General features: G+C 72.5%; 99 protein-coding genes and 1 pseudogene (1 of these 100 running past the window's edge). 44 read left to right on the top strand and 56 right to left on the bottom strand.

Annotation, left to right across the window (positions count from 1 at the left end):
* Positions 1-616, bottom strand: partial view of a sialidase family protein gene (locus tag JKV81_RS29585; protein ID WP_307820624.1) — the beginning only. The gene continues 677 nt to the left of window position 1, outside the view; only the first 616 of its 1,293 coding nucleotides appear in the window; its start codon is at positions 614-616; the stop codon falls past the left edge of the window.
* A 356-nt stretch (positions 617-972) separates the two neighbouring features.
* On the opposite strand from JKV81_RS29585, the gene JKV81_RS29580 reads away from it, so the two are divergent.
* Positions 973-4,464, top strand: coding sequence for a phosphodiester glycosidase family protein (locus tag JKV81_RS29580; RefSeq protein WP_307820623.1), 3,492 nt, complete (start codon positions 973-975; stop codon positions 4,462-4,464).
* Positions 4,465-4,674: 210 nt separating this feature from the next.
* Positions 4,675-5,469, top strand: a pseudogene (locus tag JKV81_RS29575) (GH12 family glycosyl hydrolase domain-containing protein); the annotation flags it as partial.
* Between the two features lie 73 nt (positions 5,470-5,542).
* On the opposite strand, the gene JKV81_RS29570 reads toward JKV81_RS29575, so the two are convergent.
* The 3 genes from JKV81_RS29570 to dhaK form a co-directional block, all read right to left on the bottom strand.
* The gene (locus JKV81_RS29570; RefSeq protein ID WP_129260579.1) at positions 5,543-5,953 is read right to left on the bottom strand and encodes a PTS-dependent dihydroxyacetone kinase phosphotransferase subunit DhaM; all 411 of its coding nucleotides are present in this window, start codon (positions 5,951-5,953) and stop codon (positions 5,543-5,545) included.
* The gene (dhaL, locus tag JKV81_RS29565; RefSeq protein ID WP_147982550.1) at positions 5,950-6,567 is read right to left on the bottom strand and encodes a dihydroxyacetone kinase subunit DhaL; all 618 of its coding nucleotides are present in this window, start codon (positions 6,565-6,567) and stop codon (positions 5,950-5,952) included. Before dhaL ends, JKV81_RS29570 begins: the two co-directional genes overlap by 4 nt.
* Positions 6,568-6,703: 136 nt before the next feature.
* Positions 6,704-7,690, bottom strand: a complete 987-nt coding sequence (gene dhaK / locus JKV81_RS29560) for a dihydroxyacetone kinase subunit DhaK (RefSeq protein WP_372444266.1) — start codon at positions 7,688-7,690, stop codon at positions 6,704-6,706.
* A gap of 300 nt (positions 7,691-7,990) precedes the next feature.
* Between dhaK and JKV81_RS29555 the strand changes: the two genes are divergently transcribed.
* Entirely contained in the window at positions 7,991-9,091 is a 1,101-nt protein-coding gene (locus JKV81_RS29555; protein WP_202078694.1) for an NAD-dependent epimerase/dehydratase family protein, read from the top strand.
* A 10-nt stretch (positions 9,092-9,101) separates the two neighbouring features.
* On the opposite strand, the gene JKV81_RS29550 is transcribed toward JKV81_RS29555, so the two are convergent.
* The gene (locus JKV81_RS29550; protein WP_129260575.1) at positions 9,102-10,214 is read right to left on the bottom strand and encodes a sensor histidine kinase; all 1,113 of its coding nucleotides are present in this window, start codon (positions 10,212-10,214) and stop codon (positions 9,102-9,104) included.
* Positions 10,215-10,218: 4 nt separating this feature from the next.
* On the bottom strand, positions 10,219-10,989 hold the full coding sequence (locus JKV81_RS29545; RefSeq protein WP_202078692.1) for a response regulator transcription factor: 771 nt from the start codon (positions 10,987-10,989) through the stop codon (positions 10,219-10,221).
* Between the two features lie 124 nt (positions 10,990-11,113).
* On the opposite strand from JKV81_RS29545, the gene JKV81_RS29540 reads away from it, so the two are divergent.
* The 3 genes from JKV81_RS29540 to JKV81_RS29530 are packed head-to-tail and all read left to right on the top strand — an operon-like array spanning position 11,114 to position 13,271.
* Positions 11,114-11,845 (top strand): glycosyltransferase family 2 protein, encoded by a 732-nt coding sequence (locus tag JKV81_RS29540; protein WP_307820622.1) that lies wholly within the window; start codon positions 11,114-11,116, stop codon positions 11,843-11,845.
* On the top strand, positions 11,842-12,501 hold the full coding sequence (locus JKV81_RS29535) for a TIGR04282 family arsenosugar biosynthesis glycosyltransferase (RefSeq protein ID WP_129260572.1): 660 nt from the start codon (positions 11,842-11,844) through the stop codon (positions 12,499-12,501). Before JKV81_RS29540 ends, JKV81_RS29535 begins: the two co-directional genes overlap by 4 nt.
* Entirely contained in the window at positions 12,498-13,271 is a 774-nt protein-coding gene (locus JKV81_RS29530) for a class I SAM-dependent methyltransferase (RefSeq protein ID WP_129260571.1), read from the top strand. Before JKV81_RS29535 ends, JKV81_RS29530 begins: the two co-directional genes overlap by 4 nt.
* A gap of 310 nt (positions 13,272-13,581) precedes the next feature.
* Here JKV81_RS29530 and JKV81_RS29520 read toward each other — a convergent pair whose 3' ends face one another.
* On the bottom strand, positions 13,582-14,856 hold the full coding sequence (locus JKV81_RS29520; RefSeq protein WP_202078688.1) for a molybdopterin-dependent oxidoreductase: 1,275 nt from the start codon (positions 14,854-14,856) through the stop codon (positions 13,582-13,584).
* Between the two features lie 164 nt (positions 14,857-15,020).
* Between JKV81_RS29520 and JKV81_RS29515 the strand changes: the two genes are divergently transcribed.
* Complete coding sequence (locus JKV81_RS29515; RefSeq protein WP_202078685.1) at positions 15,021-16,442, top strand: hypothetical protein; 1,422 nt, start codon at positions 15,021-15,023, stop codon at positions 16,440-16,442.
* A gap of 36 nt (positions 16,443-16,478) precedes the next feature.
* On the opposite strand, the gene JKV81_RS29510 is transcribed toward JKV81_RS29515, so the two are convergent.
* The 3 genes from JKV81_RS29510 to JKV81_RS29500 form a co-directional block, all read right to left on the bottom strand.
* Positions 16,479-17,231, bottom strand: coding sequence for an SDR family oxidoreductase (locus JKV81_RS29510; protein WP_202078683.1), 753 nt, complete (start codon positions 17,229-17,231; stop codon positions 16,479-16,481).
* 19 nt (positions 17,232-17,250) lie between these two features.
* Positions 17,251-18,447, bottom strand: coding sequence for a glycoside hydrolase family 26 protein (locus JKV81_RS29505; RefSeq protein WP_129260566.1), 1,197 nt, complete (start codon positions 18,445-18,447; stop codon positions 17,251-17,253).
* A 111-nt stretch (positions 18,448-18,558) separates the two neighbouring features.
* Positions 18,559-19,848: a cytochrome P450 gene (locus JKV81_RS29500; protein ID WP_202078681.1), complete on the bottom strand. Its 1,290-nt coding sequence runs from the start codon at positions 19,846-19,848 to the stop codon at positions 18,559-18,561.
* A 190-nt stretch (positions 19,849-20,038) separates the two neighbouring features.
* Here JKV81_RS29500 and JKV81_RS29495 point away from each other — a divergent pair, with 190 nt between their 5' ends.
* Entirely contained in the window at positions 20,039-20,566 is a 528-nt protein-coding gene (locus tag JKV81_RS29495) for a tyrosinase family oxidase copper chaperone (protein ID WP_202078679.1), read from the top strand.
* 20 nt (positions 20,567-20,586) lie between these two features.
* The gene (locus JKV81_RS29490; RefSeq protein WP_129260563.1) at positions 20,587-21,447 is read left to right on the top strand and encodes a tyrosinase family protein; all 861 of its coding nucleotides are present in this window, start codon (positions 20,587-20,589) and stop codon (positions 21,445-21,447) included.
* 82 nt (positions 21,448-21,529) lie between these two features.
* On the opposite strand, the gene JKV81_RS29485 is transcribed toward JKV81_RS29490, so the two are convergent.
* From JKV81_RS29485 to JKV81_RS29445, 9 genes are all read right to left on the bottom strand, one after another.
* The gene (locus tag JKV81_RS29485) at positions 21,530-21,811 is read right to left on the bottom strand and encodes a chaplin (protein WP_099171400.1); all 282 of its coding nucleotides are present in this window, start codon (positions 21,809-21,811) and stop codon (positions 21,530-21,532) included.
* A 110-nt stretch (positions 21,812-21,921) separates the two neighbouring features.
* Entirely contained in the window at positions 21,922-23,088 is a 1,167-nt protein-coding gene (locus tag JKV81_RS29480) for a GNAT family N-acetyltransferase (RefSeq protein WP_129260562.1), read from the bottom strand.
* On the bottom strand, positions 23,085-23,753 hold the full coding sequence (locus JKV81_RS29475; protein WP_129260561.1) for a YveK family protein: 669 nt from the start codon (positions 23,751-23,753) through the stop codon (positions 23,085-23,087). Before JKV81_RS29475 ends, JKV81_RS29480 begins: the two co-directional genes overlap by 4 nt.
* On the bottom strand, positions 23,750-24,916 hold the full coding sequence (locus tag JKV81_RS29470) for a glycosyltransferase (protein ID WP_202078677.1): 1,167 nt from the start codon (positions 24,914-24,916) through the stop codon (positions 23,750-23,752). The genes JKV81_RS29475 and JKV81_RS29470 overlap by 4 nt, the downstream gene beginning before the upstream one ends.
* The gene (locus tag JKV81_RS29465) at positions 24,913-25,683 is read right to left on the bottom strand and encodes a polysaccharide deacetylase family protein (RefSeq protein ID WP_129260559.1); all 771 of its coding nucleotides are present in this window, start codon (positions 25,681-25,683) and stop codon (positions 24,913-24,915) included. The genes JKV81_RS29470 and JKV81_RS29465 overlap by 4 nt, the downstream gene beginning before the upstream one ends.
* Positions 25,673-27,295: a lipid II flippase MurJ gene (locus JKV81_RS29460; protein WP_372444265.1), complete on the bottom strand. Its 1,623-nt coding sequence runs from the start codon at positions 27,293-27,295 to the stop codon at positions 25,673-25,675. Before JKV81_RS29460 ends, JKV81_RS29465 begins: the two co-directional genes overlap by 11 nt.
* Positions 27,292-28,653 (bottom strand): O-antigen ligase family protein, encoded by a 1,362-nt coding sequence (locus JKV81_RS29455; RefSeq protein ID WP_202078675.1) that lies wholly within the window; start codon positions 28,651-28,653, stop codon positions 27,292-27,294. Before JKV81_RS29455 ends, JKV81_RS29460 begins: the two co-directional genes overlap by 4 nt.
* A 3-nt stretch (positions 28,654-28,656) precedes the next feature.
* Positions 28,657-30,147, bottom strand: coding sequence for a sugar transferase (locus tag JKV81_RS29450; RefSeq protein WP_202078673.1), 1,491 nt, complete (start codon positions 30,145-30,147; stop codon positions 28,657-28,659).
* Complete coding sequence (locus tag JKV81_RS29445; RefSeq protein WP_202078671.1) at positions 30,144-31,319, bottom strand: glycosyltransferase family 4 protein; 1,176 nt, start codon at positions 31,317-31,319, stop codon at positions 30,144-30,146. The genes JKV81_RS29450 and JKV81_RS29445 overlap by 4 nt, the downstream gene beginning before the upstream one ends.
* 618 nt (positions 31,320-31,937) lie before the next feature.
* Between JKV81_RS29445 and pgm the strand changes: the two genes are divergently transcribed.
* On the top strand, positions 31,938-33,584 hold the full coding sequence (pgm, locus tag JKV81_RS29440; protein WP_202078670.1) for a phosphoglucomutase (alpha-D-glucose-1,6-bisphosphate-dependent): 1,647 nt from the start codon (positions 31,938-31,940) through the stop codon (positions 33,582-33,584).
* Positions 33,585-33,641: 57 nt separating this feature from the next.
* On the opposite strand, the gene rho is transcribed toward pgm, so the two are convergent.
* Together rho and JKV81_RS29430 are read right to left on the bottom strand one after the other, a co-directional pair.
* A complete protein-coding gene (gene rho / locus JKV81_RS29435) occupies positions 33,642-34,784 on the bottom strand; it encodes a transcription termination factor Rho (protein ID WP_236058075.1) in 1,143 nt (380 codons plus the stop codon).
* A 413-nt stretch (positions 34,785-35,197) separates the two neighbouring features.
* The gene (locus JKV81_RS29430) at positions 35,198-35,851 is read right to left on the bottom strand and encodes a type III effector protein (RefSeq protein WP_129260554.1); all 654 of its coding nucleotides are present in this window, start codon (positions 35,849-35,851) and stop codon (positions 35,198-35,200) included.
* A gap of 126 nt (positions 35,852-35,977) precedes the next feature.
* On the opposite strand from JKV81_RS29430, the gene JKV81_RS29425 reads away from it, so the two are divergent.
* Together JKV81_RS29425 and JKV81_RS29420 are read left to right on the top strand one after the other, a co-directional pair.
* The gene (locus JKV81_RS29425; protein ID WP_129260553.1) at positions 35,978-36,409 is read left to right on the top strand and encodes an Hsp20/alpha crystallin family protein; all 432 of its coding nucleotides are present in this window, start codon (positions 35,978-35,980) and stop codon (positions 36,407-36,409) included.
* A gap of 166 nt (positions 36,410-36,575) precedes the next feature.
* A complete protein-coding gene (locus tag JKV81_RS29420) occupies positions 36,576-37,019 on the top strand; it encodes a DUF2267 domain-containing protein (RefSeq protein ID WP_129260552.1) in 444 nt (147 codons plus the stop codon).
* A gap of 105 nt (positions 37,020-37,124) precedes the next feature.
* Here JKV81_RS29420 and JKV81_RS29415 read toward each other — a convergent pair whose 3' ends face one another.
* Positions 37,125-37,520 carry a cupin domain-containing protein gene (locus tag JKV81_RS29415; protein ID WP_129260551.1) on the bottom strand — a complete coding sequence of 132 codons (396 nt, stop codon included), beginning with the start codon at positions 37,518-37,520 and terminating at the stop codon, positions 37,125-37,127.
* A 52-nt stretch (positions 37,521-37,572) separates the two neighbouring features.
* Here JKV81_RS29415 and JKV81_RS29410 point away from each other — a divergent pair, with 52 nt between their 5' ends.
* The gene (locus JKV81_RS29410) at positions 37,573-38,565 is read left to right on the top strand and encodes a helix-turn-helix domain-containing protein (protein WP_202078668.1); all 993 of its coding nucleotides are present in this window, start codon (positions 37,573-37,575) and stop codon (positions 38,563-38,565) included.
* A 52-nt stretch (positions 38,566-38,617) separates the two neighbouring features.
* Here JKV81_RS29410 and JKV81_RS29405 read toward each other — a convergent pair whose 3' ends face one another.
* A complete protein-coding gene (locus JKV81_RS29405) occupies positions 38,618-39,112 on the bottom strand; it encodes a MarR family winged helix-turn-helix transcriptional regulator (RefSeq protein ID WP_372444264.1) in 495 nt (164 codons plus the stop codon).
* A gap of 127 nt (positions 39,113-39,239) precedes the next feature.
* Between JKV81_RS29405 and JKV81_RS29400 the strand changes: the two genes are divergently transcribed.
* Positions 39,240-40,730 carry an MFS transporter gene (locus tag JKV81_RS29400; RefSeq protein WP_202078666.1) on the top strand — a complete coding sequence of 497 codons (1,491 nt, stop codon included), beginning with the start codon at positions 39,240-39,242 and terminating at the stop codon, positions 40,728-40,730.
* A 27-nt stretch (positions 40,731-40,757) separates the two neighbouring features.
* Here JKV81_RS29400 and meaB read toward each other — a convergent pair whose 3' ends face one another.
* From meaB to JKV81_RS29370, 6 genes are all read right to left on the bottom strand, one after another.
* Positions 40,758-41,753 carry a methylmalonyl Co-A mutase-associated GTPase MeaB gene (gene meaB, locus JKV81_RS29395; RefSeq protein WP_202078665.1) on the bottom strand — a complete coding sequence of 332 codons (996 nt, stop codon included), beginning with the start codon at positions 41,751-41,753 and terminating at the stop codon, positions 40,758-40,760.
* Positions 41,754-41,764: 11 nt separating this feature from the next.
* Entirely contained in the window at positions 41,765-43,999 is a 2,235-nt protein-coding gene (scpA, locus tag JKV81_RS29390) for a methylmalonyl-CoA mutase (protein WP_129260546.1), read from the bottom strand.
* Entirely contained in the window at positions 43,999-45,855 is a 1,857-nt protein-coding gene (gene mutA, locus JKV81_RS29385) for a methylmalonyl-CoA mutase small subunit (RefSeq protein ID WP_202078663.1), read from the bottom strand. Before mutA ends, scpA begins: the two co-directional genes overlap by 1 nt.
* 163 nt (positions 45,856-46,018) lie before the next feature.
* A complete protein-coding gene (locus tag JKV81_RS29380) occupies positions 46,019-48,409 on the bottom strand; it encodes an ATP-binding cassette domain-containing protein (protein WP_129260544.1) in 2,391 nt (796 codons plus the stop codon).
* 114 nt (positions 48,410-48,523) lie between these two features.
* Positions 48,524-48,937 carry a VOC family protein gene (locus JKV81_RS29375; protein WP_124278742.1) on the bottom strand — a complete coding sequence of 138 codons (414 nt, stop codon included), beginning with the start codon at positions 48,935-48,937 and terminating at the stop codon, positions 48,524-48,526.
* A 10-nt stretch (positions 48,938-48,947) separates the two neighbouring features.
* Positions 48,948-49,367 (bottom strand): helix-turn-helix transcriptional regulator, encoded by a 420-nt coding sequence (locus JKV81_RS29370; RefSeq protein WP_129260542.1) that lies wholly within the window; start codon positions 49,365-49,367, stop codon positions 48,948-48,950.
* Between the two features lie 141 nt (positions 49,368-49,508).
* On the opposite strand from JKV81_RS29370, the gene JKV81_RS29365 reads away from it, so the two are divergent.
* Positions 49,509-50,000, top strand: coding sequence for an SHOCT domain-containing protein (locus tag JKV81_RS29365; protein WP_129260541.1), 492 nt, complete (start codon positions 49,509-49,511; stop codon positions 49,998-50,000).
* 108 nt (positions 50,001-50,108) lie between these two features.
* Positions 50,109-50,906, top strand: a complete 798-nt coding sequence (locus JKV81_RS29360) for a tyrosine-protein phosphatase (RefSeq protein WP_202078661.1) — start codon at positions 50,109-50,111, stop codon at positions 50,904-50,906.
* 78 nt (positions 50,907-50,984) lie between these two features.
* Here JKV81_RS29360 and JKV81_RS29355 read toward each other — a convergent pair whose 3' ends face one another.
* Entirely contained in the window at positions 50,985-51,476 is a 492-nt protein-coding gene (locus JKV81_RS29355) for a hypothetical protein (protein ID WP_236058073.1), read from the bottom strand.
* On the bottom strand, positions 51,473-52,057 hold the full coding sequence (locus tag JKV81_RS29350) for a hypothetical protein (protein WP_129260540.1): 585 nt from the start codon (positions 52,055-52,057) through the stop codon (positions 51,473-51,475). Before JKV81_RS29350 ends, JKV81_RS29355 begins: the two co-directional genes overlap by 4 nt.
* A 227-nt stretch (positions 52,058-52,284) precedes the next feature.
* Between JKV81_RS29350 and JKV81_RS29345 the strand changes: the two genes are divergently transcribed.
* Positions 52,285-52,689 carry a DnaJ family domain-containing protein gene (locus JKV81_RS29345; protein WP_129260539.1) on the top strand — a complete coding sequence of 135 codons (405 nt, stop codon included), beginning with the start codon at positions 52,285-52,287 and terminating at the stop codon, positions 52,687-52,689.
* A gap of 45 nt (positions 52,690-52,734) precedes the next feature.
* Positions 52,735-53,244 (top strand): GNAT family N-acetyltransferase, encoded by a 510-nt coding sequence (locus JKV81_RS29340; protein ID WP_202078660.1) that lies wholly within the window; start codon positions 52,735-52,737, stop codon positions 53,242-53,244.
* A gap of 54 nt (positions 53,245-53,298) precedes the next feature.
* Here JKV81_RS29340 and JKV81_RS29335 read toward each other — a convergent pair whose 3' ends face one another.
* A complete protein-coding gene (locus tag JKV81_RS29335) occupies positions 53,299-53,685 on the bottom strand; it encodes a VOC family protein (RefSeq protein ID WP_129260537.1) in 387 nt (128 codons plus the stop codon).
* Between the two features lie 307 nt (positions 53,686-53,992).
* Between JKV81_RS29335 and JKV81_RS29330 the strand changes: the two genes are divergently transcribed.
* Positions 53,993-54,565, top strand: coding sequence for a DUF6328 family protein (locus JKV81_RS29330; protein ID WP_129260536.1), 573 nt, complete (start codon positions 53,993-53,995; stop codon positions 54,563-54,565).
* Between the two features lie 4 nt (positions 54,566-54,569).
* Here JKV81_RS29330 and JKV81_RS29325 read toward each other — a convergent pair whose 3' ends face one another.
* The 3 genes from JKV81_RS29325 to JKV81_RS29315 all read right to left on the bottom strand — a co-directional run bounded on the left by JKV81_RS29325 (position 54,570) and on the right by JKV81_RS29315 (position 56,797).
* Positions 54,570-55,403 (bottom strand): VOC family protein, encoded by an 834-nt coding sequence (locus JKV81_RS29325; RefSeq protein ID WP_129260535.1) that lies wholly within the window; start codon positions 55,401-55,403, stop codon positions 54,570-54,572.
* A 102-nt stretch (positions 55,404-55,505) separates the two neighbouring features.
* Complete coding sequence (locus tag JKV81_RS29320) at positions 55,506-56,423, bottom strand: cation diffusion facilitator family transporter (protein ID WP_129260534.1); 918 nt, start codon at positions 56,421-56,423, stop codon at positions 55,506-55,508.
* A 26-nt stretch (positions 56,424-56,449) separates the two neighbouring features.
* Positions 56,450-56,797 carry a DUF6479 family protein gene (locus tag JKV81_RS29315; protein ID WP_202078658.1) on the bottom strand — a complete coding sequence of 116 codons (348 nt, stop codon included), beginning with the start codon at positions 56,795-56,797 and terminating at the stop codon, positions 56,450-56,452.
* An 88-nt stretch (positions 56,798-56,885) separates the two neighbouring features.
* Between JKV81_RS29315 and JKV81_RS29310 the strand changes: the two genes are divergently transcribed.
* The 11 genes from JKV81_RS29310 (at position 56,886) to JKV81_RS29260 (ending at position 71,890) form a co-directional block, all read left to right on the top strand.
* On the top strand, positions 56,886-57,851 hold the full coding sequence (locus JKV81_RS29310; RefSeq protein WP_202078657.1) for an LLM class F420-dependent oxidoreductase: 966 nt from the start codon (positions 56,886-56,888) through the stop codon (positions 57,849-57,851).
* A gap of 148 nt (positions 57,852-57,999) precedes the next feature.
* On the top strand, positions 58,000-61,272 hold the full coding sequence (gene fdh / locus JKV81_RS29305; RefSeq protein WP_202078656.1) for a formate dehydrogenase: 3,273 nt from the start codon (positions 58,000-58,002) through the stop codon (positions 61,270-61,272).
* 8 nt (positions 61,273-61,280) lie between these two features.
* The gene (locus JKV81_RS29300; RefSeq protein WP_129266819.1) at positions 61,281-62,195 is read left to right on the top strand and encodes a 4Fe-4S dicluster domain-containing protein; all 915 of its coding nucleotides are present in this window, start codon (positions 61,281-61,283) and stop codon (positions 62,193-62,195) included.
* Complete coding sequence (gene nrfD, locus JKV81_RS29295) at positions 62,192-63,127, top strand: NrfD/PsrC family molybdoenzyme membrane anchor subunit (protein WP_129260530.1); 936 nt, start codon at positions 62,192-62,194, stop codon at positions 63,125-63,127. Before JKV81_RS29300 ends, nrfD begins: the two co-directional genes overlap by 4 nt.
* Before the next feature lie 13 nt (positions 63,128-63,140).
* Positions 63,141-63,536, top strand: coding sequence for a hypothetical protein (locus tag JKV81_RS29290; protein WP_099172198.1), 396 nt, complete (start codon positions 63,141-63,143; stop codon positions 63,534-63,536).
* Positions 63,537-63,572: 36 nt separating this feature from the next.
* Positions 63,573-64,145 (top strand): 2Fe-2S iron-sulfur cluster-binding protein, encoded by a 573-nt coding sequence (locus JKV81_RS29285; protein ID WP_129260529.1) that lies wholly within the window; start codon positions 63,573-63,575, stop codon positions 64,143-64,145.
* A complete protein-coding gene (locus JKV81_RS29280) occupies positions 64,142-65,131 on the top strand; it encodes an FAD binding domain-containing protein (RefSeq protein ID WP_202078655.1) in 990 nt (329 codons plus the stop codon). Before JKV81_RS29285 ends, JKV81_RS29280 begins: the two co-directional genes overlap by 4 nt.
* A gap of 46 nt (positions 65,132-65,177) precedes the next feature.
* Entirely contained in the window at positions 65,178-67,274 is a 2,097-nt protein-coding gene (locus JKV81_RS29275; protein WP_129260527.1) for a xanthine dehydrogenase family protein molybdopterin-binding subunit, read from the top strand.
* Between the two features lie 152 nt (positions 67,275-67,426).
* Positions 67,427-67,888 (top strand): ATP-binding protein, encoded by a 462-nt coding sequence (locus JKV81_RS29270; protein WP_099171292.1) that lies wholly within the window; start codon positions 67,427-67,429, stop codon positions 67,886-67,888.
* A 147-nt stretch (positions 67,889-68,035) separates the two neighbouring features.
* On the top strand, positions 68,036-69,439 hold the full coding sequence (locus tag JKV81_RS29265; protein ID WP_202078654.1) for an NADP-dependent succinic semialdehyde dehydrogenase: 1,404 nt from the start codon (positions 68,036-68,038) through the stop codon (positions 69,437-69,439).
* Between the two features lie 63 nt (positions 69,440-69,502).
* Positions 69,503-71,890, top strand: coding sequence for a phosphoketolase family protein (locus JKV81_RS29260; protein ID WP_202078653.1), 2,388 nt, complete (start codon positions 69,503-69,505; stop codon positions 71,888-71,890).
* A gap of 79 nt (positions 71,891-71,969) precedes the next feature.
* Here the strand turns inward: JKV81_RS29260 and JKV81_RS29255 are convergent, their stop codons facing one another.
* Both JKV81_RS29255 and JKV81_RS29250 read right to left on the bottom strand, forming a co-directional pair.
* A complete protein-coding gene (locus JKV81_RS29255) occupies positions 71,970-72,377 on the bottom strand; it encodes a hypothetical protein (RefSeq protein WP_202078651.1) in 408 nt (135 codons plus the stop codon).
* Positions 72,378-72,516: 139 nt separating this feature from the next.
* Positions 72,517-73,632 carry a baeRF3 domain-containing protein gene (locus JKV81_RS29250; protein ID WP_202078649.1) on the bottom strand — a complete coding sequence of 372 codons (1,116 nt, stop codon included), beginning with the start codon at positions 73,630-73,632 and terminating at the stop codon, positions 72,517-72,519.
* A gap of 220 nt (positions 73,633-73,852) precedes the next feature.
* Between JKV81_RS29250 and glsA the strand changes: the two genes are divergently transcribed.
* Positions 73,853-75,205: a glutaminase A gene (gene glsA, locus JKV81_RS29245; protein ID WP_129260523.1), complete on the top strand. Its 1,353-nt coding sequence runs from the start codon at positions 73,853-73,855 to the stop codon at positions 75,203-75,205.
* A gap of 31 nt (positions 75,206-75,236) precedes the next feature.
* On the opposite strand, the gene JKV81_RS29240 is transcribed toward glsA, so the two are convergent.
* Positions 75,237-76,058, bottom strand: coding sequence for an endonuclease I family protein (locus tag JKV81_RS29240; RefSeq protein ID WP_129260522.1), 822 nt, complete (start codon positions 76,056-76,058; stop codon positions 75,237-75,239).
* A gap of 212 nt (positions 76,059-76,270) precedes the next feature.
* On the opposite strand from JKV81_RS29240, the gene JKV81_RS29235 reads away from it, so the two are divergent.
* Both JKV81_RS29235 and JKV81_RS29230 read left to right on the top strand, forming a co-directional pair.
* Complete coding sequence (locus JKV81_RS29235; protein WP_124278767.1) at positions 76,271-76,483, top strand: hypothetical protein; 213 nt, start codon at positions 76,271-76,273, stop codon at positions 76,481-76,483.
* Between the two features lie 72 nt (positions 76,484-76,555).
* A complete protein-coding gene (locus JKV81_RS29230) occupies positions 76,556-77,713 on the top strand; it encodes a methyltransferase (protein WP_202078647.1) in 1,158 nt (385 codons plus the stop codon).
* Between the two features lie 6 nt (positions 77,714-77,719).
* On the opposite strand, the gene JKV81_RS29225 is transcribed toward JKV81_RS29230, so the two are convergent.
* The gene (locus JKV81_RS29225; RefSeq protein ID WP_202078645.1) at positions 77,720-78,148 is read right to left on the bottom strand and encodes a hypothetical protein; all 429 of its coding nucleotides are present in this window, start codon (positions 78,146-78,148) and stop codon (positions 77,720-77,722) included.
* Between the two features lie 133 nt (positions 78,149-78,281).
* Between JKV81_RS29225 and JKV81_RS29220 the strand changes: the two genes are divergently transcribed.
* Complete coding sequence (locus JKV81_RS29220) at positions 78,282-79,193, top strand: oxygenase MpaB family protein (protein ID WP_202078643.1); 912 nt, start codon at positions 78,282-78,284, stop codon at positions 79,191-79,193.
* A gap of 34 nt (positions 79,194-79,227) precedes the next feature.
* Positions 79,228-81,477, top strand: coding sequence for a serine/threonine-protein kinase (locus JKV81_RS29215; RefSeq protein ID WP_129260517.1), 2,250 nt, complete (start codon positions 79,228-79,230; stop codon positions 81,475-81,477).
* 3 nt (positions 81,478-81,480) lie between these two features.
* Here JKV81_RS29215 and JKV81_RS29210 read toward each other — a convergent pair whose 3' ends face one another.
* A complete protein-coding gene (locus JKV81_RS29210; RefSeq protein WP_202078641.1) occupies positions 81,481-82,107 on the bottom strand; it encodes a DinB family protein in 627 nt (208 codons plus the stop codon).
* Between the two features lie 152 nt (positions 82,108-82,259).
* On the opposite strand from JKV81_RS29210, the gene JKV81_RS29205 reads away from it, so the two are divergent.
* Positions 82,260-83,834 (top strand): phytoene desaturase family protein, encoded by a 1,575-nt coding sequence (locus JKV81_RS29205; protein ID WP_202078639.1) that lies wholly within the window; start codon positions 82,260-82,262, stop codon positions 83,832-83,834.
* 9 nt (positions 83,835-83,843) lie between these two features.
* On the opposite strand, the gene JKV81_RS29200 is transcribed toward JKV81_RS29205, so the two are convergent.
* The 11 genes from JKV81_RS29200 to JKV81_RS29150 are packed head-to-tail and all read right to left on the bottom strand — an operon-like array spanning position 83,844 to position 97,769.
* Positions 83,844-84,818, bottom strand: a complete 975-nt coding sequence (locus JKV81_RS29200) for an acetylxylan esterase (RefSeq protein ID WP_129260514.1) — start codon at positions 84,816-84,818, stop codon at positions 83,844-83,846.
* A gap of 4 nt (positions 84,819-84,822) precedes the next feature.
* Positions 84,823-87,225, bottom strand: a complete 2,403-nt coding sequence (locus JKV81_RS29195) for a polysaccharide lyase 8 family protein (RefSeq protein ID WP_202078637.1) — start codon at positions 87,223-87,225, stop codon at positions 84,823-84,825.
* Positions 87,226-87,236: 11 nt separating this feature from the next.
* Positions 87,237-88,349, bottom strand: a complete 1,113-nt coding sequence (locus JKV81_RS29190; protein ID WP_307820621.1) for an SGNH/GDSL hydrolase family protein — start codon at positions 88,347-88,349, stop codon at positions 87,237-87,239.
* 26 nt (positions 88,350-88,375) lie between these two features.
* Positions 88,376-89,455 carry a DUF1565 domain-containing protein gene (locus JKV81_RS29185; protein ID WP_202078635.1) on the bottom strand — a complete coding sequence of 360 codons (1,080 nt, stop codon included), beginning with the start codon at positions 89,453-89,455 and terminating at the stop codon, positions 88,376-88,378.
* Entirely contained in the window at positions 89,452-90,054 is a 603-nt protein-coding gene (locus JKV81_RS29180; RefSeq protein WP_202078633.1) for a YesL family protein, read from the bottom strand. The genes JKV81_RS29185 and JKV81_RS29180 overlap by 4 nt, the downstream gene beginning before the upstream one ends.
* Positions 90,055-90,056: 2 nt before the next feature.
* Positions 90,057-92,042: a heparinase II/III family protein gene (locus JKV81_RS29175; protein WP_202078631.1), complete on the bottom strand. Its 1,986-nt coding sequence runs from the start codon at positions 92,040-92,042 to the stop codon at positions 90,057-90,059.
* 3 nt (positions 92,043-92,045) lie between these two features.
* The gene (locus tag JKV81_RS29170) at positions 92,046-93,833 is read right to left on the bottom strand and encodes a heparinase II/III domain-containing protein (protein WP_202078629.1); all 1,788 of its coding nucleotides are present in this window, start codon (positions 93,831-93,833) and stop codon (positions 92,046-92,048) included.
* Positions 93,821-94,585, bottom strand: a complete 765-nt coding sequence (locus tag JKV81_RS29165) for an SDR family NAD(P)-dependent oxidoreductase (protein ID WP_129260509.1) — start codon at positions 94,583-94,585, stop codon at positions 93,821-93,823. Before JKV81_RS29165 ends, JKV81_RS29170 begins: the two co-directional genes overlap by 13 nt.
* Positions 94,586-94,630: 45 nt before the next feature.
* Positions 94,631-95,536 carry a carbohydrate ABC transporter permease gene (locus JKV81_RS29160; RefSeq protein ID WP_202078627.1) on the bottom strand — a complete coding sequence of 302 codons (906 nt, stop codon included), beginning with the start codon at positions 95,534-95,536 and terminating at the stop codon, positions 94,631-94,633.
* Positions 95,523-96,488, bottom strand: a complete 966-nt coding sequence (locus tag JKV81_RS29155) for a carbohydrate ABC transporter permease (protein ID WP_236058069.1) — start codon at positions 96,486-96,488, stop codon at positions 95,523-95,525. The genes JKV81_RS29160 and JKV81_RS29155 overlap by 14 nt, the downstream gene beginning before the upstream one ends.
* A gap of 12 nt (positions 96,489-96,500) precedes the next feature.
* Complete coding sequence (locus JKV81_RS29150; RefSeq protein WP_202078625.1) at positions 96,501-97,769, bottom strand: ABC transporter substrate-binding protein; 1,269 nt, start codon at positions 97,767-97,769, stop codon at positions 96,501-96,503.
* A gap of 224 nt (positions 97,770-97,993) precedes the next feature.
* On the opposite strand from JKV81_RS29150, the gene JKV81_RS29145 reads away from it, so the two are divergent.
* A complete protein-coding gene (locus JKV81_RS29145) occupies positions 97,994-99,139 on the top strand; it encodes a LacI family DNA-binding transcriptional regulator (protein ID WP_236058067.1) in 1,146 nt (381 codons plus the stop codon).
* A gap of 66 nt (positions 99,140-99,205) precedes the next feature.
* On the opposite strand, the gene JKV81_RS29140 is transcribed toward JKV81_RS29145, so the two are convergent.
* The 3 genes from JKV81_RS29140 to JKV81_RS29130 all read right to left on the bottom strand — a co-directional run bounded on the left by JKV81_RS29140 (position 99,206) and on the right by JKV81_RS29130 (position 103,708).
* Entirely contained in the window at positions 99,206-100,597 is a 1,392-nt protein-coding gene (locus JKV81_RS29140; RefSeq protein WP_202078623.1) for a glycoside hydrolase family 10 protein, read from the bottom strand.
* 505 nt (positions 100,598-101,102) lie between these two features.
* Complete coding sequence (locus JKV81_RS29135; RefSeq protein ID WP_164992649.1) at positions 101,103-101,753, bottom strand: SIMPL domain-containing protein; 651 nt, start codon at positions 101,751-101,753, stop codon at positions 101,103-101,105.
* 92 nt (positions 101,754-101,845) lie between these two features.
* Positions 101,846-103,708 (bottom strand): serine hydrolase domain-containing protein, encoded by a 1,863-nt coding sequence (locus JKV81_RS29130; protein WP_202078621.1) that lies wholly within the window; start codon positions 103,706-103,708, stop codon positions 101,846-101,848.
* A 267-nt stretch (positions 103,709-103,975) separates the two neighbouring features.
* Here JKV81_RS29130 and JKV81_RS29125 point away from each other — a divergent pair, with 267 nt between their 5' ends.
* The 3 genes from JKV81_RS29125 to JKV81_RS29115 all read left to right on the top strand — a co-directional run bounded on the left by JKV81_RS29125 (position 103,976) and on the right by JKV81_RS29115 (position 107,507).
* Entirely contained in the window at positions 103,976-105,586 is a 1,611-nt protein-coding gene (locus JKV81_RS29125) for an acyl-CoA synthetase (RefSeq protein ID WP_236058065.1), read from the top strand.
* 287 nt (positions 105,587-105,873) lie between these two features.
* On the top strand, positions 105,874-106,377 hold the full coding sequence (locus JKV81_RS29120) for a GVDTG sorting domain-containing protein (protein ID WP_202078619.1): 504 nt from the start codon (positions 105,874-105,876) through the stop codon (positions 106,375-106,377).
* Positions 106,378-106,496: 119 nt separating this feature from the next.
* The gene (locus JKV81_RS29115; RefSeq protein WP_202078617.1) at positions 106,497-107,507 is read left to right on the top strand and encodes a class F sortase; all 1,011 of its coding nucleotides are present in this window, start codon (positions 106,497-106,499) and stop codon (positions 107,505-107,507) included.
* 144 nt (positions 107,508-107,651) lie between these two features.
* Here the strand turns inward: JKV81_RS29115 and paaK are convergent, their stop codons facing one another.
* Complete coding sequence (gene paaK, locus JKV81_RS29110) at positions 107,652-108,941, bottom strand: phenylacetate--CoA ligase PaaK (protein WP_129260503.1); 1,290 nt, start codon at positions 108,939-108,941, stop codon at positions 107,652-107,654.
* A gap of 346 nt (positions 108,942-109,287) precedes the next feature.
* On the opposite strand from paaK, the gene JKV81_RS29105 reads away from it, so the two are divergent.
* Positions 109,288-110,808 (top strand): alpha/beta fold hydrolase, encoded by a 1,521-nt coding sequence (locus tag JKV81_RS29105; RefSeq protein WP_129260502.1) that lies wholly within the window; start codon positions 109,288-109,290, stop codon positions 110,806-110,808.
* A 40-nt stretch (positions 110,809-110,848) separates the two neighbouring features.
* Here the strand turns inward: JKV81_RS29105 and JKV81_RS29100 are convergent, their stop codons facing one another.
* Positions 110,849-112,483 carry an FAD-dependent oxidoreductase gene (locus JKV81_RS29100; RefSeq protein WP_129260501.1) on the bottom strand — a complete coding sequence of 545 codons (1,635 nt, stop codon included), beginning with the start codon at positions 112,481-112,483 and terminating at the stop codon, positions 110,849-110,851.
* 273 nt (positions 112,484-112,756) lie between these two features.
* Between JKV81_RS29100 and JKV81_RS29095 the strand changes: the two genes are divergently transcribed.
* The 3 genes from JKV81_RS29095 to JKV81_RS29085 form a co-directional block, all read left to right on the top strand.
* Entirely contained in the window at positions 112,757-113,878 is a 1,122-nt protein-coding gene (locus tag JKV81_RS29095) for a TcmI family type II polyketide cyclase (protein ID WP_129260500.1), read from the top strand.
* A 69-nt stretch (positions 113,879-113,947) separates the two neighbouring features.
* Positions 113,948-114,391, top strand: a complete 444-nt coding sequence (locus JKV81_RS29090; protein ID WP_099171227.1) for a cupin domain-containing protein — start codon at positions 113,948-113,950, stop codon at positions 114,389-114,391.
* Positions 114,388-115,343, top strand: a 956-nt coding sequence (locus JKV81_RS29085; RefSeq protein ID WP_202078615.1) for a beta-ketoacyl-[acyl-carrier-protein] synthase family protein, incomplete at its 3' end; no start/stop codon positions are given. The genes JKV81_RS29090 and JKV81_RS29085, both read left to right, overlap by 4 nt.

The following is a 115,343-nucleotide window of genomic DNA, read 5'->3' as shown; positions in this document are numbered from 1 at the left end:
CGCCCGTCCCGCCCGCCACCGCGCACGAGGACAGGTAGGACCAGCTGGCGCCCACATCGTCGCTCCGCCAGATCCGCAGCGCCATGCGGCGGTCGGTCTCGTCCTGGCCGGCGGAGGAGGCCCACAGCAGCGTGCCGGCGCGCAGCGCGCCCACCTGCCGGGGCAGTTCGAACAGGGTGGTGCAGCAGAGGCCCTGGCCGGCCGCCGACTCCGGGTCGGCGATCCGGCCGACCTCGTGGAAGGTCGCCCCCGAGTCCGTGCTCTCGTGAATGGCGCCGATCCCGTTGTTGCCGTCGAAGGTGACGACGCTCGCCAGGACGCGTCCGTTGGCCGCGCCGTTGTGCGCGAGGCGGATGGCCCGCGGATACAGGCCCGCGCCGTCGCGTAGCGGGGTTCCGGTGGCCATGGGGGAGGACACGGCGGCCGGGCCGGTGCCGCTGGCTGTGGCGGTGGCCGAGGTGGTCAGCAGCAGGCCCAGCACGCCGGTCAGGGCGAGGACGAGGAGCTGTGTCCGGCGGCCGGCGGACCGGCCGCCGGGCCCGCGGCGACCGCCGGGACTCTGGGCGGAGCCGGCGCCGTGGCGCCGGACGAAGGCATGCGAAAGAGGCAGGATCACGGTCGTGTTCCTTCCGGGGCGGGTGGATTGCGCGTCAGGCTAGAGCCGGATGTACATCGATGTAAATAGATGGGACGTCAGTCCTCGTACCCGGATCCGGTCTGGCGCCGTGTCAGCCGTGACGAGCACCCCGAGCCCGGCGGCCGCACATGACCGGACCGGGCCTCGCAGCGTGCCGACGGCCCGTCCCACCGCCGGAGATGGGATGCCCCGCCGCGTCCGCCCGGGGTCACTCCCTCGCCGCGCGCTGTTCCTCCTGATGTCCCCGTTGTCCTCTGGCGCCTCCCACCGGGCCCGGCCATGCTGTCCGCCGACAGCGCTTTCCGCGCACAACCAGCTCCGCACCAGGAGGATTTGTGGGCCCAGGAACATTCCGCCCCGCCCTGCGGCCACTCGTGCTGCTGGCCACCGTGGCGGCGACGGTGGTCGGGGCCGTCGCCCCCGCAGCAGCCGACCCGACCCCGGACCCCCGCCCGCACACCACCGCGGAGATCCTCAGACCCGTCGCCCCGCCGGCCGCCAGTGGACCGTCCGGCGGAGCGGCATCCGTGGTGGACGGCGACGGCATCGAGACCGCCCGCGCCTCCCGCCCCGTCGCCCCCGGCGTACGTCTGAACTCGTACGACCGGCTGGAATCCGACAAGTGGCTACGGGTCGACACCCTCTCCGTCGACCTGGACGGCAGCGGAGTCCGCGCCGACTACCTCTCCTCCGGCAAGGTCGCCGACCGGCACACGGTCTCCGAGCTCGCGGCCGGACACGATCCCGGGAAGGGCCGCCGGACCGTCGCCGCGATCAACGCGGACTTCTTCGACATCAACGAGACCGGGGCGCCCCAGGGCCCCGGGGTGCGGGACGGCCGTACCGTCCACTCCCCGGCCCCGGGCGTCAACCGCGCGGTGGGCATCGGGCCGGGGAACGCCGGCCGGGTCCTGGAGCTGTACTTCGACGGCACGCTGACCCTCCCGTCGGGCACGCACCCCCTCGCCGCGTACAACGCGGCGAACGTACCCGCCCAGGGCGTGGGCGCCTACACCTCCGCCTGGGGGAGCGCCGACCGCGCCCTCACCGTCGACGACGCGAAGCCCGTCGCCGAAGTCGCCGTGCGCGACGGCACGGTGGTCTCCGTGTCGGGCACCCCCGGATCGGGGCCCGTCCCCGAGGACACCGTGGTCCTCGTCGGCCGTGAGGCCGGGGCGGCCCTGCTGACCGCTCTGAAACCGGGGGACCCGGTCGGCATCACCTACCGGGCGCGCACCGACGGCGGAGCCGTGCCCCGCACCGCCGTGGGCGGCCGTGAGCTGCTCGTCGTCGACGGAGTGGCGCAGAACCACGACGGCGAGGGCAACAACACCGCCGCGCCCCGCACCGCCGTCGGTTTCTCCCGGGACGGCCGGACCATGCAGGTCGTCACCGTCGACGGACGCCAGGCCGACAGCGGCGGCGTCACCCTCACCGAGCTGGGCGAGATGATGCGCGGGGCCGGCGCGTACAGCGCCCTGAACCTCGACGGCGGAGGCTCGTCGACGCTCGTCGCCCGCGAGCCCGGCAGCGACGCGCTCCAGGTCGAGAACAGCCCGTCCGACGGCAGCGAGCGCACGGTCCCCAACGGCCTCGCCCTGACCGCTCCCGACGGCAGCGGGCGGCTCCAAGGGTTCTGGGTCGAGACCCGTACGCCGCCCGGCGCGGCCCCCGGCGACGACCCGGTGGCCGGCGGCCGTCCCGAGCGGGTCTTCCCCGGCCTGACCCGGAAGCTCACCGCGGCCGGATACGACGAGACCTACGGACCCGCCGCCGGTGCCCCGCGCTGGCGCGCCGTCGACGCGTCGGTCGGCGGTGTCGACTCCCGGGGCACGTTCACCGCACGCCGCAGCGGCACGACCGACGTCAGGGCGGAGAAGGCAGGTGCCCACGGCGCGACCCGGCTCACCGTGCTCGACCGGCTGGCCCGGATCAGGGCCACCACCACGCGTGTCGGCCTGGCGGACAAGGACGCCACCGGCGCCTTCGGCATCGTAGGACTCGACGCCCACGGTACGAGCGCCCCCGTCGAGCCGGAGGACGTCACGCTCGACTACGACCACACGCTGTTCGCCGTCGCCGACGACGGCCGCGGCTCCTTCACCGTCACGTCCCTCACCGGCTCCGGGGCCGGGCGGATCAAGGCCACCGTGGCAGGCGTCAGCACCGTCCTCGCGGTGAGCGTCGGCCTCACGGAGCAGAGCGTGTCGGACTTCGAGGACGCCGGGTCCTGGACGTTCAGCCAGGCCCGCGCCGACGGCTCGCTCGCCGCGACCCCGGACGGCCACACCGGCACCGGTCTCCGGCTCACCTACGACTTCACCCGGTCGACCGCCACGCGCGCCGCCTACGCGGCCCCGCCGCGGCCCGTCGCCGTACCGGGCCAGCCACAGGCGTACACGCTCTGGATCAAGGGGGACGGCAACGGCGCCTGGCCCACCCTGCACCTCAAGGACGCCGCAGGCTCCGACCAGCTGCTGCGGGGGCCGTACATCACCTGGACCGGCTGGCGGCCGGTCACCTTCGCCGTGCCGCCCGGCGCGGCGATGCCGCTGACGGTGTCCCGCTTCTACCTCGCCGAGACGGCCGCGGCCCGGCAGTACACCGGTGAGATCGTCATCGACGACCTGACCGCCCAGGTGCCGCCCACCGTCGAGCTTCCCGAACAGGACGAGCCCGCGGACCCGTTGATCGACCCCGCCGCCGTCACCGAGGGCCGCGACTGGCGGTTCGCGGTGATGTCGGACGCCCAGTTCGTCGCCCGGGACCCGGACAGCGCCATCGTCCGGCAGGCACGCCGCACCCTGCGCGAGATCAAGGCGGCCCGGCCCGACTTCCTGGTGGTCAACGGCGATCTCGTCGACGAGGGATCCCCGGCGGACCTCGCCTTCGCCCGCCAGGTCCTCGACGAGGAACTCGGTTCCACGCTGCCCTGGTACTACGTGCCGGGCAACCACGAGGTGATGGGCGGGAAGATCGACAACTTCATCTCACAGTTCGGCCCCGCCCGGCGGACGTTCGACCACGAGGGCACCCGGTTCGTCACCCTCGACACGTCGAGCCTCAGCCTGCGCGGCGGCGGCCTCGACCAGATCAAGGAACTGCGGTCCCAGCTGGACGCGGCGGCGAAGGACCGCTCCGTCGGCTCCGTGATGCTGATCGAGCACGTGCCCCCGCGCGATCCGACCGTGCAGAAGGGCAGCCAGCTGAGCGACCGCAAGGAGGCCGCCCTCGTCGAACAGTGGCTCGCGGACTTCCGCCGTACGACCGGCAAGGGCGCGGCCCTCGTCGGCAGCCACGTCGGGGTGTTCCACGCCTCGCACGTCGACGGGGTCCCCTACCTGGTCAACGGGAACTCCGGCAAGGCGCCGGCGAGCCCCGCGGACGAGGGCGGGTTCACCGGCTGGTCCCTGATCGGCGCCGACCGCGTCACGCCCGGCGAACAGGCGACGGCACGCCGGCAGCCGTGGCGGGGCGGGCCCGACTGGGTCTCCGTGCAGACCCGCGCGCACGTCGACGAGCTGGCCCTGGACGCCCCCTCCGCACTCGTCGCGGGGGAGCGGACGAAGGTGAGCGCGCGGGTCACCCAGGGGGCGCGGACCGTGCCGGTGGCCTTCCCGCTCAGCGCGGACTGGACCGGCTCGCCGAACGTCCGCATCGGGACCGCGGACGGCGCCCGCCGGCACCACATCGCCACGCTGGACCCGGCCACGGGCACCCTCACCGCCCTCCGTCCCGGAGCCGTCACGCTCGCGGTGACCGTCAACGGTGAGACCCGCCAGGTACGGATCCGGATCGCGGCCGGGGCGGTGGCGCCCGCGGCCTGACCTCCCGTCACCCACCGCACGGCTCCCGGACCCGGTCCGGGAGCCGTGCGGCGTTCCGGCGCGCGGAAAGTGCCGGGATTCGTCGGTGCCCGAGCCTTGCGCCCGGTCCCGCCCGCCCCATAGGTTCCACGCTGGAATGGAGTGGGAGCGCTCCCGTCTTGCCCTGCCGCGGTCCTTCCGGGTACCTCGGCCCCCCACCGAAGGGACATCATGAAGAGCCCCATCCGCTTTCTCCGGTCGTTACGGACCGAGGCCGCCGTACTGGGCGTGGCCCTGGCCTCCTGCGCGGCCCTCGCCCTCACCGCCCCGCCCGCACACGCGGACATCCAGCTCTGCGAGCAGTACGGTTCGACGGTCATCCAGGACCGGTACGTGGTGCAGAACAACCGCTGGGGCATCGCCGAGGAGCAGTGCCTCGGTGTGACGGCGAACGGTTTCGATCTGACCCGCGCCGACGGCTCGGTGCCGACGAACGGGGCCCCCAAGTCCTACCCGTCCGTCTTCAACGGCTGCCACTACACGAACTGTTCACCAGGCACCCGGCTCCCGGCGCAGCTCAGCTCGATCGACAGGGCACCGAGCAGCATCTCCTACCGGTACGTCGACAACGCGGTCTACGACGCGGCCTACGACATCTGGCTCGACCCCACGCCCCGTACCGACGGCGTGAACAGCACCGAGATCATGATCTGGTTCAACCGGGTGGGCCCGGTCCAGCCGATCGGCTCGCCGACCGGGCACGTCACGGTCGGCGGGCGCGACTGGGAGGTGTGGACGGGCAACAACGGCGGCAACGACGTGATCTCGTTCCTGGCCCCGTCCGCGATCGACAGCTGGAGCTTCGACGTCATGGACTTCGTCGACGAGACCGTCAACCGGGGCATGGCACGGCCCGACTGGTACCTCACCAGCGTCCAGGCCGGGTTCGAACCGTGGCAGGGCGGAGCGGGGCTCGCCGTCAGCTCCTTCTCCTCGTCCGTGGAGACCCGGTCCGGCATCGGCGGCCCGGCCTGACCCCACGCGCGACCCGTCCCGCGCCGGCGGCCCCTCCCTACGGGGGCGGCCGGCGCGGCACCTCTCACGTCTTGCGGTAGCCGTACGCGTCCGTGGCCGCCGCCTCCACGGTGTCCAGGTCGCCCCCCGCCGACGCCGTCACCAGCGCGGCCACCGCGCCCTCCACGAAGGGCGCGTCCACCAGCCGCGAGCCCTCGGGCAGTTCGTCGCCCTCCGCCAGCATGGACTTCACGGTGAGCACCGCGCTCCCGAGATCCACGAGCAGCGCCACCCCGGCGCCCCTGTCGACGGTCCTCGCCGCCTCGGCGATCAGCTCCGCGCTCGTCCCCAGGCCGCCGGCCGAGGTGCCCCCGGCCGCAGCCACCGGAGCCGTCGAGCCCCCGGCCGCCAGGCCCCTGGCCAGCTCGACGACGGCCTCGGCCACCGGCCCGCTGTGCGAGACCAGCACTATCCCGACCTGCCTCCCGTCGCTCACGCGTCGCCCCCACCGCTCGGTTCCGCGGCCTCGGCAAGTGCCCCGACCAGCAGCGCCGCCGAGGCGGCCCCCGGATCCTGGTGCCCGATGCTGCGCTCGCCCATGTAACTGGCCCTGCCCTTGCGCGCCCGCAGCGGCACGGTCGCCAGAGCGCCGGCCAGCGCCGCGTCACGGGCTTCCTCGAACGAGGAGGCCAGCACCTCGACGGCCGGCAGCAGCGCGTCGAGCATCGTCTTGTCGCCGGCCTGCGCCCCGCCGAGCTGTGCCACCGCGGCGACCCCCGCCCCGAGGGCCTCCGCGAGCTGGTCCGGGGTCACCTCCGGCGCATCGCCCAGCGCCTTCCCCGTACGGCGCAGCAGCGTCCCGTACAGCGGCCCGGACGCCCCGCCGACCGTGGAGATCAGATGGCGTCCGGCCAGGGTCAGCACCGCCCCCGGGGTGGCGGGTGCCTCCTTGTCGAGGACATCGCTCACCGCCGTGAAACCGCGCCGCATGTTGCTCCCGTGGTCGGCGTCCCCGATCGCGGCGTCGAGATCGGTCAGCCGGTCCGCCTCACGGTCGACGGCAGCCGTGGTGGCGGCCATCCAGCGACGGAAGAAATCGGTGTCGAGCACAAGGTCTCCTGTTCCTCACACACGGTGGAAAATCCGGACGCACGGCGGGCGGTCCTGCGTACGGCGGCACGTCCGGGCGCACGGCGGGAAGCACGGGCGCACGACGGCGGATCCGTACACACGGCGGGAAGAGCGCTCACCGGCCCCAGCGGAGCGCGGGCGTCTGCACGGGCGCGTCCCAGAGCCGCACCATCTCCTCGTCCACCTGGCAGAGCGTCACCGAGCAGCCCGCCATGTCGAGCGACGTCACATAGCTGCCCACCAGCGTACGAGCCACCGACACCCCCCGCTCCGCCAGCACCCGCTGCACCTCGGCGTTGAACCCGTACAACTCCAGCAGCGGCGTCGCGCCCATCCCGTTGACCAGCACCAGCACCGGGCCGGTGGGCCGCAGATCCTCCAGCACCGCGTGGACCGCGACGTCGGCGATCTCCCCGGACGTCATCATCGGCCGGCGCTCCCGGCCCGGCTCGCCGTGGATGCCGATCCCCAACTCCAGCTCACCCGGCGGGAGATCGAACGTCGGTGTGCCCTTCGCCGGAGTGGTGACGGAGCTGAGTGCCACCCCGAAGCTGCGCGAGGACTCGTTCACGCGCCGGGCCATGGACTCCACCCGCTCCAGCGGCGCCCCCTCGTCGGCGAGGGCACCGGCCAGCTTCTCGACGAACAGGGTCGCCCCCGTGCCGCGCCGGCCGGCGGTGAACGTGCTGTCGGCCACCGCCACGTCGTCGTCGACCAGGACCTTGGCCACCTGGACGCCCTCGTCCTCGGCGAGTTCGGCGGCCATGTCGAAGTTCAGCACGTCGCCCGTGTAGTTCTTCACGATGAACAGCACGCCCGCACCGCTGTCGACGGCCGCGGCCGCCCGGACCATCTGGTCGGGCACCGGCGAGGTGAAGACCTCCCCGGGACACGCGGCGGACAGCATCCCGGGGCCGACGAACCCCGCGTGCAGCGGCTCGTGGCCGGAACCCCCGCCCGACACGAGACCCACCTTCCCGGCCACCGGGGCGTCGCGCCGGACGACGAGACGGTTCTCGGCGTCCACGACGAGTTCCGGGTGGGCGGCTGCCATTCCGCGGAGACCGTCCGCGACGACGGTCTCCGGCACGTTGATGAGCATGCGCAACGGTTCCTCCTGGGGAGAGCAACGGCGGGCCGCTGGTGCCGCCCGGCCGTCGGCGTGGATCCGATCCTCTGGTCGCAGGTCGTACGGCACCCAGTATCGAAGAGACCGGGGTGATCGGGAAGCGACGCGTCGAGGGACACGGCCAGAACCGTCGCGGGCCGCCCGCACACGGCCGCCGGCCGGGCAGGGTGCGCCGCCCCGCGCAGGGCCATCCGGCCCCCGAGGTCTTACGGTCCCGTGACGCGGGCGTGCCGCACGGCCTGACCCGCCGTCGGGCCGCCTAGCGTGGCTGCCATGCGTGTACTGGTCACCGGCGGAGCCGGTTTCATCGGGTCGTACATCGTCAGGACCCTCGCCTCCGGCGGGCACGAGCCGGTGGTCCTGGACGCCCTCCTGCCGTCCGCCCACGGGCCGGCCGGCTCCGGCGTCCCGGCCGCCGGCGACCTGCCGCCGGGTGTCCGTACGGTCGTCGCGGACGTACGGGACCGGGAGGCGGTGGCCGGAGCGCTCCGCGGGGTCGACGCCGTGTGCCACCAGGCGGCGATGGTCGGCCTCGGCAAGGACTTCGCGGACGCGCCGGAGTACGTCGGCTGCAACGACCTCGGCACCGCGGTGCTGCTCGCCGGGATGGCCGAGGCGGGCATCCGCGACCTGGTGCTCGCCGGCTCGATGGTCGTCTACGGCGAAGGGCGCTACGACTGTCCCCGGCACGGCACCGTCAGGCCCGGCCCGCGCGCCGTGGCCGACCTCGACGCCGGCCGCTTCGAACCGCACTGCCCGCGGTGCGGCGCGGAACTGGTGCCCGGCCTGGTCACCGAGGAGGCACCCGGTGATCCGCGCAACGTCTACGCGGCGACCAAGCTCGCACAGGAACACCTCGCCGCCGCCTGGACCCGCGCGACGGGCGGCCGGGCCGTCTCCCTGCGCTATCACAACGTGTACGGCCCCGGGATGCCCCGGGACACCCCGTACGCCGGTGTCGCGTCCTACTTCCGGTCGGCCCTGGCCCGCGGCGAGGCCCCGCAGGTGTTCGAGGACGGCCACCAGCGCCGTGACTTCGTCCACGTACGGGACGTGGCGGCGGCCAACGCCGTGGCGCTCGCGGCGCTGGGGGAGCGGGAACCGGGCACCTTCGACGCCTACAACACGGGAAGCGGCACACCGCACACCATCGGCGAGATGGCCTGGGCCCTGTCCTCGGCCCACGGCGGCCCCGACCCCGTGGTCACCGGTGAGTACCGGCTCGGGGACGTCCGCCATGTGACCGCGGATTCGCGGCGCCTGCGTGACGAGCTCGGCTGGAAGCCCGGGACCGAGTTCGCGCAGGGGATGCGGGAGTTCGCCACGGCGCCCCTGCGGAGCTCCGGGGAACCGGACGCGGCGGGGGACCGCTAGCGGTCCGGCCTCAGCCCGGTGCCGCCGGAAGGGTGACCTCGAAGCAGCAGCCTCCGGCCACGTTCCGTACGTCCGCGCGGCCGGAGTGTGCCTCGACGATGCCCCGGACGATGGCGAGTCCGAGGCCCGCGCCCGCCGGCGGTGTACGGGCCTGGCTGCCCCTCCACCCCGTGTCGAACACGCGCGTCAGCTCGTCCTCGGGAATCCCGCCGCACCCGTCGGTCACCGAGAGCACGAGACCGTCGGGTGAGCGCTGAGCGGCCATCGAGACCGTGCCGTCGGCGGGCGTACGCCGGATCGCGTTGATCAGCAGGTTGCCGAGGACCCGGCTCATCTCCTTGCTGTCGACCTCCACGGGCACGGCGTCGACCCGGTCGCCGACCAGACGGACCCCGTGCTCGCGCGCCAGCGGATGGGCCCCGGCGAGCGCGTCGCCGACCAGGTCGTGGGAGGACACCCGGGCGGGGGCCAGCGTGAGCGACCCGGCGTGGATCCGGGAGAGTTCGAAGAGATCACCGACCATGTCGTTCATGCGCTCCACCTCCCTGCGCATCTGCCGCAGATAGCGGCCCGAGTCGGCGGCCATGCCGTCCTCCAGCGCCTCGGACATGGCACGCAGCCCGGTCAGCGGGGTCCGGAGATCGTGCGAGATCCAGGCGACGAGCTCCCTGCGCGATCTCTCCAGGGCACGCTCGCGCTCCCTGGAGCCCTCCAGCTTCGCGCTGGTGGCCGCCAGTTCACGGGTCAGCGCGGCGAGTTCCGCGGTGGCCTGGCCCTCCGGCGCCGCGAACCTCCCGCCCTCGCCGAACGAACGCGCGGCCAGCGTCAGGTCCCGGCTCCTGGCGGCCACCCAGCGGCCCAGCAGCATCGCGGTCGCGAGGGAGACCGCGGCGGCCATGGCGACGACGGTCGTCACCACCGTCAGATCGTGCGGGGAGAGGAACATCGCCCAGGCCACGGTCAGGGTCCCGGCCAGCATCGCCGTCACGGCCACCGCGGCGACGACGGTCAGGGAGACCACCAGGGGGCGGTGCCGGAGCAGCCGCAGGGCCAGGGCGCCCAGCAGCCCGGCCGCGGCGGCACCGAGAAAGGCGAGGAAGGCGATGAGGAGGATGTCGGCCATGCGCTCAGCTCCCGGGAGTGTCGTCGTCCGGCAGGTCCAGGCGGTACCCCACGCCCCACACCGTCCTGATCAGCGCGGGACGGGCCGGGTCGGCCTCGACCTTGCCGCGCAGCCGGCGTACGTGCACCGTCACCGTCGACAGGTCGCCGAAGTCCCACCCCCAGACCTCCCGCATCAGCTCCTCACGGGCGAAGACCTGGCCCGGGTGGGTCAGGAAGAACGCGAGGAGGTCGAACTCCCGGAGCGTGAGAGCGAGATCCCTGCCGTCACGGGTCGCCCGGCGGGCGAGCGGCTCCAGGCACAGCCCCGCTCCGCCGAGCGCGGCGGGTGCGCCCGCCTCGGTGCGCCGGCCCCGGCGCAGGACCGACTCCACACGCAGTACCAGCTCACGCGGGCTGAAGGGCTTGGTCACGTAGTCGTCCGCGCCGGTCTCCAGCCCGAGGATCCTGTCCTCCTCGTCCCCCCGGGCGGTGAGCATGATGACGGGCACGGGCCCGTGCGCGCGCATCCGGCGGCACACCTCGAAGCCGTCCATGCCGGGCAGCATCAGGTCGAGCACCACGAGATCGGGCCGGTGAGCCGCGAAGCATTCCAGTGCCGCCGGTCCGTCGTCCGCCCGGTCGACGTCGTACCCCGCGCGTTCCAGATACCCCGCGGCGACCTCCACGACCGTCGGATCGTCGTCCACGACGAGCACACGACCGTGCGACACGCCGTCCCCGCGGCCGGTCGGTGACGCGGCGCGGTGGCCGGGAGGGGAGGAGATGTTCTGCATGGGGGCAACTGTGGCACCACCGGCCGTCCGGACGTACGGTCCCCGGCCGCCACACGGTCGACGTCCACGTTTCGTAAGAACCCGAAGACCGAAATGCCGGTTTTCTCTCCGTAGGGTGATCGATGTGACCCACCCTTCACCGCCGGCTGATCCCGCCGGCTCCCCCCGCGCCGACATCGTTCTGCCCTGCCTCGACGAGGCACAGGCCCTGCCCCGGGTACTGGCCCGTGTACCCGACGGGTGGCGGGCCATCGTCGTCGACAACGGATCCACCGACGGCTCCGCGGACATCGCCCGCTCGCTCGGCGCCACCGTCGTGCACGAACCACGCCGCGGCTTCGGCTCCGCCTGCCACGCGGGGCTGCTCGCCTCCGACGCCGAGTACGTCTGCTTCTGCGACTGCGACGGCTCGCTCGACCCGGCACTGCTCCCCGGCTTCGTCCGCAGGATCGCCGACGGCGAGTGCGACCTGCTCCTGGGCCGCCGCCGTCCCACGACCCGCGGTGCGTGGCCCCTGCACGCCCGACTGGGCAACATCGCCCTGTCCGGAATGCTCCGCCGCCGTACCGGCCTCCGGCTGACCGACCTCGGACCGATGCGGGCCGTACGCCGGGAGGCCCTGCTCGCACTCGACCTGACGGACCGTCGCAGCGGCTATCCGCTGCAGATGGTGGTGCGCGCCTCGGACGCCGGACTGCGCGTCGCCGAGACCGACGTGCCCTACCACCCCCGGACCGGCAGGTCCAAGGTCACCGGAACCTGGCGGGGGACCTGGCACGCCGTACGGGACATGCGTGCCGTGCTGCGACAGCCGCCGACGGCCCCGCACGGCGTCAGGGCGGAGGCGGCCCGATGAGCGGGACGACGGCCCCCGCCGGGGCGACCACCGTGCTGGTCATCGCCAAGGAGCCGGTCCCCGGACGGGTCAAGACCCGGCTCACGCCGCCGTTCAGCCCCGCCGAGGCCGCCGAACTCGCCGCCGCGGCGCTCGAGGACACCCTGAGGACCGTGCTCACCCTGCCCGCGCTGCGACGGGTCCTCGTGCTCGAAGGGCGCCCCGGCCCCTGGATGCCGCAGGGCTTCGACGTGCAGCCGCAGAGCGAGGGCACCCTCGACCGGCGCATCGCGGCGGCGTTCGGGACCTGTACCGGGCCCGCCCTCCTCATCGGGATGGACACGCCCCAGATCACACCGGCCCTGCTCGCGCCCGCACTCTCCCCCGGCGGCTGGGACGGCTGCGACGCCTGGTTCGGACCGGCCGAGGACGGGGGCTTCTGGGCCCTCGGCCTGGCCCAGCCCGACCCCGGCCTCGTCCGGGGTGTGCCGATGTCCCTCCCCGGAACGGGCGGAATCCAACGGGCGCGCCTGACGGGAGCGGGCCTCACCGTGCGCGACCTGCCGCCGCTGCGCGACGTGGACACCGCCGACGACGCCCTGCGCGTCGCCGCCGACGCGCCCCACGGCCGGTTCGCCGCGGTCCTCTCCCGCCTGGGCCGGGCGGTGGTCCGATGAGCACGGTGCTGCCACCGGCGGGCCCCGCCGCCTGGGCGACCGATCCGTACGCGCGTGCGCTGAGCCGGGGCCGCGGACCGCTCTTCCTGCGCCGGAAGGACGGGTGGCTCCTGCCACTGGACGTCGAACGCTGGTGCGCGGAGGCCGATGCCGCGGACCTGTCGGCACTCCGCCGCAGCGAGGGGCCGGTCATCGACATCGGCTGCGGCCCCGGACGGCTGGTGGCCGCGCTGGCCGCCCGTGGACACCGCGCGCTGGGGATCGACGTGAGCGAGGCAGCCATCGGACGCACCCAGCGGATCGGTGGGCCGGCGCTCCGACGCAGTGTGTTCGAGCCGCTGCCCGGGGAAGGCCGCTGGGGGACCGCCCTGCTCATCGACGGCAACATCGGCATCGGCGGCGACCCGCAGGCCCTGCTCCGCCGGGTCGGCGCCGTACTGGCACCCGGGGGCCTGCTCATCACGGAGGCCGCGCCCCACGAGGTGGACGAGCAGGTTCAGGTACGCCTCGACGACGGCCGGGAGCCCGCCGGCGCGCCGCACTTCCTCTGGGCCCGTGCCGGGGTCTCCGCCCTGCTCGGGTACGCCCGTTCGGAGGACTGGGAGCCCGTCGATCAGTGGGAGGCGGACGGCCGGCCGTTCCTCGCCCTGCGCCGCGCCCGGACGGTCCGCACGACCAGCCAGAGCGCCGACACGGCGAACAGCGCCGCCGTGATCAGCAGCCAGTTCCCCAGGAACCTGTCGGGGGACATCCCGCTCGCCGGCTCGTAGCGCTCCGCCTGACGCGTGATCAGGGGGAACCACATCAGCAGCAGCAAGCCGGACAGGAGCAGCGGTACGCGGACGAAGTTCACCAGCGCCGGCCGCCGGGCCACGGGAATCCGCAGGGCCCGGTCCGCCGCCGAGTACAGCGGCACCAGCACCAGGTCGTGCACGAACGCGGCGCCCACGAACCACACGAGGATCATCAGCGTGTCCCCGTCGAGCAGCCGCACCCCCGCGTACCCCGCGAGGGCGAACGACGCGGCCATCAACAACAGGTGCAGCGGCCCTTCCCCGTACCAGCGGCGCAGCATCCGCATCACAGCTCTCCGAACGTCAGACGGCTCACCCATTTGGTGTTCATCACCCCGGGGGCCGCCGGCACGATGACCCGCGCCGGATAGCCGTGATCCGGTGACAGCGGCTCACCGTTGACGCCCAGGGCCAGCAGCGAGCGGGGGTCGCGTACCTGGTTGTCCCTGAGCGCCACCTTCCGGAACGGCCCGCTGCGCTGGAGGGACTCCACCAGCACCCCCGGCGGCCGGCCGTCGGGGAAGCCCGCCAGCGTGGCGAGATCGCGCAGAGGGACCCCGCGCCACCACTGGTCGGATGTCGACCAGCCCTCGACACAGGCGATGGGCAGCGCCGCGCTGTGCTGGTCCATGGCCAGGAGCTCCGCCCGCGACAGCCGGAACTCCCCGGCCGGTCCGGTCACCGTGAGCCGCCACCGTTCCCCCGTCTCGGCCGGGGCGATGCCCACCTTCGCGGCCGTCTTGTTGATCTGGAAGCCGTTGGGCCCCGAGCCGGGCTCGGCACCCCCGCGCGGGGTCAGCAGGGCGGTCCGCCGCAGTCCGCCGTCGAAGCTCCGGCCGGCGGACGTCAGGAGGAGCAGCAGCGACCCGGCCCCCACGACGGCCAGGGCGCCCCGCCGGGAGACGGTCGGCGCCGCGGGATCCGGTGAGGCGAGTTCGTCGCTGTCCGCCGCGGGGAGACCGTGGCGCAGGACCCGCAGTGCCCGGGGCAGCTTCAGACAGGTGTGGGCGAGGAACGCGGCGAAGAAGACCCAGGCCCCGTAGAAGTGCAGGGGGTAGAACGATCCGGGGAACAGGTACTCCAACTGGATGTTCAGCAGCCCCGTCACGAACTCGAAGAGCGCCCCGCCCACGAGCAGCAGCAGCGACAGGCGCTCCAGGGCGTGCCCGGCCGACCGCGCCGGCGGCAGCGCGAAGAGCTTCGGGACCACCGACCACAGCTTGGCCAGCAGGACCGGGACCAGGACGATGCCGAGGGTGACGTGGACCCCCTGGGTCAGCCGGTACAGCCAGTGCGGCCCGGTGGGCCAGTCGAACAGGTAGAAACCCAGCCACCCCTTGTCCGGAGTCTTGTCGTTCACCGCGGCGAGATCCGGGTTGTACGCCGCGTACGACAGGAGGCCGGTGACGAACAGCAGGGTGATGCCGGCGAGGAGCACGAGACCGAGTACGGCCGTGAACCGGACCCCGCGCACCGGACTGCGCCAGAAGGCGGGCCGGGTGGGAAGAGGAAGGCCGGGGGAGGGGCGCTGTGCACCGGTTCGCTGAGGTCTGTCGCGCATGTGCCGACGTTATGCCGGGGACCCCGCTCCCCGGGGCGTACGACTCCTGACGAAAGTCTGACGCCGGCGGTGCGCGGCGGATCACCCGCCGCGGAATCTGACCGTTGTGTGACACGGCTGCGTCGCACCGCCCACCGGGCCCGCCCGATGCGTAGCGTGCCCGCGTGACGACCGAGGAAAGAAGCCACCGCGTCCGGCCCCCCGAAGCCCCCGAAGCCCCCGAGCCCGCCCGCACCGACGAACCGGCCGGCCGCCGCCGGGATCTGACGGCCGCGGCGGCGGGGGTTCTGCTGGTGGCCGCGGCCATAGGGATCGGCTGGGTGATCCAGCAGGGCGACGGCAGCCTTCAGGTCCAGTGGCCACCCCTCCTGGCCTCCTGGGACCCGCATCTCGGCCCCGGCACCCCGGCCGCCGTGGCGGTGGCGGTGGCGGTCGTCGCCTACGGGCCACGGCTGGCCGCGCGGCTCCCCTGGAGGCGGCTGCTGCTCACCTGCTGGGCCGGCTCGGTGGCGTGGATCCTCTCGCTCGCCCTCATCGAGGGCTGGTACCGGGGGATCGCGCGCAGGCTGACCACCAAGCACGAATACCTGCGGGTGATCGACCGTTTCGACGACATCGGCGCGGCCCTGCGCGGTTTCACCGACCACATCGTCATCGGTCCGCCGGGCAACTGGCCCGCCCACGTCGCGGGTCACCCGCCGGGCGCCACACTCACCTTCGTCGGCCTGGACCGGGCCGGACTCGGGGGCGGCGCCTGGGCGGGCATGTGGTGCATCGTGCTCGGCGGCTCGGCTGCGGTGGCCGTCCTGGTCGCGCTGCGCGCCCTGATGGACGAGCACCTCGCCCGGCGCGCGGCTCCGTTCCTCGTCCTCGCCCCCTTCGCCGTCTGGACAGGCACCTCCGCGGACGGCTACTTCGCCGCCGTCGCGGCGTGGTCCGTGGCGCTGCTGGCCCTCGCCGCGACCCGCACGGCCAGGCACCCCGGGGCAGCCGCACTGGGCTCGGGCCTGCTGTTCGGGCTGACCTGCTACCTCAGTTACGGTCTGACGCTCATCGCGGTCCTGCTGGGGGCCGTCCTCCTGCTGGCCCGGACGGCACGTCCGCTCGCCCCCCTCGCCCTCGGCGCCCTGGTCGCACCCGTGGCCTTCACCCTGGCGGGATTCAACTGGTGGGAGGCCTACCACCTGCTGGTCGAGCGCTACTACCAGGGCGCGGGCGGCACCCGCCCCTACTCCTACTGGGTCTGGGCGAACCTCGCCTGCACCACACTCGCCGCGGGCCTCGCCACCGTCGCGGGTCTGCGCCGCGCGGCGGTGTCCGCCCCCGCCGCCGTACGCGGAGTGCGTCAGGGCACCACCACGGCGGCCCAGCGGCTCGCGCTCCTCACCCTCGCCGCGCTCCTGGCCCTGGCCGTCGCGGATCTGTCCGGGATGAGCAAGGCGGAGACCGAACGCATCTGGCAGCCGTTCGTCGTCTGGCTGATGCCCGCCGCCGCCCTGCTTCCCGGCCCCGGCCGGCGCGGCTGGCTCGCCGCCCAGGCCGTCGTCGCCCTGCTGGTCAACCATCTGCTGTGGACCGGGTGGTGAGCGACGGCGGAGGCCCGGTGCGGTCACGAGGTCCCGTCAGGCTCCCCGGGTGACCGCACCGGCGAGCCACTCGTCGAACGTCTGGCTGCCCCGGGGCCCCTCCCCGGCCGGCAGCTGGCCGTCGCCCGCCATGGCGGCCCCCACGGCACCCGGCAGCCTCACCGGCACCACCAGCCTGCGCTGGTGGCGGGCGTGGAGCAGCCGCCGTACCAGGTCGACGAGCAGTTCCACCCGCGGTCCCGCGAGCTCGGGAGCCATGCCCCGCGGCGGGGCGAGCGCCAGCTCCACCAGGTGCCGCGCCACCTCACGCGCCGCGACCGGCTGGATGTTCATGCGGGGCACCACCGCGACCGGCCCCGGCATCTGCTGGAGGGTCTGGGGCACGAACTCGTGGAACTGCGTGGCCCGCAGCACGGTCCACGGCACCCGCCCGCCCCTGACGACCTCCTCCTGGCGGAGCTTGCCCTGGTAGTAGCCGTGCCCGACCCGGTCGATGCCGACGATCGACAGCGCCACATGGTGGCGCACCCCGGCGCGCGCACCCGCGTCCAGCAGATTGCGGCTGACCGAGCCGAAGAACGCGACCGCCCTGCCCCGGCCGACCGCCTTCCTGTTGCTCACGTCGATGACCGCCTCCACGCCGGCGAGGGCCGCGTCGAGGCCCTCGCCGGAGAGGAGGTCCACACCGCGCGACCGTGCCAGCACGACCGCTTCGTGTCCCGCCGCGGCCAGCTCCTCGACGACCTGCCGCCCGACCACCCCGGTTCCGCCCGCCACCGCCACCCGCATGCCGCGCTCCTCCGGTCTCTCAGCCGCGTACGCAGAACTCGCGGTCGCTCAGCCACTGGCCGAACCAGTCGCTCAGCGGGACGGTGAAGCACCACCCGGAGCCGTTGGTGTCCGGCGTGGGCACCGTCGGCGTGGGCTTGTCCGGCTTGGGCGCCGTCGGTGTCCCGCTCGGGTCGGCAGCGGGCGCGGAGGGCTCCGTGGCGTTCGGCAGGCCGCTCAGCATCTCGCGGAACACCCGGGAGGACTCGGGATTCTCGGAGCACTGCCACACCCCGTGCGGACAGTAGTCCGTGATCGTCTGGTACACCGGCTTGTGCTGCTCGATCCACTCCAGCATCCGGCGCATGTACTCGGGATTGTCGCCGTTGCGGAACAGCCCCCACTCCGGGAACGAGATCGGCTTGCCGTGCTCCGCGGCGAAGTCGACCTGCTTCTGCAGGCCGTAGGGTTCGTTCACCTGCTCGTCGAAGTCCCGCGCCGGAGGCTGGTCGTAGGAGTCCATGCCGATGATGTCCACGACGTCGTCGCCCGGGTAGCACTCCGTCCAGGGCACGGCGTCCCGCCCCCTGCTCGGCGCGAAGTCGAAACGGAACTCCTGGCCGGACACCGACCGCATCGTGGTGACGATGCGGTTCCAGTACGCCTTCCAGGCGACGGGGTCGGGACCGCACCGGTGCGTGTACGTCGTCCCGTTCATCTCCCAGCCGAGGACGATCACGGTGTCCGGTACGCCGAGCAGCACCAGGCGCTCGGCCAGGCGGCGGAAGTGCTCGTCGAAGCGGCCCTCCGCGCCGTCCCGCAGCAGACCGCGCACCTCGTCGTCGGAGACATGCTCCTCGTTGCGCTCCAGCATCGGCGTGTTGAGGACGAACATCCGGTCGTCGGCCGCCTTGCGCCAGGCCGCCCAGGAGGCGAGGAACCCGGGGCGGCCCTCGATGTTCTCCCACAGGTCGCCCGGCAGATAGCTGTGCCCGACGCGCATCTCCGTACCGCCGAGCCAGCGCGAGAGCTCTCCCATCCGCTGGACGCCCTTCGGCCCGTAGTCCAGGTAGGCGCCGATGGCGGTCGTCGTCGCCGGCTCGGGGGCCTGTTGAGCCGCGCCCTTACCGGCCTGGGTGTCCTCCGCGTCGCGATCGGCGAGGACCGCGCCGCCGACGAGGAGGCAGAGCGCGGTCGCGCCGACGCCGAAATTGATGAGACGGCGCTGTACGGGCACGGCTCCTCCTTGGATTGCGGCCTTACTCCGACCCTGCCGACCCTAAGGAGAAAGATTCAACAATGGGCTGCGGGACCGCCCGTGAATAGCCCATTCGCGACACGCGTCCGTTCATAGCGGACCGTTCGGGTGACACCGGTCGAAGGTGAAGGGAAGAGAGCCGACACGGTTGTCGAAATTCGAATCGACCAGACCGGGTTCTCCCGAAGCCCGGATATTCACCGGCCGGGTGAGCATTTCGCGGAAGAGCGCTTTCAGCTCCAGCTTCGCGAGATGCGCTCCCAGACAGTGGTGAGGGCCCCCGCCGCCGTATCCGAGATGCGGATTGGGCGACCGGGTGATGTCGAACGCCTCCGGGTCGTCGAACACCGAGGCGTCGCGGTTCGCGGACGCGTAGAGGAGCACGACCTTCTCCCCGGGCAGAAAGGTGCGGCCGCCGAGCTCGCACTCCGCCGCCACCGTCCGGCGGAACTGGATGATCGGCGTCGAGTGCCGCACGATCTCCTCCACCGCGCCGTCGGCGTAACGGTCGAAGTCGGACTCCAGGAGCGCCCGCTGCTCCGGATGCTCCGTCAGCAGCACCAGCCCGTGGGCGATCGCGTTCCGAGTGGTCTCCACACCGGCCACGAGCAGCAGCGAGAAGAACGCGCCGAGCTGACGCGAGGACAGCGCCTGTCCGCCGACGTCCGCGCGGACGAGTGCCGAGATCACGTCGTCCGCCGGGACGCGGCGGCGCTCACGGGCGATACCCGCCATCTCCAGCTGCATGCGGGCCAGCGAGCGCAGGCCGCGCCCCGGGATCCGCAGCCGGGCGCGGCCCCGCCGCTGGACCCCGACGTACTCCGAGGCGTGGTCGATACGGGCGGCGATCCGGGCCCGGTGGCGCGCGGGGATGCCCATCAGGTCGCAGATCACCTCGAACGGCATGCGGGAGGGCGCCGCGCGCATGAAGTCACCCGGCCCCGCGGCGGCGGCTTCGTCCACGAGCCGCCGGGCGACGGCGTCGATGTTCTCCTCGGCGGCCGCGAGCAGCCTCGGCGTGAACGCGCGCGAGATGGTCCTGCGCAGCCCCGCGTGCTCGGCGCCGTCCATGTTGACCATGGAGTTGCCGAAGACCGCCTTGGCCCAGGGCGCCGGTTCCGGAGTCGTGACACCCGGTGCGCTGGCGAAGAACTGCGGCTGCCGGCTCGCCGACTTCACGTCCGCGTGCCTCACCACCGCGTAGAAGGGCGTGCGTGAACCCGTACGAGGGGTGAAGAGGACCGGTGCGTCGAGCTCCCTCAGCCGGGCGAACGCGGACAGCCGTTCGTGCCGCGGCAGCCGCCAGAACGCCGGATCGGCCAGATCGGCACCGGCCGTTCCCCGCACGCGGACCGTGGACACCTGCGTCGGCGCGTTCATGCACCACCTCCGGGAGCTCGGACGGCCATGCTCACCCCGGCGGCCGCTCCACAGGGCCGACACGGCCGGGGAGCGCCACGGAATTACCACGGTCGCGTGATGTCCTGCGGATGAGAACCGTTCGCGCACCGCCTCGTTGCCCACTCGAGCGGGACCTCGCAGGAGCCCACGAGAGGGAGGTACACCCACCATGAACCCGACCGACGGTACGAAGGGGGAGCCGGCCGGCGCACCACGGCCGGCCCGCCGCGCGGTGCTGCGCACCGCCTTCACCGCAGCCGTGATCGCCGGGACCGGCGGCGCGCTCGCCCCGGTCCTCCTCGGGACCCAGGGGCCCGCGGGCGCGGACCGGGAGCGCGGCGCCGTGGGCCCCGAGCGCTTCTCCGAGCTGTACAAGGGCCGCGAGATCCGGGGCACGGTCACGACCACGGTGCCGGCCGGCGCACAGCCGTACGCCGCTGCACCGCCCGACGACGGCAAACAGCCGCACGCCGGTGCACAGCCGTACGCCGGTGAGGCCGGAGCCGCCGCAGCGGTGACCGGCACCGAGGTCAGCGTCGACGGGAGGCCGCTGCACGTGATGAGGCGCGCCGACGGGAGCTATCTCAGCACCGTCAACCACTACGAGTCCTTCCCCACCCTCCTCGAGACGGCCCGCGCGGCGGTCGACGAACTGGGCCCCGCGCAGCTGTCGGCCGCCTCCCCGCACACCATCTGAGCCCTTAAGGACGAGCACGCGTGTACAGCCGGAAGAACCAGCGCGACCTCACGCGCACCGAGAAGAAGCGTCTGGTCGACGCGATCCTGGAGCTGAAACGGTCGGGCCGCTACGACGACTTCGTCAGCCTGCACCGGCAGTACTACGTCACCGACGCCGAGAGCAGGCCACGGCCCGCCCATATGACGCCGTCCTTCTTCCCCTGGCACCGCAGATACCTGCTGGAGTTCGAGAAGGCGCTGCGCGCGGTCGATCCCCGCGTGTCGATCCCGTACTGGGACTGGACGCGTGACAACACGGCCAGCTCGTCCCTCTGGGCGGACGACTTCCTGGGCGGCAACGGCAGGCCGGGCGACCGGCAGGTCATGACCGGACCGTTCGCCTACCGGCAGGGCAACTGGCGTATCCGCGCCGGAGTCACCGACGACCCCTTCCTGCGGCGCAACTTCGGCAGGCCCTCCTCACCCGTCACCCTGCCCGCGGCGGCGGACGTGGAGCGTGCGCTGAAGGATCCGGTCTACGACACCGAGCCGTGGAACAGCGTCAGCACCACCGGCTTCCGGAACAGGATCGAGGGATGGGGCATCCGAGGGGGCCGCGGTGTGGCCAACCACAACCGGGTGCACCGCTGGATCGGCGGGTCGATGGCGGGCGCCGCGTCGCCCGACGACCCCGTCTTCTGGCTGCACCACGCCTTCATCGACCTGCTGTGGACCCGCTGGCAGAAGGCGCACCCCCGCTCCCGCTACCTGCCGGCCCGGGAGCTCCCCGCCGGTGATCCGCAGCGCGACCGGATCTTCCCGCTCGACCGGCCCATGCCGCCGTGGGACGTCGCGCCCTCGCAGCTCATGGACCACAGCCGGCTCTACCGGTACGTCTGAGCGGCGCCCCCGGAAGCGGGCCGGGCCCCCTCCCTCCGCTGCGGACGCGGAGGGAGAGGGCCCGGACGGTGCCTCGGGGGGATCAGTGGCCGTAGCCGTACTCGCCCTCGTCCTCGTGGCTGTCCGAAACGTTCGCGCAGGTGTTGCCGAACGCCGGGTTCAGCAGAGCGATCACGTTCACCGTGTTGCCGCACACGTTGACCGGGATGCTGACGGGCACCTGGACGGCGTTGCCCGAAATGACACCGGGGGAGTGGGCCGCGACGGCCTCCGCTCCGGAGTCGGCGGTAGCCATGCCGGCGCCGCCGGCGATCAGGGCACCGGTACCTGCCATGACGGCGGCCACCTTCGAGATACGCGACATCAGTTCTCCTTGAGGGGGTTGAAGCCGGCCGCGAGCGTGCGACCGGTATGCCCTGACAACGCGAAAGTCGACAGACGGTAACGGATCGCCGCAAAAGTCATCATCACGGCTCAACTCCGGCCGATCAGCGCGGCCCCGGCCGCGGGCAGCTCGCTCAGACGGCCGCGCCACTCCCGTGCCGCGGGAAGCCGGGACTTCACCGTGCCGGCCGCCCGCTCCCGGACGTTCACCTGTGTCTCGCGCAGCCGCAGCAGCGGCTCCAGCGAGGAACGGGCCAGCATCAGGCGCCGGTTGACGACCGGCACCGGGCCCCAGTGGCTCTTGTACTGCTCCGAGCCGCGCAGCAGACTCAGCACACCACGGTCCAGGCCGTCGGCCTCCCGCGCGATCTCGCGCAGCAGCATCGAGGAGACGTCCACCTTCGTCTCCCTGAGCCGGGGGTCGGCCCCGTAGAGGTACCCCCCGGTCAGCCGCGCCGACCGGAACGACACATCGGCGGCCACCACCTCGCCGTCGAGCAGGAACTCCCTGACCGAGGCCTCCCCGTCGCGCACCATCCGGCGGGCGGAGCGCACCAGATGCGCGCAGAACCGGGGCCGCAGGTGCTCGGGGTTGACGCCTCTGCCGAGCCACTGGAGCTCGTGGAGCCGCAGCAGGCTGCCGATCGCCCCCGCCACCCCGTGCACCGGCGCGGTACGGCACTCGATGCCCAGGGCGTCGACCCTGCGCAGCTTGGCCCGCGCCCGCTGGGCGCGCGAACCGGTCATCCGCCCGATGAGGGCGTCGATCGGCTCGGCGGGCAGCTCCATGCAGGTCGAGTCGGTGCGGCTGCTCCGGGCGCCGGACCACGCCTCGAACAGCAGGTGCGCCGAGGCGTCGGGCCTGACCTCCCGCAGGTCCACGACGGTGTGCGCCGCCGCGCGGTGGAGCCCGCGCTCCAGCGCGGTGACCGCCGCCGGGACGTCCTCGCCGTCCACCAGGATGTCGAAGTAGTCGGAGATCGCTCCGCCCATCGGCACCAGCAGAGGCATCGGGCGGTGCACGAGCATCAGCGGCGCCGCGCCGATCAGCCGTCCGTCCCTGCGCACCAGTACGACCCGGAGCCGGCCGGGAGTCCCGTAGGAGAGCCACCACGAGTGGAGCCACGCATGGCTCTGGAACGGCGTGGCGGTGGGACACCTGCGGTGCAGCGCGTTCCACTCCGGGGCGAGGTCCACGAAGTCCGGCAGGTCCCTGCAGAGGGTCACGGTGAGCCGTCCACGGTGGTCGATGTTCATCGCACGAGCTCCCGTTCGCCGGTGGTGCCGCCATGGGTGGGACCCGGAACCTGGGCCGTCACTCCCCGGCGTCCGGGCCGGGGGCGGACGAGCAGGATGAGTCCGCCGACCAGCCCGCCCGCGCTGGCGCCGACGGCCGTGCCGAGCGGCGCGGACGGGGAGACGGGATCGACGGGCGGTACGGCGTGGGAGAACTTCACCAGCTTCACACCGGTGTCCTTCGCGACGTGACCGCTGCTCACGACCACCGCCTCGGTCACCGCGTTGGCGATGTCCGCGGCACGCCCGCGCGACACGGACGTACCGGTGACCGCGATCATGGGCGAGTCCGGGGAGGTCTCGGACCGTACGTGGGCGCGGAGTTCACGTACGGGCTCCCCGGCGGCGCCCTTGGCGTAGGAGAGGGTGGCGTCGCTGGTGGCCAGGCGCCCGTACGACTGGGCGTACCCCAGGGCGGCGGCCGGATCGATGCCCTTGCCCGCGGTGACCATGGCGTAGCTGGTGGCCGCGTACTCGGGCTGGGCGAGCATGCCGTACGAGAATCCGCAGGCGGCCCCGAGCAGGACGCAGGCGGGCAGGGGCCACCAGGTGGGCCGTAGGGATGTGGGGCGGAGCCTGCGCAGCCGTCCGGGGACGGCCGGCTGCTGCTCGGGCGACTCGGTCATGGGAGTGCTCTCTCGGTCGGGGTGACGGTCGGGGTGGCTGTGGGGGTGTCGAGGGCCTGTGCGTAGACGTCCAGGAGGCGCCGGCTGCTGAGCCTGATGTCGTAGTGGTCGACCGCGGGAGGCGGCGGCAGCCTCCTGGCGCCGCCCTCCATCCGGTGCCGAAGCGCCGCCGTCAGCTCCTCCGTGGGATCGCCGGCACCGGAGGCGGAACCGATCCGGACGGCGCCCGGGGCCCGGTCCGCCGGGAGGTCCTCGATGGCCGGGCACGCCGCGTGCACCACGGGAAGCCCGGCCGCCAGGGCCTCGACGACGGCGAGACCGAAGGACTCCTCGCGGGACGCCGAGACGAACGTGTCGACGGCGCTGAGCACCGCCGGGATGTCCGGAGCGGCACCTTCCGGAGCCCCGCACTCGCCGAGGAACCTGACGCGGCCGGCGACACCGAGCCGGGCGGCGAGCGCGCGCAGCGCCCCGGCCTCCGGCCCGTCCCCGGCCAGGACCAGCCAGGCACCGGGGAGCGCGGCGACGGCACGGATCAGCAGGTCGAAACGTTTGCCGGGGACCAGCCTGCCCACACCGCCCACCACGAAGGCCGTGCCGGGAAGCCCCAGCGCGGCCCGGGTGGTCTGCCGTCGTGCGCTGTCGAAACGGAAGGCGGCCACATCCACCCCGTTGGGCACGGTGTGGATCCGCGCGGCCGGCACACCCCAGTCGCGGAGCCTGCCCGCGACGGTGTCGGAGACGGCGACCGTCGCAGCCCCCAGCCGCTCGGTGCGCAGATAGAGCTCCCGGGTGCCGCGGGTGAGCGGCCGCCCCTCGATCTCCGCGTGTCCCAGCGAGTGCTCCGTCGACACCACGGTCGTCCCGGCGAGGCGCGCCGCGATCCGGCCGTAGACGCAGGCCCGGTAGAGGTGCGTGTGCACCAGGTCGTAGGAGCCGCGGCGGATGAGACGGGCCAGCCGGGGCACCGCGCCGAGGTCCCGGTTGCTCCGCATCCCCAGATCCCGGACCCGGACACCGTCGGCGCGCAGCCCGTCCGCGACCGCCCCCGGGTTGGTGAGCGTCACGACGTCGCAGCGCACCGGGAGATGACGCAGCAGCAGACGCAGCTGCTGTTCGGCCCCGCCGACGCCGAGACCGGTGATGACGTGCAGTGCTCTCACCCCGCGTCACCCGGCCCCGTGGCGCCGGCGGAGCGGTTCCGCAGCCGGTGCCTGATCTCCTTGGCCCGGAGACGGGCACCCCGGTCGGCGTGGCTGACATGCGTACGGGGAAGGGCGAGCGGCCCCGCCAGGGGACCGGGGACGAGAGCGCACCCATAGGCGTACCCCGCCTCCCGGACGGACTCGACCACCCGCCGGTCGGCCGTGCCGTACGGGTAGCAGAAGCCGGACGGCGCCTCCCGGACGAGGCGGTGCAGCGCGTCCCGGCTGCCGTGCGTCTCCTCCCGGAGTTCCTCGTCGGACAGCGCCGTCAGATCCCGGTGGAGCATCCCGTGCGAGCCGACCTCCATCCCCGCCGCCGCGACCGTACGGATGCCCTCCTCGGTCAGCAGCGGTCTGCGCGGGCCGAGCGGGTCCCAGGCGTTGGTGCCGCCGGGCCTGCCGGGAAGGACGAACACCGTCGCGCTGCAGCCGTGGGCGAGCAGCACCGGGAGCGCCTCGTCGAGGAAGTCGGCGTACCCGTCGTCGAAGGTGAGCCCGACCAGCCCGCCCTTCCCGGCGGCCCGCGCCCGCAGCAGCGCGGCGACCCCCACGCCGGTCAGGCCCCGGCGGCGCAGCCAGGTCAGCTGCTCGTCCAGACGGTCGGCGGAGACGGTGATGCCGTACGGATCCTCCGTGGGATCGCTCACCGAGTGATAGGTCAGGATCCACGGCCGGGTCCGGAGGCGGGGCGTCCGGGCACGCGGTGCCGAGGTGTCAGCGGCCATGAGGGAACCTCCGTCGGATGAGTGCGGGCAGGTGGACGGCTTCGGGCATCCGGAGCACGAACCCGGCCAGAAGGAACGCCGCCGGTACGGCGAGACAGCCGGCCGCCAGACCGGGCAGCGGCCCGGGCACCAGGTCCGTGGCCAGCCGGCCGGCCGCAGCGGCGACGGCCGCGGCGGCGGCCGGCCGCACGAGGGAGAGGGCCACGGCCCCGGTCCGTACGGCGACCGCCCGCCTGCCCAGGCCGAGGAGCATCAGCAGGGCGGCCGTGCTGATACCGACGGCATTGGCGGCCGCGATGCCGTTCACGCCGAACGGACCGGTCAGCAGCGCGCCGGCCGCAGTGGTGACCAGGAGGCCTGCGCCCATCGCGCCGAGCGGGTACCAGGTGGGCCGTCCGGCCGAGAAGAACGGCCGGCACAGGGCGCCGACCAGGGTGTGGCCGAGCAGACCGAGCGCGTAGACCCGCATGACCCCGGCGGTGGCGGCGGTGTCCGCCGCGTCGAACGCGCCACGCTGGAAGAGGACTTCGACGATCCGGGGAGCACAGCCGAGCACCATCGCCGTACCCAGCAGCACCACGGTCCCGGCCAGGGCGAGATCGCGCTCGACCCGCCGCCGGGCGCCCTCCCGGTCACCGGCGGCCATGGCCCGCGCGACCACGGGGAACGTCACCGTGCAGATCATCATGGACAGCACCATCGGCAGCTGCGCGACCTTCTGCGCGTAGTTGAGATGGGAGATGGCGCCGTCCGGCAGGGACGAGGCGAGGAACCGCTCGACGAAGACCTGCGACTGACGGCTCACCACGAACAGGACGACCGGCGCCAGGACCGTCGCCCCGAGAAGGGCGGAACCGGAACCCCGCTCCCGGACGGCCGGCTTCCCCCGCCGCCCCGGCACCAGCCGTACGAACGCGGGCAGCAGCGTCAGGATCATCAGCAGGCTGCCGACGGCGACCCCGGCGGCCGCGGCCCGCACCCCCCAGACGGAGTGCAGTGCCAGCGTCATCCCGATGATGCCGATGTTGTACGCGATGTAGACACCCGCCGGGCCCAGGAACCGGCCGTGGGCCCGCAACGCCGCGCTGAAGTACCCCGTGATGCCGAAGGTGAGGACCGTGACGGCCGTGAGCCGGGTGCAGTCCACCGCGAGCCGGGGATCGTCCAGCCCGGGCGCCAGGACGCCGACGGCCCAGGGGGCGCCCCAGATCAGCAGCCCTCCCGCGCAGGCCAGCGCGGCGAACAGCCGGGGCAGGGTGTCGGCGATCAGGACGCGGACCGGGTCCTGTGTGTGGCCCCCGGCGGCCCGCCGGGTCAGCGCCAGGCTGAACGCGGGCACGAGCAGCAGCGCCATGCCGTCCTCGATGAGCAGCGTGGCCGCCATCTCCGGCACGGTCCAGGCGATCAGGAACGCGTCGCTGGCGTGGCTGGCGCCGAAGAGCCGGGCGACGGCCTGGTCCCGTACGAGTCCCAGCAGGGCGGCGACCACGGTGAGACCGGCGGCGCCGCCCGCCGCCCGGGCGAGGAAACGCCCTGGACGTACCGGAGCATCATGCGTGGATGGTCCGGGGGCCGGTGCCTCCGCGGCCGGATCGGTGGCGGTGCTGCTCACGCGGCGGTCGCCCCCTCGGGTTCGGCCAGCGCCCACCACGCGGCGAGGCCGAGCACGATCCCGGTCAGGACGGTGGAGGGCCCCCCGATGTCCGCGTACAGGAAGTCGACGGTCTGCCAGGTCATCAGCCCGACGGCGACGAGACCGCAGTCGACGGCCGCGGACCCCCGGGCCCGCGCGAGCACCAGCCTCCGCACCCCGCCGACCAGCAGCGCCGCCCAGGAGCCCACCAGCGCGGTGAAGCCGATGAGCCCCTGTTCGCTGAGCACCAGCAGATACATGTTGTGGGGGGAGAGCAGCGGCTGCTTACGGAACTCCTGACCGACCCCCGCCGTGTCGCTCCCCGAGGAGAGACCGATCGAGGCGTGCCCGTCCCGGTGCGCCGGGAAGCCCTTGAGGCCGACACCCGCCGCCGGGTGCTCGCGCCACATGCCCTCCGCCGCGGCCCACATGGTGTAGCGGTCGTTGACCGAGCGGTCGGGCGCGCTGGTCACCTCGGTGATGCTGGTGAGCCGTTGCGAGATCATCTCGGACCCGACGCCGAAACCGCCCACCAGGACCACCCCGGCCGCGCCCAGCACCGCCACGGCGCGGACGGCCTGCCGGAGCCCGGTGAGCGCGATCACGGCGAGGGCCCCCGCCGCCGTCGCGATCCACGCCCCCCGGCTGAAGGACAGCGTGAGCGGGACGAGCAGCAGCGCCGCGGTCACGGCGGCCCACGGCTTCAGCGGGCGGGGCGTGCCGGCGGGGGCGCGGAGTGCGTACGCGGCGGCCGCCACCACCCCGTAGCCGACGACCGTCGCCATCCCCATCACGTCGCCGGGGCCGAACGTCCCGACCGCGCGGATGGTCTCGCCCATGTACGAGGCGCCGGTGCCGGTGACGTACTGGTGGACCCCCACGGCCCCCTGGACGGCCGCCAGCAGGACGAGCGCGCCCATGACGACCCGGAACCCCGAGGCGTCCCTGACCAGCAGAAGGACGGCGGCCGGCACGAGGACGAAGATCTGCAGATACCGCACGAACCCCGGCAGGGCCGCCACCGGGTCCGCCGCGGTGACCGTGGCCAGGGCGAGCCCCACGGCCGGAAGCCCCAGCACGAGCGCGGCGGCCGGTGAGAGCGGACGCCGCCGCAGGAACAGCAGCACGCCCACGCAGACGAGGACCGCCGCACCCGAGACGAGATCGGCCGCCGGCACGCCGGCCAGGGCCCCGGCCTCACCGTCGCCGGACGGGACGGCCACGAGCAGGACCGTCGCGAGCAACGGCAGCAACGGCCGCAGGCCGCCCCACCCGTGAGGGGGCGCCTGCTCCTCGACGGCCGGTACGGCCGGGGCCGCGGTAACGGTGAGTGTCACGGTTCAGCTGCCTCCGAGCCGGAACACCGAGCCGGCCGTGCGCGCCAGCACGCACAGGTCCTGCCAGAGCGACCACGTCTCGATGTACCGGTTGTCGAAGCGGGCCCGGTCCTCGATCGAGGTGTCGCCGCGCAGACCGTGCACCTGGGCGAGCCCGGTGATGCCGACGGGCATCCGGTGGCGGGACCGGTAGCCGGGATGCATCCGGCTGAACTGCTGGACGAAGTAGGGGCGTTCGGGGCGTGGCCCGACCAGGCTCATGTCGCCGCGCACGACGTTCCACAGCTGCGGCAGCTCGTCGAGCGAGGTCCTGCGCAGCGTCCTGCCCACGCGGCTCATGCGCCGGTCCTCCGACACGTTCCACCGGGTGGCCGACTCGTGCGCGTCGGCCGGGCGCAGGGTGCGGAACTTCAGCAGGACGAACGGCCGCCCGTGCCTTCCGATCCGCTCCTGACGGAAGATGACGCCCGGGCCGTCGCACACCCGCACGGCGAGCGCGCAGGCGGCCATCACGGGGGACGCCGCGAGCAGGGCGGCCGTGGCGAGGACGGCGTCCATGACCCGTTTCACCCGGTGTGCCACGGGGTGGTGGGGCCCGGCGTGCAGCGCGTGGGCGGCGAAGCCCCACACATGGTCCGGGCGGGGCGCGGTCCGGTACCGCGCCACCGCTCCCTGATCGGTGATCAGCCACACCCGGCAGCCGTGCCGCGCGAAGAGGGCGAAGAGCTCCGCCCCGTCGGGCACGGCCTCGGGAGGCACCGTGAAGACCGCGTGCCGCACCGAGTTCTGCACGACCGCCCGGGCGGCGTCCTGCACCGACGCCAGGACGGGCAGCGGCGCCTCGCCCGCCGGCGCCTCCGCCGTCTCGTCGGTGTCGGCGCCGGAGCCCCCCACCCGGCCGACCGGCCGCATCCCGTACCGCGTGTGCTCCTGCAGCACGGTGACGACGCGGTCCGCGAGCGGGCCGTCGCCCACCACCAGGGTGGACCGCGGATGACGCGCGGCCGACCACAGCCGGTACCGGTGGACGACGGCGCGCGCCCCGCAGCTCACCAGGATCTGGAGACCGGCCGCGCAGCCGAGCGCCGCCCACGCGGCGGTGTGGCGCGGGTCGTACGCGGACACCGCCTCGGCGACGACGTACCACTGCACCGCGGCCAGCCCGGCCAGCGCCGGGAGTTCCGCCAGCGCGGAGGGGGAGAACCCGGCCCGGTAGAGGCCCCGGTAGGCGTTCAGGAGCAGCTGGACGGCGGCCTGCAGCAGCGCCACGGCCGGGGGCCACGGTCCTGGTGCGACCAGGGCCACGGCCAGGCCGAGCGCCAGCGCGTCGCCGGCCATGAGCGCGACCGGGGCCCGGTGGCGACCGAGTCCTCCGGCGGTCCGTGGGGCCGGAGCGCCGTCCCTGCCGCTGCGCGGCGGGCGGATCGTCGGTGCCGCACGCCGTACGGCGGTCGCCTGGGCGGCTCGGGGGGCAGGTGCACTCTCCGTCGTCATCGCTCGGTGCGCTTCCTCGTCTCGGGGCGGGACTGGCCGACAAGTTCCTCGTACAGGCGCAGGACCGCACCGGCGGTCCTCGTGACGTCGAAGACCGCCCGGGTACGGCTCTGTCCCGTGCGGCCCAGCTCCGTACGCAGCGCCGGATCGCCCAGCAGCGTGGTGAGCGCCGCCGCGAGCGCCGCGGGGTCCTCGGGCGGCACCAGGCAGTGGGGCAGATGGCCGGGCGGCAGGCTCTCCCTGGCCCCGTCGACATCGGTCAGCAGGACCGGGGTGCCGCAGGCCATCGCCTCGAGGGGGGCCAGCGCCATCCCCTCCCAGCGCGAAGGGAGGACCAGCAGGTCCGCCGCGTGGATCCAGGGCCGCACATCGGTGCTCGCCCCCGTGAACAGCACGCCGGGCGGCGCGGTGCGCCGCAGCTCCTCCCCGTACGGCCCCTCGCCGACCAGCACCAGCCGCGCACCGCCCGTCGCCGCCGCCCGCCAGGCCCGCAGCAGGACGTCCTGGCCCTTCTGCCGGCTCAGGCGCCCGACGCACACGACGAGCGGCACTTCGGGAGGGACCCCGGCGAGCGGAGCGAGCGAGGCACGGGCCGCCACGGCGGCGTCCGCGCCGGGCGGCCGGAAACGGCCCAGGTCGATGCCGTTGTGGATGACCGACCAGCGGGCCGTGATGCCCGCGCGCTGCCCGGCCTGGCGCTCGGACTCGCTGACGCAGAGGATCCGGTCGCTCCACCGCGCCCCGAACCGCTCCCAGGCGGTGGCCAGTCCGGCGGCCCGGCCCTCCAGGGCCTCGAACGACCAGGCGTGCGGCTGGAACACCGTCGGAACCCGGCCGCGTACGGCCAGCCGTCCGGCGAGCCCCGCCTTGGCACTGTGGGCATGCACCACGTCGGGAGCGCACGTACGGATCAGGCGGCGCGCCGCGAGCACCTCCCGGCCGAGCCGGGGGCCGGGGGCGCGCTCCGCCGGCCAGGGCCACACCCGGGCCCCCGCCGTGGACGCCCCGGCTGCCAGCGGCCCGTCCGGAGGGCAGGCCACGACGGGCCGCAGCCCCGCCCGTACCTGCGCCGCGACGAGGTCGGTCACGACCCGTGCGACTCCGCCCTCCACGGGCTGGACCAGGTGAAGGACCGTCAGTCGGCTTTCGTCGGTGCAACTCTTCTGCAGCACGCACGACTCTCTTTCACATGCCCCCGAAGAGCCGGTTCGGGTAAACACCGGCGGCAAGGAATATGGCGGAGGAGATCAAGTGGGTAAAACCGAACTGCACTGTCGCAGACCACGCGTGGGAAAACACGTATGACTCGCGCTCGTGTCTTCTCGATTACCTCCGGCCAGGCCGCCGACCACCGGTTCCTCGAATTCCGCGGCGTGTCAGACGGCTATGACGGTCCCTGTCCGGCGCAATGCCGCATGATGTCCGTGGCGTGCGCCTCTGCTCGTATACGAAGGGCGTATCGCGAGGCCCGGAGACGTCCGGCGTTAATGTGCCGCAATTTCCGTCCGGTTGAGTGCGGAAATTCTGATCGCCCATGTTCCGTCCGGGCGGGCCGGCATTCCTCGCGGCCTCACCCGGTTCTTCTCCGGCTCCGGATGCTTCTCGCCAGGCTTTCCGTGCGAACCGGCCGACCATGCCGGATCGGTCCCGGGATCCACCGTCTGCCGGATGTACTGCTGGTCCGGCCGTGTACCCGGAAGCGGGCCGAAGAGGCAGTATCGGGTACAACTCGTGATGATCGTCCGCCCGGTGGCGGTCCGCGAACGGCCGATGAGGACAGAGGAGAAGCGATGGTTCACGAACGGGCCGGTCAGCCGGCGCAGCCCGGAGACCTGGTGGACGTGGCACGGCTGGTGACGGCCTATTACACCGTCCACCCGGACCCGGCCGAGCCCGGCCAGCGTGTGGCCTTCGGAACCTCGGGGCACCGCGGATCGGCGCTCGCGGCTGCGTTCAACGAGGACCACATCGCCGCCACCACCCAGGCCATCTGCGACTACCGGGAGCGGCAGGGCACCGACGGGCCGGTGTTCCTCGGGGCCGACACCCACGCGTTGTCCGAACCCGCCCGGATCACGGCCGTGGAGGTGCTGGCCGCCAACGGTGCCACCGTCCTGATCGACAGCGACGACGGCTACACGCCCACCCCCGCCGTCTCGCACGCGATCCTGACGTACAACCGGGACCGTACGGGCGGCCTCGCGGACGGCATCGTCGTCACGCCCTCGCACAACCCGCCCGCCGACGGGGGATTCAAGTACAACCCCCCGCACGGCGGGCCGGCCGGATCGGACGCCACCTCCTGGATCCAGGACCGGGCCAACGCCCTGATCGAGGGAGGGCTGAAGGAGGTCCGCCGGATCCCCTACGCCCGGGCACTCGCCGCCGACACCACCGGACGCCACGACTTCCTGACCGCCTACGTCGACGACCTCCCGGCCGTCCTCGACCTGGACGCCGTACGTGACGCGGGGATCCGGATCGGCGCCGACCCCCTCGGCGGGGCCTCGGTCGCGTACTGGGGGCGGATCGCCGAGCGCCACCGGCTCGATCTCACCGTGGTCAACCCGCTCGCCGATCCCACCTGGCGCTTCATGACGCTGGACTGGGACGGGAAGATCCGGATGGACTGCTCCTCGCCGCACGCCATGGCCTCGCTCATCGAGCAGCGTGACGCGTACACCATCGCCACCGGCAACGACGCGGACGCCGACCGGCACGGCATCGTCACGCCGGACGGCGGGCTGATGAACCCCAACCACTACCTGGCGGTGGCCATCCGCTACCTCTACTCCCACCGCGAGAACTGGCCGGCCGGCACCGGCATCGGCAAGACCCTCGTCTCCTCCTCCATGATCGACCGCGTCGCCTCCGACCTCGGACGGCAGCTGGTCGAGGTCCCCGTGGGCTTCAAGTGGTTCGTGGACGGGCTGTTCGGCGGCACCCTGGGATTCGGCGGTGAGGAGTCCGCCGGAGCGTCCTTCCTGCGCCGCGACGGCCGGGTGTGGACCACCGACAAGGACGGCATCCTGCTCGCCCTGCTCGCGTCGGAGATCACCGCCGTCACCGGCTCCACCCCCTCCCAGCACTACGGCGAACTCACCGCCCGGTTCGGCGACCCGGCCTACGCGCGGATCGACGCCCCCGCGAGCCGCGAGCAGAAGGCGGTGCTGGCCAGGCTCTCGCCGGAGCAGGTCACCGCGGACACCCTGGCCGGGGAACCGATCACCGCCGTTCTCACCGAGGCTCCCGGCAACGGCACGGCCATCGCCGGGCTCAAGGTCTGCACCGACAGCGCGTGGTTCGCGGCCCGCCCGTCCGGCACGGAGGACGTCTACAAGGTGTACGCGGAGAGCTTCCAGGGGGCCGAACACCTGGCCAGGGTCCAGGACGAGGCCCGCGCCCTGGTCTCCGACGCACTGGGTGCCACGGGCTGACCGGCCGGGCGGGCGCCCCCCGGCAACCGGGCGCCCGCCCCCGTACGCACCGTGGGGTCACGCGTCGGGGACGGTCTGCTGGACCTGCCGGAGGAAGGCCGCGTTGTCGGGAGTCCTGCGGATCTTCTCCAGCAGCGCTTCGAGCGTGGCCTGGGCGTCCCTCGACCGCAGGGCGCGCCGCAGTCCCCGTACGGCGGCCAGTTCGCCCGCGGGCAGCAGGAGTTCCTCTCGGCGGGTGCCCGAGGGAGTGATGTCGACCGCCGGGAAGATCCGCCGGTCCGCCGAGACCCGGTCGAGGCGGAGCTCCATGTTGCCGGTGCTCTTGAGCTCCTCGAAGAAGTAGTCGTCGGCGCGGGAGCCGGTGTCCACCAGTACGGTCGCCAGGATGGTGAGCGAGCCGCCCTCCTCGGCGAGCCGGGCCGCCCCGAACAGCTTCTTCGGGCCGGTGAGAGCGGCCGCGTCCACGCCGCCGCTCAGCGTGCGGCCGCCGGCACCGGCGTTGTTGTTGTGCGCGCGGCACAGCCGGGTGAGTGAGTCGAGGAGGATCACGACGTCCTGGCCCTGTTCGACCAGGCGCTTGGCGCGTTCCACGGCGAGGTCGGCGAGCGCGATGTGCTCCTTGGCGGGCCGGTCGAAGGTCGAGGCGTACACCTCGCCGCGCACGGAACGGCGCATGTCCGTGACTTCTTCGGGGCGTTCGTCCAGGAGGACCACCATCAGGTGGCACTCGGGATGGTTGACGGCGACCGACGCCGCGATCTGCTGCAGCAGCACGGTCTTGCCGGTCTTCGGCGGCGCGACGATCAGGCCGCGCTGTCCCTTGCCGACGGGCGAGACGAGGTCGATGATCCGAGGAGCGGGGCCCCCGCCCGGCCTCTCCAGACGCAGCCGCTCCCGGGGGTGCAGCGGGGTGAGGTCGCGGAAGTGCGGCCGGCCGCGCAGCTCGTGCGCCGGGCGGCCGTTGACGGATTCGACGCCGTAGAGGGCACGGGGGCGCTCACACGTTCCTTCGACGACATCGCCCTTGCGCAGGGCGTACTGCCGGATGAGTGCGGGCGGCACCTGGACGTCGCGGGGAGAGGGATGGCCACCGTCGGTCCGCAGGACGCCGTGTCCGTTGCCCGTGGTGTCGAGGACACCGACGGTGCGGGCGACGGGCCGGTTCTGCGGGATCACGGGGCGTTCGAGTGTGCTGGTCATGGAGGGGGTCCTTTCGCGGACATGGCGAATGAGAGGTCCGGCGAAGGCAAGGCGGCGGAATCACGCCTCGTACGACGGGCATGAGAAGCCCGGACCGGACGGAAGAAGTGGTGCGAGACGCTGGATCGCCGGTCATCGAGGACGGGCGCAACAGCGGGAGAGAAGCACCGGCGCCCTGAGCGGGCGTTCACGTGTGCTGACCGCAACGTACCACGCGGGGCAGGGGCGGGGGAAGACCTGCGCCCTGGCCGCCCCCAGCTCGCACCGATCTTCACGCCGGACTCGACGGCCGACGACGGATCACCTTCCGGCCCGGCGACGATTCCGGTGTGCGGGGAGCCCGGGGTGCGACCGCGCCGCGTCCGGGGGAGCAGGGCCACGGCCAGGATCCGTGCCCGAGGCCCAGGCCGGCGTCAGCGCGGGTCGTCGTGTCCCGTCCGGCGTGCGGTGAGGCTGTCGGCCTGGGCGGCCAGGTCCGGGTGAGCACCGATCAGGTGAGCTCGGATGGCGGCCAGGGGGGCGATGAGGTCGGCGGGGTCGTCGTGGGCGAGGGCCGCGTGGAGTTCGCCGGCCGGGAGGCCGGCGGCCGGGGGAAGGTCGGTGAGCGCGGTGATCTGGCCGGCGAGACGGCGCAGGTCGGCCGCATTACGGCGGGCCCAGCGGGCGGTGGTGCGGTCGGCGGCGCGCGCCTGCCGGGTGGCCGTCACGCGCTGTTCGCCGGTGGTCCCGGCCGGGCCGGGGCGGCCGCGCAGGTAGCGGCGCTCGGCGGCCTGACGGCTCGCGACGCCGAGGGGGTGGGCGAGCTCGGCCCAGCTGGCGCCCGCGTCACGGGCTGTCTCGATCAGGCCGGTCTCCCAGCCTGCGAGCTGCTCGCGCACCTGCCGCAGCAGCAGCAGGGAGGCCAGTGCCTGCTCCGGGCCGGGGCCGGGAGCCCCAGGGGTGGTCGGAGCCCTGTTCTGAGCCTCGCGCACCGCGTCGTCGATGGCGTCAAGAGCTGCGGCGGCGGCGAGGAACGACGCCGGGCCAGGGGCGTCGGTACGGGGCGAGGACGGCTGGTCGGGCGTCATGGGCACCTCCCTCTCGATGTCACCCGATGGATGACTTAGTGTTTGTCATCGGTTGGATGACATGCTACAACGGATTCAGTGAGGCGCATTGGCGACAAGCCCGAACCCGCTGGAGGTGTTTTCACGATGTTGATGCGCACTGACCCCTTTCGTGAGCTGGACCGGCTGGCCCAGCAGCTGATCGGCCCGGGCACCTGGTCGAAGCCGTCGGCGATGCCGATGGACGCGTACCGCGAGGGCGACGAGTACGTCGTGGCCTTCGACCTTCCCGGCGTCACCGCGGACGCGATCGACATCGACGTCGAGCGGAACATGCTGACGGTCAAGGCCGAGCGCCGGCCGGTGGCGAAGGCCGACGACGTGCAGATGGAGCTGTCCGAGCGGCCTCTGGGCGTCTTCTCCCGCCAGATCGTGCTCGCCGACACCCTCGACACCGAGCACATCGAGGCCGGTTACGACGCGGGCGTGCTCACTCTGCGGATCCCGATCGCCGAGCGCGCCAAGCCCCGCAAGATCTCCGTCGGCGTCGGAGCCGGCCACAAGGAGATCTCCGGCTGAGACCGGCCGGACAGGTGCGGAGGACGGCACCCGATCTCCCCTCGGCCGTCCTCCGTACCCTCCGCGCTGTGCTGTCCGCGGCCGTCGGCACGGCCGGCGAGGACCGCCGCACCGGTGCCACGCACCGGCACATCCCACCCTGGTTCCACGAAAGGCACACACCACAGTGATCACCGACGTGCGCATATCGCTCGAGCACCAGCGGCCGTACGGGACGGCGTACGAGCAGATGCTGGAGAAGGTCCGCTACGAAGGCGCCTACCCCACCCGTGAGAGAGCCGAGGAGGCCGTCCGCCTGGTCCTGGCGGGGCTGGGGCGGCAGCTGACCGGTGACGAGCGCGTCGACCTGGCCGCCTGCCTGCCCCTGGAGGCCGCACGTGTACTGACCGCTCAGGTCCCCGACACGCAGCCGCTGACCGGATGGGCCTTCGTCAAGGACCTCGCCGCCCGTTCCGGCGCTTCCCTGGCCACCACCCGGTGGGACACCGGCTCCGTCTTCGCGGCCGTCTCCGCCCACGCCGGCCCCGACCTCATCACCCGCATCCTCCATCGGCTCCCCACCGGGTACGCCCTGCTGTTCGGCCGCGCCGAACTCGCCCCGGCCACGTAGCCGCACAGCCGGCCGCCGGGCCCGCGACGAGGGGCCTCGCCCGGTCTCTCCGACCGTGCGACACCGGCCGCCACCACGTCGGGTGCCGGCCGGTGCTGCTTCGGGTCAGGTGCCGAGCGCGTGGCCGGTCGTCGAGTCGACGTGCTCCGGGATCTCGTCGTGACGATCGCCCACCGTCGGTGTCCCGGTGGGTTCGAACATGAGGATCGCGGCGCCGGACGGAGCGTACGGCTTGTGCTCCGTGCCTCGGGGGACGGTGAAGACCGACCCCCGAGGGAGCAGGACCGTGCGCTCCCCCTCGGGCTCGCGCAAGGAGATGTGCAGCTCTCCGTCGAGTACCAGGAAGAACTCGTCGGTGTCGTCGTGGACGTGCCAGAGGTGCTCGCCCTCGACCTTGGCGATACGGACGTCGTAGTCGTTGACGCGTGTGACGATACGGGGGCTCCACAAGGCGTCGAACGAGGCCAGAGCCTTGCTGAGGGGGATGGGTTCGCTGCTCATGGGTTCATCCTGAGCCGTTTCGCACGGCCGCCGTGAGTGCTAGGAATTGCACATGGCGAAAGAATCCTCGCACGCGGCTGATGGCCCAGGCGTTCACCGGGTCGTCGTGATCGTCGACGAGAACTCGAACCCCTTCGAGCTCGGCTGTGCGACCGAGATCTTCGGTCTGCGCCGACCCGAGATCGGCCGTGATCTCTACGACTTCGCGCTCTGTTCCTCCGAGCCCCGCACCCTGATGCGGGACGGATTCTTCACGCTCACGGGAGTCGCCGGGCTGGAGGCGGCCGACGCGGCGGACACCTTGATCGTCCCCAACCGGCCGGACATCGAGGTGCCCCGCCGTTCCGCCGTGCTCGATGCCGTCCGCCGGGCACACGCCCGCGGTGCCCGCCTGGTCGGCTTCTGCAGCGGCGCCTTCACGCTGGCCGAGGCCGGAGTCCTCGACGGCCGCCGGGCCACCGCGCACTGGCAGTGGGCGGACGCCTTCCGGGCCCGCTTCCCCTCGGTCCGGCTCGAGGAGGACGTGCTGTTCGTGGATGACGGGGACATCCTCACCGCGGCCGGGAGTGCGGCCGCACTCGACCTCGGGCTGCATGTGGTCCGCAGCGACCACGGCGCGGAGGTCGCCAACTCCGTGAGCCGGCGGCTGGTCTTCGCGGCGCACCGGGACGGTGGGCAGCGGCAGTTCGTGGAGCGTCCCATGCCCGACCTGCCGGACGAGTCCCTGGCGCCGGTCCTGGCCTGGGCTCAGGAGCGGCTGCACTCACCGCTCACCGTGTCCGCCCTCGCGACGCGTGCGGCGGTCAGTCCGGCGACGCTGCACCGCCGCTTCCGGGCGCAACTGGGCACGACGCCACTGGCGTGGCTGACGGGGGAACGGCTGGCCCTGGCGTGCCGGCTGATCGAGCGGGGCGAGTCCCGGTTCGAGGTCGTCGCGCGACGCAGCGGGCTCGGCACCGCCGCCAATCTGCGCACACTGATGCGCCGCGGGACCGGCATCACGCCGTCGGCGTACAGGCGACGGTTCGGGCCGGAGGTGAACTGACGGCGGGTTGTTCCCCTTGCCGCGCACCGCAGTCGATGTGTCCGGCCGTGGGTCAGTCGCCGGGGGAGTGCGGCGTCGTCGTACCCCGGTCCGCGAGGTGGGCGTCCATGGTGGAGTTCAGGTCGGTCACGAACGACTCGAACCGTGCCAGGAGGTCCGGCGGGTAGTGCGCCATCGTGGCGTCGAGGCGGTGGGCCAGCGGGCCGAAGAACTCGTCGGCCCGTTCCTGGATGTGCGGGCCGCTGCGCAGGGTGATCACCCGGCGGTCCGAGTGTTCGCGGGTGCGGGTGATGTGCCCCGCGGTTTCGAGGCGGTTCAGGAGCGCGGTGGTGGCGCCCGTGGACAGGGCGATCCGCTCGCTCAGCCGTGCCGGTGACAGCGGCGTGCCGCGCTCCTCGGCGGCGGCGATCTCCAGCACCGCGGTCGCGTCGGTGGAGTGCAGGCCCAGCCAGGCGGCGAAGCGGCGGCTGAGCTCGGCGTAGTGGCCGCCGTAGGCGCGCAGCCCTTCCATCAGCCGCTCGCGCTGTGCCGCCACACCGTCCCGCATCGCGTCCTCCATGGGAGGTCTGCCGCCCTTCTCTCCGCCGTGCGCTCCGCGTCGGCGGCCCGCTTTGACAACCTATCGCGATCGATTTAGCTTCATGGTGGAATAACTTTACGATGGAGGTATTGACGTGCGCAACCCGACCCCCACCACCGACGGGACCACCGGGCCCTACCGATGGCGGTGGCTGATCCTGGTGGTCATGCTCGTCGCGGAGATCATGGACCTCCTGGACGCCTCGATCGTCAACGTCGCCGGACCGGAGCTGGAGAAGTCTCTCGGCGCGAGCTCCGTCGGCCTCCAGTGGGTGATCGGCGGTTACGCCCTCACCCTGGGAGCCGGGCTCGTGCTCGGAGGCCGGCTCGGTGACCGCTACGGGCGGCGCAGCATGTTCCTGATCGGCCTGAGCGCCTTCACCGTCACCTCGCTGCTGTGCGCGCTGGCCCCGGACATCACCTCGCTGATCGTCTTCCGGCTGCTGCAGGGCGCCGCCGGGGCGATGCTCCTGCCGCAGGGCCTCGGCCTGCTGCGGGAGAACTTCTCCGGGACCGAACTCACCAAGGTCTTCGGGATCTTCGGCCCCGTCCTGGGACTCGGCGGCATCATCGGTCCGGTCCTCGGCGGCTTCCTCATCGAGGGTGACTTCTTCGGCCTGGGCTGGCGCTCGGTGTTCCTGGTCAACCTGCCCATCGGGCTCGCCGCCCTGGTGACCGCCGCCAGGTGTGTACCGAAGAAGGCCGGCGACCGTACGGTGAGTGTCGACATGGGCGGTGCCGCGCTGGTCGCGGCGTCCTGCGCGCTCCTCGTCCTGCCGCTGAACCAGGGACAGGAGGACGGCTGGCCGCTGTGGACCTGGCTGTGCATGGCCGCCTCCGCCCTCGGATTCGCCCTGTTCGCGCTGCAGCAGCGCCGCAGGTCCGCGGTCGGCCGGCAACCGCTCGTCACCCCCGGCCTGCTGCGCAAGCCCGCCTTCGCCGTCGGGCTCGGCGGCATCGCCCTGTTCTTCGCCGGGCTCGTCGGCACGCAGCTCGTGCTGACCCTCTACCTGCAGATCGGTCGGCACTTCACCGCCGGTGAGGCGGGACTAGGGAACCTGCCGCTCGCGGTGGGCACGGCGATCGGCGGAGCCGTCAGCGGCGCCTTCCTCGCCGACCGGATCGGCCGCAAGGTCCTCCAGATCGGCCCGCTGGTCCAGCTCGCCGGGGCGGCCCTCCTCTGGTTCGAGCTGAACGGCCTCACCGCGGACGCGTTCTCCGTCGCGGACATCGCCCCGGGCATCGCCGTCTCCGGCATCGGCGCGGGCATGGTCATCGCCGCCCTGTTCAGCTTCGTCCTGGCCGCCGTCGACGACGACGAGATCGGCTCCGCCTCCGGGGTCCTGTCCGCGGTCCAGTCCATCGGCGGCTCCATCGGCGTCGCCGTCCTCGGTTCCGTGTTCTTCGCCGAAGTCAGGACCGGCGACTTCACCGGCGGGTTCCACCGCGCGCTCATCGTCCAGGCGTGCCTGCTGACCGCGTTCCTCGCCCTGACCTTCCTGCTGCCCCGGCAGGGACGCCCCGACGACGAGCAGCACGGCGTCACCGCCGACGCCCCCGAGGCGACCCGGCACGCCCCCGTGTGATCCCGGGGCCCCGGGGCAGGGCAGCCCTCAGCCGTCCCCGCGGAACGCCCGCAGGATCTCCCCGGCGGCCAGCGTGGCCGTCAGCTCGCCCTCACGGACCCGCTGTTCGAGCTCCGGGGTGAGCGAACGCACCGCGGGATGGCCGCGCAGGCTGTCCAGCAGCTCGTCGCGGACCATCGCCCACGTCCAGTCCACCTGCTGCTCACGGCGCTTGGCCGCCAGCCTCCCGGTGGACTCCAGGAGCGTACGGTGCTGCTCCAGCCGCTCCCACAGGGCGTCCAGGCCGGTCGACTCCCTCGCGCTGCAGGTCAGCACCGGGGGAGTCCAGGCCGCGTCCACCGGGTGCATCAGCCGCAGCGCGCCCGCCAGTTCACGGGCCGCGGAACGGGCGTCCCGCTCATGGGGACCGTCGGCCTTGTTGACCGCGATGGCGTCGGCCAGCTCCAGGACACCCTTCTTGATGCCCTGCAGCTGGTCGCCCGTACGCGCCAGGGTGAGCAGCAGGAAGGTGTCGACCATGTTGGCGACCGCCGTCTCCGACTGCCCGACGCCGACGGTCTCCACCAGCACCACGTCGTAACCGGCGGCCTCCATCACCACGATCGACTCGCGGGTCGCCTTGGCCACGCCGCCGAGGGTCCCTGCGGTGGGGGAGGGCCGTACGAAGGCCCGCGCGTCCACCGCCAGCCGCTCCATCCGGGTCTTGTCACCCAGGATGGAGCCGCCCGTACGGCTCGACGACGGGTCCACGGCCAGCACGGCGACCCGGTGCCCGAGCCCCGTCAGCAGCGTGCCCAGCGCGTCGATGAACGTGGACTTGCCCACGCCCGGCACCCCGCTGATCCCGATGCGCCGCGCCCGCCCCGAACGGGGCAGCAGCTCGGTCAGCAGCCGCTGCGCCAGCACCCGGTGGTCGGGGCGGCCCGACTCCACGAGCGTGATCGCACGGGCCACGAACGCGCGCTTCCCGTCGAGCACGCCCTTGACGTACGCGTCGATGTCGATGCTGCTCCTCGCCGCCATCCGTCAGCGGCTCACAGCTCGTGGCCGAGCGCGGCACCGAGCCGCGTGACCAGGTCGTGCGCGGCGTCCGGGATGACGGTGCCGGGCGGGAACACCGCCGCGGCCCCCGCCTCGTGGAGCGCCTCGATGTCCTGCGGCGGAATCACCCCGCCCACCACGATCATGATGTCCTCCCGGCCCTCGGCGGCCAGCTCCTCACGCAGCGCGGGCACGAGCGTGAGGTGGCCGGCGGCGAGCGAGGAGACGCCCACGATGTGCACGTCCGCCTCGACCGCCTGCCGGGCGACCTCGCCCGGCGTCTGGAACAGCGGGCCGACGTCGACGTCGAAGCCCAGGTCGGCGAAGGCGGTGGCGATCACCTTCTGGCCGCGGTCGTGGCCGTCCTGGCCCATCTTGGCGACGAGAATGCGCGGACGCCGTCCCTCCGCCTCCTCGAAGCCGTCGACCAGGGTGCGGGTGCGGTCCACGGACGGGGACTCTCCTGCCTCTTTGCGGTACACCCCGGAGATCGTACGGATCTGGCCCGCGTGCCGGCCGTACACCTTCTCCAGCGCGTCCGAGATCTCGCCGACCGTGGCCATGGCCCGGGCGGCGTCCACGGCCAGCGCCAGCAGATTGCCTTCCAGCCCCGGCCCGGGTTCCCGCTCCGCCGCCGCGGTCAGGGCGCGCAGCGCGTCCTGGCATGCCTGCTCGTCGCGCTCCTCGCGCAGCCGGCGCAGCTTCTCGATCTGCTGGGTGCGCACCGAGGAGTTGTCGACCTTGAGCACATCGATCTTCTCGTCGGTCTCCACCCGGTACTTGTTCACGCCGATGACGGGCTGGCGCCCCGCGTCGATCCGCGCCTGCGTACGGGCCGCGGCCTCCTCGATGCGGAGCTTGGGGATGCCCGCGTCGATGGCCTTGGCCATGCCGCCGGCCGCCTCGACCTCCTCGATGTGCTGCCAGGCCCGACGCGCCAGGTCGTGGGTGAGCTTCTCGACGTACGCGCTTCCGCCCCACGGGTCGATGACCCGGCAGGTACCGGACTCCTGCTGGAGCAGCAGCTGGGTGTTACGGGCGATCCGCGCGGAGAAGTCGGTGGGCAGGGCCAGTGCCTCGTCGAGGGCGTTGGTGTGCAGCGACTGGGTGTGGCCCTGGGTCGCCGCCATCGCCTCGACACAGGTGCGCGTGACGTTGTTGAACACGTCCTGCGCGGTCAGGGACCAGCCGGAGGTCTGCGAATGGGTGCGCAGCGAGAGCGACTTGGCGTTCTTCGGCCCGAACTCCCTGACCAGCTTCGCCCACAGCAGCCGCGCCGCCCGCAGCTTCGCGATCTCCATGAAGAAGTTCATGCCGATCGCCCAGAAGAACGACAACCGGGGCGCGAACGCGTCGACGTCCAGGCCCGCCGCCTGCCCGGCCCGCAGATACTCCACTCCGTCGGCCAGGGTGTAGGCGAGCTCCAGATCAGCCGTGGCACCCGCTTCCTGGATGTGGTAGCCGGAGATCGAGATCGAGTTGTAGCGGGGCATCTTCTGCGAGGTGAACGCGAAGATGTCCGAGATGATCCGCATCGAGGGGGCGGGCGGATAGATGTAGGTGTTGCGGACCATGAACTCCTTGAGGATGTCGTTCTGGATGGTCCCGGCCAGCTTCTCGGGGGCGACCCCCTGCTCCTCGGCCGCCACGATGTACAGGGCGAGCACCGGCAGCACCGCGCCGTTCATCGTCATCGACACCGACATCCGGTCCAGCGGGATGCCGTCGAAGAGCTGACGCATGTCGTAGATCGAGTCGATCGCCACGCCCGCCATGCCGACGTCACCCGTCACCCGGGGGTGGTCGCTGTCGTAGCCGCGGTGGGTGGGCAGGTCGAACGCGATGGACAGGCCCTTCTGCCCGGCCGCGAGGTTGCGCCGGTAGAAGGCGTTGGACTCCTCGGCCGTGGAGAACCCGGCGTACTGACGGATCGTCCAGGGCTGGTTCACGTACATCGTCGGATACGGACCGCGCGCGTACGGCGCGATGCCCGGGTACGTCCCGAGGAAGTCCAGCCCCTCCAGATCACGCCCGGTGTACAGCGGCTTGACCTCGATGCCCTCCGGCGTCTCCCAGAGCAGCTCGTCCTCGGAGCGGCCGGCCGACTCCTTCACCGCGGCGTGCCACTGGTCCTCGGAGACCGACTCGGGGGCCTCACCGGTCAGCGGTACGTCGGAGAAGTCCGGCACGGGGGTCCCGGAGGACACCGTCGTCTCGGGGGTCTGCATCAGGCCACTCCCATGCGGTCGAGTTCGGAGGAGAGGACGGCGACCACGTCGCAGCCGGCGAACACATGGACATCGGCCCCGGTGTACTCGCCCGGCCGCCCCGCCAGGAAGATCTGCTCGGCGCCCGCCGCCCTGAGGGCCGAGGCGACGGCGTCGGCCTGCTCGGCGTAGAGCGTGTCCGAGGAGCAGAGGCACGCGATCCGCGCCCCGCTCGCGGTGAAGGCCGCGGCGGCGGTCGACGCGTCCACGGAGACCGGGTCGTGGACCGGCCGGATGCCGCCGGAGAGGAACAGGTTCGCCGCGAACGACGCCCGGGCCGTGTGCACCGCGGCGGGCCCCAGCGCGGCGAGGAACACCTTCGGCCGGGCGCCCGTGGCCGCGAGGTGCGCGTCCGACCTGGCCCGCAGCGCCTCGAACGCCTCGTCGCGTCTGACCCGGGGCAGCCCGCCCCCTGACGGCGCGTCGGGCACGGGCTCGCGCTCCACGGACCGCTCGTCCAGGGCCGGGAACTCGCTCACCCCGGTCACCGGCTCCTTGCGCCGCGCCAGGTCCTTGCTCCTGGCCGCCCAGGTGGCGGCGAGCCGCTCCTGGACCATGCCGGAGCCGAGCGCGGCCGCCTGACCTCCCGCCCGCTCGACCTCCTGGAAGAACTCCCAGGCGGCAGCAGCGAGTTCATCGGTCAGCCGCTCGACGTACCAGGAGCCGCCCGCCGGGTCCGTGACCCTGGCCAGATGCGACTCCTCCATCAGGATCGTCGAGGTGTTGCGGGCGATCCGCCGGGCGAACGCGTCCGGCAGACCCAGTGCGTGATCGAACGGCAGTACGGTGACGGACTCGGCTCCGCCGACCCCCGCGCCCAGACACGCCAGCGTCGTCCGCAGCATGTTCACCCACGGGTCACGCCGCGTCATCATCACCGAGGAGGTCACGGCGTGCTGCCGCTGCGCCCCGGCGCCCGGAGCCCCGCAGGCCTCGGCGACCCGGGCCCACAGCCGGCGGGCCGCCCGCAGCTTCGCGATCGTCAGGAACTGGTCGGCCGTCGCGGCGTAACGGAACTCCAGCTGCGCGCACGCCTCCTCGACGGAGAGCCCCGCCGCCGTCAGCGCGCGCAGACAGGCGACACCGGTGGCCAGCGAGAGACCCAGCTCCTCGGCCGCGGAGCCGCCCGCCTCGTGGTACGGCAGCGCGTCCACGGCCAGGGCGCGCAGGCCCGGGTACTCGCGGGAGCAGAGCCGCGCCCAGTGGACGGCGGACTCCCATTCCGGCTCCGTGCCCGTGCGCGCGGCCTGCCCGAGCGGATCCACCCCGAGGCTGCCGCGCGCGGACTCCTTCGCGATGCCGCGGGCCTCGTAGAGCCCGAGCAGTTCGCGGACGGCCGGCCCGGGATCGGCGCCCGCGTCGAGCACCACGGGCGCCAGGTCGAGATAGACGCCCTCCAGCGCGCGGGCCAGGCCGGAGACCGGAACCCCGCCGGGCCCGCCGACGGCCAGCCAGAGGGAGGTGACGCCGTTCTCCAGATCGCCGAGCAGGGCCTCGTTGAGGCGCACGGGATCCGTCAGCGCGTGACGCTGGCGTACGTCCCAGCCGTCCGTGGTGTTCCCCGTGGCCCTGCTGCCCCGGGTGAAGGGCGCGAAGCCGGGCAGGCCGGGGTCCGCGGACGTGTCGGCGGAGGTGTACAGAGGGCGGACTGTGAGCCCGTCCCCGAGTGCGGTGGACAGCGCTTCCTCGGCGGCCGGCCCCGTGACGTCCTTGCCGGACCTGCGCAGTACGCCTTCGACAAGGCTCTGCCACTGGTCGTGGGAAGGGTCGGGGAACTCGGCGGCCAGGGAAAACCCGTCAGCAGGCTGGACCGTCATGCTCAGATGCTAGGTCAGCGCTCTGACGAGCAGCAGGGCCACCGGCTGTGACCTTGCACTCTCCGAAATGTGCCGGATGCGCTGGGTGGACCGCCCTTGTCCGTGGATCATGACCGGTGGCGGGACCCGACACCGTGACACCGTCAGGCGCCGGGCCCCTCCGTCAGGCGCCGACGTAGGCCGCCAGATGCTCCCCGGTCAGGGTGGAGCCGTCGGCCACGAGGTCGGCCGGGGTGCCCTCGAAGACGATCCGGCCCCCGTCGTGGCCCGCCCCCGGCCCCAGGTCGATGATCCAGTCCGCGTGCGCCATGACCGCCTGGTGGTGCTCGACGACGATCACCGACTTGCCGGAGTCGACGAGGCGGTCGAGCAGGCCGAGCAACTGCCGGACATCGGCGAGATGGAGACCGGCCGTCGGCTCGTCGAGGACGTAGACCCCGCCCTTCTCCGTCATATGGGTGGCCAGCTTGAGCCGCTGCCGCTCACCGCCGGACAGGGTGGTCAGCGGCTGGCCCAGGCGGAGATAGCCGAGCCCCACGTCGGCGAGGTGGCCGAGGATGCGGTGCGCGGCCGGCGTACGCGCCTCGCCCGCCCCGAAGAACTCCTCGGCCTCGGCCACCGACATCGCGAGGACCTCGCTGATGTCACGGCCGCCCAGGTGGTATTCGAGGACGGACGAGTCGAACCGCTTCCCCTCGCAGTCCTCACAGGTCGTCGAGGTCCCGGCCATCATCCCCAGGTCGGTGAAGATGACGCCCGCACCGTTGCACGTGGGGCACGCCCCCTCGGAATTGGCGCTGAACAGCGCGGGCTTCACCCCGTTGGCCTTGGCGAACGCCTTGCGGATCGGATCGAGCAGTCCGGTGTACGTCGCCGGGTTGCTGCGCCGCGACCCCTTGATCGGGCTCTGGTCGACCGACACCACGTTCTCGCCGGCCGGGACCGACCCGTGCACCAGCGAACTCTTGCCGGAACCGGCGACCCCGGTGACGACGGCCAGGACCCCGAGCGGGATGTCCACGTCGACGTCCCGCAGGTTGTGGGCCGACGCGCCGCGGATCTCCAGCGCGCCGGTCGGCTTGCGCACCGACTCCTTGAGCGTGGCCCGGTCGTCGAAGTGACGGCCGGTCACGGTGTCGCCCGCCCGCAGCCCCTCGACGGTGCCCTCGAAACAGACGGTGCCGCCCTCGGAACCCGCCCCGGGCCCGAGATCGACGATGTGGTCCGCGATGGCGATCGTCTCCGGCTTGTGCTCCACCACGAGCACCGTGTTGCCCTTGTCCCGGAGCCGCAGCAGCAGGTTGTTCATCCGCTGGATGTCGTGCGGGTGGAGACCGATGGTGGGCTCGTCGAAGACATAGGTGATGTCGGTGAGCGAGGAACCCAGGTGCCGGACCATCTTGACGCGCTGCGCCTCACCGCCGGAGAGTGTCCCCGCCGGCCGGTCCAGCGAGAGATAGCCCAGGCCGATCTCCTCGAACGAGTCGAGGGTCTGCTGAAGCGCGGTGAGCAGCGGCGCCACCGAGGGCTCGTCGAGGCCGCGCACCCACTCGGCCAGGTTGCGGATCTCCATCGCACAGGCGTCGGCGATGCTGACCCGCCCGATCTTCGACGACCGGGCGCCCTCGCTGAGCCGGGTGCCGTCGCACTCGGGACAGGTGGTGAAGGTGACCGCACGCTCCACGAACGCCCGGATGTGAGGCTGCATCGCCTCCTTGTCCTTGGACAGGAAGGACTTCTGGATCTTCGGGATCAGCCCCTCGTAGGTGAGGTTGACGCCGTTGACCTTGACCTTGACCGGTTCCCCGAAGAGAAAGGCCTGCAGTTCCTTCTTGGTGTACGCGCGGATCGGCTTGTCCGGGTCGACGAAGCCCGACTGCGCGTAGACCTGCACGGTCCACTGGCTGTCGGACTTCCAGCCGGGGATGGTGAACGCGCCCTCGGCGAGCGACTTGGAGTCGTCGTAGAGCTGGGTCAGGTCGATGTCCGAGACCGAGCCGCGGCCCTCGCAGCGCGTGCACATCCCACCGGTGCGGTTGAAGGTCGCCTTGACCGTCCTGGTCTTCGCCGCGCCGCGCTCCACGGTGATCCCGCCGCTCGCCCGGACCGACGCGGTGTTGAAGGAGTACGCGCCGGGCGGGCCGATATGCGGCTTGCCGAGCCGGCTGAAGAGGATGCGCAGCATCGCGTTGGCATCGGTGGCGGTCCCGACCGTGGAACGGGGGTCGGCGCCCATCCGCTGCTGGTCGACGGTGATCGCGGTCGTCAGCCCTTCGAGGACGTCGACCTCGGGCCGCGCGAGCGTCGGCATGAAGCCCTGGACGAAGGTGCTGTACGTCTCGTTGATCATCCGCTGCGACTCGGCGGCGATCGTGCTGAACACCAGCGAGCTCTTTCCCGAGCCGGAGACGCCGGTGAACACCGTCAGCCGGCGCTTCGGGATCTCTACGCTGACGTCCTTGAGGTTGTTCACACGCGCGCCGTGCACGCGGATCAGGTCGTGGCTGTCGGAAGCATGCAGCGTGGGCGACTGCCTGTCCGTCCTCGTGGCCATGCTGGTGGTTTCTCCATCTGTCACGCGGGCCGCCTGCGCGTCCGCCGTCGGCGTCACCGCATGCGGCGGCGACGGTCGTTGTCTACCAGAGCGACGGTCCCGTCCGGGGCGGAATCAGCGTCGGGGCTGGTTGAAGCGCAGCATGTTGCCGGCGGGATCGCGGAAGGCGCAGTCACGCACCCCGTAGGGCTGGTCGACCGGCTCCTGGAGCACCTCGCCGCCCGCCGCGCGGATGCGCTCGAAGGTGGCGTCGCAGTCGTCGGTGCTGAAGATGACGCCGCGCAGCAGCCCCTTGGCCAGCAGTTCCGCCATCGTCGCCTTGTCGGCGGGGGAGGCGTTCGGGTCGGCGAGCGGCGGCTCCAAAACGATCTCCACACCCGGCTGCGACGGCGAGCCGACGGTCACCCAGCGCATCCCCTCGAACCCGACGTCGTTGCGCACCTCCAGGCCGAGGACGTCCCGGTAGAAGGCCAGCGCCTTGTCATGGTCGTCGACGGCGATGAAGCACGTCGAAAGGTTGATCTCCATGCGCATCACGCTACGGGCGGCGGTTGGCTTTCGCTTCTCCATTCCTGACCGGTCGCGTGTGGATCTTGGCGACACACGGCGGGACGGCGGCGCCCGCGTCATGGGCGCGGCCCCGGTAGGAGCTCGGGCTCTCGCCGACGAGCTCGGTGAACCGCGAGCTGAACGACCCCAGCGAGGTGCAGCCGACCTCGAAGCAGACCTCCGTGACCGTGAGGTCACCGCGCCGCAGCAAGGCCTTCGCCCGCTCGATGCGGCGCGTCATCAGGTAGCTGTACGGCGTCTCCCCGTACGCGGCGCGGAAGCTGCGGGAGAAATGGCCCGGCGACATCAGGGCGGACCGGGCCAGCGCCGCGACGTCGAGCGGCTCGGCGTAGTCGCGGTCCATCCGGTCACGGGCCCGGCGCAGCCGGACGAGATCCTCCAGCGTCACACCACCACCATCCCACGGCGGGACCGCTGACGGGCGGGCCTCTCCGCCCCTGTCGCTTCTGCCATCTCTTTTCACAGTGCGTAACGGATTGTCCGAAGTTAAGCTGCTGTCGATCCAGAACCGCAAGGGAAGGGGCGCACCGTGGCCGTGGGACCCGTGGAGTACCTCGTCGTCACCTTTCCCGGCGGCCGTTTCGCCGACGCGATCGCGCCCGTACTGGCCGACGCCGTCGCGTCCGAGGCGGTACGCATCCTCGACCTGGCGTTCGCCCGGAGAGCGGGCGGGACCCTCGAATACGTCGAGCTGCGGGAGATGGACCCCCAGGGGCTGGTGTCGTTCGATCCACCGGACGACCTGCCCCCCGGGATGCCGCGGATCACCGGCCTCGACGTCCTGGAACAGCTGTCCGAGGAGAGCTCCGCCGCGCTGATCGTGTGGGAGGACCTCTGGTCGGTGCCCCTCACCCGTGCGGTCCAGGAGGCGGGTGGCCAACTCCTGGCGCACGAGCGCGTCCCGGCGGACGGCGGGGACGACGTCATCACCCTGCTCGAGAGGCTCGCCGACCTGAAGCAGCGGGGTGTCCTCAGCGACGCGGAGTTCGCCGCGCAGAAGGCAAGGATTCTCGCCGACTGATCCCCACGGGCGTCCGGTGCCCGGTACCTCACGTTCCCTTTGTCGATATTCGCACGCCGTGCGACGTTGATTCCGACCTGCAGTCTGTCGGGAAAGAGGCAGTTCATCGTGCAGACCGCCCGGGCCGTCCCCGCATCGACCGTCGTCAACCTGCGCGATCTGGGCGGCATCGCCCTGGGGCGCGACCTCCGCCTGCGGCAGGGAATCCTGCTGCGCTCCGGCCAGCTGAGCGAGCTGGACGCCGAGCACGACATGGCGGTGGCCGCCCTCGGCATCCGTACCGTCGTCGATCTGCGTACGGCGGACGAGCGCCGCTGGGCGCCCGACCGGCTGCCCACGGGCGCGAGACTCTTCGTCGCCGACGTCCTCGGGGACAACCCGGGCGTGTCGCCGGCGCGGCTCAAGGCGCTGCTGAGCGACCCGGACGGAGCAGCCCGTCTGCTCGGCGGCGGACGGGCGGAGGAGCTGTTCGCCCAGACGTACCGGAAGATGGTCCTCTCCCCGGGGGCCGCGGCCGCCTACCGCGCCTTCCTGGACACCGCCGCGGACCCGCACGCCAGGCCGCTGCTCTTCCACTGCGCCACGGGCAAGGACAGGACGGGCTGGGCCACGGCACTCCTGCTGATGACGGCGGGTGCCTCGCGTGAGGTCGTACGCGCCGAGTTCCTCGCGGTGAACCACGCGGTGCGCGCCGCCTTCGGGCCCGCCGTACGGCGCTTCCTCGACGAGGGCGGGGACCCGGACATCGCGTCCGCGGTCATCGAGGCACGGCCCCGGTACCTCGAGGCGGCCCTGGACGCGGTGGACGAGCGCTGGGGCGGACTCGACGGCTATCTGACCAAGGCGCTGCGCCTGCCCCCGGCCGTGGCCGAGCGGCTGCGCGCCGACCTCGTCCTCCCGGCCTGAGCGGCCGCTCCGGACGCGGGCCGGCCCGGTGCCGCGTCCAGGGACGTGGCACCGGGCCGGTGTGCGGCGGCTCGCCGCTCAGATCCTCAGCAACTGCTCACTGAGGTCGCGGTAGCGCTGGAGCGCGATCCGCAGCTCCTCCGTCTGTGCTTCGGTGTCCTGCTCCTGCCAGCTCGCGCGCAGGACGCGCCTGCGTTCCGCGAGGGCCTCGGTCAGGCCCGAGACGATCTCGTCGAACGTGCTGTCCGCCTCCTCGACCGCCCTGCGGGGGCTCTCGACGAAGTCGGTGACCGCCTGCTGCATCCGCAGCGAGAGCGCGTCCTGGGCGCCGCGCGGGACCAGGGGCCCGCCGGTGCCGTCAGCCTCGTGCGGGCCGTTCCGTCCGGCCGGCGGCGGAGCGGGGGCCGCCGTTCGCGGGGCGGGCGGCACGCTGAGATCGCCGGGCCCCCCGCTCCTGGTCTCACGGATCCCGCTGTCCCCGGGGAGCCTCTCGGCTGCCTCCCGGGGCTCCGTCCGCCGGGGCTCGGCGCCGGAGAGGGGTTCGGTCGTGTGTGCGGTGGGGTGGGTCATGCCGCTGCACTGCCTTTCGTCTCGTGCCGGTCGGTCCGGTCGGTCCGGTCCGGCTCGCCGGGTGCGTCCGCGAGTAGTACGTCGAAGAGCGCCCGGGACTCGATCAGGGCCTTCCGCATCTCCTCCGTACCGCCCTGGCCGCGCACGGCCGTGTGCACCCTGCGGTAGCCGTCGACCTGCTCTGCGTGGTGGACGGAGAGGGCCGCCGTCTGCTCCTCGAAGCTGTCACCGCCGGGGAAGCCCCGGTCCCGGGCCAGCTGTGCCAGGAGCGCGTCGGCCTCGACGACCGCGTCCCTGGGGGAGTCGATGAACTGCTCCTGCACCTCCGCCCAGCGCCGGGCGTACGCCTCACGGGCCTCCGGCCGCAGCGGCCGCTCCGTCAGGGAGCCGTGCAGCTTCACCCGCTCGGACAGTTCGTGCTCGGCCGCCTTGGTGTCGCCGTCATGACGGGCGACCGTCCGGTCGTACTCGGGTCCGAAGCGGCGGCGCAGCCCCCGTCCACCGGTCCCACGGGAGCGGGCGAGGAGGAGGGCGAGCGCGGCCACCAGGACGACGGCAACGATGATCACCACGGTCGTCATGGCCGACGCTCCCGTCGGCTCGCGGTCGGTGCCTCGTGCTGTTTCACTCTCGTCAACCCCTTCCGTTCCGGGCCCGGTTCGGTGTGTGGGCCGGGCTGTGCGCACCAGGCGTGTTACCCCCCGGGCGCCGTTCATGCGGGCGTGTTCCCGGTAGCCTGGAACGCGCAGGCCCGGACGCCCCGGCCGAACACGGTGCCGTCCGGTACGAGTGGGGAGAGGGGCACGCGGTGACCGAGCGCAAACCCGCAGGGGTCAGCTTCGAGACATGGGTGGACCGGCAGATCCGCGAGGCCGAGGAGCGGGGCGCCTTCGCCGACCTGCCGGGTGCGGGCAAGCCGATCCCCGGTCTCGACCGGCCGTACGACGCGATGTGGTGGATCAAGGCGAAGATGGAGCGTGAGGGGCTGTCGGCGCTCCCGCCCTCGCTGACCCTGCGCAAGGCCGCCGAGGACGCCCGGGATGAGGCGCTCCACGCCCGGTCGGAAGCCGAGGCCCGGCGCGTGCTGACGGAGATCAACGTGCGGATCCGCGAGGCGCTGGCCATGCCGCCGGAGGGCCCGCCACTGAACCTCGAGCCGTTCGACATCGACGCCGTGGTGGCGGAGTGGCACACGAGGCGGAGCGGGCGCTGACCTCCGGGTACGCGCCCCGCACCCGGAGTGCGTAATACTCACCTCATGAGACCGAGGGTTACGGACCGGCACGACGGCGTCCACATCAGGCGGGCCGTCGCACGGGACGCCAAGCGGCTCACCCGTCTGGTCACCGGCTCCCGCGCCTACGAGGGCCCGTACGCGCCGATGGTCGCGGGATACCGGATCGGCCCGGACTACATCGAGGCGCACGCGGTGCACGTGGCCGTGGGCGACGACGGCCGGGTGCTGGGCTTCTACGCGCTGATCCTGTTCCCGCCGGAGCCGCCGGAGCCGCCGGAGCCGCCGGAGCTCGACCTGATGTTCGTCGCGGACGACGTCCAGGGGCGGGGCATCGGGCGGCTCCTCGTCGGGCACCTGCGCGAGGAGGCCCGGCGGGCCGGTGCCGACGCCGTACGCGTGGTCGCGCACCCGCCGGCCGAGGGCTTCTACCGGAGCGTCGGCGCCGAACGCACCGGCACCGTCGCGGCCCGCCCGCCGGCCGTGATGTGGGACCGGCCCGAACTGACCCTGAGGGTCGACGCCGGCCCCTGAGCCGGACGGCCCGGCACGATCACCGATCGCCGGGCCGCCCGTCCGTTCCGGTGCCTAGGACCAGCCGCCGTACGGCCGCGTGATGAGCTCCATCCCGTGGTCGCTGGGATCGGGGAAGTACACCCCGCGTCCGCCGTCGTTGTGGTTGATCTCGCCGGGGTGCTTCCTGTGGGGATCGGCCCAGTACGGGATGGACAGCTCCTGGATGCGGCCGAAAGCGGTGTCGAACTCCGCCTCCGAGATGAGGAACGCGTAGTGCTGCACCGTGATCGATCCGGCGGGAACGGTCGCGAAGTCCAGCGTGACGCCGTTCGCCAGGACCACCGGGATGAACGGTCCCCACTCGGTTCCGACGGTGAGACCCAGGATGTCCGCCAGGAACTCCGCGGACTCGCGGTTGTCCCGGCTGTGAACGATGGTGTGATTCAACTCGACTGACACTGTGGAATGCCTCCAACGGGCATCTCACGGGCTACCTCCACGCCTCACCCGGCCGGTGACCGACGCGCGATGCCGTACTCCGATCCTAGGTGAGTCGTCACGGTGCGTCGAGGCTCGGGCCCAGGCCGGGTGGGGGAGCGCGGCCCCCGGCCGCCGGTGTGGTGGATTCCCCCGCGGCTGCCACCATGGAGAACATCGGCAGGCGTGCCGTCCGCGTCGCCCCGCCGCCGGGGCGACGTCGGCGGTCCAGGATTCACGGGGGTTTCGCGGGGAACCAGTACCACCTCTACGAGGTGGGGAGGCATCGATGGGCCGGAGACCGCGTATCGGCGGGGAGGACGAAGTGCCGGGGACGAACCCGCGCAGCGGGCGGCACGAGACCGAGGAGGAGCGGGCGGACCGGCAGTGGGGCGATCTGCTCCAGGAACTCCGGGTCGCGCAGACCGGTGTCCAGATCCTGTTCGGCTTCCTCCTCGCGGTGGTCTTCCAGCCCCGCTTCTCCGACCTCTCCACCGTCGACCGGAACATCTACGTCGTCACCGTCATGCTGGGGTCGGCGACCGCGGCCGCGCTCATAGGGCCCGTGTCGTACCACCGGCTGCTCACCGGCCGCCGGATGAAGCCGCAGACCGTCATCTGGGCCTCACGCCTGACGAAGCTCGGGCTCGGCCTGCTCTTCGGCACGATGTGCAGCGCGCTGCTGCTCATCCTCCGGGTGGCTCTGCACAACTCGGTGGCCCTGTGGCTGGTGGGCGGAATGGCCCTGTGGTTCCTGGCCTGCTGGTTCGTCTTCCCGCTCTGGGCCATCGCCCGCGACAACCGCCGGCCGGGCGACGGGGGAGAGGACCCGGACCCCGAGGAGCCCGGCCCGCGTCCCTGACCGGTCAGCTCCCGTCCTCGTCCGCGCCCGCCGGGCCGCGTACGTCCGTCACGGTGAAGAGCCCGCCGTCCGGGTCCCGCAGCGTCGCCTCGTTGCCGTACTGCACGTCGCGGCGCTCCATGAGGGTGCCGCCGTTCCGCTCCGCGGCGAGCACCGTCGCGCCCACGTCGGGGACCGGGAACTGCACCTGCCAGTGCGGGCGCACCTGCGGGTCGGGGGCGGCCTCGACGGCACCGGAGCTGATCCGGGCCAGCGGGCGCCCGTTGCAGCGTACGAGCACCTCTTCCTTCACGTACGCCGCCTCGCAGCCGCCGGGCTCGCCGCTCGCCCAGCCGAGGACCTCGCCGTAGAAGATCGCGGCGTCGAAGGCGTCCCTGGTGCGCAGCCGGAGCCAGGCGTGCGCGCGGTTCCCGGACGGTGCCAGGGTGGCCGCGCGCCCCGTCCACTCCCAGACCCCGAAGGACGCGCCGTCCCGGTCGGCGGCCAGGACCGCGCGGCCCGTCCCGATCGTCAGCGGGCCCACGGCCACGGTTCCGCTGCGTTCACGGATGCGGTCCGATACGACGTCGGCGTCCTTGACGGAGAAGTACGGCATCCAGGCCACGGCCACCTGGTAGGCGGACGCGACCGCACCGATGCCCGCGACCGGCACACCGTCGGAGCGGGCCATCAGGAAGTCCCTGCCGAGCGGCCCCCGGCGGAACGTCCAGCCGAGGACGGCGCCGTAGAAGCGGCTCGCGTCCTCCAGGTCGCGGGTCACCAGGTGGACCCAGCACGGGGCGCTCGCGCCGCTCAGCACCGCCGGTTCCGGAGCGGTCCGCGGATCGCTAGGGGTCATGGTCCACTGCCTTATCGTTCTGCGGCATGACTTCTTCGGTGCCGCGCGGCCAGGACCAGCCTCATGCGCCCGGGCGACTCCCGCAACACGCGGCGGGCGCGGTCACACGCCGCCCCGGGGCGGCGCGTTCGTGATGTCGAGGAAGACGTGCTCGGCCTCCGGCCACGACCGTGCGATCGACCGCTTGATCCGGACGGCGACCCGCTCGATCTCCTCGCTGTCGATGCCGGGAGCCAGATCGACCCGGGCCGCCACGAGCACCGAATCGAGGCCGAGGCCCATGGTGAACAGGGCCGCCACGTTGTCGATCTCGGCCTGGGAGGTGAGGAACTCCTCCACGCCCCGGCGCAGCCCCGGTCCGGCGGATTCCCCGATCAGCCGGTCGCGGGCGTCCTTGCCGAGCCGGTAGGCGACGTAGACCAGCAGCAGGCCGATCCCCAGGGAGGCCGACGCCTCCCACACGACGTCACCCGTGACGAGGTGCAGCACCATGCCCGCCATGGCCAGCACGACGCCCAGCACGGCGGTGCTGTCCTCGGCGATCACCGTCCGCAGCGCGGGGTCGCGGGCGGCGCCGCCCTTCTCCCCGCGGAGCTGGACCAGCGCGCGGACCAGGGAGCTGCCCTCCGCGACGAGGGCGACCCCGAGGACGATCAGACCTGCCGTGTACCCGTCGGGCGACTCCTGTTCGTCCCGGCCGAGCGCCTCGATCCCCTGGAAGAACGAGAAGCAGCCCCCCACGACGAAGATCCCGACGGCCGCCAGCAGCGACCAGAAATAGCGCTCCTTGCCGTACCCGAAGGGGTGACGGGCGTCAGGAGGCCGTCGGCTGCGCCTGAGCGCGGCCAGCAGGAAGACCTCGTTCACGCTGTCCGCCACGGAGTGGGCGGCCTCGGACAGCAGGGCGGGGGACCCCGACAGGAATCCCCCCACCCCCTTGGCCACAGCGATGACGAGGTTGGCGCCCAGTGCCACCAGGACCGTGATCCGGGTCCTGCGGTCGGACTTCGGCCGGTTCATGCTCCCCCCATCCGTCGGCGCCGCCGTCAGTCGCGCGGGCGCTCGGGATCGGGGCCGGGCTCGGGCGGGATCACCTCGTTGCCGTGGTCACCGAGTTCGTACGGCGTCATCGCCCGCCCGTCCTCGGGGAAGCGGTCCGAGCCGTGCACGTCGCTCTCCCGGATCTCCGTACGGTGGTCCGGCCGGGCCGGCTGCTCCTCGGGGCGCGGCGGCGGCGACTCCTTGTCCCGGCGCCGCATGCCCCACCAGAAGGCGCCGATCAGCAGCACCACCACGGCGACCCCGACGACGCCGAGGATCACACCTGCCGCACCGCCGCCGCTGTCAGCGAGGGTGGCGGCCAGCGAGTCCCTTGCTCCGTTCGTTACGTCCATGCATGGCGCATACCCCGGGGTATCGATCACAGACAGCCATTGACATGAATTCATGTTTTATGACGATGTCACGGTAAATGTGTTTCGTATGGTTCAAATCGGCTACACGATGATGACCGAGCAAGCAGGCCCGCGAGCCCTCGTCCAGGACGTGGTCGCCGCGGAACGGGCCGGATTCGACTTCTCCGTCACCTCGGATCACTACTTCCCCTGGTTGGCTTCCCAGGGACACGCGCCCTATGCGTGGTCCGTGCTGGGCGCCGCCGCGCAGGCCACCTCCACGATCCCCCTGATGACGTACGTGACCTGCCCGACCACCCGCTACCACCCCGCGGTGATCGCCCAGAAGGCCGCCACGCTCCAACTGCTCGCCGAAGGCCGGTTCCGACTCGGACTCGGCTCGGGGGAGAGCCTCAACGAGCACGTCGTGGGCGGCGGGTGGCCCGCACCCCATGTCCGCCTGGAGATGCTCGAGGAGGCCGTGCACATCATCCGCGCGCTCTTCGACGGGGGCTACGTCAACCACCACGGCGCCCACTTCGACGTGGAGAACGCCAAGCTGTGGGACCTGCCCGAACAGCGCGTCCCCCTCGGCATCGCGGTCTCCGGCGGAAGGTCCTGCGCGCTCGCCGGCCGGCTCGCCGACCTGGTCATCGCGACCGAACCCAAGGGCGAACTCCTGAGCGAGTTCGACCGGCACGGCGGTGCGGGGAAGCCCCGGGTGGGGCAGGTGCCCGTCTGCTACGACCCCGACCGGGACGCCGCGATCGACCGCGCCCACGACCAGTTCTGCTGGTCGCTCGGCGGCTGGAAGGTCAACTCGGAGCTGCCGGGACCGGCCGCCTTCGACCAGGCCACCCAGTTCGTACGCAAGGAGGACATCGCCGACGCGATCCCCTGCGGCCCGGACGTCGACGCGTTCGTCGAGGCCGTACGCCCCTACGCCGAGGCGGGCTTCACCGAGGTCGCCCTCGTCCAGATCGGCGGGGCCCAGCAGGCGCCCTTCATCGACTGGGCCCGCAGCACGCTCCTGCCGGCGCTGCGCGAACTGTAGGCGGCGGCGCGGGCCGTCCCACGTTTCCCCGCCGCACACCGGGTACGAGATCTTTCGCGGGCCCGCCCGTCGAGACCTCGCTCGTGTCGCCGACACGGAGCCGTGGGGCGAGCCTGGAGTCAGTCCCCGGACCGCTGGAGGAATCGCGATGGGAGCAGGCAATCCGCTCGGCCGCTGGCCCGTGTACCGGCAGCTGACCGGCGGCGATCCTCTGGGCAGGGGACGGGCGGTGATGTCACGGGAGACGGAGCAGCTCCGGCCCCGGACGGCCACGGCGGACCGCGTCGTCAAGTCCGTCTGCCCGTACTGCGCGGTGGGCTGCGGCCAGCAGGTGTACGTGAAGGACGACCGGGTCGTCCAGATCGAGGGCGACCCGGACTCACCCGTCAGCCGCGGCAGGCTCTGCCCCAAGGGCTCCTCGACGCTCCAGCTCACCACCGGCCCGGCCCGCCGTCACCAGGTGCTCCACAGGCGCCCTTACGGCACCGACTGGGAGCCGCTCGACCTGGAGACCGCGATGGACATGGTCGCGGACCGCGTCATCGAGACCCGGCGCAGGACCTGGCAGTGGGAGCACGAGGGGCTCCGCACGGCACGCACCCTGGGCATCGCCAGTCTCGGCGGCGCGACCTTGGACAACGAGGAGAACTACCTGATCAAGAAGCTCTTCACGGGCCTCGGCGTCGTCCAGGTGGAGAACCAGGCGCGGGTCTGCCACAGCTCCACCGTCGCCGGACTCGGCACCTCGTTCGGCCGGGGCGGGGCAACCACCTTCATGCAGGACCTCCAGCACTCGGACTGCATCGTCATCCAGGGATCGAACTTCGCCGAGGCCCACCCGGTCGGTTTCCAGTGGGTGATGGAGGCGAAGGCGCGCGGCGCCCGGATCATCCATGTGGACCCGCGCTTCACCCGTACGAGCGCACTGGCCGATCTTTTCGTGCCCATCCGCGCCGGCAGCGACATCGCGTTCCTCGGCGGCATCATCAACCACGTCCTCAGCGAGGAGAAGGACTTCCGCGAGTACGTCCTCAACTACACCAACGCCGCCACGCTGGTCGGCGACGACTTCCGGGACACCGAGGACCTCGACGGAGTCTTCTCCGGTCTCGACGAGGAACGCGCCCACTACGACCCCAGCAGCTGGCAGTACCGGGACTCCGAGGTGCAGTCGCCCGCCGGGGACGTGGACGAGCAGTACGAGGAACGCGCCAGGAGCGACGACGCGCAGAGCCGGATCCACTCCGCGGCCAGGTCCGAGACCCACGGGTCGGGAGGCGCGCAGGCCGGCGCACGGCCGCCGCGCGACGAGACCCTCCAGGACCCGCGGTGCGTCTATCAGATCCTCAGGCGTCACTACGCCCGCTACACCCCCGAGATGGTCGAGGAGATCTGCGGGGTGAAGCGCGAGGTCTTCCTGGAGGTCTGCGACGCGCTGACCTCCAACTCCGGACGCGAGCGGACCGCCGCCTTCGCGTACGCCGTCGGCTGGACCCAGCACACCACCGGCGCCCAGTGCATCCGCGCGGCGAGCGTGCTCCAGCTGCTCCTGGGCAACATCGGCCGGCCCGGCGGCGGCATCCAGGCGCTGCGCGGGCACGCCTCGATCCAGGGCTCCAGCGACATCCCGACCCTCTTCAACCTGCTGCCGGGCTATCTCCCGATGCCGCACGCCCACGCCCACGAGGACCTCGACGCCTTCATCCGGGCCAGCCGCACCGACAAGGGCTTCTGGGGCAACATGCGGGCCTACTTCGTCAGCCTGCTCAAGGCCTACTACGGGGACGCGGCCACCGCCGCGAACGACTTCTGCTTCGACCACCTGCCCCGCCTCACCGGCTCCCACGGCACGTACGAGACGGTGATGGCGCAGCTGGCGGGGGAGTGCAAGGGCTACTTCCTGATGGGCGAGAACCCGGCCGTCGGCTCCGCCAACACCCGGCTGCAACGGCTCGGCATGGCGCAGCTCGAATGGCTGGTCGTCCGCGACTTCTCCCTCATCGAGTCCGCGACCTGGTGGCAGGACGGCCCGGAGACCGAGACCGGCGAGATGACCACCGAGGAGATCGGCACCGAGGTCTTCTTCTTCCCGGCGGCGGCGCACACCGAGAAGTCCGGCTCCTTCACCAACACCAACCGGTGGCTCCAGTGGCACCACACCGCCGTCGAACCCGAGGGCGACGCGCGCAGCGACCTCTGGTTCATGTACCACCTGGGCCGCCGCATCAAGGAGCGGCTCGCGGGCTCCACCGATCCGATGGACCGCGCCATCCAGGACCTGACCTGGGACTACCCCGTGGACGGGCCGCTCGGTGAACCCGTCTCCGCGGCGGTCCTGGCGGAGATCAACGGACACGGCCCGGACGGGGCGCCGCTCTCCGCCTACACCGAGCTCAAGGACGACGGTTCGACCCGGTGCGGATGCTGGATCTACTGCGGGGTGTACGCGGACGGCGTCAACCAGGCCGCCCGCCGCAAGCCCCACACCGAGCAGGACTGGGTGGCCGCCGAATGGGCCTGGGCCTGGCCCGCGAACCGGCGCATCCTCTACAACCGGGCCTCGGCGGCCCCCGACGGCACCCCGTGGAGCGACCGCAAGGCCCACATCTGGTGGGACGAGGCCGCAGGCCGGTGGACCGGGTACGACGTCCCCGACTTCATCCCCGACCGTGCCCCCGGCCACGTACCTCCGCCCGGCGCCGAGGGGCCCGACGCACTGCGCGGCGACGACCCGTTCATCATGCAGGCCGACGGCAAGGGCTGGCTCTACGCCCCCGCCGGCCTGGAGGACGGCCCGCTGCCCACGCACTACGAGCCGCAGGACTCGCCGTTCACCAACGCGCTCCACCCCTCGCGCTCCCGCTCGCCGGTCAGGAAGCTGCACCCGCGCGAGGGCAACCGCTCCCACCCGAGCGGCGACGAGCCGGGCGCGGACGTGTATCCGTACGTCGTCACCACCCACCGCCTCACCGAACACTTCACGGCGGGCGGGATGAGCCGCTGGTCGCCCTATCTCTCCGAGCTGCAGCCCGAGTTCTTCTGCGAGGTGTCACCGATGCTCGCCGAGGAGAGAGGGCTGGAGCACGGTGGCTGGGCCACCATCGTCACGGCGCGCAACGCCGTCGAGGCCCGCGTCATGGTGACCCGCAGGATCACGCCCCTGACCGTCGGCGGCCGCACCGTGCACCAGATCGGCCTGCCCTTCCACTGGGGCCCCAACGGGATCGCCACCGGGGACGCGGCCAACGAGCTGGTCGCCATCGCGCTCGACCCCAACGCCCTGATCCAGGAGGACAAGGCGCTCACCGCCGACATCCGGCCCGGACGCAGGCCCAGGGGGCCCGCGCTGCCCGAACTCGTCGCCGAGTACCGCCGCAGGGCCGGAATCACCGGGACCACCGGAACGCGGGAGACGTCATGAGGGACATCATGGGGAACGACCTCTTCAGCGGGCCCGAGCCCGACCCGGCGGGCGACGCCGGGCACGAGAACGCCCCGCCGCGCGTCGGCTTCTTCACCGACACCTCCGTCTGCATCGGCTGCAAGGCGTGCGAGGTCGCCTGCAAGGAGTGGAACGCCCTCCCCGAGGACGGGCTGTCGCTCACCGGCATGTCGTACGACAACACCGTCGGCCTGGGCGCCTCCACCTGGCGGCACGTCGCCTTCATCGAGCAGCCCGTGCCCGCCGGACGCACCGAACTGCCGCTCCTCGCACCGGACTCCGGGACGCCCGGGGCGGGTGAGGACGACGGGGCGGGCGTGCGGTGGCTGATGTCCTCGGACGTCTGCAAGCACTGCACCCACGCCGCGTGCCTGGACGTCTGTCCGACCGGATCGCTGTTCCGCACGGAGTTCGGCACCGTCGTCGTCCAGGAGGACATCTGCAACGGCTGCGGCTACTGCGTGCCCGCCTGCCCGTACGGGGTCATCGAGCAGCGCCCCACGGACGGCCGGGCCTTCAAGTGCACCATGTGCTACGACCGCCTGGGCGCCGGGCAGGAACCCGCCTGCGCCAAGGCCTGTCCCACCGAGTCCATCCAGTTCGGCCCGCTCGACGAACTGCGGGAGCGCGCCGCACTGCGGGTGGAGCAGCTGCACGACGCCGGAGTCACCGAGGCACGGCTGTACGGCCACGAACCGGACAACGGGGTCGGAGGGGACGGGGCGTTCTTCCTCCTCATGGACGAACCCGAGGTGTACGGGCTGCCTCCGGACCCCGTGGTCACCACCCGGGACCTGGCCGCCATGTGGCGTCACGCGGGCATCGCCGCACTGTCACTCGTCACGGGCGCGGCCCTGTCCTTCGCCCTTCCCGCACTCACCCGAAGGAGCGGCCGGACATGACCAGCGGCACGACCAGCAGGCAGAAACCCCGCCGTGAGGAGCCCGTGTCCTACTACGGACGCCCCGTCATCAAGGCACCGTCGTGGTCCGCCCAGGACATCGCCGGCTACTTCTTCCTCGGCGGCCTCGCGGGCGCCGGGTCCGTCGTCGCCGCCGGAGCCCAGCTGACCGGCCGCGCCACCACGGCCAAGGCCCTGAAGGTGTCCTCCCTCGCCGCCGTCAGTCTCTCCGCCGCCGCGCTCGTCCACGACCTCGGCCGTCCGTCGCGCTTCTCGCACATGCTGCGCGTCTTCAAGCCGACCTCCCCGATGAGCATGGGCTCCTGGCTGCTCTCCGTCTACGGGCCGGCCGCCGGTGCCGCCGCCCTCACCGCGGTAACGGGACGGCTGCCCAGGACCGGCGTGGCCGCCACCACGGCCGCCGCGGTGCTCGGGCCCGCCCTGGCGACGTACACCGCGGTCCTGGCCGCCGACACCGCCGTACCCGCGTGGCACGGCGCCCACCGTGAACTCCCCTACCTCTTCGCGGCGTCGGCCACCGCCGCTGCCGCCGGAATGGCACTGGCCACCGGGCCACCGCACGAGAACACCCCGGCGCGCTACGCCTGCGTACTCGCCGCCGTCGCCGACGGTGCCGCGACCCACGCCATGGAGCGGCGCCTCGGCACCGTCGCGGTGACCTGCCGCGAGGGCCGGGCCGGAGCGCTGCTGCGCACGGCACGCGGGCTCACCGCGGCCGGAGCGGCGGCGGCCCTCCTCCTCGGCCACCGCAGCCGTCCCGTCGCCGTCGGCGCGGGCCTCGCGCTGCTCGCCGGATCGGTCTGCACACGCTTCGGGATCTTCGCGGCGGGCATCGCCTCCGCAGAGGACCCCGCCCACACGGTCGGCCCCCAGCGCGAGGCCGCCGAGCAGCGCGCACAGCGCTCCCAGTGAAAGGAATCCAGTGGTGAACAGCACGCGGGAACAGACACAGGAACACCAGGAGAGCGGCGATGTCGTGGTGGCGGTGACGGGCTGCCCCAAGGAGGACGCACGCACCGTGTTCGACGTGCTGCGCCGCTCGTTCGTCTCCGACCGCCCGGCGGGCGACACCCCCGAGGACGCGTCGGACACCCGCCCCACCGTGTGGACCGCGACCGTCGACGTCTCCGAGACGAAGACCGGCCCGGGGCCCTCGCGGCTCTCCGTGCCGGTGATGGTCGAGGCCCAGGGCGGCTACTGGGCGGTCGACCGCCTCCGCAAGCACCTGGCCGACGCCTTCACCGTCCGGCTCGTCGGCACGGCCGCCGGCGACCAGGAGCAGGAGATCCGCCTGAGGCTGGAGAGCCACCGGCCCGCGTGACGCCCGTACGACCCGAACCCGGAAGGTAATGCGCAGATGAACGCCACCCCGGGGACCGTCGACGCGGAAGCGGCCCAGGTGCCGACTCCCGACGACTGTTCCACCTTCACCCTGTACGTCAACGGCACGGCACGGACCCTGACACTCGATCACCGCACCACCGTGCTGGACGCCCTGAGGGAGCACCTCGGACTCACCGGCGCCAAGAAAGGCTGCGACCACGGACAGTGCGGAGCGTGCACCGTGCTCGTCGACGGCCGGCGCGCCAACAGCTGTCTCCTGCTCGCCGTCGCCCAGGAGGACGCCCACATCACCACCGTCGAAGGGCTGGCCGAGGGCGACCGGCTGCACCCGCTGCAGTCGGCGTTCCTGGAGAGGGACGCCCTCCAGTGCGGCTACTGCACCCCCGGGCAGATCTGCTCGGCCGCCGGCATGCTCGGTGAGGCCGAGGACGGCTTCCCCTCGCACGCCACCCCCCGGGCGGTGCTCGCCGCCGGGGGACCGGTCGCGCTGGACGCGGACGAGATCCGCGAGCGCATGAGCGGCAACCTCTGCCGGTGCGGTGCCTACCCGCACATCGTCGAGGCGATCGAGGACGTGGCCCCGTGAGACCCTTCGCCTATCTGCGCCCCGCATCCGTTGCCGAAGCCGTCCGCGCCGGCGCCGGGCATCCCGGCGCACGGTTCCTCGGCGGCGGCACCAACCTCGTCGACCTGATGAAGCTCGGCGTCGAGTCGCCCGGCCTGCTCGTCGACGTCAGCCGGCTGCCGCTGGACCGGGTGGAACCGACCGACGACGGCGGTCTCCGGATCGGCGCCACCGTGCGCAACAGCGACCTGGCCGCCCACCCCGGCGTACGGAGCGGCTACCCCGCCCTGTCGCAGGCCCTGCTGGCCGGCGCCTCCGGGCAGCTGCGCAACACCGCCACCACCGGCGGGAACCTGCTCCAGCGCACCCGGTGCCCGTACTTCCAGGACGTCTCCAAGCCCTGCAACAAACGGCTGCCCGGCTCCGGCTGCCCGGCCAGGGAGGGCGCACACCGCGATCTCGCGGTGCTGGGCCACTCCGAGGACTGCGTCGCCACCAACCCCTCGGACATGGCGGTCGCCCTCGCCGCGCTCGACGCCGCGATCCTGCTGCACGGACCCGAGGGCGAGCGGACCGTGCCCGTGACCGACTTCCACCGGCTGCCCGGCGACAACCCGGACCAGGACACGGTGATCCGCCCGGGCGAGCTGATCACCGAGGTGGTGCTGCCGCCGCCCGCCGCCACCTCCCTGTACCGCAAGGCCCGCGACCGCGCCTCGTACGCCTTCGCCCTGGCCTCCGTCGCTGCCGTGCTGAGCGTGCGCGACGGCCGGGTCGAGCGGGCCGCCCTCGCCTTCGGCGGAGTCGCGCCCCGGCCCTGGCGTGCCCGGGTGGCCGAGGACGTGCTGCGCGGCGCCCCCGCGGACGAGGAGACCTTCGCACGCGCCGTGAGCGCCGAACTCGCCACGGCCCGGCCCCTGCGCGACAACGGCTTCAAGGTGGACCTGGCCCACCGGCTGGCCGTCGGCGCCCTGGCCGAACTCGCCGGCCTCGCGCCGCCCGCCTGACCCGCCGTCGCCCCGCACACCCCCCGAGAGACCGAGGACGTCCGTCATGAGCGACACCACCCGGGCGCTGGGCGCGCCCGTACTCCGGCGCGAGGGCCGGGACAAGGTCACCGGCACCGCCCGGTACGCCGCGGAACACACCACGCCGGGCTGTCTGTACGGCTGGGTCGTCCCGGCCACCGTGGCGAGCGGGCGCGTCACCGCGATCCGTACCGCCGACGCGCTCGCGGTGCCGGGGGTGCACACCGTCCTGACCCAGGACAACGCGCCACGGCTGAAGGAGCCCGACGACCCGATCCTCGCCGTGCTCCAGGACGACCGGGTTCCGCACCGGGGCTGGCCCGTGGCCCTCGTCCTCGCGGAGAGCCTGGAATCCGCCCGGGCCGGTGCGGAGGCCGTGCACGTCGAGTACGCCACCACCGGGCACGACGTCGTCCTCACCGCCGACCACCCCGGCCTCTACACCCCCGAGGAGGCCAACGGCGGCTACCCGGCCCTGCGCGAACGCGGTGACGCCATGCGCGCCTTCGACGCCGCACCCGTGCGGATCGACGCCACCTACACGCTGCACGGGCTGCACAACCACCCCATGGAACCGCACGCCTCCACCGCCCGGTGGGCCGACGGGCATCTGACCGTCCACGACTCCAGCCAGGGCTCGACCGCCGTGCGTGAGAGCCTCGCCAAGGCCCTGGGGCTCGACCGCGACCGCATCACCGTCATCTCCGAGCACGTCGGCGGCGGCTTCGGCTCCAAGGGCACCCCCCGCCCCCAGGCCGTCCTCGCCGCGATGGCCGCCCGGCACACCGGCCGCCCGGTCCAGCTCTCCCTGCCCCGGCGGTACATGGCGGCGGTCGTGGGACACAGGGCGCCCACCCTGCAACGGGTACGCCTGGGCGCCGACCGCGACGGCGTGCTCTCCAGCGTCTCCCACGAGATCGCCACCCACACCTCGCGGATCAAGGAGTTCGTCGAGCAGGCCGCCGTGCCCGCCCGCATCATGTACGCCTCGCCCCACAGCCGCACCGAGCACCGGGTGGTGGCGCTCGACGTGCCCAGCCCGTCCTGGATGCGCGCGCCGGGGGAGGCCTCGGGCATGTACGCCCTGGAGTCCGCCATGGACGAACTGGCCAACGCCCTCGGGCTCGACCCCGTCGAGCTGAGGCTGCGCAACGAACCGCAGACCGAACCCGACAGCGGGCGCCCGTTCAGCAGCCGCGGCCTCACGGCCTGCCTGCGCGAGGGAGCCCGCCGCTTCGGCTGGTACGACCGGGACCCGCAGCCCGCCACCCGCGAGGAGGGCCCCTGGCTGCTCGGCACGGGCGTCGCCTCGGCCACGTACCCCGTCCTCGTCTCGAAGGCGGCTGCCACCGCGCAGGCCGCTCCCGACGGCTCCTACCGGATCGGGGTCAACGCCACCGACATCGGCACCGGCGCCCGCACCGTCCTCGCGCAGATCGCCGCCTCGGTCCTGGACACGCCGCAGGAGAACGTGACGGTCGACATCGGCAACAGCGATCTGCCCCCCGCCCCCGTCGCGGGCGGCTCCTCCGGCACCGCCTCCTGGGGCTCCGCGGTCCACAAGGCCGCCACCGCGCTGGTACGCCGGCTCGACGGGCACACCGGACCGATCCCGCCGGAGGGCGTCACCGTCACCGCCGACACCGGCGAGGAGACCGCACAGGAGTCCCCGTACGCCCGGCACGCCTTCGGCGCCCACTTCGCGGAGGTGGCCGTCGACTCCCTCACCGGCGAGGTCCGGGTGCGCCGGCTGCTCGGGGTGTTCGCCGCCGGACACATCCTCAACTCCCGTACGGCACGATCCCAGTTCATCGGCGGCATGGTCATGGGGCTCGGGATGGCCCTCACCGAGGGCAGCACCATGGACCCGGCCTTCGGCGACTTCACCGAGAGCGACCTGGCCTCGTACCACGTACCGTCCTGCGCCGACGTCCCCGACATCCAGGCGCACTGGATCGACGAGGACGACCCGCACCTCAACCCCATGGGGAGCAAGGGCATCGGCGAGATCGGCATCGTCGGGACCGCCGCCGCCATCGGGAACGCCGTACGGCACGCCACCGGCGCCCGGCTGCGCGAACTGCCCCTCACCCCGGACAAACTGCTGCCCTACCTGCCGTGACGCCCGGTGCCGGCCCCTTCGGTTGCGCAAGCGGCCCCGTCGGGTCACCCTGATGAGTGACCCAGAAGTGATTACTGCTCACGCTTCGTGTTCGGGGGTCGTTGGTTCAAACGAGGTGAAGCATGTGGGCCTCGCGGTGAGGAGCCTCGACGATGACCGTTCCACTCGACCGGCACTATCTGGTCGAACTGCAGGTGTCGGCAGAGCGCATTTCCCAGCTGCGGCGCATAGTCGCCGCACACCTTCGTCACTGGAGTCTCGATCTGCACGTCCGGCCCGTGTGCCGGGCGGCGGAGGAGCTCCTGACGAACGTCCAGCGACACGTCGGCGACGACAACCACTGCGTCGTCGAACTCCGCTGGAGCGGCCGGCACCTGACGGTGTCCGTGGCCGACGACGATTCCCGGATGCCCCGGCTGCTCGACGGCGGTGGCGGCGGCCTCAGCCGCGTCATGGCCCTCAGCGACAGCTGGGGCACCTGCCGGACCACCGACGGCAAGGTCGTGTGGTTCACGCGCTACGCCGAGTCGCCGAGTACCACCGGGCTGCTCCCGCGTACCCCGCTCCCCGGCGGACGTACGTTCCTCAGCGGCCCGGTCGCCGAACTCGTGTGACCGACAGCTCTGCCGGCCCCGGCCGGTGCGGACGGCGTGCCCGCGGCACGCATGATCCGCGCCGGCCGGGTACGTGTGCGTGAGGGTCGCGTTGCGCGCGGGGGCGTGGCGCGGCACGGTCGAAGAACAACGCTAGGAGGCACTGCCATGCCCATCGCGACGGTCAATCCCGCGAACGGCGAGACGCTCAGGACATTCGACGCGCTGGACGAGCGGGAGACCGAGCGCAGGCTCGCCGCCGCGCACCGCGCGTTCCACGACCACCGCACCACGACCTTCGCCGAGCGCGCCCGCCTGATGAACCGGGCCGCCGATCTCCTCGACGAGGACCAGCAGGAGATCGCCCGCACCATGACTACCGAGATGGGCAAGCCGGTCAAGGCCGCCCGCGCCGAGGCCGCCAAGTGCGCCAAGGCCATGCGCTGGTACGCGGCCAACGCCGAACGCCTGCTCGCCGACGAGCACCCCGACGAGGCCGACGTCAAGGACTCCGGTGCCACCCGCGCCCGGGTGCACTACCGGCCGCTCGGCGTCGTGCTCGCCGTGATGCCGTGGAACTTCCCGCTCTGGCAGGTCATGCGCTTCGCCGCGCCCGCCCTCATGGCCGGCAACACCGGCCTGCTCAAGCACGCGTCGAACGTGCCGCAGACCGCCCTGTACATCGAGGACCTGTTCACCAGGGCCGGATTCCCGGCCGGCGTCTTCCAGACGCTCCTCATCGGCTCGGGCGCCGTCGAGGCGGTCCTGCGCGACCCGCGGGTCGCCGCCGCGACGCTCACCGGCAGCGAACCGGCCGGCCGCTCGGTCGCCTCCGTCGCGGGCGACGAGGTGAAGAAGACCGTGCTGGAACTGGGCGGCAGTGACCCTTACGTCGTCCTGCCCTCGGCGGACGTCGAGAAGGCCGCCGACACCGCCGTGACCGCCCGCGTCCAGAACAACGGCCAGTCCTGTATCGCGGCCAAGCGCTTCATCGTCCACACGGACGCCTACGACGCGTTCACCGAGCGCTTCACGGCCGGGATGCGCGCCCTGACCGTCGGCGACCCGCTGGAGGAGTCCACCGACGTCGGGCCGCTCTCCAGCGAACAGGGCCGCGCCGACCTCGAGGAACTCGTCGAGGACGCCCTCGCCAAGGGCGCCACCGTGCTGTGCGGCGGCGGACGGCCCGCTGGGCTGGACCGCGGCTGGTTCTACGAGCCCACCGTGCTCACCGGCATCACCCCGGACATGCGCATCCACCGCGAGGAGACCTTCGGCCCGGTGGCGACGCTCTACCGGGTGGCGGACCTGGACGAGGCCGTGGACCTCGCCAACGACACCCCCTTCGGTCTCAGTTCCAACGTCTGGACGCGCGACGCGGGGGAGATGGACCGCTGTGTACGCGACCTGGAGGCAGGCGGGGTCTTCTTCAACGGCATGACGGCCTCCCACCCCGCGCTGCCCTTCGGCGGTGTGAAGCGCTCCGGCTACGGGCGCGAGCTGGCAGGACACGGGATCCGCGAGTTCTGCAACGCCACCACCGTCTGGTACGGCCCCGGCTCGGACGCGTGAACAACCCTGCGGGTCAAAACATCTAGACCGTACGCAGCCAGCCTTGCCCCAGGGAGACGCTTCATGACCGACGCCCGCACACCCTCCGGGGCCTCAGCCCTGTCCGACGCCGAGACCGAGGCGCTCGACGCCCACTGGCGCGCCGCCAACTACCTCGCGGTCGGCCAGATCTACCTGATGGCCAACCCCCTGCTGGAGGAGCCGCTGGCCCCCGAGCACATCAAACCGCGGCTGCTCGGCCACTGGGGCACCTCACCCGGGCTGAACCTCGTCCACACCCACCTCAACCGGATCGTCAAGACACGGAACCGGCCCGCCCTCTGCGTCTGGGGGCCGGGCCACGGCGGCCCCGCCGTCCTCGCCAACTCCTGGCTGGAGGGCAGCTACTCCGAGACGTACCCCGACATCAGCCGCGACCGCGCCGGAATGGCAGCCCTGTTCAAGCAGTTCTCCTTCCCCGGCGGTGTGCCCAGCCACGTCGCCCCCGAGACACCCGGCTCCATCCACGAGGGCGGCGAACTGGGCTACGCGCTCACCCACGCCTACGGCGCCGCCTTCGACCACCCCGAACTGCTGGTCGCCTGTGTCGTCGGGGACGGAGAGGCGGAGACGGGACCGCTGGCCGCCTCCTGGCATTCGAACAAGTTCCTCGACCCGGTGCACGACGGGGCCGTCCTGCCGATCCTCCACCTCAACGGATACAAGATCGCGAACCCGACGGTCCTCGCCCGGCTGCCCGAGGACGAACTCGACGCGCTCCTGCGCGGATACGGCCACGACCCCCTGTACGTCGAAGGGGACGAGCCCGCCACGGTCCACCGCGCGCTGGCCGCCGCCCTCGACCTCGCCGTGGACCGCATCGACGCATACCAGCGCGCCGCCCGCTCCGAGGGCGCGACCGTACGGCCGCGATGGCCGATGATCGTGCTGCGCACCCCCAAGGGCTGGACGGGCCCGGAGGTGGTGGACGGGCTCCCCGTCGAGAACACCTGGCGCGCCCACCAGGTCCCGCTGCCCGGTGTCCGGGACGACCCCGGCCATCTGCGCCAGCTGGAGGAGTGGATGCGCTCGTACCGGCCCGAGGAACTCTTCGACTCCGAGGGCCGGCCCACCGCCCAGGTCCTGGAGTGCGTCCCCGAGGGCGCCGCCCGCCTCGGCTCGACGCCGTACGCCAACGGCGGACAGCTCCTGCGTGACCTGCCGATCCCCCCGCTGGAGGACCACGCGGTGCGGGTCGACACCCCGGGCACCGTCCTGCACGAACCCACCCGGGTCCTGGGCGGACTGCTGCGGGACGTCATGGCGGCCACCGCCGGCCGCCGGGACTTCCGCGTGGTCGGCCCCGACGAGACCGAGTCCAACCGGCTGGGCGCCCTCTACGGAGCCACCGGAAAGGCCTGGCAGGCCCAGGTGCTCCCGACCGACGAGCACCTGGCCCGCGACGGCCGGGTGATGGAGGTGCTCTCGGAACACCTCTGCGAGGGCTGGCTGGAGGGATACCTCCTGACCGGGCGGCACGGACTGTTCTCCTCGTACGAGGCGTTCGCCCATATCGTCGACTCGATGGTCAACCAGCACATCAAGTGGCTGCGCACCTCGCGCCGGCTGCACTGGCGGGCGCCCATCGCCTCCCTGAACTACCTGCTCACCTCGCATGTCTGGCGCCAGGACCACAACGGCTTCTCGCACCAGGACCCCGGTTTCGTCGACCACATCCTCAACAAGAGCCCCGAGGTCGTCCGGGTCTACATGCCGCCGGACGCCAACACGCTGCTGTCCACCGCGGACCACGTGCTGCGCAGCCGCGACTACGTCAATGTGATCGTCGCAGGCAAGCAGCCCGGCTTCGACTGGCTCACCCTCGACGAGGCCCGCGCGCACTGTGCCCGGGGCGCCGGGGTGTGGGAGTGGGCCGGCACCGAGGACGGCGGGCGCGAGCCCGACGTCGTGCTGGCCTGCGCCGGGGACGTACCCACCCTGGAGACCGTCGCCGCGGCAGGGCTGCTGCGGCGTCACCTCCCGGAGCTCGCCGTACGCGTGGTCAACGTCGTCGACATGACCCGGCTGCTGCCCCACGAGGAGCACCCGCACGGCATGCCGGACGCCGAGTACGACGCGCTGTTCACCCGGGACAAGCCGGTGATCTTCGCCTACCACGGCTATCCCTGGCTGGTGCACCGTCTGGCGTACCGGCGCGCGGGCCACGCCCATCTGCACGTCCGGGGCTACAAGGAGGAGGGGACCACCACCACGCCCTTCGACATGGTGGTCCGCAACGACCTGGACCGCTACCGGCTCGTCATGGACGTGGTCGACCGGGTGCCCGGACTGGGGGTCCGCGCCGTCGCCGTACGGCAGGCGATGGCGGACGTACGCACCCGGCACCACGCCTGGATCCGGGAACACGGGACGGACCTGCCCGAGGTGGCCGACTGGACCTGGGAGGGCTGAAGTTCCGGCCCCCACGCACTCCGGCCGGCCCGCTTCTTCGCGGGCCGGCCGGAGTGCGTGGGGCAGGAGGGGAGGGCGCTCAGTTCACGGTCGTACGGACGACCGGGGAGACGGCGCCGCCGCCGACGATCCGGAGGGCGTTCTCCCCCTTGATGCCGAGCTTCACGCGCAGGGTGTACTCGCCGCTGCGGGCCGTCCTCATCGTGGCGGGCAGGGACACCCAGCGCTTGCCCTGCTTCTGCTGAAGGGTGACCGGGGTGCCGGCGCCGACGTTGCGGGCTGAGCCGTGGACGCGGAACTCCTCCCAGGCCGCGACGGTGCGCGCGGTCGAGTGGGCGGAGAGGGCCGGCCGCGTCGCCAGGTCCTGCGCGCGCTCCCCGGACGGCGGTGCGGGGACACCGGACGACGCCGCGGCCCCGCCCACCGCGCCGGCCAGTGCCACCGCTGTCAGCAGGGCGGCCGCCGATGCGCGCCTGAATCGGTCCATGAATGGCTCTCCTTCGTGCACGACGTGATCGGTGCGATCAACGCGGTGAGATCGACTTGAGAGCGCCAAACCTAGACATAATTCACATAATCCTCACGTAGGGACACGCGGTAAGGCGTCCGTGGCCGGGCGTGCGCGGTCAGAAGCGCAGGGCGGCCGCGATCCTGCCGTGGCCGGCGAGGGAGTCGTCGGCGACGAAGACCACCTCGCCGCCGTTGTCCAGGACCGTCTCGATGAGCTCGTCCACGATGTCCTCGCGGATCCCCTCGTCCCCCGGTGTGACGTCCGCCGGGTCCACGGGCTGCAGGTGGTTGTCGCTGACCCTGACCGTCCGCTGGAAGTGCTCCTCGACGGCGACGAGGGCGACACGGCTCTCCCCGGCGGCTGTCCAGACCTCGTCGAGGCCGCTCGTGAAGGTCTTGGCGCCGAGAGCGGTGTCGAGCCTGTCCCGGACGGCGGCGTCCTTCTGTGCGCGCCAGTCGTCCAGCGCGGCCTTCAGCTCGGCGGCCAGCTCGGGTGCGGTCGTCTCCGCAGTCGTCCCCTTCGGGACCTTGCAGACGGCCGACTTGGCGCACTCCCCGACGTCCTCGAGCAGGGAGAGCGCCTGCGGCAGTCCGACCAGGAACAGCGGCCGCGGGTCCGCTGCCTGCACGGTGCGCAGCTTGCCGTCGACGGCGCGGAAGAAGCTGCGGGTGTCCTCGCTGGAGTAGATGCTCGGGGCGCCGCCGCTCCGGGCCTGGCGCTCCGGGTCGAAGTTCTCGTGCGGGGGCCTCAGCGGGAATCCGTACCCGTCCTCGGCGCGCAGCACCTCGTTCGTGCCCGACCAGAGTGCCGCGTGCTCGGCGGACACGCTCAGCACCCGGAACACCTGGGCCCCGGCCTTCGCCGCGACCAGGTTGCGGGTGAGGTAGCTGTCGCTGAGGACCACCCGTTCGGGGGCGGTGCGCGGCAGCTGCCAGATCTGGTACTCGTCGGGACCGGCGAGGATGACGAGGGAGTCGAGGGCCCGGCGCTGGTCCACCTCGGCCACCGCGCGGTCGAGCTGCGCCTTCACCGCGGCCCCGGTCTCGTGGGACACCCGGGGGTCGGCGTCCAGCCGGCTGCCGGCCTCGGCCACCAGGTTCCGCAGCCGTACGGCGTCCTGGGCGTTGTCCGGCGCGCGTCGGTGGGTCGGCATCGTCAGGGACAGGGCCGGATAGGGCCTGGTCGCGCGAAGTTCCTGCAGCAGGCCGGGCGTCAGGGCGTCCGTATCCATCGTTCCCTCCCGGAGGGTTCGGGGTCCGCGGTGCTGGAGCCACCCCTGGGCGCGGAGCGGCCGTTCAACGAGTCAATTCATACCTTTTGATCATAATATGGGCGAATTGTTGGGGGAATTATCCCTTCACTCCTCCGGAGGTAGATGTGATGTCGCTGGGGGAGTGCTCGCCCTTCACGGGTCCCGCAGGATGCCCCGTACGGCGTCCGGAGGCTTCCCTGTGAGTGCGTCGGAGGCCGTCACGGACACGCTGCGCGAACTCCACGGCCGGTTCGCCGGCGTACGCGAGGGACAGCCGGCCGACTACATCCCGGAGTTGGCCAGGGCCGCCTCCGACGACTTCGGGCTCGCCCTCGTCAGCATGGACGGACATGCCTACGGGGCGGGCGCGGCCGACACCCCTTTCACCCTGCAGTCGGTGTCCAAACCCTTCGTCTACGCCCTCGCGCTGACCGCGCTCGGCCTCGACGAGGTCACCCGCTGGGTGGGCGCCGAGCCGAGCGGCGAGGCGTTCAACGCGATCAGCCTCGAGCACGGCACCGGGCGGCCGGCCAACGCCATGGTCAACGCCGGGGCCATCGTCACCACGGCCCTGGTCCCCGACACCCGCGAGGCTCCTGCGTTCCAGCGCATCCTGACCTGCCTGAGCCGGTTCGCCGGGCGGAAACTGGACGTCGACGAGGGCGTGTACGGCTCCGAGGCCGCGACGGGGGACCGTAACCGGGCGCTCGCCTATCTGATCCGCAGCACCGGCGCCCTGCCCGTCGACCCGGTGGCCGCCGTCGACACCTACTTCCGGCAGTGCGCGGTGCGGGTCACCGCCCTCGACCTCGCCGTGATGGCCGCGACGCTGGCGCACGGCGGCGTCAATCCGGTCACCGGGGAGCGGGTGGTCTCCCCGGAGGTCGCCGCCCAGGTCCTCGCCGTCATGGCCACCTGCGGGATGTACGACTCCTCCGGCGACTGGCTGCTGAGGGTCGGGCTGCCCGCCAAGAGCGGTGTGTCCGGCGGGCTGATCGCCGCCGGCCCCGCACGCTTCGGGCTGGCCGCCTACAGTCCGCTGCTGGACGCGGCGGGCACGTCGGTGCGCGGCCACGCCGCGCTCGCCGCACTCTCGGAACGCTTCGGTCTGCACCTGATGCGGAACCCGGCGCTGCCCGGCTCCACCGTCACGCTGGTCACCACCGCCGATGTGCTGCCCTCGGCGCCGTCCGGACCCCACAGCCGCGCGCTGCGCGAGCGGGTGGGTGTCGTGGCCGCCCAGGGGGCGCTCGACTTCACCGCCGCCGAGCGTGTGCTCCACGCCCTGGACGAGTCGGGTGGGGAGCCGCCCGGACCGGTGGTGCTCGACCTGCGCGAGGTGACCGGCGCCGACTCCGTCGCCCTGTCGCTGCTGCACGCCGGGCTGTCCCGGCTCGCCCGGGACGGGCGGAGCGCGGCCGTCGTCGACCCGGGCGACCGCCTGGGGCCGCCGGACCTGGTCCGGGAACGGACCGGCCAGGACCTGCCGCGCTTCGGCTCCGTCGAGGAGGCCGCCGAACACTGCGCGCAGACCCTGGCCGGACCGGGGTGAGCCGCCGGATCCCGGGGGCTCGTCGCCGGTGCTACCAGATTGCCTCGACCCACTCGGGGTGGTCGATGAACGGGTTCCGGTTGTGCTGGAACCGGTCGAATATGACCTGGTTGCGGTTCTGTTCGAAGCTGTCCGGCGGGTCCTCCTGGCTCCACTGCTTCAGCACCGAGAGCCGCCCGATGTTCGGGGCCGACCCGTTGCTCACGCTGTCGTTCGGCTCCAGGTCGGCGAAGGCGTCGTCGCCCTCGTACCGCACCGCCATGTAGAGGATCATCCGGGCGACATCACCCTTGACCGCGTCGCGCGGTTCGAAGGAGTCGCCGTCGCTGAAGTTGCCGGGCGCTCCCGAGACGGCGCTGCCGCCGTTGTCGAAGTCCTTGTTGCCGCGGACCGAGTTCACCTGGACGTCCTCGGGGCGCAGGTGGTGGATGTCGGTGCCGGGGCCGGTCGCGGTCCCGAAGTCGCCGTGGGACTTGGCCCAGACGTGCTCCCGGTTCCAGTCGCCGGTGTTGCCCCCGTTCTCGCTCTTGGCCTGGGAGCGGCCGGTGTAGAGGAGGATCACGTTGGAGGAGTTGGCCGGGTCCTCGTCGGTCGCCTTGAGCGCGTCCCAGACCTGGCTGTAGGAGAGCGTGGTCTGTTCGCTGATGATCGAGTGCAGCGAGCTCTTGAGCGCGGTACCCGTCTTGCCCAGGGCGTCCTGGTAGTAGGTGTCGTCGAGCGCGGCGGCCGGGGACGCCTGGCCGGCGGACGTGGGGGTGGCGGCGGGCGCGGTGGCCGCGACGCCGGTGAGAACGGCGATCGAGGCGGCTGTCGCGAGGAGTGGACGCGCGTAGAAACGGCGACGGCTGGACATGTGGGGTGTCCTTTCCGGGGCGGCAGAACGGTGTCGTGGGGGCCGGACGTTGACTGCTCGGTCGGGAGCCTTCCACACGCACGGTGCCGGTCGTGTGAACGTTGCGTATTCATCATGTGCAAGTCAAGTGACAAGTCCTCCGGGGTCTCCGGGGTATCGGATGCGGGGATGTCGCCCCGGCGCGAGAATTGCCGGAAGGACGAGGAGGCGGTATGAGCGAAGAGTCCGAATCCGTATCCGTATCCGTGCCGGAAGTGCGGGGGGTGACCCCTGACCGTCTGCTGCACACCGGAGCCGGCGATCAGCCCACCGCGGAGGATCTGGTGCTCGCCTCCGGGCGGGATCTCACCCCCGAGAGCCTGGAATGGGCCCAGCGCAGGCTGTCCGAGGAAGGCCGCTCCGCCATGGACAAGCGGCTCCCCTAGAGCCGGCGGGACCCCCTCCGTGGTGGGGAGCGTGCGGGGCGCTCCCCGCCACTCGGTTAGCCTGAACTCAATATGAACCGTTTGACGACGTCACAGGGCGAATTCGATCTCGCCCGCTTTCCCGAGAACCCCCGCGACCCGTTCCGTGCGTGGGACGCCGCCGACGAGTATCTGCTGCGGCGGCTGGAGGGGGAGGAGGGGAGCGAGCCGGTCCGTCCGTCCGGCACCGTGGCCGTGGTCGGCGACCGCTGGGGCGCCCTCGCCACCGTGCTGGCCGCGTACAGCCCCGTACAGATCACCGACTCGTATCTCACCCGCCGGGCCACCGAGGCCAACCTGGCGCGCAACGGCGCTGCCCCCGACGCGGTGCGCATGCTCTCGGTGCGCGACACCCCGCCGGAGCGCATCGACGTCCTGCTCGTGCGCGTCCCCAAGAGCCTCGCGCTCCTGGAGGACCAGCTCCACAGGCTCGCGCCCGCCGTGCATGCCGGGACCGTGGTCATCGGGACCGGCATGGTGAAGGAGATCCACACCTCCACCCTCAAGCTGTTCGAGCGGATCATCGGCCCCACCCGCACCTCCCTCGCGGTGAAGAAGGCACGGCTCATCTTCTGCACCCCGGACCCGGCCCTGCCCAGGACCCCCAGCCCCTGGCCGCGCCGCTACGAACTGCCCGACGACGTCGGCGTGGTCTCCGGCCGCACGGTCACCAACCACGCCGGGATCTTCTGCGCCGAACGCCTCGACATCGGCACCCGCTTCTTCCTCAAGCACCTCCCGCGGCGCACGGGACCCGACCGCGTCGTCGACCTCGGCTGCGGGAACGGCGTCCTCGGCACAGCCGCGGCACTCGCCAACCCCGACGCCACGGTCACCTTCGTCGACGAGTCCTACCAGGCCGTCGCCTCCGCCGAGGCGACCTTCCACGACAACGCGGGGGCCGACGCCAAGGCCGAGTTCGTGGTCGGCGACGGGACGGCGGACATCCCCCGGGCCGGCGTGGACCTGGTCCTGTGCAACCCGCCGTTCCACTCGCACCAGGCGGTCACCGACGCCACGGCCCGGAACATGTTCGCCGGGGCGCACGCCGCGCTGCGCCAGGGCGGGGAGCTCTGGGTCGTCGGCAACCGGCACCTCGCCTACCACACCCAGCTGCGCCGGATCTTCGGCAACTGCGTCACCGTCGCCGGAGATCCGAAGTTCGTGGTGCTGCGGGCCGTCAAGCGCTGACCCGCCTCAGGAGAGGTCGTCCCGGCCCAGCCAGGACGGCACCTCCGGCACCTGTGCGTCCCAGGCGGGCGGGGGACCGGGCTCCGCCGGCGCCGGCGCCGGCGCTGTGGGCCCGTCCCGCACCTCCGCCTCGGCCGCTTCCTCCGCGGGCTCGGGAACAGTGCTGTCGTACAGCTGCTCGGCCACCGAGAACCGGCAGTGGAAGGGCTGCCAGACGCCCTCGACGACCAGCAGGAAGCCGTCCGCCTCCCGGTACAGCTTCCGGCTCTTCGGGTTGGCGGGGTGGACCGGCTCGAAACGCTCGGCCCGGAGCCGGAGCGCCTCCAGCGCCTCCTCGCGCGTCCCCTCCACATGGTCCATCACGCCGATCGACCACATCCGCCCCTTCCGGCCGTAGCCGAGGTTCTGCTCCACCACCAGTCCCCACGTGGACACAGCCCCACCCCTCCCCGGATCGTGCGCGGTTGCGGTATGCAGGTAACCGCGCCGGACGTCATCCTACGAGTCATGATCTCTCCGGGACCCGGCCCGGCCCCCGGTCCCGCCGTCGAACGGAAGGCACGAGCCGATGGACGACAGGAACGAGCCGACGGACGGTCTCGACCCCGGGCTGTTCGGCCCCCGCTCCGTCACCTGGCAGATGCACGGCGACCCCATGATGTGGGTGGCAGGCGTCCGTGCCCTGTACCTCCAGGCGCTCCACCCGCGCGCCGTCCGCGGCGTCATGCAGAACAGCGACTTCCGCCAGGACGCCTGGGGGCGACTGCTGCGTACGGCCGACTTCGTGGGCACGGTCACCTACGACCCCACCGGGGCCGCGGAGAGGTGCGGGGCGCGCGTCCGTAAGATCCACCGGCTCCTCAAGGCCACCGACCCGGAGACCGGCGAGGTCTACGGCGTCGACGAGCCCGGGCTGCTGCTCTGGGTCCACTGCGCCGAGGTCGACTCCTACCTCCAGGTCGAGCGCCGCTCCGGCTACCCGCTCACCGACGCCCAGGCCGACCGTTACGTCGACGAGCAGCGGGAGGGCGCCCGGCTCGTCGGCCTCGACCCGGCCGGCGTCCCCGCCACGGCCGCCGCCCTCGCCGCCTACTTCGAACAGGTCAGGCCCGAACTGGCCGCGGGGCCAGAGGCGTCTGACGTCGACGCCTTCCTGCGCGACCCGCCGGTCCCCGCCCTGCTGACCCCTGCGCGCGCCCTGCTCTGGAGGCGCGTGGCCGCGCTCGCCTACGACTCCCTGCCGGCGTACGCCCACGAGCTGTACGGCAGGGCCGCGCCGCCTCCCGCGGCGGTCGACCGCCGGCTGCGCCGCACGGGAACCGCCCTGCGCGCCATCCCCTCCCGCCTCCGCTGGCGCCTGCCGCCCGGTCACATCGTGAAGGCCATGGCACGACTCGGCCCGGGGAGCCGCCCCGCCCCGTACAAACTCCGCAGACAGGCAGCCATACTGGACGGGCCGGGGAGGGCGCAGCAGCGGTAGCGGGCAGCGGAGCATACGGGGGCGACAACACGCGATGGCGGACACCACCAGGCTGATCCAGAGCCGGTACCGGCTGCTCGACATGATCGGGCGCGGAGGCATGGGCGAGGTCTGGCGTGCGCGCGACGAGTCGCTGGGCCGGCAGGTCGCCGTCAAGTGCCTGAAACCGATGGGGCCGCAGCACGACCAGGCCTTCACCCGCATCCTGCGCGAGCGCTTCCGGCGTGAGGCGCGGGTGGCCGCGGCACTCCAGCACCGAGGAGTCACCGTCGTCCACGACTTCGGGGAGTCCGACGGCGTCCTCTACCTCGTCATGGAACTCCTGGAGGGGCGCAACCTCAGCCAGCTCCTGGAGGACAACAAGCAGCACCCCCTGCCCGTGGCCGACGTCGTGGACATCGCGGAACAGGTCGCCGACGCCCTCGGCTACACCCACCAGCAGGGCATCGTGCACCGCGACCTCAAGCCCGCGAACATCATGCGCCTGGACGACGGCGCCGTGAAGATCTGCGACTTCGGCATCGCCAGGCTCGGCCACGACATCGGCTTCACCTCCCGGCTCACCGGCACCGGCATCGCCATGGGCACCCCGCACTACATGTCGCCCGAGCAGATCAGCGGCGGAGAGGTCGACCACCGCAGCGATCTCTACTCCCTGGGCTGCGTGCTGTACGAAATCGCCACCGGCGTGCCCCCGTTCGACATGGACGACGCCTGGGCCGTGCTCGTCGGGCACCGCGACACCGTTCCCGAACCGCCGCGCACCCACCGCGCCGAACTGCCCAGGTTCTTCGACGAGGTCGTCCTGGACCTGCTGGCCAAGACGCCCGGCGAACGCCCGGCCGACGCCGGTGACCTGCGGCGGCGCATCACGCTCGGGCGTACCGGCGGGCAGCCGGAGATCGGGCGGGTCCGGCTCGCCCCGCCCGTCCCGGTCCAGCACCCCGGAGGCCGGGCCTACCGACTGCCCTCCTGGACACGCAACATGACCGCCGGTCACAAGGCGGGCGGCGCCGCCGACCCGGGGACAGCCGCCATCGACCAGGCGACCGCGCTGACCGGGGCATGGACCACCGCGACCGGTCCGGCGCCCGGCAACGGCCTCCCGCCCGGGGGATCCGGCCGCCCCACCCCGCCGCCCGGGCTGCTCGCCACCCTGGCAAGCCGCCACAGCGCGGGGCTCAACCTCGGCCGGCTGGGGCACTGGGAGGAGGCGGGCGACGTACACCGCGCGGTCGCCTCCGAGCGGGAGCACGCCCTCGGCGCCGACCACCCCGACACCCTCGCCAGCAGGTACGAGGTCGGATTCACCCTCAGCCGCACCGGCCGGGCCGAGGACGCCCTGCGCGAGTTCGGCCGGGTCGCCGACGGCCGCGCACGCACGCTGGGCCCCGACCACCCCGAGACCCTCGCCGCCCGGCAGGAGACGGCGTACGTCCTCGGGCAGCTCGGCCGGCACTTCGAGGCCCACCAGGTCTACGCCGCGGTGCTCGCCTCGCGGGAGCGCTCCATGGGGCCCGACCACCCCGACACCCTGCGCTGCCGCCACAACCTCGCCTTCAACCTCAGCAGGCTGGGCCGCCTGGAGGACTCGTACCGCATGGCCCGCGAGGTGGCGGACGCCCGCGGCCGGCTGCTCGGCACGACGCACCCGGACACCCTGGTCACGCTGTACGAAGTGGCGTACACCCTGGGCCGGCTGGACCGCTGGACGGAGGCCCTGCAGACCTACCGGGAGGTGGCGCAGGGCCGCGCCGCCACCCTCGGGGCCGACCACCCCGACACCCTGTCCGCGCGCTACGAGGTGGGCATCAGCCTCGGCAGGCTGGGCCGCAGCGCCGAGGCCATGGAGCTCTACCGCGCCCTGGTCGCCGACCGCACCCGGGCCGGCGGCCCCGACCACCCCGAGACACTGCGTGCCCGGCACGGCCTCGGCGTCAACCTGGGGCGGATGGCGCGCTGGGAGGAGGCGCTCGACGAGGCACGCCAGGTCTGCGCGATCCGGGAACGCACCCTGGGCCCCGACCACCCCGACACCCTCGTCAGCCGCCGCGAGGTGGCCGTGGGGCTGGGCTGGCTCGGCCGCTGGGCCGAGGCGCTCACCGACTACCGCACGGTCGCCGAGATCCGCGAACAGGTGCTGGGCGCCGACCACCCCGACACCCTCGCGAGCCGCAACGACGAGGCGCACTGCCTGGAACAGCTCGGCCGCAGCACGGAAGCCGTGGACCTCTACCGGCGGGTCGCCGACCTGCGCCGGCAGCGCGCGATGCCGCCCCACTGACCGTCAGGCCAGGCCGCCCCGTACGCGGTAGAGGTCGCGCAGCAGCGCGATCTCCGCCCCGTGGTGCAGCATCTCCTGGTTGACCCACCACACGGTCTCCAGGAAGAGGTCCTCCGGGTCGCTGCCGTGCGGGTAGGAGCTGTACCCGACCGTGTCCAGCGCCGCGTCGTCGGCGCCGAGCAGCGCCGCACGCCACGCGTCCGCCGAGGCGCCGAAGTCCGCGAGGGCCCCCGCCGCGTCACCCACCGGGCGGTAGTCGTCCCGGGTGAGGCTGTGGCTGCCCGCCGTGTGGTCGGCACGCAGCGTCAGCAGCTCGCTGAGGTGGCTCAGACGCCACGCGAGAGTGGTGAACGGCGGCGGCGAAGGATGCGGGTGCGGCGCCGTGTCACGTCCCCAGTCGCCCGTGCCCGTCAGCGCGGTCGCCCCCGGCCCGGGCCCCGTGTCGCGGCGGCGGACCGACCAGCAGCCCGGCACCGGCTCCCACAGGTACTCCTCGTCGGTCAGCGGGGGAACCTCCACGTCCGTACCGCTGCCGCTGTCCACGAACGGGCCCGCGAGCCGGCCCGTGAGCCGCTCGCGTGCCAGATCGAACTGGTCGAGCAGCGGGATCAGACGGGCGGGTGCGTTCATCGGTTCTCCATGGTCAGGCGCGGGAGGACGCGGTCCGGGGGAGCACCCTGCCACACGGGCCGCCGGGTCCCCACCGGATTTCCGGCGCCCCGTCCCCGCGCCACGGGCCGCGACCCCTGTCCAGAGACGATCATCCCGTGTTACGAAGGGGCATGCCCGCAGACGAGACGTCCTCACCCGGTGCCCCCACGCACGCCGCCTACGACACGGTGATCGTCGGCGGCGGCCACAACGGCCTGGTCGCCGCCGCCTATCTGGCCCGTGCCGGGCGGTCCGTGCTCGTCCTGGAACGCCTCGGCAGCACCGGCGGAGCCGCCGTGTCGACCCGCCCCTTCGAGGGGATCGACGCCCGGCTCTCCCGCTACTCCTACCTCGTCTCGCTCCTCCCGCAGAAGATCGTCCGCGAGCTCGGCCTCGACTTCGCCGTACGCAAGCGCACCGTCTCCTCCTACACCCCGGCGGTGCGCGACGGCCGGTCCACCGGGCTGCTCGTCGGCGGTGACGGCACCCGGGAATCGTTCGCCGCGCTCACCGGCGACGGCCGGGAGCACGAGGCCTGGCAGCGGTTCTACGCGATGACGGGCCGGGTCGCCGAGCGGGTGTTCCCCACCCTCACCGAACCCCTGCCGGCCCGTGACGACCTGCGGGCACGGGTGGACGACGCGGACGCCTGGCACATGCTGTTCGAGGAGCCCATCGGCGTCGCCGTCGAGGAGAACTTCACCGACGACCTCGTCCGCGGAGTCGTGCTCACCGACGCGCTGATCGGCACCTTCGCCGACGCCCACGACCCGTCCCTGATCCAGAACCGCTGCTTCCTCTACCACGTGATCGGCAACTCCACGGGGGACTGGGACGTCCCCGTCGGCGGCATGGGCGCGCTCACCGACGCCCTGGCCGGAGCCGCCCGGGCGGCGGGCGCCGAGATCCGTGTGCTGCACGAGGCGACGCGTATCGAGACCGACGGCACCCAGGCCGAGGTCACCGTCCGCTCACCGGACGGGGAACACGTCATCGGCGCCCGCCGGGTCCTGGTCAACGCCTCGCCCCAGGCGCTGGCCGCGCTCCTCGGCGAGGAGCCGCCCGCCCCCGCCGAGGGCGCCCAGCTGAAGGTGAACATGCTGCTCACCCGGCTGCCGAGGCTGCGTGACCGCTCCGTCGACCCGCACGAGGCGTTCGCCGGGACCTTCCACATCGCCGAGGGGTACGGCCAACTGGCCGCCGCCTACCGCGAGGCAGCGGCCGGACACCTGCCCTCCGCCCCGCCCTCGGAGATCTACTGCCACTCCCTGACCGACCCGTCGATCCTCGGCCCCGACCTCGCCTCCCGCGGCTACCAGACCCTCACCCTGTTCGGCCTGCACACCCCCGCGAGGCTCTTCGCCGAGGACAACGAGACGGCGCGCGAAGCCCTCCTGTCGGCCACCCTGGCCCAGCTCGACGCCCATCTCGAGGAGCCCCTCACCGACTGCCTGGCCCTCGACGCCGACGGCCGCCCGTGCATCGAGGCGAAGACCCCCCTCGACCTGGAGCGCGACCTGAGGCTCCCCGGCGGCCACATCTTCCACCGGGACCTCTCCTTCCCGTACGCCACCGGGGAGACGGGCCGCTGGGGCGTGGAGACCGCCCACGCCAACGTCCTGCTGTGCGGGGCGGGCGCGGTGCGCGGCGGCGGGGTCAGCGGGGTGCCCGGCCACAACGCCGCCATGGCGGCGCTGGGCCGGTGACCCGCACCCCTACCGGCCGAACACCCCGCGCAGCGCCCCGATCTTGCGCGGCAGGTCGTACTCCGCGCCGCCCTCGTGGCCGTTGTACGGGAACACCTCCAGCTCGGCCGGGCCCGCGTACGCGTGGTACGCCGCGAACACCGTCGACGAGGGGCAGATGCGGTCCATCAGCCCCACCGAGAACCACGCCGGAGCCGTCGCCCGCGCCGCGAAGTTGACCCCGTCGAAGTAGGACAGGGTCTCCATCGCCTCCTCGACCCGGAAGCGGTGCCCGGACAGCCAGCGGGCGATCTCCGCGTACGGACCCGAGTCGGTGATCTGCGAGCCGCGCCGGAAGTGGCAGAGGAACGGCACATCGGCCACGGCCGCCGCCACGTCGTCCCGCAGCCCGGCGACCGCGAGCACCAGGCCGCCGCCCTGGCTGCCGCCGAGCACCGCGACCCGCGAGGGGTCCACGGCCTCGTGCGCCTTCACCGCGTCGACCGCGCGCACGGCGTCGGTGATGAGCCGCCGGTAGTAGTGCCGGCAGGGGTCCTCGATGCCCCGGGTGAGGAAGCCGGGGGAGGAGGAGCCGTGGCCCTCCGGGCCGAGGTCCGGGGTGTCCGCCGTGTTCTTGCCGCCGCCGCCCTGCCCCCGGTTGTCCATCACCAGATGGGCGTAACCGAGCGCGCTCCACGTCAGCCACGCGTACGGGACACCGCGCCCGCCGTTGTACCCGATGTACTGCACCACGGCCGGCAGCGGACCCGAGCGGACGCGCGGCAGCATCAGCCACGCCTTCACCGGCTGCCCGCCCCAGCCGTTGAACGTCACGTCGTACACGTCGACGGTCGCGAAGCCGGCGTCGTACGGCACGAACACGGCGTCCAGGCCGTGCCGCGCGCTCTCGCCGAGCGTCTTCTCCCAGAAGGCGTCGAAGTCGGCGGGCTCCTCCGGCTCGGGACGGTACGCGCGCAACCGCTCCAGGGGCATGTCGAACAGCAAGGGTCTAGCTCCTCTTCAGGGTGAGGTCGAGGGTCGCGCCGTGCAGGCCGGCCGTGTCCGCGGTGATCCGCAGGCCCCGGCCCGTGGCGGTGGTACGGACACCGGGATCGGCCGAGGCGACCGTGAGGCCGGGCAGGTCCAGGTCGAGCACCACCGAGGACCGCAGCTGCGTCGGGTCGGACAGGGCGACCGTCACCGTCCTGCCGTCCGGGCGCACCAGCACCGAGGCGGGGCCGTCGCAGGTCAGCTCCTGCGCGGTGCCGGCACTCCAGAAGTTCGCGGCGAGCAGCCCGTCACAGGGGCGGCGCACGGCGTGGACCGCCGTCGAGCGGGAGACCAGCTCCACGGGAGGCGCCGCCGCCCACTGCCGGGTCCGCGCCGCCGAGGCCGCCGGGGCCTGGAGCCAGAAGTACCCGGCCCCGGAGGGCGCCTCGCCGTGGTCCTGCCACAGCGTCAGATACGGGCGGGTGACCGGAGTGTCCGTACCGTACTTGAGGTTGATCTCCCGCCAGGCCGCCGTACGGTCCTCACGCAGACCGCGCAGGCCGGCCGGCTCGGGGAAGACATAGCCCCCGGTCCCTTCGAGGTGCAGCCACCGGACCCCGTCCAGTCGCGCCGACCAGCCCGTGCCGGCGGGGGCGGGAACGCCGTCGACGAGGAGCGCCGCCGCCGGATCACGCAGCTTGCGGTTCTCGACGACGGTCTCCACGGCGCCCGTGTCCGCGCCGATGCCCGACCCGACGCACGCGATCACGTCGTCCAGGCAGAACCAGCTCTTCAGTGCGCGCAGCGTGCTCCCGTACGCCCGCAGCTCCATGCCGTACGCCCCGAGCGTCGTGCCGGACAGCGCGGTGCCGCCCGCCCAGTCGGCGGTGCTCGTCGTGCGCTGGCCCGCGGCGTCCGCCGGCCGGCCGGCGACGACCGTGGTGCCCGGCAGCCGGGTGGGGTCGACGGTGGGCCAGTAGTCCTCGCTGTAGTGCCCGAGGTCGTCGGTGTACAGCAGAACCATGCCGTCGGACAGGTGCCAGCCGTGCAGATTCTCGTTCTGGATCGACTCGTAGGTGTAGATCCGGCTCGAGTACGCCGAGATGCCCAGGGCGAACGACGGCCGGTGGTGCGCCGCCTTGTCCATCCGGGGGTGCTGCTTGTGGGCGACCAGCGGACCGCGCGCCGGGACGGGTGAGCCGAGGACCCGCAGCGCGGCGACCAGGGACGCGGGGTCGGTCACGGAGAGGAAGTCACGGTAGGTGTCCTCGGCGATCCACTGCTTGACCAGCGCGGCGAACACCTCGCCCGTCTCACCCGGGAAGCCGGGGATCAGCCGCAGCACCGCCTCGACGACCGTCTGCGCCGAGGCGTGGCCCTGCTTGCTGGGACGTGCGATCTCCCGCCCGCACACCGAGGCCATCACATCGCCGCGCACGAGCAGCGGGTCGAAACCGTCGACGACCCAGCCGCGGACGTTGTCGAGGGCGGGGTCGGTGACCGCCCAGTCCGTGCCGGCGAGCAGATTCAGCAGCCGGGAGAGACTGTTGAGCAGTTCCTTCCCGTAGCCGCCGTTGTACGGGTGCTTGTAGTGCTGCAGGAACGAGCCGTCCGCGTAGAAGCCCTCTCCGGTGCCCGCGGCCCCGTCCGTACCGTCGTTGAAGGCCAGGACGCTGTTGGCGCCCGAACCCTCGACGTCCGAAAGAGCGTCACGCACCGCGCCCAGGGCGTCCCCGTCGTCACGCAGCACCGCGTTGACGGCGACGACGGTGGAGACCCACACCCGGTTGGCGCCGGTGGAGATCTGCCGGTCGGCGCGCCACAGGTTGGGGTCGGAGGTGTAGTGCCGCACCGCGGTGGTGATCCGCTCCAGCCGGTCCGCGCCGAGTGCGTCGTACAGCAGGACGGACGCGTCGTTGAGGGCGAGGGCCGAGCCGATCTCCCAGTCCCAGTCGTTGTCGAAGCGGGTGTGCCCGGGGCCGTAACGGTTCGTCAGCATCCAGTCGACGCCCGCGAGCAGCAGGTCGCGCACGGTGGTGTCGCCGTGCTGCGGGGTGCCGGGGACCGCCCAGGCGGTCGCGATCGTGGCGAGGCGCTTGAACGAGGTGGTGACGTGGTTGGAGAGCGTCGTGCTGGTCAGATCCTCGAACAGCCCGTCGGTACGGGACGGGTCGAGGCCCTTGGCCGCGGTGGTGGCGGCCTTGCCGGTCCGGGCCACGGCCGCCGCGATCCGCTCGTCGGCCAGGTCGAGACCGGGACCTCCGGTCAGCAGGGTGTGCCAGCGGGCGCGCAGCGCGGCGGCGTCACCGGCGGCGGCGTGGGCGGCCCCCGGGGTAAGGGTCAGGGGCAGGGTGACGGCCGCGCCGAGCGCCGCCGCTCCGGCCAGTACGGTGCGTCGGGTGGTGCCGGTGACTGGGCGCATGGTCCGGGTCCTCACAGGTGTCGGCGGTCGACGGCGCCGGCGAGCGCGGCATGACCGGAGGGGGTGGGGTGCAGGCCGTCACCGCTGTCGAAGGCGGGCCGCAGACGTGACGGACGTACGGGATCGCGCAGCGCCGCGTCGAAGTCGGCGACGGCGTCGTACAGGTGCCCGGTGCGCACGGCGCGGTTGATCCGCTGCCGTACCTCGTCGGCCTCCCGCGTCCAGCGGGTCCAGCCCTCGAACGGGGTGATGGTCGCGCCGACGGTCCGCAGCCCCGCACTCCGGGCCCGCAGCACCAGCTGGCGGTAACCGGCCAGCACGACCGAGGAGTCGGTCTGCGCGGGCGGCTGCTGGAGGTCGTTGACACCGAGCTGGACCAGCACGGTGCGCAGACCGGGCAGCGACAGGACATCGCGGTCGAAGCGCGCCTGGCCACCGGGCCCGAACCGGGCGTCGTCCAGCAGCAGCCTGTTGCCGCTGATCCCCAGGTTGGCCACCGCCGATCCGGGCAGCCGGCGCGCCAGCTGGTCCGGCCAGCGCAGATCGGCGTCGTCGGGCGTGCCGACACCCTCCGCGACGGAGTCGCCCAGCACGGCCACGACGGGCCCGTGGGCGCCCGTCACCTCGACGCCGGTCAGGAGGAACACCGAGGTGGTACGCGCCCCGTCGACGCTGTGCGACGCGTGCGTGTTGCGGTGGAAGGACAGCGGGCCGGTGGGGCCGGGCAGCCGCGTCTCCACCGTGAGCGCCGACCCGTCCGGAGCGCGCAGTCCGTCGACCGGGTCGCTGGTCAGGGACGCCCCCGCGGCCAGCCACGCCTGCCGCCGCCCGCCGAACGTCACCGCCCGCCCGCCGGCGGTCACCGGACCGACCAGCACCGGTACGGTCCCGAAGGCGTGCCCGTACCGCAGGCGCACCCGGCCGCCGGCCGAGAGCCGCACGGTCGCGGTGCACACCCCGTCGGTCAGTCCGGCGGCCGCCACCGTGTCCGCAGCGGTCGGCGCGGTCTGCGCCGTCGCCCAGGACGTGGCCCAGCCCGTGCGGGACGCCTTCCGCTCGGCCGCCCGGGCCTCGGGCACCGTCGCCGCGACCGCCGCCACACCCGCGACCGTGGCCGTCAGCACCCCGCGTCTCGCGGGCCCCCGGCCGGTCACCGCGGGCACGCGCCGGTCGGGTCGTAGTCGCCGGCGTAGGTGCCGACCGCGTCGCCGCCGGTGTTGCCGCTCATGGTGTTGGTGCACACCGGGCCCTGCGGGGTGCGCATGAACTTGATGCCACCGCCCGCGTTGCCGGTGATCGTGTTCCCGTACACGCTCGTGCCGGTGCCGTCGGCCTCGGTGTCACCGCCGAGGCGGACACCCGCGCCAACGTTGTCGTGCACGGTGTTGTAACGGAAGATGTTGCCGCTGCCTCGGGCGTCCAGCCCGCCGGAGCTCGGGTCCTTCTGTCCGCTGCAGTCGTTGTACTCGACGTAGTTGACGGTGGAGTTCTCCTTCACGTCCACGCACTCGTTGCCCCGGGTGACGATGGTGTTGTGGTGGATGCGGTTGTTCCTGCTGACGTCGGCCGCCGCGTCCGGCGCGCCGTTGGCGCCCTGCTGCTCGGGCGCCGTACCGAGATAGATCCCCTCACCGTTCTTGCCGCCCCCGCCGAACCTGAAGTCGGCGACCCCGCAGTCGGTGATGGTGTTGCCGTCCACCTCCGCGCCGGTGACCAGATAGCGCAGCCGCAGACACTCGTCCGCCGCGTTCCTCAGCGTCATCCCGGTGATGCGCAGGGCGCCCACCCCGTTGCCCGGGGTCGTGCTCATGACGTAGATCAGCTTGAGACGGTAGCCCGCGACGTCGTCGGCCGCGCCGTGCAGTCCGTCGACGGTGAAGCCGCTCAGCGTCGTCGAGTCGTGCCGCACCTGGATGATCCTGCTGTCACCCGCGCCCTTCACCACCGCGTTCGCGGGCCCGGTGAGCGTGACGCCGGGGCGCGTGGTGACCACGTCCTGCCGGTACGTACCCGCCGCGAGATGCACCACCGCCCCCGTGGGCGCAAGGTCCAGCGCCTTCTGGATGGTGGCGAGCGGCGCCCCCGCCGACGTACCGGAGGCGGAGTCGCTCCCGGACGGTGAGACGTAGTACGCGCCGGCCGCCTCGGCGGCCGGGGACGGCGGGGCGAGAAGGAGCGGGATGCCCGCGGCGAGCGCGGTGACGAGGACGGTACGCGGTAAACGCCTCATGGGGTGTGCCTCCTGGGATCGGCGAAGGACAGAGCGAGCAGTACGGGGACGCTGGGGCCCAGCAGCAGCGGCCCCAGCGGTACGACGAGCGAGAGCAGCACGGCGGAGACCACCGCGCCGAGCAGGGCGGTGCCCCGGGCCGGGGACCCGAAGCCGAGCGCGAGCGCACCGGCCGACCAGGTGCGGACCGAACCGCCGGGGGAGCGGCCCGCCTCGGCCGCCAGGGCGATGTGATGGATGACGAGGGCCGCGGCGATGCCCACCTGCGCCGCTAGCACGACGAAGGTCCAGGGCTCGGAACGCCCCAGCAGATAGACGATGTTCGCCGTCAGGACCACCGCCGCCACCGTGGAGAGCAGCCCGTGGAGCCACAGCGTCCGCCAGTACCGGGCGAACGCGGCGAAGGTGTTCACGAACACCCGGCTGTCCCCCTCCGTACGCCAGAGCTGGAGGGCGTGCCCCATCGCCGCCAGCGCGGGCAGCCACGTCACGACACCCAGGGAGAGCACCGTGCACGCGGCCCCGGCGACGGCGGGGAAGGCGATGAACTCCAGGCGGCGCAGCAGCGCCGTGCCGCCCGAGGGGAGGATTGCCTGCATGGTCAGCCGACCTTTCCTGTGTACGGCTCCGGCGCGTCCAGGAGCACCACCCCGTCCAGTTCCAGCCGGGTGCACCCCACGACGTACGGCTCCGCGCCTGCCCGGATCAGCACGGCGGCGGCGTCGGCGCTCACCCGTGGCGAACGGATCCGCCGGGCGGCGGGGGACAGCAGGACGCTCTCCCCGGTCTCCGCGAAGGTGACACCGTGCCCGTCCGTGCACGCGATCTGCTCGGCGCCCGGCGCCCCGCCCGGGGTGAGCGCCGTCAGGAAGACCCCTTCGCGGGACCGCGCGGTCGTGGCCCGGAGCGTGTGCAGGGTGCGGGTCAGACGCAGCTCCGGCGTGCTGGACGTCGGATTGGCCTCCACCTCGGTGACCTCGCAGGTGACCGAGGCGTCATGGGGCGCGAACCGGTGTACGAGCGCGGTGGCCGCACCCGACCTGATCAGTCGGCTGCCGTCGGGCCCCGGCTCCGTCGGGCGGTCGGTCTGGAGCAGGAACGTCCATGCACGCGCCTCCTCCGCCTCGGCCAGATCGAGCAGGACGAGCCGCCCCGACGGGGTGAACACCAGGGTCCGGTCCAGGCGCCGGACGCCGAGCCCGGGGTCGTACATCGCGGCGATCTCCGCCGTGGCGTGCGCCCAGCCGCCCTCGGCGTCCGCCAGCACATCGCGCTGCCGGGCCTGCCGCTCGTACGGGACGCCCTCGTAGACGTGGTAGCGGCCCTCGTCCGCGTACCCCTGCCCGTCCACCAGCAGCAGATTGTGGTGGGCCGCCTGCTTGCGGTTGCTGTAGCCCTCGTCGACGGCGAGGAACTCGCCCTGCGAGACCAGCACGAACGAGCCGGAATCGGGATGGTGATGCCCCTGGTTCAGGGTCTTCCACCCCTGCTCGGCCCGGTGCTTCGCCGAGGTCTCCCACGCCGTGTGACCGCCCCCGGGACTCGCCTTGAACGACACCAGCGTGGCGTCGTCGTCCCAGCCCGTACGGGCCGCGAGCAGCCCGAGGTCCGGGAAGAACGCATGGGTCTCCGTCGGCCGGGCGGCCCGCACCGACGGGTCGTACCAGAGGTACTCCAGATACGCCTCCGGCAGGATCCCCGGCCGCACCCCGCTCTCCGAGGCCTCCTTCCACAGCAGTTCACCCGACGCGAGATCACCCATCCACTGGGCCTCCGCGATCCCGTACCGCGCCGCGAGCCGGTAGTACAGACCGGCGCTGTGGCCGCTGCGCCGGTCATGGCAGTCACCGTGGTCGACGTTGGACGCGAAGCCCGGCGCCGTCTGGTGGAGCCGGTAGCGGAACGTCGAGGAGAGGAAACCGCCGCGCTCCCACCAGTCGACGCCCTCGGCCTCCTGGAGCAGGTCCAGATGGGCCGCGAGGAACGGCACACCGTAACGCCAGTAGACGACGCCTTCCGCGTGCGAACCGTCCGGAGGCATCAGATCGAGGACCGTGCCCAGATTCTCCTTGGCGCGCCCGGTCCACTCCTCCTTGCCCAGCACATAGCCGGCCGTCGCCAGACCCGCGTGACAGATCCAGTTGTGGTTCTGCCAGTACGACGACGACCACCAGCTGCCCTCGCTCGCCACCGCGAACTCGTACATCCGGCGGCCCTGGAGCAGCAGCTTGTACCGGAGCATGGCCTCGACCTCCTCCGGCAGGTCGTCACCGATCCACCGGAGGGTGAGCGAGAGGTGGTGCAGCAGCCAGCCCGCGTCCAGGTCGTGGTCCGGCATATGGGCGCGGCCCCAGTGCGGCAGCCGCACCACGGCCTCGATCCAGCGCCGGCTCTCGTCCAGATGCGCGCGGTCACCGGTGACGCGGTACGCCAGCGCCGGGTTGGAGGCGGCCGGACCGAGCCAGGTGATGCTGGCCAGGGGGTGCGTACGGGGCGGGGTGAGGCCGCGGTGACGTGCGGCCTCCTCCCGCAGCCGGAGCTCCTGCGCGGGGCGCGGCCCGGGCGGCGGTGTCGCGGAGAGCAGCACGGATCAGACCCCCGTTCCGAAACGCGCGGCCGAACCGTCCGCCAGCTCCACCGTCAGCTCCTCGCCGTCGAACCGCACACCGGTCACCGCAGGGCCCGCGGACGCCGCCTGGTACACCGAGGCGAACGTGATCCGCTCCGCCTGCGCGGTGAGGTCGACCCAGGTGCGCGTGCGCTGCGGATCGTCGGCCGGTCCGGGGCCCGGCCGCGAGAACGGACGGACCTCCGCCCCCGGGGTGTGCGTGTGCCGGCCGTGCAGGGTCTCGTCGCCGTACCAGGTGGTGCGCAGGGGGCCGGTGGCCTGCTGCTGGACGTCCAGAGCCGTCCCCGGACGCAGCTGGCCGGTGATGCGGCGTGCCTCCCCGCCCGTCACGCTCAGCAGGTCCACCAGGTAGCAGTCACCCGCCACGACCCTGCGCACCGCACGCACCCCGTCGTACGCCGTGGTGACCTCGGCGGTCACCGAGCGGGCGTCCGAGGCCAGCAGCGCGCCCGCGCATTCCGCCTGCTCCGCGCCGTCGACGCGGAACGCCGGATGCGCCTCGGTGGACGCGTACAGATCCCGGAACTCGGCGTGGGCGTACGGCACCTGACCGGGATCCGGCTGCCACGGAGTCGTGTCGCCGTACAGATAAAGAGACAGTTTGTCGCGGTGCCCGTGGGATCCCCCGTGCGGACCGAAGTCCAGCAGGGCGTGGACGCCCGCCGCGCGCACCACCCCGTAACCGGCCGACGGGAACACGGTGACCGTGTCCGGTGCCGGGCGCCGGGGGAGGGGCGGCCCCGAGAACCAGCCTCCCAGCTCACGGTCCAGCCCGTCGTCGTACGCCCCCAGCTCCTCCCGGGCCCGTGCCGCCACCGCGTCCAGGCCGCCGGACGGAACCAACTGCTGGGCCAGTGCAATCAGTTCGAGCCACTCCAGGGCCAGCGGGCGGCGCAGATAGGGGCCGTCGTGCAGGGCCGGCAGAATGCCGCCGGCCGTGGCGATCCCCGCCAGTACGTCCGTCATCCCGGCCAGCACCCCCACCACGTCGGACGGGATCACCGCGGGGTCGGTGGAACGCAGCGCCAGCAGCGCCGCCCGCAGCACGAAGCCGTGGTAGTAGGTGCTGCCCTCCCACTCCCAGCCGTCCTCGGCGACGGCCACCCGCAGATGCGCGTACAGCCCGTGCTCACCCTCCAGCCACGGCTTGCCGCCGTCCCACTCCAGGCCGCGCGCCGCCGAAGCGGCACGGCCCGCGGAGGCGCCGGCCGCGTTCAGCCAGGCGGTGTAGTTGGACGCCAGCTGACCGCGGCCCGTCAGCACACCGCGCGCCTCCAGCGCCGCCTGCTCCAGCTCGTCCAGCAGCGGCAGCACCGCCGCCAGATCCTCCGTGCCGTCCCGCGACAGCGTGATCACGGCATGCCCGATGTTCACCGCCCAGATCGCGTCGGTCAGCGCCTGGTGGAAGAGCCGGCCACGCAGCATCCAGCCCTGCGCCTCGCCGTGCCGCTCCGTGGTGAGCGACGCGTACACACCGGCGTACTCGGCCAGCCGCGCCACCGCCTCCGCACGCTCGCCCCGATGGGCGAGCACCCGCAGATGCCGCGCCCACGCCTGGTGCGACAGGACCACCCACGCGCCGCGCACCGCGGCGCTGTCCACCCGGCAGCCGTGCGCGCACCGCGCACCGCCCTCGGGGAAGACCCCGGCGAGCAGATCACCGTGATCGAGCTCCACGCCGTGCGCCGGGCAGACGTACGCGTGCCACCAGCCGCCCCGCTCCCGGGGGATCCGCCTCAACGCGGCCATACGCCACCGTCGATGTCCACCGTGGTGGCGGTCAGGAACCCCGAGGCGGGCGAGGCCAGATGGACGACCGCGTGGGCGACGTCCTCCGGGGTGCCGGCCCGGCCGACCGGAATGCCGGCCTCCATGGCCTCCTGCGCCGGAGCGGCGGTGAACGTGTCGTGGAACGCCGTGCCCTTGATGAAGCCGGGGGCGACCGTGTTGACGGTGATACCGGTGCCGGCGAGCTCCTTCGCGAGGCCCTTGGTGAAGCCCCGGACGCCCGCCTTGGCCGCCGCGTACGCGACCGAACCGGGACCGCCGCCGTTGTGCGCGGCCAGCGACGACATGGTGATGACGCGTCCGGCGGACGACTGCGTCAGATGCGGCAGAGCGGCCCGCACCGTGCGGAACGCCGACGTCAGATTGGTGGAGATGACCCGCTCGAAGTGGTCGTCGGACATCTCCGCGATCTTCTCGCGGCCGATGAGGTGGCCCGCGTTGCAGACGAGGACGTCCAGCCCGCCGAGGAACCCGGTGGCCTCCTCGACCAGCAGGTCCACCTCGGCGGTCACGGTCGCGTCGGCCCGGAACGCCTTGGCCCTGCGGCCCAGGGCCTCGATCGCGGAGACGGTCCTCGCGGCCTCGTCGGCGGAGGAGTGGTAGTGGACGGCGACATCGGCGCCGGCCTCGGCCAGGGCGACGGCGATGGCCCGGCCGATGCCGTGCCCCGCCCCCGTGACGAGCGCGCGGGAGCCATGGAGATCAGCAGACATGGGTGAAGCCCTTTCGGTGACCGGCCCGCAGGGGGCCGGAACCGGTCACTTGAGACCGGCGGTTGCGAAGCCCTGCACGAAGTAGCGCTGGCCGATGAGGAAGAGGACGACCATGGGCAGGGTGGCGAGCGTGGTGCCCGCCATCAGGAAGTGCCACTGGGTGCCGTTCTCCGTCTTGAACACGGAGAGCCCCACCTGGATCACCCGCAGGCTGTCCGTGTGGGTCACCAGCAGCGGCCAGAGGAAGTTGTTCCACGACGACTCGAAGGTCAGCAGAGCCACGGTGATGAAGGCGGGCTTGACCTGCGGCGACATGATCCGCGAATAGATCCGGTACTCACCGAGCCCGTCGAGCCTGGCCGCCTCCTCGAGCTCGACCGGCAGGTCCAGGTAGAACTGCCGGAAGAGGAAGACGGCGAACGGCGTGACGGCGCCCGGGACGATCAGCGCCCACCAGCTGTCCAGCCAGCCGCTGCCGCCCTGGCCGAGGATGTCGTTCCCGCCGGCCAGCGGCATGAAGCGGACGATCAGGAACTCCGGCAGCACCTTGGTGTACGTGGGGATCATCAGGGCCGCGACGAAGAGATAGAAGATCATCTCGCTGCCGCGGAACCTGATCCGCGCCAGCGCGTACCCCGCCATCGACGCCACCAGGACGTTGAGCACGGTGTGACTGATCGCGATGATGAAGCTGTTCCGGGCGTACGTGGCGAACGGCGCGGCCTTCAGCGCGTCGGCGTAGTTGCCGAACTCCCAGTGTTCCGGCAGCAGTCCGGCGTCCTGCGAAGCGATCTCCACCGGCGTCCTGAGCGAGGTGAGCACCATCCAGGCGAACGGCACCACCATCAGCAGGGAGACGACGGACAGCGTCACGTAGAGCGCGATCCTGCCGAGCGGAACGGTTCGCCTCCGCAGGGCGGGAGCCGGTTCCAGCAGCTCAGTTGTGGCCACGACTGCCTCCCATGATCCGCTTGTTGACCAGGGTGAAGCCCATCAGCAGCACGAAGAGCACCAGTGACTGCGCGCTGGCGTAACCGACGCGGAACTCCCGGAAGGCGGACTTGTAGATCTCGTACGTCATCATCGTGGTGCTGTTGGCGGGGCCGCCGTCGGTCAGGATGTAGATCTGGTCGAAGGACTGGAACGCGCTGATCATCGAGGTGATGAGCACGAAGAACGTCGCCGGCTTGAGCAGCGGCAGCGTGATCGAGAAGAACTGCCGCACCCGGGACGCCCCGTCCACCGACGCCGCCTCGTACAGCTCCCTCGGCAGGGACTGGAGCGCGGCGAGGTAGATGAGCATCTTCATGCCGATGCCCTGCCAGATGCCGACCAGGATCACCGACGGCAGCGCCCAGGTCGTCGAGGCGAGCCAGGCCGGGCCGTCGACACCGAGGAACGCCAGCATCGTGTTGAGCAGACCGTTGCCCGGGTTGTAGATCCACAGCCAGACCAGCGCGATCGCGACGGTGGCGGTGACCTGGGGCAGGAACACGGCGGTGCGGAAGATGCCGCGCGCCTTGAGCCCCGTGTGCAGGGCGAGGGCCACCAGCAGGCCCAGTGCCATCCCGAACGGCACGGTGAAGAAGGTGTACAGCAGGGTGTTGACGATGGACTTGCGGAAGACCGCGTCGTCCAGCATGTCCCGGAAGTTGTCCAGGCCCACGAACTCCGGTGCGGTCAGCACGTCGTACTTCGTGAACGCCAGGGCCACCGAGACCACGACCGGAAGGCCGATCCACAGCGAGGCGTGCAGCAGCGCGGGCGCCACCATGAGCATGCCCGCCCGCCGCCGGCGGCGTCCCGGGCCGGTGGGGACCCGGCCGGTCCGCAGCGGCGCCGAGGTCTCAGGAGGGGAAGGCGGCCTGGCCGGCCGGGCCTTCACTACGGTTGTCGCTCCCATGGTGACGCGTCCTCACATCCGGCCGATGGCGGCCTCGGCGAGACGGCCGAGCTCCGCGATGGCGTCCTTCGCGGACTGGTCGCCGACGATCGCGGGCTCCAGCGTCGGCTTGATCTTTTCCCGGATCTCCATCCAGGCCGCGGTCCCGCCCTCGGAGAAGGCGTGCTGGAGGTTCTTCAGGGAGAGATCGACGAACTGGTTCTCCTTGACGTATCCGGTGTCGTCGAGGTCGCTCAGACCGGGCACCGAACCACGCTGCTCGGCGGCCCCGAGGATCGAGTCGGGCGTGGCGAGGTACTCGACGAGCGCCCGCGCCGCCGCCGGGTGCCTGGAGCGTGCGGCCTGCGTGACGAGGGTGCCGCCCTGGAGCATGGCGGGCCTGCGGTTGGCGAGCACGAACGAGCCGAGCTTGTCGTCCTCGATGAGGTCGGGGTTCTGCTCCTTCACCTGGACCCACAGGGCGCTGGTCGTCATCATCATCGACGCCTTGCCGGTCTGGACGTTGGAGGGGGCGCCGGCGTCCGTCTTCCTGGCGTAGTCGGCAGAACCGTCCTTGACCAGGTCCTTGAAGAGCTGGAGGGCCTCCACCCCGCGGGCGCCGGTGAACAGGACCTTCTTCCCGTCGGCGCTGAACAGCTCACCGCCGTTGGCGAAGAGGAACGTCTCCCAGCACTGGCGCAGGTCGATGGAGAACGGGTCGAAGCCGACTCGGCCGTCCCGGGTCAGCTGCTTGGCGACGGCGCGGAGTTCGGACCAGTTCGCCGGCGTCTTCCTCACCCCGGCCTCGGCGAAGTGGTCCTTGCGGTAGACGACGATGCGGGTGTCGAGGACGACGGGTAGGGCGTAGAGCTTCCCGTCGTAGCGCGAGGGCTCCAGCACGCGCTTCTCGTAGTCGTGCGCGGAGGCCAGCGTCTCCGGCAGCTCGGCGATCGCCTTCTTCGCCGCGAACGGGGGGATCCAGCCGACGCCCATCATCAGCACGTCGGGCAGCAGCCCGCCGGCCAGGCCGGTGGTGATCTTCTCGTTGAGTTGCGCGTACGTCGTGTAGTCCACGTTCACCTTGACGTCCGGATACTTCTTCCGGAACCCGCCGAGGATCTTCTTCTCCAGCAGTGTCTTCCCGTCGGCGCCTTCGTAGATCGGTGTGAGCAGCGTGATCTCGCCCTCGGCCGGGCCGTCGGCCGAGCCGGCGGACGACGCGCCGCCGCCACAGCCTGCGAGAGCGGCGGCGGCGGTGCCCGCGCCGATCGCGGCGAGCACGGACCGTCGGTTGAGTTCCATGGGACACCCCTTTTGAGGTGGAGCGGTGGATCGATCCAGCATTGACGTCCCCAAGATGGCTGGGAAGTGCTGGTAAATCGATGCAGTGATGCTAGGAACGCCTTGAGAGTGGCGTCAACAGCTGATGCACAAGAATTTTCAGGGATGTTAACGGGTGTACCGGTGGAGTGAGTTCAGTAAATCGGTACACTAGGCTGGGCAGTGCGTTCCGAACCGGAGGTGGCATGAGCGGGGTAACGATCCATCAGGTCGCGGAGACCGCAGGGGTCTCGGCGAGCACGGTCTCCAACGTCCTCAACGGGCGGACCGACCGTATGCAGGCGGCCACCCTGGCTCGCGTGGAGCAGGCGATCGAGCAGCTCAACTACCGCCCCAACCGGGCGGCCCGCATGCTCCGCACGGGCCGGATCAAGGTCATCGGCCTGATCGTGCCGTCCGTCGCCAACCCGTTCTGGGGGGCGCTGGCCAGGGAGCTGGAGGCCATCGCGCTGGCCGAGGGCTACCACGTACTGCTCTGCAACAGCGAGCGCGACCCCGCCAGGGAGCTGAAGTACGGCGAGGAGCTGCTCGCCGACGGGGTGAGCGGGGTGGTGCTCTGCTCCTCGCTGCCCTCGCTGGACCACATGACGCCCCTGCTGGGCAGGGGGCTCAAGATGGTGGCCTTCGACCGGACGGCGCAGGCGGGCGACCCGTCGTCCCTGGCCAGCATCAGTGTGGACAACGCGATGGGGGCCGAGCTCGCCACCCGTCATCTGATCGAACTGGGCCACCGGAAGCTGGCCTTCGTCTCCGGCTCCGTCCACAGTGTGAACCGGCGTGAGCGGCTACGGGGCTTCCGTTCGGCCCTGGAGGCGGCGGGAATCGATCCGGCCGGGGCGATCGTGTGGCCCGGTGCGGACACCACCGAGTTCGGCGACAAGGACGCGGCGGAACTGGGCCGGAACGCCGCCAGGGAGCTCCTCGCCCGGGCCGACCCGCCCACCGGCTTCGTCGCGATCAACGACATGTGCGCGATCGGCATCTGCCGGGGCGCCAAGGACGCCGGGCGCGCCGCGGGACGGGACGTCTCGGTGGTCGGCTTCGACGACATCCTGCTCGCCGACCTCTTCGAACCGCCGCTCACCACGGTCCGCCAGCCGCTTCCGGAGATGGCCGCGGAGACCTTCCAGCAGTTGCGGGCCCGGATCGACTCCGCCCCTGCCGCAGGACGTTCGCTGCTGATCAGGCCCCGGCTGGTGGTACGCGAATCGACGGCACCGGCACCGGCGCCGGCACCGGAGGGGGCTGGTGTCCCGGCCGGGGCCGTCCTCGCCGCGTCCACCGCCCCGGCACTCGCCGCCACCGGCAGCGGCCCCTCCGCCGCCGGCTGACCGCACCGGCAGTGCTCCGCCCCGCCCGGTCGGAAGCCCGGGCGGGGCGGAGGCCGTGGGGGGTGGTCAGGAGGCGGTGCAGGCGCCGACGACGGGGGCCGACGTGTTGCCGTTCGTCGTGACGGTGAACCCGAAGCTCGTCGAGGCACCGGCCGCCAGGGTCCCGTTCCAGGCGGGCCTGACCGTCATCACGTCGCCCGACGTGGTGGGCGTGCCGTTCCAGACGGCCGAGACCTTCTGGGGCGAGGGGACGGTCACCGGGACCGTCCAGGTGGTGATGCCCGAACCGCCGGCCTTCACGGTCACCTCGCCGTTGTACCCGCCGTTCCAGGTCGAGGTCTGGGAGTACGTCGCCGTGCAGGCACCGGTGCCGCCGCCGTCCTCACCGCCGTCGTCACCGCCACCGCTCGACCCGCCGAGCGCCGCCAGCACCGCGTCGTACGCCGGCTTCTTGTTGTAGTCACCGTCGAAGAGCAACGGGGTGCCGCTGCTGCGCCACGAGTATTTGTCCGTGACCCCCCAGACGGTCAGGCCGGTGCACCGGGTGACCGCCAGGCAGGCGTTCACGACCTTGGTGTAGTTCGCGGCCTGCGCCGATCCGGAGCCCTCGATGTCCAGCTCGGTGATCTGCACATCGACACCGAGATCGGCGAAGCGCTGCAGATTGGCCTGGTAGTCGGAGGGGACGGGCGAGTTGCTGTTGAAGTGCGACTGGAAACCGACGCAGTCGATCGGCACGCCGCGCTGCTTGAAGTCCTTCACCATGTCGTAGACCGCGTTGCTCTTCGCGTTCTGACCGTCGGTGTTGTAGTCGTTGTAGCAGAGCTTGGCGCCGGCATCGACCGTACGAGCGGTGCGGAACGCCTCCTCGATGAAGCCGTTGCCGAGCTTGTCCTGGAACGGCGAACTGCGCCGTGCGCCGCTGCTCCCGTCCTGGTACGCCTCGTTCACCACGTCCCACGAGTGGATCTTGCCCTTGTAGTGGGTCATCACCTGGGTGATGTGGTTGTTCATGGCGGAACGGAGCTCGGTGGCGGACAGACCGCTCACCCAGCCCGGGAGCTGCGAGTGCCACACGAGGGTGTGGCCCCTGACCTTCATCCCCTTGGTCTGCGCGTGGCTGACGATCTGGTCGGCCGCCGAGAAGCTGAACGAGTTGCGGGAGCTCTCGACGGCGTCCCACTTCATCTCGTTCTCGGGGGTGACCGAGTCGAACTGGGCGTCCAGCGTCGACGCGTACGCCGCCTCGCCGAGGTGGTTGGCGGCCACCGCCGTGCCGAAGTAGCGGCCCTTGGCGGCCGCGGCGTCGCCGAGGGCGCCGACGGCCTGGGCGTTGCCGGCGAGCGCGACGACACCGGCTGCGGCGAGCACGCCCGCCGTGACGAAGGACAGGGCCCGTCTGCCGCGGGCCGGCAGGAACGGGCGGGCGGGAGCTTCGCCGTGGGGATTCTGGGCCATCACGTTTCCAGCCTCTTCTTCCGGTTGCCGGGCGTGTCGAACCGGACGCCCGGACAGGGGGATTCGGACCGTTCGAGGTGCTGTGCGGCCGTCTGCGGACGCGGGGGAAGGGCGTCGGCCGACGGAGGGAAGAGCTGTGGAACAAGGGGAGCGAGGGAGAGTATGCGCTTCACGGGAAGTCACGTCAACGTCGCATTTCCGAAACATTTCCGAGTGAACAGCCGCTCATATGAGGGGTGTTGACGGCCTGGCCTGCGGAGAGGTGCGTACTGCACGCGCGTTCAGGGTTGGACTCGGGAAGATCGCACTCGTCCGACTCGGTCACGACGAAATGTGTTCACATCGCGAGGCGAAACTTTCGAACCGCTCCTGGGGTGGGGAAACGGACCTCCGGGGGAGCGGGGGAGCGGGGGTGCGGGGTGCGGGAGCGCGGGGGCGCGGGAAATGGGAAGGCGCGGGCCCCCGCCGGGGGCCCGCGCCCGTCGTCGCGCCGTGGCGCGTGTGCTCAGCCGCCGATGAGCGAGAGGCCGAGGACGACCCCCGCGGACACGGTCACCTTGCCGGGCGTCAGATCGCCCTCGCCACCGCCATCACCGCCCCGGGGGCTGCTGTGGCCGCGGTAGTTCTGCACCTGCTCGGCGTCCACGTCCTTGATGTGGATGACGGGCCCGAGCTGCGCACCGGCCGCCTCCGCGTACAGGGCCGCCTTCTCCCGCGCCGCCGCCACGGCCGCCGTGCGGGCACGGGCGCGCAGCTCCTTCTTCGAGCGCACGTCGAACTCGACGCCCTGGACCTCGTTGGCCCCGGCCTCCACGACGTCGATGAGGACCGTCTCCAGCGTGTCCAGCTCACGGAGTTCGATCACGAACGAGGCCGTGCACTCATAACCGGCGAACGTGCGCTCGGTGCCGTAATTCCACTGCGACGACAGGTTCAGCCTCGACGTGGACACGGCGGACTCCGGCACCTCGTGCCCGCGCAGGACCTCCCGGATCGCGTTCACCCCGCTCCGGGTGGCGGCGAACGCCTCGCCCGGCTTGTTCCTGGTCTGCGATATCGCGACGCGGAGGCGTGCCAGGTCGGGCGCGGCATCCACGCTCGCCGCCCCGAACACCGACACGCCCCACGGGCTCTCTATGGACTGGGTTCCGTTCATGCCGGCCATCCAACCAGCCGGACCCGCCCGGCCGGAGGGATCAGCCGGAGGAATCAGCCGCCGGAATCAGCCGGAGGAACCGGACGGCGGAATCAGTCGGAGGAGACGGTCCACCCCGTCGCCTCCACGCGCCCGGCGTCACGCGGCCTGCCGTCGTCGAAGAGCGTACGGCCGGCGTCCTCGACCCGCACCCCGTCCACGTACACCCCGCGCCCGACGTACAACTGGTCGGTGACGTAACGCCAGCGGAGTTGCACCTCGGTGCCCCGCCATGCCTTCAGGTCCGCCTCGAGCCGGTGCCAGACGCGCCCCGACCAGCCCGAGACCGAGCCGTCCGGGTGGGGCGTCGACTCCCTGGGCCGGTCACCCTGCGTCGGTACGGTGGTGAAGGGTACGGGCCGCCATGTCGTCCCGGAGTCCGACGAGGCCTCCAGGCGGAGGACGTCCGAGGCCGGCTCGGTGTCCCACCACAAGGCGCAGCTCAGTGACGGGCGTGAGGACGCCGGGCGCAGCGCGGGCAGCGTGAGCGTCGCGGTGGAGGCGCTCGCCATGCCGGAGAACCAGGCGGTACGGCCCCGCGACGGCCTGACGGGCACCGCGCGCGCCATCCGGTTGGCCGTCGCGACCCGCGGAGCACTGCCGGAACGCCAGCTGCGTACGGGATGGACGGAGTTGCCCAGGACGATCAGGAACGAGTCCGTGGTCGGATCGAGGACCAGGCTCGTCCCGGTGAACCCCGTGTGGCCCGCGGTGCGCGGCGTGGCCATCGCGCCCATGTACCAGTGCTGGTAGAGCTCGAAGCCCAGACCGTGCTCGTCTCCGGGGAACGCGGTGTTGAAGTCCGTGAACAGCAGCTCCACGGACTTCTCGGACAGGATCCGCGCCGAGCCGTAACTCCCGCCGTTGAGCAGGGCGCGGGCCAGCACGGCCAGATCCCAGGCGCAGGAGAAGACCCCCGCGTGACCGGCGACCCCTCCCAGGCTGTACGCGTTCTCGTCATGGACCTCGCCCCACACCAGCCCGCGCTCCAGCCCCGACCAGGGCAGCCGGGCATCCTCGGTGGCCGCGATCTTCGGCTTCCAGGAGGCGGGCGGGTTGTACCGGGTGCGGTGCATCCCGAGTGGAGCGGTGATCTCGTCGCGGAGCAGGGCGTCCTCGGTGCGACCGGTGATCTTCTCCAGGATCAGCTGGAGCGAGATCAGGTTGAGGTCGGAGTAGAGGTACGCCGTACCGGGAGGCGAGGCCGGGACCTCGTCCCAGAGCATGCGCAGCTTCCCCTCGCGGGTCGGCTCCGAGTAGAGCGGGATCCAGGCCCGGAAGCCCGAGGTGTGCGTCAGCAGCTGACGGACCGTGATGTCCTGCTTGCCGCCGCCGGCGAAATGGGGGAGGTAGGACGCGACCGGCGCCTCCAGCTCCAGCGCGCCCCGCTCGATCTGCTGCACGGCGAGGATCGAGGTGAACAGCTTGGACACCGAGGCCAGGTCGAAGACCGTGTCCTCGGCCATCGCGATCTGCTGGTCCGGCGGAAACTCCACGCCGGTGTCGGTCGCCTCGTCGTACGCCGCATAGCGCACGGCGTGGCCGATGGGCCGGTGCAGGGCGACGGTGCCGCCCCGGCCGGCCAGCAGGACCGCGCCCGCGTACCAGGGGTGCGCGGGGGAGTCGGCGAGGTACTTCTCCGCGTCCGAGACGAGCAGGTCGAGCTGGTCCGGCAGCAGCCCGGCCCGTGCGGCCGACCCGCGGCGCAGGGTCGGTCCGCCCCGTCCTGATCCCATACCCGTCCCGGTTCCCGATGCTGTACCGCCGGGCTGCTGCGTCACCCGCCCGGCGCCGGCCGCCGCTCCCGCAGCACCCGCGAAGGGGATCGGAGCGAGGGCGAACGCTCCGCCCAGGGCCAGTATCCCGCCGCCCAGCCCCCGACGGCTCATTCCCCGTCCCGACACGTCTCCGGTCATCCGGAACCCCTTCCCCTCATGTCGAAAGCACCCGCGTGAAAGTAACTTTCGAAATATCGTACGGTGGTGAAACTTCCTGCCGGAGCAGAGGGTACTGTCACCGCCGCCGCCCGTGGGACCCCTCGCAGGACAAAGAATTTGACGAACCGTCAGCTGACCGGGGTGGACCCGGTGTACGACGCCGAACGGCCGGCCGCGCGGAGGCGGGGGCCGACACGGGCGCTCCGGGCTCTTGACCCCCGGCGACCCGCCGCCCAGGATCACGCCATGACAGGTGTACGCAGCAGCACAGTGGACGGCGTCCTGACCCGCAGCGCACGGCGCACCCCCGGGCGCACCGCCGTGCGGTACGCCGAGCGGTCATGGACCTACGCCGCCCTGGACGAGGCGGTCAGCACGGCGGCCGCGGTGCTGACCGAGGCGCACGGACTGCGCCCCGGCGACCGCGTGGCCTCCTACGCCCACAACTCGGACGTGTACCTGATCGCCTATCTGGCCTGCGCCCGGGCCGGACTGATCCATGTTCCGGTCAACCAGAACCTCACCGGCGAGGACCTGGCGTACATCCTCGGCCAGTCCGGCAGCGCGCTCGTCCTCACCGACCCCGGTCTCGCGCCGCGCGTCCCGGCGGGCCACACCGTGCGGGCCCTGCGCGACGCACCGGACTCCCTCCTGGACGAACTGGCCACCCCGCGCCCCTTCACCCCCGAACGCGAACCCGGCGCCGACGACCTGGTCCAGCTGCTCTACACCTCCGGGACGACCGCCCAGCCCAAGGGCGCGATGATGACGCACGGAGCGCTGGTCCACGAGTACGTCAGTGCCGTCACCGCCCTCGACCTGCGGGCCACCGACCGGCCGGTGCACTCGCTGCCCCTCTACCACTCCGCCCAGATGCATGTGTTCCTGCTGCCGTACCTCGCGGTGGGCGCCGAGAACACCATCCTCGACGCCCCGGACGCCGTCCGGATCTTCGACCTGGTCGAGGCGGGCCGGGCGGACAGCCTCTTCGCGCCGCCGACCGTCTGGATCGGACTCGCCAACCACCCCGAGTTCGCGACCCGCGACCTCGGATCCCTGCGCAAGGCCTACTACGGCGCGTCGATCATGCCCGTGCCCGTGCTGGAACGACTGCGCGAGCGGCTGCCGGAGCTGGCCTTCTACAACTGCTTCGGCCAGAGCGAGATCGGCCCCCTCGCCACCGTCCTCGGACCCGACGAGCACGAGGGGCGGATGGACTCCTGCGGGCGTCCCGTGCTCTTCGTCGAGGCGAAGGTGGTCGACGAGGACGGCACGGAGGTGCCGGACGGAACGGCGGGCGAAGTGGTCTACCGCTCCCCGCAGCTGTGCCGGGGGTACTGGGACAAGCCGGAGGAGAGTGCGGAGGCATTCCGCGACGGCTGGTTCCACTCCGGCGACCTCGCCGTACGCGACCCGGAGGGCTACTTCACGGTCGTCGACCGGGTGAAGGACGTCATCAATTCGGGCGGCGTGCTCGTCGCCTCCCGGCAGGTCGAGGATGCTCTCTACACGCATCCCGCGGTGGCCGAGGCGGCCGTGGTGGGACTGCCCGACGAGCGCTGGATCGAAGCGGTCACCGCGGTCGTGGTGCTCCGCGGTGAGGCCTCGGAGTCCGATCTCATCGAGCACGCCCGCGACGCACTCGCCCACTTCAAGGCGCCGAAGCGGGTCCTGTTCGTCGGTGAACTCCCGCGCAACGCCAGCGGCAAGATCCTCAAGCGAGAGCTGCGCGACCGGTTCTCCGGGACCGAAGCATCCGAGGCCGAGGCATCCCGGACCGCGACTTCGAGAGCCGAGGCATCCGGGACCGCGAAGGTTCAGGAGCCCGTCGCCCCGGCGCCGGGCACGAGCAGCTGAGCCTGTTCCCCGGACCTGGCGGCGGACAGTGGGCCGCCGCCGACGCTGGTCGCGGCAGCCTGCTTACGCCGTTCGCCGTCCTGGGTGTGATACCTCCTCAGCTCCCGGGCCGGAAAGAGGTGACCTGGGGAAACGGGCGCCAGGGCGGCGAGGTGGCGGGACCGGCCGGGTGACGGGAGCGGCGGAGGCGTGTTGCGGGGGTGACGGACTGTCGGTTGCCTCGACAACGGAGCACAGCAGAGGTGCCGCGCAGACGGGCCGGACCCTGCTCCCGTTGGAGGATCCACATGCGCAACACACGCATCGTTGCGGGTATCTGTCTGGCCGTAGGTTCTCTCGCGCTCGTGGCTCCGGCCGCGGAAGCGGCGGCCGGCCCTTCCGGTGAACAGACCATTCGCATCACCCCGGCGGCGGCCACGCCGGGCTCGCAGGTCACCGTCACCACCGGGGCCTGCGGCAAGGAGACCTACGGCAAGGGGACGTCCCAGGCGGGAGGGGCCTTCCACCTCTTCGCGGGCGACCGGGCGGGTGTCCTCGTCGGCGTCTTCGACATCCCGCCGGGCACCCGGCCGGGCACGGACACCGTCACGGTGAAGTGCCCGCCGCGGACCAGGATCACGGACACGTACCGGATCGTCGAGCGCGCCCCCTCCGGCGGGGTGGACGCGGGCTTCGGCGCCCCCACCGACCAGGGCACGCAGCTCGCCGCGGGCAGTGTGCTGCTCGCCGCGGCCGCCGCCGGGGGAGTGGTCCGGATGCGCCGCAGGACGGCCACAGCGGCCCGTTCCTGACCGTACGGCGCACGGCCGCCGTACGTCCTCGGGCCCGGACACCGTCCCGACCGGGCCCGAGGACGCCCCCCTCCCCACCCGCTGCGAGGCGGAGGCACACGCGGAAGCAGAGGCACACGATGGAATCCGGGCGTACCCCCAGTACGGCACCCCCGTCGTTCCCGGCGGTCAAGCACCTCGTCTGGGCCCTGGTGGCGGGCACAGCACTGGTGATGAGCGGCCTGCGCGACGACCGGCCGCCCCAGCCGCCGGCCGCCGGAAGCGCGGCCACCGCCTCGGCCCCCGCGTCGGCCGCGGCCTCGGCCGCCGGAACAGCAGCCCGCGTGCCGTCCGCCCCCGTGCCGTCCGCCACCGCGTCCCCCGCCGGCAGCGCTCCCCAAGGGCCCGGCGCCCGGCAGGTCTCCGGCCCTGCGGGTGCTCCCCTCTACCTGTCCGGGGAACCTCAGGCCCCCGAGCCGCCCTCCTATCTGCGCCGGCCCTCCACGACTCCGGCGCCGCTGTCCCGACCGCCTTACCGCCCCGCCCCCCTGGCCCCCCTGTGGACCGGCCCCGCCCTGACGATCCCCCCGGCCCCTGCCCCGGCCGGCCCGTCGGGCTCGCCCTCCGCCGGCCCCCCATCCGGCCGCACCACCGCGCCCCGCCCGGTCTCCTCCATCCCCGCCGTACGGCCGCTCCCGCCCTCGACACCGCTCCGGCTGCGGATCCCGGCCATCAAGGTGGACGCGCCCATGATGAAGCTCGCTCTGAACGCGACCGGCGCTCTCGTCCCCCCGCCCGACAACAACCCCGTACTCGCGGGCTGGTACGCCGGCGGCACGGTTCCCGGAGCCGTCGGCACCGCCGTCACGACCGGCCACGTCGACACCAGCATGGGGCCCGGTGTCTTCCACGGGCTGGGTTCCGTGCGCAAGGGCGCCACCGTCGACATCATCCGGGCCGACGGGCGCATCGCCGTGTTCACCGTCTACGCCGTCGGGGTCTACGACAAGGCCGACTTCCCCGACGAGAAGGTCTATGGCCCCTCCAGCCGGCCCGAACTTCGGGTGATCACCTGCGGAGGCCCGTACGACAAGAAGTCCGGCTACCAGGACAACGTCGTGCTCTTCGCAGCCATGACCGCCACGCGCTGACCCCCCGGAGCGGCCTCCAGGAGCTCGCCGTACCGAAGCCGCTCCCTCAGCCGGCCCCGACCGGCGCCACCGTCCCTTCGCCGTCCCCGGCCCCACCGTCCCCAGCCCCACCGTCCCCGGCTCGGACTGCCGCTGAGGCCGCCCTCAGCGAGCCTCCCTCAGATCGACGATCCGCTTGATCTTGCCGACCGACCGCTCCAAGGTCTCCGGATCGACGATCTCGACCTCGACGCTCACGCCGACCCCGTCCTTCACGGCCGCCGCTATGGACCGGGCGGCCGCTTCGCGCTCAGCCGTGGAGGCTCCGGTTCGTGCCTCCGCGCGCACGGTCAGCGCGTCCATCCGTCCCTGCCGCGTCAGCCGCAGCTGGAAGTGCGGTGCCACGCCCGGTGTCCGCAGCACGATCTCCTCGATCTGCGTGGGGAAGAGATTCACCCCTCGCAGGATCACCATGTCGTCACTGCGCCCGGTGACCTTCTCCATCCTGCGGAAGACACGCGCCGTGCCCGGCAGCAGCCGCGTCAGATCACGGGTCCGGTAGCGGATCACCGGCATGGCTTCCTTGGTGAGCGACGTGAAGACCAGCTCGCCCTCCTCCCCGTCCGGCAGGACCTCACCCGTGAACGGGTCGACGACCTCCGGGTAGAAATGGTCCTCCCAGATGTGCAGCCCGTCCTTGGTCTCGACGCACTCCTGCGCCACCCCCGGGCCCATCACCTCCGACAGCCCGTAGATGTCGACCGCGTCGATGGCGAACCGCTCCTCGATCTCGCCGCGCATCTGCTCCGTCCACGGCTCGGCGCCGAATATCCCCACCTTCAGCGACGTCGACCGCGGATCCACCCCCTGGCGCTCGAACTCGTCCAGAAGGGTCAGCATGTACGAGGGCGTGATCATGATGATCTCGGGCCGGAAGTCCTGGATCAGCTGCACCTGGCGCGCCGTCATCCCCCCGGACGCCGGAATGACGGTGCAGCCGAGCCGCTCCGCCCCGTAATGGGCGCCGAGTCCTCCGGTGAACAGCCCGTACCCGTACGCCACATGGGCCTTGTGGCCCGTGCGCCCGCCCGCCGCCCTGATCGACCGCGCGACCACGTCCGCCCACGTGTCCAGATCCCGCTCGGTGTACCCCACCACCGTGGGCCGGCCGGTCGTGCCGCTGGAGGCATGGATCCGCCGCACCCGGTCCTCGGGAACGGCGAACATCCCGAACGGGTAGTTGTCCCGCAGGTCGGCCTTGACGGTGAACGGGAAACGGGAGAGGTCGGCGAGCGTGCGGCAGTCCTCGGGGTGCAACCCCGCCTTCTCGAAGGCCGCGCGGTAGAAACCGACGTTCTCGTAGGCATGCCGCAGCGTGGCCCGGAGCCGCTCCAGCTGCAGGGCTTCGAGCTCGTCGCGGCCGAGCCGCTCGCCGGCGTCAAGCAGCGCGGTCATACGGATCATCCCCTCGCCGACCGGCGACCGACCATTCGGTCGCCTCCTGGGAGCAGTAATTCAGGAGGCGGGGGGTTCTGGCAAGGTGTGCGGTGCGCCTGTGGATAACTCCTGGTCGAACCCCCGGCCCGGGCCGCCCGGACGGCCGGCGTCCGGCCGCGTCCGGCACCCTGGGCCCTGGCGCCCGATCACCGTGTGCACGGCCCGGCGCCCGCCCACCGTGCCCGCTGGACGGCCACGATGCCCGCAGGACGGCTGCCCCGCGTCTGGTGGGCCGCCGTCATCACCTGATTCGCTCTGGGCGTACGCACCCGCGAAGCACCGCCCGCCCTGTTTGGATGACTGTATGCCGATCTTCAGCACGTACGACGGAACCGAACTCGCCTATCACCTGATGGGCGAGGGCGAACCGCTGATCTGCCTGCCCGGCGGCCCCATGCGGGCGGCCCGCTACTTCGGCGACCTCGGCGGTCTGTCCCGGGTGCGCCAACTGGTGCTGCTCGACCTGCGGGGCACCGGCGACTCCGCCGCCCCGCGGGACCCGTCCACGTACCGGATCGACCGGCTCGTCGAGGACGTCGAAGCACTCCGCGCGCACCTCGGCCTCGAACAGGCCGACGTGCTCGGCCACTCCGCCTCCGGCGAACTCGCGGCGCTCTACGCGGCGAAGTACCCCCAGCGGCTGCGCTCCCTCACCCTCGTCACCCCCGGTACGGGCATCCTGGGCCTCCCCGCCACCGACCAGGACCGCTGCGACGCCGCCGAGCTGCGTGCGGACGAACCCTGGTACGCCGAGGCCAGGACCGCGCTCGACGAGATCCAGGCCGGACGGGCCACGCCCGCGACCTGGGCGGGGATCCGGCCGTTCATGTACGGACGCTGGGACGCCGCGGCCCAGGCCCACGCCGCCGAATCACCCGCGCAGCGCAACGCGGAAGCAGGCTCGCTCTACTACCCGGAGGGCGGCCTCGACACCGACGCCGCCGTCGCCGTACTCCGCGAGCTGCCGGCGCCCGTGCTCGTCCTCGCGGGGGAGTACGACGGCGGCCCCACCCCCGACCGCGCGGCGGAGCTCGCCGCGCTCTTCCCCCACGCGGAGTTCGCCGTCCAGCGGGGCGCGGCCCACTTCCCGTGGATGGACGGCCCCGGCGCCTTCGTCCGGACCGTCGCGGCCTTCCTCGACCCCGGTGTCCGCAGTGTGCAGGCGGGCGGGATCCGGCTCGCGTACCGCACCTGGGGTGACCCCTCGGATCCGCCCGTCGTCCTCGCCCACGGTCGCGGCGGGAACAGCCTGGACTGGACGGGTATCGCCGAACGGCTCGCGGCCCGTCACCGGGTGTACGCGCTCGACTTCCGGGGCCACGGCCTCAGCGACTGGCCCGGCCGCTACTCCTTCGAATTCTTCCGTGACGACCTGCACGCCTTCCTGGAGGCCCGCAACCTCTCCGGCGCCACGGTGATCGGGCACTCCATGGGCGGCGCGGCAGCCCTGCTGCTCGCCGAGCGGCACCCGGCGCTGATCGGCGCCCTGGTCGTCGAGGACGCCCCGACCCTGCTCCCGCTCGACCCGCCCCGTCCGCCGGCCGAACGGCCGGCGGAAGAGCTCGACTTCGACTGGGAGGTGGTCCCCTCCATCGACGCCCAGCTGAACGCCCCGGACCCGGCAGCCCGGGAGTGCCTGGGCGACATCACCGCCCCCACCCTCGTCGTCGGAGGGAACCGCAGCCACATAGACCAGGAACAACTGGCCTGGATGGCACGGCAGATACCCGATGGGCGCTTCGCCTCCGTGGACGCCGGCCACCTCGTGCACGCCGACAACCCGGAGGCGTTCCTCGACGCCCTCAAGTCGTTCGGCGTCGGCTGACGGGCCCCGTTGGGGGCCCGCCGGCCGTACGTCCTCCGCCTCAGCCGCGGTGCAGCAGGGTCACCATGACCTCGTACAGCGTCGCCTCCGGGTCCGCCGCCGCGCCCACCGAACGCCAGGCCACGAATCCGTCGGGGCGCACCAGTACGGCGCCCTCGTCGGACGTGCCGTGGGAGGCGGCCCAGTCGGCGCCCTCCTCGGGCTCCAGATCGGCGCCCGGGGCGGTGCCGATCCCGAACGCCTCCAGCGGGACGGACAGGCGCTTCGCCACCTGCTCCGCCGCCGCACGCCAGTCCGGGTGGCGGGCGTCGGACAGCAGCACGAACGACTTCTCGTAGAGGTCCAGCGTCGAGACCCTGGCACCGTCGCGGCCGAGCCACATGTGCGGTGCGCGTGTGCCGGGCTCGCCCGAAAGGTTCATGCCGTCCGGCACCACCGGGAGGCCGGGGTCGACGTCCAGGACGGCGCCCCGCACGTAGCGGTAGCCGAGCGCGACCGTCAGCATGCCGCCCTTGCGGCCGCCGGTGGGGCCGGGTGAGCCGGCGTACCCCGGGTGGCTGTGCTCTCCCGAACGGGCCGACGCCCGCGCGCTCGTGGCCTTCGCCACCGGAAGCCGCTCCGCCTCGTACGTCTCGAGAAGCCCGGGCCCCGCCACCTCGCCGATCACGGCAGCCAGCTTCCAGGCCAGGTTGTGTGCGTCCTGGATGCCGGTGTTCGAGCCGAAGGCCCCGGTGGGGGACATCTCGTGTGCCGAGTCACCGGCGAGGAAGACCCGGCCGGCGCCGTACCGTTCGGCGACCCGCTCGGCGGCGTGCCACGGGGCCTTGCCCGTGATCTCGATGTCCAGGTCCGGTGCTCCGACCGCCCTGCGGATGTGGTCCGCGCACCGCTCGTCGGTGAAGTCCTCCAGCGTCTCGCCCCGGTCCGGCTGCCACGGCGCGTGGAACACCCACCGCTCCTCGTTGTCGACGGGCAGCAGCGCCCCGTCCGCGTCCGGAGCCGTGAGATAGCAGACGATGAAGCGCCGGTCACCGACCACGGAGGCGAGTCGCCGGGAGCGGAACGTGATGCTCACGTTGTGGAAGAGGTCACCGGGACCCGTCTGGCCGATGCCCAGCTGCTCCCGGATCGGGCTGCGGGGCCCGTCGGCCGCGACGAGGTAGTCCGCACGCACCGTGGTGTGGGCCCCGGTCTCCCGGTCCTTGATCACGGCGGTGACCCCGTCCGCGTCCTGCTCGAAGCTGAGCAGCTCGGTGGAGAAGCGCAGCTCGCTCCCCAGCGACCGGGCGTGGTCGACCAGCACGGGCTCCAGGTCGTTCTGGCTGCACAGGCACCAGCCGCTCGGACTGAACCTGGCGATGCCGCCGCCCGGGTCGATCTCCTTGAACAGCCACTCCTGGTCGTCGCCGGTGAGCGATCCGGCCTGCAGGATTCCGTGGTTGTCCGCCAGGACGGACGCGGCGTCCCTGATCAGCTGCTCCGCCCCCGCGGTCCGGAACACCTCCATCGTGCGGACGTTGTTCCCGCGCCCCCGCGGGTGGGTCGAGGTGTCGCTGTGTTTCTCCACCAGCAGGTGACGGACTCCGAGCCGGCTCAGGAAGAGGGAGGTGGACAGGCCCACCAGGGAGCCGCCCACGATGAGGACCGGTACGCGGAGGTCGACGTTCTCGTTCATCAGTTGCTCCAGCTCGGACGCATGACGGATGCAGTGTCCATGCCCTCGCCGGAGGCCTTCGGCCGGACTTCGGCCGACGCCTCACCTGAACGGTTCATAAATCTCGCGCCGCCCGTACCAGCGTTCCACGATCAGTCGCGGGAGCGTTGCTCGCGATGCGGGGGTGGACCACACACGCCGGCGGGCGGAGACCTGTGCCGCTTCCACCGAAACCGACGGATGACGAGGGGCCACGGGACGTGGCCGCCGCACCGTCTCGAAGGAGAGCGAAAGATGACAACCCTCTCGGAACGGATATCTCAGTCCGCCTTCGACGGTTCGAGGCTCCGGGTCATACTGCTGCTGGACCTGCACGACGGCGCCCAGAACCAGTTCCTCGAGGCGTACGAGCACATGCGCAACCAGGTGGCCTCGATCCCCGGACACATCAGCGACCAGCTGTGCCAGTCCATCGAGAACCCCTCGCAGTGGCTCATCACCAGTGAGTGGGAGAGCGCGCCGCCGTTCCTCGCCTGGGTGAACAGCGAGGAGCACGTGGCAACGGTGCAGCCGCTGCACAGCTGCGTGCGTGACACCCGCTCCCTCCGCTTCAGCGTTCTGCGGGAGACCGGGAAGGCGTTCGAGAGCACGCCCGAACCGGCTGCCAAGGGCAACCTCCAGGCAGCTCCGCGGCTGGGCGACGGCGTCGTACGCCACGCGCTCACCTTCACGGTCAAGCCGGGCACCGAGGAGATGGTCGCGAAGATCCTCGCCGACTACGACTCCCCGCAGTCCCGCGTCGACGAGAACACCCGGCTGCGCCGCACCTCGCTCTTCATGCACGGCAACCGTGTCGTGCGAGCGGTCGAGGTCGAGGGCGACCTCATGGCAGCTCTGCGCCACGTCTCCCGTCAGCCCGAGGTCAGGGCCGTCGAGGAGGCCATCAACCCCTACCTGGAGCAGGACCGCGACCTCGGCGATCCCGACTCCGCCCGGATGTTCTTCACCAGGGCCGCGCTCCCGACCGTCCACCACGTGACGGCCGGACGGCACGACTCCGGCGATGTCCAGCGTCACGCGCTCTTCTACCAGGCCAAGGAAGGCTGCGGCATGGCACTCGCCAGGCTGCTCGCCGGCCAGGACGAGGAAGCGGCGAACGAGGCGTCGAGCCCGATCGAGAGCAGCACGATCTTCCAGCGCGACGACATCGTCGTGCGGCTGCTCGAAGTGAGCGGCCCGCTCGGCGCGCAGCCCACCCAGGCGCTCGGCATCGGCGGTCACCGCAAGGCGGCCATGCTCGGCCGGCTGCTCGACGGCGGTGCGAACGGCATGCCGACGAACGACCAGGAGGCCGCGCGCTTCCTCGCGCAGGCCGAGATGAACCTGATCACCGACCGTCGGGCCGCCGAGTCCTGATGCGTCAACGGCAGCGGGGCCGACCCGTGCTGCCGTCCCACCGCACAACGTGCCTGGAGGAGAACAGCCATGACCACCCACCGGCCTCGCATCGTGGACCTCAGCGAGACTCAGCCCAACCGCAGGCGCGGAGGCGACCTGCGCGCCATGCTCACCCCCACGGCGGTGGGCGCCACCAGCGGCTTCATGGGGCTGGCCATCGTCGCCCCCGGCGACCGCATCGGCGAGCACTACCACCCGTACTCCGAGGAGTTCGTGTACGTCGTGGACGGGCTCCTCGAAGTGGACCTGGACGGCGAGTCGCACCCGATGCGGCCCGACCAGGGCCTGCTGATCCCGCCGCACGTCCGCCACCGCTTCCGCAACGTGGGGGACGTGGAGGCCCGCATGGTCTTCCACCTCGGCCCGCTGGCCCCCCGCCCCGAGCTCGGGCACGTGGACACCGAGGTCACGGAAACGGCGGACTCCAGTGACGGCTACGCCCCGCCAGAACGAACGGGGGCCGCCTCATGACCCGGCGCGTGGCTGTCACCGGGGTCGGTGTCGTCGCACCCGGCGGCATCGGCGCCCCGGCCTTCTGGGACCTGCTCGCCAACGGCCGTACGGCGACACGCGGCATCACCCTGTTCGACCCGGCGGAGTTCCGCTCGCGCATCGCCGCCGAGTGCGACTTCGATCCCGTCGCGCACGGCCTGGACGCCGACCTGATCGCCCGCTCCGACCGCTACATCCAGTTCGCGCTGGTGGCGGCCAGGGAGGCGCTCGGTGACGCCGGGCTCGACCTCGAGAAGGAGGACCCCTGGCGCATCGGGGTCTCCCTCGGAACCGCGGTCGGCGGCACCACGCGCCTGGAGCACGACTACGTCGCCGTCAGCGGCAGCGGGGCGCGCTGGGACGTCGACCACCGGCCGGCGGGCGCCCATCTCGAACGGGCGTTCGCGCCGAGTACCCTCGCCTCCGCGGTCGCGGAGGAGGTTGGCGCGCACGGGCCCGTGCAGACGGTCTCGACCGGCTGCACCTCCGGCCTCGACGCGATCGGCTACGCCTTCCACTCCGTGGAGGAGGGCCGCGTGGACATCTGCGTCGCCGGCGCGTCCGACACGCCGATCACCCCCATCACGGTGGCCTGCTTCGACGCGATCAAGGCGACCTCGGCGAACAACGACGACCCGGAGCACGCCTCCAGGCCGTTCGACGCCCGCCGGGACGGCTTCGTCATGGGCGAGGGCGGCGCCGTCCTCATCCTGGAGGAGCTGGAGCACGCCCGCGCCCGCGGTGCGACCGTCTACTGCGAGATATCCGGCTACGCCACGTTCGGCAACGCCTACCACATGACCGGGCTGACCACCGAGGGACTGGAGATGGCCGAGGCCATCAACACCGCCCTCGCGCACTCCCGGCTCGACGGATCGCAGGTCGACTACGTCAACGCGCACGGCTCGGGCACCAAGCAGAACGACCGGCA

Origin of the sequence: Streptomyces silvae (assembly GCF_016745505.1) — a bacterium.
In the GTDB taxonomy this organism is placed as follows: Bacteria; Actinomycetota; Actinomycetes; order Streptomycetales; family Streptomycetaceae; genus Streptomyces; species Streptomyces silvae.
Note: the sequence above shows the minus strand (reverse complement) of the source record. Positions and strands in the feature narration are given on the sequence as shown.

Bases quoted from the DNA above. Each gene is read 5' to 3' on its own strand.
- dhaK (WP_372444266.1), bottom strand. From the start codon at position 7,690: ATGCTCATCAACGTGCCGGAGACCGTCGTCGCGGACGGTCTCCGCGGA.
- JKV81_RS29555 (WP_202078694.1), top strand. From the start codon at position 7,991: ATGCGTGTACTGGTCACCGGCGGAGCCGGTTTCATCGGGTCGTACATC.
- JKV81_RS29550 (WP_129260575.1), bottom strand. From the start codon at position 10,214: ATGGCCGACATCCTCCTCATCGCCTTCCTCGCCTTTCTCGGTGCCGCC.
- JKV81_RS29545 (WP_202078692.1), bottom strand. From the start codon at position 10,989: ATGCAGAACATCTCCTCCCCTCCCGGCCACCGCGCCGCGTCACCGACC.
- JKV81_RS29535 (WP_129260572.1), top strand. From the start codon at position 11,842: ATGAGCGGGACGACGGCCCCCGCCGGGGCGACCACCGTGCTGGTCATC.
- JKV81_RS29530 (WP_129260571.1), top strand. From the start codon at position 12,498: ATGAGCACGGTGCTGCCACCGGCGGGCCCCGCCGCCTGGGCGACCGAT.
- JKV81_RS29520 (WP_202078688.1), bottom strand. From the start codon at position 14,856: ATGCGCGACAGACCTCAGCGAACCGGTGCACAGCGCCCCTCCCCCGGC.
- JKV81_RS29510 (WP_202078683.1), bottom strand. From the start codon at position 17,231: ATGCGGGTGGCGGTGGCGGGCGGAACCGGGGTGGTCGGGCGGCAGGTC.
- JKV81_RS29500 (WP_202078681.1), bottom strand. From the start codon at position 19,848: ATGAACGCGCCGACGCAGGTGTCCACGGTCCGCGTGCGGGGAACGGCC.
- JKV81_RS29495 (WP_202078679.1), top strand. From the start codon at position 20,039: ATGAACCCGACCGACGGTACGAAGGGGGAGCCGGCCGGCGCACCACGG.
- JKV81_RS29485 (WP_099171400.1), bottom strand. From the start codon at position 21,811: ATGTCGCGTATCTCGAAGGTGGCCGCCGTCATGGCAGGTACCGGTGCC.
- JKV81_RS29480 (WP_129260562.1), bottom strand. From the start codon at position 23,088: ATGAACATCGACCACCGTGGACGGCTCACCGTGACCCTCTGCAGGGAC.
- JKV81_RS29475 (WP_129260561.1), bottom strand. From the start codon at position 23,753: ATGACCGAGTCGCCCGAGCAGCAGCCGGCCGTCCCCGGACGGCTGCGC.
- JKV81_RS29465 (WP_129260559.1), bottom strand. From the start codon at position 25,683: ATGGCCGCTGACACCTCGGCACCGCGTGCCCGGACGCCCCGCCTCCGG.
- JKV81_RS29450 (WP_202078673.1), bottom strand. From the start codon at position 30,147: ATGACGACGGAGAGTGCACCTGCCCCCCGAGCCGCCCAGGCGACCGCC.
- pgm (WP_202078670.1), top strand. From the start codon at position 31,938: ATGGTTCACGAACGGGCCGGTCAGCCGGCGCAGCCCGGAGACCTGGTG.
- rho (WP_236058075.1), bottom strand. From the start codon at position 34,784: ATGACCAGCACACTCGAACGCCCCGTGATCCCGCAGAACCGGCCCGTC.
- JKV81_RS29430 (WP_129260554.1), bottom strand. From the start codon at position 35,851: ATGACGCCCGACCAGCCGTCCTCGCCCCGTACCGACGCCCCTGGCCCG.
- JKV81_RS29425 (WP_129260553.1), top strand. From the start codon at position 35,978: ATGTTGATGCGCACTGACCCCTTTCGTGAGCTGGACCGGCTGGCCCAG.
- JKV81_RS29415 (WP_129260551.1), bottom strand. From the start codon at position 37,520: ATGAGCAGCGAACCCATCCCCCTCAGCAAGGCTCTGGCCTCGTTCGAC.
- JKV81_RS29410 (WP_202078668.1), top strand. From the start codon at position 37,573: ATGGCGAAAGAATCCTCGCACGCGGCTGATGGCCCAGGCGTTCACCGG.
- JKV81_RS29405 (WP_372444264.1), bottom strand. From the start codon at position 39,112: ATGCGGGACGGTGTGGCGGCACAGCGCGAGCGGCTGATGGAAGGGCTG.
- meaB (WP_202078665.1), bottom strand. From the start codon at position 41,753: ATGGCGGCGAGGAGCAGCATCGACATCGACGCGTACGTCAAGGGCGTG.
- scpA (WP_129260546.1), bottom strand. From the start codon at position 43,999: ATGCAGACCCCCGAGACGACGGTGTCCTCCGGGACCCCCGTGCCGGAC.
- mutA (WP_202078663.1), bottom strand. From the start codon at position 45,855: ATGACGGTCCAGCCTGCTGACGGGTTTTCCCTGGCCGCCGAGTTCCCC.
- JKV81_RS29380 (WP_129260544.1), bottom strand. From the start codon at position 48,409: ATGGCCACGAGGACGGACAGGCAGTCGCCCACGCTGCATGCTTCCGAC.
- JKV81_RS29375 (WP_124278742.1), bottom strand. From the start codon at position 48,937: ATGGAGATCAACCTTTCGACGTGCTTCATCGCCGTCGACGACCATGAC.
- JKV81_RS29355 (WP_236058073.1), bottom strand. From the start codon at position 51,476: ATGACCCACCCCACCGCACACACGACCGAACCCCTCTCCGGCGCCGAG.
- JKV81_RS29350 (WP_129260540.1), bottom strand. From the start codon at position 52,057: ATGACGACCGTGGTGATCATCGTTGCCGTCGTCCTGGTGGCCGCGCTC.
- JKV81_RS29340 (WP_202078660.1), top strand. From the start codon at position 52,735: ATGAGACCGAGGGTTACGGACCGGCACGACGGCGTCCACATCAGGCGG.
- JKV81_RS29330 (WP_129260536.1), top strand. From the start codon at position 53,993: ATGGGCCGGAGACCGCGTATCGGCGGGGAGGACGAAGTGCCGGGGACG.
- JKV81_RS29325 (WP_129260535.1), bottom strand. From the start codon at position 55,403: ATGACCCCTAGCGATCCGCGGACCGCTCCGGAACCGGCGGTGCTGAGC.
- JKV81_RS29320 (WP_129260534.1), bottom strand. From the start codon at position 56,423: ATGAACCGGCCGAAGTCCGACCGCAGGACCCGGATCACGGTCCTGGTG.
- JKV81_RS29315 (WP_202078658.1), bottom strand. From the start codon at position 56,797: ATGGACGTAACGAACGGAGCAAGGGACTCGCTGGCCGCCACCCTCGCT.
- JKV81_RS29310 (WP_202078657.1), top strand. From the start codon at position 56,886: ATGGTTCAAATCGGCTACACGATGATGACCGAGCAAGCAGGCCCGCGA.
- fdh (WP_202078656.1), top strand. From the start codon at position 58,000: ATGGGAGCAGGCAATCCGCTCGGCCGCTGGCCCGTGTACCGGCAGCTG.
- JKV81_RS29300 (WP_129266819.1), top strand. From the start codon at position 61,281: ATGGGGAACGACCTCTTCAGCGGGCCCGAGCCCGACCCGGCGGGCGAC.
- nrfD (WP_129260530.1), top strand. From the start codon at position 62,192: ATGACCAGCGGCACGACCAGCAGGCAGAAACCCCGCCGTGAGGAGCCC.
- JKV81_RS29285 (WP_129260529.1), top strand. From the start codon at position 63,573: ATGAACGCCACCCCGGGGACCGTCGACGCGGAAGCGGCCCAGGTGCCG.
- JKV81_RS29275 (WP_129260527.1), top strand. From the start codon at position 65,178: ATGAGCGACACCACCCGGGCGCTGGGCGCGCCCGTACTCCGGCGCGAG.
- JKV81_RS29270 (WP_099171292.1), top strand. From the start codon at position 67,427: ATGACCGTTCCACTCGACCGGCACTATCTGGTCGAACTGCAGGTGTCG.
- JKV81_RS29265 (WP_202078654.1), top strand. From the start codon at position 68,036: ATGCCCATCGCGACGGTCAATCCCGCGAACGGCGAGACGCTCAGGACA.
- JKV81_RS29260 (WP_202078653.1), top strand. From the start codon at position 69,503: ATGACCGACGCCCGCACACCCTCCGGGGCCTCAGCCCTGTCCGACGCC.
- JKV81_RS29255 (WP_202078651.1), bottom strand. From the start codon at position 72,377: ATGGACCGATTCAGGCGCGCATCGGCGGCCGCCCTGCTGACAGCGGTG.
- JKV81_RS29250 (WP_202078649.1), bottom strand. From the start codon at position 73,632: ATGGATACGGACGCCCTGACGCCCGGCCTGCTGCAGGAACTTCGCGCG.
- JKV81_RS29240 (WP_129260522.1), bottom strand. From the start codon at position 76,058: ATGTCCAGCCGTCGCCGTTTCTACGCGCGTCCACTCCTCGCGACAGCC.
- JKV81_RS29235 (WP_124278767.1), top strand. From the start codon at position 76,271: ATGAGCGAAGAGTCCGAATCCGTATCCGTATCCGTGCCGGAAGTGCGG.
- JKV81_RS29230 (WP_202078647.1), top strand. From the start codon at position 76,556: ATGAACCGTTTGACGACGTCACAGGGCGAATTCGATCTCGCCCGCTTT.
- JKV81_RS29220 (WP_202078643.1), top strand. From the start codon at position 78,282: ATGGACGACAGGAACGAGCCGACGGACGGTCTCGACCCCGGGCTGTTC.
- JKV81_RS29215 (WP_129260517.1), top strand. From the start codon at position 79,228: ATGGCGGACACCACCAGGCTGATCCAGAGCCGGTACCGGCTGCTCGAC.
- JKV81_RS29210 (WP_202078641.1), bottom strand. From the start codon at position 82,107: ATGAACGCACCCGCCCGTCTGATCCCGCTGCTCGACCAGTTCGATCTG.
- JKV81_RS29205 (WP_202078639.1), top strand. From the start codon at position 82,260: ATGCCCGCAGACGAGACGTCCTCACCCGGTGCCCCCACGCACGCCGCC.
- JKV81_RS29195 (WP_202078637.1), bottom strand. From the start codon at position 87,225: ATGCGCCCAGTCACCGGCACCACCCGACGCACCGTACTGGCCGGAGCG.
- JKV81_RS29185 (WP_202078635.1), bottom strand. From the start codon at position 89,455: ATGAGGCGTTTACCGCGTACCGTCCTCGTCACCGCGCTCGCCGCGGGC.
- JKV81_RS29180 (WP_202078633.1), bottom strand. From the start codon at position 90,054: ATGCAGGCAATCCTCCCCTCGGGCGGCACGGCGCTGCTGCGCCGCCTG.
- JKV81_RS29170 (WP_202078629.1), bottom strand. From the start codon at position 93,833: ATGGCCGCGTTGAGGCGGATCCCCCGGGAGCGGGGCGGCTGGTGGCAC.
- JKV81_RS29165 (WP_129260509.1), bottom strand. From the start codon at position 94,585: ATGTCTGCTGATCTCCATGGCTCCCGCGCGCTCGTCACGGGGGCGGGG.
- JKV81_RS29155 (WP_236058069.1), bottom strand. From the start codon at position 96,488: ATGGGAGCGACAACCGTAGTGAAGGCCCGGCCGGCCAGGCCGCCTTCC.
- JKV81_RS29150 (WP_202078625.1), bottom strand. From the start codon at position 97,769: ATGGAACTCAACCGACGGTCCGTGCTCGCCGCGATCGGCGCGGGCACC.
- JKV81_RS29145 (WP_236058067.1), top strand. From the start codon at position 97,994: ATGAGCGGGGTAACGATCCATCAGGTCGCGGAGACCGCAGGGGTCTCG.
- JKV81_RS29140 (WP_202078623.1), bottom strand. From the start codon at position 100,597: ATGGCCCAGAATCCCCACGGCGAAGCTCCCGCCCGCCCGTTCCTGCCG.
- JKV81_RS29135 (WP_164992649.1), bottom strand. From the start codon at position 101,753: ATGAACGGAACCCAGTCCATAGAGAGCCCGTGGGGCGTGTCGGTGTTC.
- JKV81_RS29130 (WP_202078621.1), bottom strand. From the start codon at position 103,708: ATGACCGGAGACGTGTCGGGACGGGGAATGAGCCGTCGGGGGCTGGGC.
- JKV81_RS29125 (WP_236058065.1), top strand. From the start codon at position 103,976: ATGACAGGTGTACGCAGCAGCACAGTGGACGGCGTCCTGACCCGCAGC.
- JKV81_RS29120 (WP_202078619.1), top strand. From the start codon at position 105,874: ATGCGCAACACACGCATCGTTGCGGGTATCTGTCTGGCCGTAGGTTCT.
- JKV81_RS29115 (WP_202078617.1), top strand. From the start codon at position 106,497: ATGGAATCCGGGCGTACCCCCAGTACGGCACCCCCGTCGTTCCCGGCG.
- paaK (WP_129260503.1), bottom strand. From the start codon at position 108,941: ATGACCGCGCTGCTTGACGCCGGCGAGCGGCTCGGCCGCGACGAGCTC.
- JKV81_RS29105 (WP_129260502.1), top strand. From the start codon at position 109,288: ATGCCGATCTTCAGCACGTACGACGGAACCGAACTCGCCTATCACCTG.
- JKV81_RS29100 (WP_129260501.1), bottom strand. From the start codon at position 112,483: ATGAACGAGAACGTCGACCTCCGCGTACCGGTCCTCATCGTGGGCGGC.
- JKV81_RS29095 (WP_129260500.1), top strand. From the start codon at position 112,757: ATGACAACCCTCTCGGAACGGATATCTCAGTCCGCCTTCGACGGTTCG.
- JKV81_RS29090 (WP_099171227.1), top strand. From the start codon at position 113,948: ATGACCACCCACCGGCCTCGCATCGTGGACCTCAGCGAGACTCAGCCC.